Raw genomic sequence first — 112,780 nt, 5'->3', positions numbered from 1 at the left:
GGGCTGTCAAAAAGACAGCCTCTCAGCACCACGAAGGGCTCGCCCCCATCCACGCGCCCCCACTCCGGCTGTCGTCACCGAGCTGACGCTCGAGACGGCCGCTCGCGCTCGCGCGCCGCGGCACCCAGCATCCGGAGCCAAGCGGCAATTCCCCAAGTTTCGCGGGCGTCGTCCGTGCATCGTTGGCCCTCCAGGGCCGGTAGAACGATACATATAAGGACAACGCATCATGAAGCGGATGCTGATCAATGCCACGCAGGCCGAAGAACGCCGCCTGGCCATCGTCGACGGGCAGAAGCTCCTCGACTACGAAATCGAGATCGAGGGACGCGAACAGCGCAAGGGCAACATCTACAAGGCCGTCGTGACCCGCGTCGAGCCCAGCCTCGAAGCCTGTTTCGTCGACTACGGCGAAGACCGCCACGGCTTCCTGCCGTTCAAGGAAATCTCCAAGCAATACTTCGCCGAAGGCGTCTCGGCCAGCCAGGCCCGGATCCAGGACGTCATCAAGGAAGGCCAGGAACTGGTCGTCCAGGTCGAGAAGGAAGAGCGCGGCAACAAGGGCGCGGCCCTCACCACCTTCATCTCGCTGGCCGGTCGCTACGTCGTGCTGATGCCGAACAACCCGCGTGGCGGTGGCGTTTCGCGCCGCATCGAGGGCGACGACCGCGCCGAGCTCAAGGAGGCGATGGACCAGCTCGAGTACCCGAAGGGCATGAGCATCATCGCGCGCACCGCCGGCATCGGCCGCTCGGCGCCCGAACTCCAGTGGGACCTGAACTACCTGCTCAAGCTCTGGACCGCCATCGACGGCGCGGCCAAGGGCGGCAAGGGCGCCTTCCTGATCTACCAGGAATCCTCGCTCGTGATCCGCGCGATCCGTGACTACTTCAATCACGACATCGGCGACATCCTGATCGACACCGACGACATCTACGACCAGGCGCAGCAATTCATGGCGCACGTCATGCCCGAGCATGCCGCCCGCGTGAAGCGCTACCGCGACGACGCCGCCCTGTTCAGCCGCTTCCAGATCGAGCACCAGATCGAATCGGCCTACGCCCGCACCGTGCAGCTGCCCTCGGGCGGCGCCATCGTGATCGACCACACCGAGGCGCTGGTCTCGGTCGACGTGAACTCGGCCCGCGCCATCAAGGGCGGCGACATCGAGGAAACCGCGACCCGCACCAACCTCGAAGCCGCCGACGAAGTGGCGCGCCAGATGCGCCTGCGCGACCTCGGCGGCCTGATCGTCATCGACTTCATCGACATGGACGAGTCGAAGAACCGCCGCGAAGTCGAAAGCCGCCTGCGCGACGCGCTGCGCCAGGACCGCGCGCGCGTGCAGTTCGGCTCGATCAGCAAGTTCGGCCTGATGGAAATGAGCCGCCAGCGCCTGAAGCCGGCGCTGTCCGAAGGCTCGTCGATCCCCTGCCCCCGTTGCGGCGGCTCGGGCCACATCCGCGACACCGAATCGAGCGCGCTGCAGATCCTGCGCATCATTCAGGAAGAGTCGATGAAGGACAACACCGCCGCCGTGCACGTGCAGGTGCCGGTGGAAGTCGCTTCCTTCCTGCTCAACGAGAAGCGCACCGAGATCGCCAAGATCGAACTCAAGCAGCGCGTGAGCGTGCTGATGGTGCCGAACAAGACGCTCGAGACGCCCAACTACAAGCTCGAACGCCTGAAGCACGACGACCCGCGCCTCGACCACATCGAGGCCAGCTACAAGATGGCCGACGAGATCGAGGACCCGACCTCGGTCACGCGCCGCTCGCAGGAGCCCACCAACAAGCAGACGCCGGTCATCAAGGGCGTGCTGCCCGACGCGCCGGCCCCCGTGGTGCCGGTCAAGCCCGAGCCGGTGCGCGCGCCCGTCGCCGCACCCACGCCGGTCGCGCCGCCCGTGGCGGTGGCGCCCGCGCCGGCCGAGCTGGGCTTCTTCGCCCGCATCAAGAGCTGGTTCGGCGGCGGCACGCCGGCGGCCGCGCCGGCACCCACGCCCTCGGCGATTCCGGTCGAGCCGCCGAAGCCGACGCGCCGCGAAGGCCGTGACGGCCGTCCGGGCCGCGATGGCGAATCGCGCGGTGCACGCGACGGCGAACAGCGCCGTGGCGGCCGCGGCGGCGAAGGCCGCAATACCGAAGGCCGTGGCGAGAACGGCGCCCGTTCGGGCAACCGCGACGGCGAACGCCGTGGCGGCGGCCGCAATGGCGAGCGCCGCGAAGGCGGTCGCGAGGGCCGTGAAGGTCGTGAAGGCCGCGACAACCGCAGCGCCGAGCTGCGCGCCGATGGCCAGCCGCGCGAGAACAACCGCGAAGGCCGTCCGCCGCGCGAGGGCGATCAGCGCCGCGGTCGTGGCGAACGCCGCGAGGGCGAAGGCCGCAACGTGCCGGCCGAAGCGCTCGAAGGCGTCAGCCTCGAAGCCCAGCAGCTCGCACCGAACGCGGTGCCGGGCGAGGAAGGCACGGCTGGCGGCGAACGCGCACCGCGCGCCCGTCGCGAACGGGGTGAACGCGGCGAGCGCGGTGAACGTGGCGAGCGCAACGGCGAACGCGGCGAGCGCAACCTGAACGGCGACGCGCCGCGCAGCGAAGCAGCCGCCGGCGAAGACGGCAACGCCGCGCAAGGCGAACGCACCGAGCGTGCACCGCGCAACGGCCGCGAAGAGCGTGGCCCGCGTGGCGAACGCAACGATGGCCGCCGCGAGCGCCGCAACGATGGCCAGCCGCGCTTCAACGAGGAAGGCGAAGCCGCCACCACCGCATCGGCCGACGCCGAAGCCGGCCGCGAAGCCGCACCGCAGGACGGCGCCGAGCAGGCACCGCGCCGCGACGGCGAAGAGCGCCGCGGCCGTTCGCGCGACCGCTACGGCCGTGACCGCCGCGAACGCGCACCGCGCGAAGAAGGCGAAGCGCAACCCGTGGCCGCCTTCGACGGCGCGCCCGCCGAGGCGCAGAACCTGCAGGACGCACCCGTCGCGCGCCAGCCGCAGCCGTTCGCTGAGCAAGCGGTGGCTCCGGCCGCCGAAGCCGCCGACAGCGCCGTGGTCGTCGCCGAAGCCCCGGCCGCCGCACCGCAGGTGCGCGAGCCCGCGCCGCAAGCGCGCTTCGAGCAGCCGCAGCAACCCGCAGCACCCGCGGCACCCATCGTGGTCGAACGCGCGAGCGCGCCGCAGCCGGCCGCCAACGGCCGCGCACTGCCGAAGGTCCAGTCCTTCGAGCTGCCGCTCGACGAGCTCGCGCAGATCGCGCAAAGCTCGGGCCTGCAGTGGGTCAACTCCGACGCCGAACGCATCGCGCAGGCGCGCGCCGCGATCGCCGCCGAGCCGAAGCCGGTCCACGTGCCGCGCGAGCGCCCGCCGGTGATCGTGCTCGACGAAGGCCCGCTGGTGCTGGTCGAAACCCGCCGCGAACTGGCCGCGATGACGCTGCCGTTCGAGCAACCGGCTGGCGAGGCGCAGCCGGAGCAGCGCACGCTCTGAGCATCCGCTCGAGTGCAATGAAGACGGCGCCCTCGGGCGCCGTTTTTCATGGGGCCGGCATCTCGAGGATCAGCTGCCCGAAGCGGCAGGCACAGGGCGTGTGGCCGTTCTCGCTCCAGATCAGCGAGAAGTCCACGCTCGGCAAGGGCCGCAGCCCATAGCGGCCGTCGACGATCTTCATGCCCGGCTCCACGTCCTCGCGCGTGATCACCGTCGCCGCGAGCCCCGCGAGCACCGCCGCACGAATGCCCTGCGGACTGGCCGAGGTGAACACCACGTGCCAGTCGATCGGCGCGAGGTCGAGCGCCGCGCCAGCCACCTGCCGGTAGACGCAGGGCTTCGGAAAGAAGGCCAGCGGCAGCGAGCCTCCCTTGGGCGGCTCGAAGGTCTCGGCCGCGGCCCAGACCAGCTGCGTGCGCCGCAGCCGCGTGCCCTCCTCCACCTCGGGCGGCGACATCACGACCGCGAGGTCGAGCTCGCCGGCCTTGATCGCCGCGCGCAGGTCGACGTGCATGCTCACGCAGACCTCCATGCGCACCGACGGAAAGGCGCGCGCGAACTGCGACAGCAGCGGCGCCAGGCGCTCGCCGAGGAAGTTGTCGGGTGCGCCGAAGCGCACCACGCCTGAGATCGGCGAGGGCTGGAAGCGCTGCGTCATGGCATCGAGCGTCGTCAGGATCTGCTCGGCATAGCGCAGGAAATCCTCGCCGTCCTCCGTCACTGTGAGGCGGCGCGTCGTGCGATGCAGCAGCGCGCGGCCCACCTGCTCCTCGAGCCGGCGGATCTGGTGGCTGATGGCCGACTGCGTCAGGTGCAGGCGCTGCGCGGCGCGCGTGAAGCTGCCGGTCTCCTTCACGGCCACGAAGGCGCGCAGCAGGGTGGGATCGAAGTCCATGGCGGGAGGCGGGAAGTCGTTTGAGTAGTGACGGAGATTAATGAATCTCACGAAATTAAATCATTTCTCTCATGAAGACCCTTTGCCCAGAATCGCGCTCCTCACGGCCGGCCTCCTCGCCGCGCCGCGCCAACCGGACGCCCCATGACCCTCTCACCCACCGCACGCAACCGCCTCGCGCTGGTCGCCCTCTGCCTCGTCGCCGCGATGTTCGGCCTCGAGATCTCCAGCATTCCCGTGATCCTGCCCACGCTCGAGAAGACGCTGCACGCGGACTTCGAGGCCATGCAATGGATCATGAATGCCTACACCATCGCCTGCACCACCGTGCTGATGGCGGCCGGCACGCTGGCCGACCGCTATGGCCGCAAGCGCGTGCTGGCGATCAGCCTGCTGCTGTTCGGACTCACCTCGCTGGCCTGCGGCCTGGCGCCGAGCGCGCCGCTGCTGATCGGCGCGCGCTTCCTGCAGGGCCTGAGCGGCGGCACCATGCTGATCTGCCAGATCGCCATCCTCTCGCATCAATTCCAGGAAGGCCGCGAACGCAGCCGGGCCTTCGCGATCTGGGGCGTGGTGTTCGGCGTCGGCCTGGGCTTCGGGCCGATCGTCGGCGGTGCGATCGCCGCGCTGTGGCGCTGGGAATGGGTGTTCCTGGTCCATGCGCCGCTGGCCGCCATCGCCTGGCTGCTGGCGGCCGTCAGCATCGGCGAGTCGCGCGACCCCGAGGCGAAGCGGCTCGACCTCGCGGGCATCGTCACGCTGTCGCTCGCGGTGCTTGGTCTCACGGGCTACATCACGCAGGGGCCCGGGCTCGGCTTCGCGAGCGCGGCGAGCCTGGCCCTGCTCGGCGCGTCGGCCGCGAGCTTCGCCGCCTTCGTCGCGGTCGAGCGAAGCCGCGCCCATCCGATGTTCGACTTCTCGGTGTTTCGCATCCGCGCGTTCTCGGGCGCGATCCTCGGCTCGGTCGGCATGAACTTCAGCTTCTGGCCCTTCATGATCTACCTGCCGATCTACTTCCAGGCCGGCCTGGGCTACGACGCGGTGCAGGCCGGCACGGCGCTGCTGGCCTACACGCTGCCGACCCTGGTCGCGCCGCCGCTGGGCGAGCGGCTCGCGGCGCGCTTTCGCGCCGGTGTCGTGATCCCGGCCGGCCTGTTCGCCATCGGCGCGGGCTTCCTGCTGATGCGCTGGGGCAGCGGCGTCGCCGAGGCGAGCTGGCTCACGCTGCTGCCGGGCTGCCTGCTGGCGGGCCTCGGCCTGGGCGTGATCAACACGCCGGTGACCAACACCACCACCGGCTCGGTGCCCGCGAGCCGCGCCGGCATGGCCTCGGGCATCGACATGAGCGCGCGGCTCATCACGCTGGCGATCAACATCGCGCTGATGGGCTTCCTGCTGCTCGCGGGCATCGGGGCCGCGCTGCGCCGCGCGCTGCCGGAACTGGCGCCGTCGCTGCCCGCGCTCGCCGAACGGATCGCGGCCGGCCATCTCGCGACACTGCACCAGGAGTTCCCGGCGCTCGCCGCGCTCGACCCTTCGGGTGCGATCGCCCACGGCGCGTTGCTGCAGGGTTTCGGCGGGGTGATGCTCTACGGCGCGCTCGGCGTGTGGGTGCTCGCGGCGCTGAGCGCGCTGGCTTTCCACGGCGGCAGCAGGCGGCCCGCGGTCGCCTGCGCCTCGCGCCCCTGAGGACGCGGTCTAGCGCAACGAAACCGGGTGGTTCTCGATCTGCGCCGCGTTGCGCCAGGCCAGCGCGGCCTGCTCGGCATCGCCGCGGTCCTCGGCCAGTTGCGCGAGCGCGAGCCAGGCGCGGCGGTAGAGCTCGGGGTCCTGCAGCCCCATGCCGGCCTGCGACAGCAGCTGCTGCGCCTTGCCCCAGAGCTGGCGCTTCATGCAGGCCATGCCCGCGAGGTATTGCAGGTTCGCATCGCGCGGGTTGTTGCGCTGCGCGCTCTCGATGCGCGCGAGCCAGTCGGCATCGACCGAGTCGAGCCCCGCCTCGAGCGCCAGCGCGAGCTTCACGCGCAACGCGTCGCCGAGGCCGCGCGGCAGCGACACCATGCGCTCCCAGGCCGGCAGCAGCCAGTTGCGCGCCACCGGCAGGTCGCCCTTGAGCAGCACCATGCGCTGCGCGGCGTGGATGGCGACCTCGGGAATCTCGCGTTCGACCGTCTCGAGTTCGGACCAGGCGCGCAGCAGCTGCGCCGGATCGTGCGCACCCGACAGCAGCTCGGTCGCGAGCCCGCGCACGATGCTCTGCGCGGCGGCCTCCGAGAAGGCGCGGTGCTTGGCCAGCAGTCGCGCGGTCTCGAGCGCCTCGAGCGTGCGGCGGTCCTGGCGCGCGGCCTTCAGCCGCAGCCGCAGCGCCAGCGTGCGGCGCTGCGCGCCCTGCGGCAGTTCCTCCAGCCGCGTGAGCGCGGCGGCCGGATCGCGGTCTTCGAGCGCCCAGCGCGCGGCGCGCAGTTGCACGCCCTCGCGGGTCTCGGGACTGGCCAGCAGGTTGCGGTCGGCGCTCTCGTTGAGTGCCTGCTGCAGATGGGCGTCGCGCGCCGGGCGGTCCTGCAGCGCCTGCGCGCTCTCGGCCGCGAGCAGGTGCGACAGCACGCGCACCTGTTGCGCCTGCGGCAGGCTGGCGCCGAGCGCGGCCAGGGTCTTCTCCTGCGTGAGCGCGGCCTGCGCGGCCTTGCGTGCGCGCGAGAAGCGGCCCGAGATCAGCTGCACCATCGCATCGAGCAGCGCCGAATGCAGCATGCGTTCCTTCTGCTGCATGCGCCACTGGCGCGCCTGGGTCGGCAGCGAGAACAGCGCGGCCAGCGCGCGCAGCGCCGCGTGCAGCAGCACGAACAGCGTCAGCAGGATCACCAGCACGAGGTTGAGCGAGAGGTCGACCCGCCAGGGCGGCCAGAACACGGTGATCGTGCCCTGGTTGTTGCCGGCGAACAGCGCGACCGCCGCGGCGACGGCGAACAGCGCGAGGAGCCAGAGTGCGGCGCGCATGGAAAGCCCTGCCTCCTCAGCGGCCGGCCGCGGCGGTGGCCAGGGCGGCGAGCGTGTCGTCGATGCGCGGCGGCTCGGTGGTCTTCACCAGTGCCTGCAGCTGCTGCAACTGCGTGGCGGCCGTCTGCGTGCGGCGCGACGCGGGATCGAAATAGCGGTTGAGCGAGGCCGCCACGTTGGCGAGCTCGGTGCGCGTGACGTCGACCTGGCGCGACAGCAGCGACAGGCGCGCGTTGAGCAGCTTGAGCTTGAGGTTCTCGCGCAGGAAGTAGGTCTGGTCGGGCGCCAGCAGGATCGCCTCGGGCCGCTCGATGCGGCCCACGCGCACCAGCGAGCGCGCCTCGTTGCGCACCGTGAGCAGCGCGCGCTCCCACCAGGGCGCGTCGGCCGGCACCGGGTCGGACTGCCAGGCGTTGAGGCCGGTGCCGCGCATCGCGACCGCGTTGAGCGGCGGCAGGTCGTCCACGCCGCGCATCAGTTCGTCGAGCTTCTGCAGTGCCTCGCCGCCGTCGGCGCTGGCGGTGCTGCGCAGCCGGTCGGCGTCGCGCTGCATGGCGCGCTGCAGCGGCGCCAGCCGCGGCTGGGCGGCGCGCGCGATGCGCAGGTCGCCGGCCTTCAGCGCGGCCAGCAGCGGCTCGACGCTGCCCGTGACCTGCGCCTGCTGCAGCGCGAGCCGCAGCGTGGATTCGATGTCGACCACCAGGTTCTCGTCGCGCGAACGCGAGAGGCTCTGCATCAGTTCCTCGAGCTGCGAGCGCTGCAGCGCGACCTCGGCGACGCGGGTCTCGGTGAGCGCCACGCGCGCGGCGGTGTCGCGCACCGTGTCCTTGGCCTCGCGCGCCAACGTGCGCGCCTCGAGCGACTGCATCAGCGCCTCGCTGCTCTGGCGCGCGAGCTGTTCCTTCATGTTGCCGACCTTCTGCCACAGCGCGATCGACGTCAGCAGCGCGCCCAGCGAGACCAGCGCCAGCAGGCCGAGGCCGATGCGCGTCAGGGTGGTGGCGGCCGCGGCGAGGGCGGCAGGAGATTGGGAAGAAGTCGTCAGCGGAGCCGGCACGGGTGCCTGGGGTGCGGCGGAGGCGGAAGAAGACTCGTCGGACGGAGGCACGGCGCTCATGCGAGGGATTCTATCGACGCGACCAGCGCTTCCAGCAGCGGCGCGCTCTCGCGCACCGTGCCGAAACCCGCGCCACGCGCGGCTTGCGCGATGCGCGGGTGGGTGGCGATGGCGCGCGCGGCCCGCCAATCGATGGCCGGCAGCGCGGCGCGCAGGTTGGCGATCGCCTCCGAACTGCTGAAGAGCCAGAGCGCGCGGCCCGCGGCGCCCTGCTCGGCCAGCCGGCGCTGCGCGCCATCGAGCACGGGCGCGAGCCGGCGGTAGGCCACCACGGTCTCGCGCCGCGCGCCCGCATCGTCGAGCGCCTGCGCGAGCCAGTCGCGGCCCGCGGGAAGGCCCTGCACATCGCCGCCGCGCACGATCAGCACCCGCAATCCGGGCACGACCCGCGGCCCCACGATCGCCCACAGGGCTTCGGAATCGAAGCGGCCTTCGTCGGCGGCGGGCGTGTCGATGGCCTCGGGTGGAACACCGTTGCGTTGCAGCGCGCGCGCGGTACCGGGGCCGGTGGCCCAGAAGCGGCAGTCGGCTGGCGGCGCGGCGCCGGCGTTGGCTTCGAAGAAGCGGTCGACCGCCGCGGCGCTCACGAACATCCGCGCCGCATGGCGCTCGTTCCAGGCCGCGCGCAGCGGCGCGGCATCGGCCACCGGCGCGATCTCGATCAAGGGCAGCGCGCGCGCGTCGAAGCCCGCGTCGCGCAGTGCATCGATCCAAGGCGGCGCCTCGCGCGCCGGCCGCGTCACGAGGACGGTCGGCGCTGCGGTCGTCGCCACGGTCCCCACGCGTTTCAGTGAGCGCCCGCGTCGCGCAGCAGCGAGGCTGCGTGCAACCCGAGCGCATCGGCCTGCGCGTGATCGCCGGCCTCGGCGCGCGCGCTCACCTGCAGCATCGGCTCGGCGCCTTCGGGGTCGCCCCAGGCGGCGTCGATGCGCAGGCTGCCGTCGGGCTGCCAGCGCGCATGCGCGGCCAGCGGCATCGAGCAGCTGCCGCCCATCGCACGGCTCACGGCGCGCTCGGCGGCGGTGGCGAGCCAGTCGCCGCGGTGCGACAGCGGCGCCAGCAATGCGATCAGGTCGGCGCGGTCGGCGCGCACCTCGATGCCCAGCGCGCCCTGGCCCGCGGCCGGCAGCATGGTCTCGGGCTCGAAGGCGACGCGGATGCGGTCCTCGAGGCCCAGGCGCTTGAGGCCCGCGGCGGCGAGCACGATGGCGTCGTACTGGCCCTCGTCGAGCTTGCGCAGCCGGGTGTCGAGGTTGCCGCGCAGCGGTTCGATGCGCAGGTCGGGCCGGCGCGCGCGCAGCAGCATCACGCGGCGCAGGCTCGAGGTGCCGACCACGGCGCCCTGCGGCAGTTCCTCGAGCGAGGCATAGCGCGGCGACACCAGCGCGTCGCGCGGGTCCTCGCGCTCGAGCACGCAGGCCAGCACGAAGCCCTCGGGCAGCTCCATCGGCACGTCCTTGAGCGAGTGGACCGCGATGTCGGCGCGCCCTTCCTCGAGCGCGAGCTCGAGCTCCTTCACGAACAGGCCCTTGCCGCCGACCTTGCTCAGGGTGCGGTCGAGGATCTGGTCGCCGCGCGTGGTCATGCCCAGCAGGCGGACCGAATGGCCTTTTTCTTGCAACAGCGTTTGCACGTGCTCGGCTTGCCACAAGGCCAGCCGGCTTTCGCGCGTGGCAATCACGATATTGCTCAAAACCGCCCCCGAAAAGTACATGAACAGAAACCGGCGGGATGCTAGCATGTTGCGCCGCAGCAACGGCGGCGAAGCTCCATTCCAACAGCACTCCAAGTCTCCAGGAACACCATCGAATGAAAGCCAGCAAGACCCCTGCCGCCCCACCGAAGCGCAGGCAAGCCGAAGACCAGCCGCTGATCGACGACATCCGCCTGCTGGGCCGAATCCTCGGCGACGTGATCCGGGAGCAGGAGGGCAAGGAGAGCTATGAACTGGTGGAGAAGATCCGCACGCTGTCGGTGGCCTTCCGCCGCGATGCCGACCAGGCCGCCGACCGCGCGCTCAAGAACCTGCTCAAGAGCCTGACCGCGGCCGAGACGGTGCGCGTGATCCGCGCCTTCAGCTACTTCAGCCACCTGGCCAACCTGGCCGAAGACCGCCACCTGATCCGCCGCCGCACCGAGGCCGAACGCGCCGGCGAGAGCGCCGACGGCGACCTGCAGACCGCGCTGGCGCGCATCCGCAAGGCCGGCGTGAAGCCCGACGAGATCGTGGCCACGCTGGCCCATAGCTACCTGTCGCCGGTGCTCACCGCGCACCCGACCGAGGTGCAGCGCAAGAGCATCCTCGACGCCGAGCGCGCCATCGCGCAGCTGCTGACCACGCGCGACGAGATCCGCCTGCGCCAGCAGGCCTATGCCGGCGGCACCGACGCGCTGTCGCCGCTCGAATTCGCCGACAACGAGGCGCAGATCCGCATCCGCGTCACGCAGCTGTGGCAGACGCGCCTGCTGCGCTTCTCCAAGCTCACGGTGGCCGACGAGATCGAGAACGCGCTGAGCTACTACGAGGCCACCTTCCTGCGCGAGATCCCGCGCGTCTATGCCGACCTCGAGAAGGCACTGGCGCAGGGCGGCCAGACGCCCTCGGTCGCGACCTTCCTGCGCATGGGCCAGTGGATCGGCGGCGACCGCGACGGCAATCCCAACGTGACGGCCGAGACCCTCGAGTACGCGCTGCGCCGCCAGGCCGAACTGGCACTGCGCCACTACCTCACCGAGGTGCACTACCTGGGCGGCGAGCTCTCGCTGTCGGCCACCCTGATCGACGTGTCGGTCGAGATGCAGGCGCTGGCCGAGCGTTCGCCCGACACCAGCGAGCACCGCAAGGACGAGCCCTACCGCCGCGCGCTGACCGGCGTGTACTCGCGGCTCGCGGCCACGCTGCGCGAGCTCACGGGCGGCGAGGCCGCGCGCCACGCGGTGGCGCCGCAGAACCCCTACGCCTCGGCCGAGGAGTTCCTGGCCGACCTGCGCACCATCGACGACTCGCTCGGCGAGAAGCACAGCAGCCTGCTGGCCGCGCCGCGCCTCAAGCCGCTGATCCGCGCGGTCGAGGTGTTCGGCTTCCACCTCGCCACGGTCGACCTGCGCCAGAGCTCCGACAAGCACGAGGCCGTGATCGCCGAACTGCTGGCCACCGCGCGCATCGAGCCCGCCTATGCCTCGCTGGCCGAGGAGGCCAAGCAGACGCTGCTGCTCAAGCTGCTCGACGACGCACGCCCGCTGCGCGTGCCCGATGCCGACTACTCGCCGCTCGCCCGCAGCGAACTCGCGATCTTCGCGGCCGCGCGCGTGGCCCGCGCGCGCTACGGCAACGCGGCGATCCGCCACTACATCATCAGCCACACCGAGACCGTGAGCGACCTGCTCGAGGCGCTGCTGCTGCAGAAGGAAGTGGGCCTGCTGCGCGGCGCGATGGACAAGGACGCCACCTGCGACCTGATCGTGGTGCCGCTGTTCGAGACCATCGAGGACCTGCGCAATGCCGCGCCGATCGTGCGTGCCTTCTATGCGCTGCCGAACATCCAGGCGCTGATCGAGCGCTCGGGCGCCGAGCAGGACGTGATGCTCGGCTACAGCGACAGCAACAAGGACGGCGGCATCTTCACGAGCAACTGGGAGCTGTACCGCGCCGGCATCGCGCTGGTGGCGCTGTTCGACGAGCTCAACAAGAAGAAGGCCAACCCCATCCGCCTGCGCATGTTCCATGGCCGCGGCGGCACGGTGGGGCGCGGCGGCGGCCCGAGCTACCAGGCGATCCTCGCGCAGCCCCCGGGCACGGTGCGCGGCCAGATCCGCCTGACCGAGCAGGGCGAGGTCATCGGCTCGAAGTACGCCAACCGCGAGATCGGCCGGCGCAACCTCGAGACCCTGGTGGCGGCCACGCTCGAGGCCACGCTGCTGCCGCAGGGCAAGTCGGCGCCCGCCACCTTCCTGTCGGCGGCCGGCGAACTCTCGAGCGCGAGCATGGCCGCCTACCGCAAGCTGGTCTACGAGACCCCGGGCTTCGGCGAGTACTTCTTCAGCGCCACGCCGATCCGCGAGATCGCCGAGCTCAACATCGGCTCGCGCCCCGCCTCGCGCAACCCCAGCCACAAGATCGACGACCTGCGCGCCGTGCCCTGGAGCTTCAGCTGGGGCCAGTGCCGCCTCACCATCCCGGGCTGGTTCGGCTTCGGCGCAGGCGTGGAGCAGTTCCTCGCGGCCGCCGGCAATGCCGCGGGCCGCAAGGAGCGCCAGGCGCTGCTGCAGCGCATGTACGCGCAGTGGCCCTTCTTCCGCACGCTGCTGTCGAACATGGACATGGTGCTCGCCAAGAGCGACCTCGCGCTGGCCTCGCGCTATGCCGAACTGGTGAGCGACCGCAAGCTGCGCCAGAAGGTGTTCTCGATGATCGATGCCGAATGGCACCGCACCTCGGACGCGCTCACGCTGATCACCGGCGCCAAGCAACGGCTCGAGGGCAATGCCGAGATGCAGCGCTCGGTGCGCCACCGCTTCCCCTACATCGACCCGCTGCACCACCTGCAGGTCGAGCTGATGCGGCGCTACCGCGCGGGCGACGGCGGCGAGCGGCTGCAGCGCGGCATCCACATCTCGATCAACGGCGTGGCCGCGGGCCTGCGCAACACGGGCTGAGGAAACACGGCATGCAAGGCTCCTGTCTCTGCGGCGCCGTGGCCTACGAGGCCGCGAAGCTCGCGGGCCCGATCGGCCACTGCCACTGCCGGACCTGCCGCAAGGCGCATGCGGCCGCCTTCGCGAGCACGGCGCGCGTGGACCGCGCCGACTTCCGCTGGCTGCGCGGCCAGGACGACGCGCTCGCCGCCTTCGAGTCGACACCCGGCAAGCTGCGCCATTTCTGCCGCCGCTGCGGCAGCCACCTCGTGGCCGAGTGGGTGGCCCAGCCGCAGGTGATCCTGCGCGTGGGTTCGCTCGACGACGATCCGGGCGTGCGGCCCAGCCAGCACATCTGGCGCTCGCACGACGTGCCGTGGATGGCCTGCGGCGAGGACCTCCCCTCGTTCGCCGAGGCCGCGCCGCCCAAGCCCTGAGCGCGCCCTTGCCGTCGATGGACGGCAAGGTGCCGCTCCCGGGCGCCTGCGTGCAGCCGAGAGCACGCAAACCCCTCGATTGTTCGCCCTGGGGAAACTGACAACTGCCGCGCGCCCCCTTTGTCGCGGGCGCCCCGGCGACCACACTGCGAAGCCCTTTGCAACAAGCATCGACCGCCGTGCCGGCCGATGCCCACCGGACTTCCTTCCCATGATGAACGCTCCCAGCGGCGCCCCCTGCATCGACGCGCTGCCGCCCGATTCCGCGAAGACCTCGCGCTCGACCTGGCTCGCGGTCGGCTCGCTCTCGGTCGGTTCCTTCGCCATGGTCTCGACCGAGTTCATGCCGATCGGCCTGCTCACCGACATCGCCAGCACCCTCAACGTCTCCAACGGCACCGCGGGCCTGATGATCACCATGCCCGGCATCCTCGCGGCCTTCGCGGGGCCGGGCCTGATCGTGGCCTCGGGCCGGCTCGACCGCCGCACCCTGCTGATCGGTCTCACCGTGGCGCTGATCGCCTCGAACCTGCTCGCGGCCTTCGCGCCCAACTTCGCCACCATGCTGATCGCGCGGCTGATCCTCGGCCTGTGCGTGGGCGGCTTCTGGACCTTCGCGCCGCCGGCCGCCACGCAACTGGTGCCGCCGGCCCAGCAGGCGCGCGCGATGTCGCTGGTGCTGGCCGGCGTGTCGGCCGCCACCGTGCTCGGCGTGCCGGCCGGTGCCTTCCTCGGCACCACCTTCGGCTGGCGCGCCTCCTTCGCGGCCACCGGCGCGCTGGCCGGGGCCGTGCTGCTGGTGCAGCTGTGGCTGCTGCCGCCGCTGCCCTCGGCACGCGCCATCGGCGCGCGCGACCTGCTGATCCCGCTGACGCGCCGCATGGCCCAGGTCGGCCTGCTCGCGGTGCTGTTCTTCATCGCCGGCCACTTCGCCGCCTACACCTACCTCAAGCCGCTGCTGCAGCAGGTCTTCGGCCTCGACCCCAACGGCGTGACCACGCTGCTGCTGGTCTACGGCGCCGTGGGCTTCTTCGGCACCTTCCTCGGCGGCAGCATGGTGGCGCGCAGCGTGCGCGGCACCACCCTGCTGGCCGCGCTGCTGCTGGCCACGGCGCTGATCCTGTCGACGCTGCTCGGCACCGGCATGGTGGCCGGCGCGGTGGTGGTCGTGATCTGGGGCGTGGCCTTCGGCCTGATCCCGGTGGCGCTCACGGGCTGGATGCTCGAGGCCGTGCCCGATGCGCCCGAGGCCGGCCAGGCGCTGCTGGTCAGCGGCTTCCAGGTGGCGATCGCCTCGGGCGCGCTGCTCGGCGGCCGCGTGGTCGACGGCTGGGGCATCTCGAGCACCATGGTGATGAGCGGCGGACTGGTGCTGGTCGCGGCGCTGATCGTGGTCACGCTGGGCCGTGTGCGCAGCGCCGCCGTGGCGGCCTGAGCGGCAGTTTCTCCCTCAACGGCCGGGACGCCCGCGTGGCGCGCCCGGCCTTTTGCTTTCGGCCCCGGCCCGCGCGATCGCATCGAGCACCACGCGCAGACCCTTGCCCACCGGCTTGTCGCGCCGCAGGACGATCGCCAGCGTGCGCGACATGGGCGGCACCAGCCGGCTGATCTTCAGCTCGGGATGGGCACCGCGCCCGCGCATCGCCATGCCGGGCACGATGGCGTAGCCCAGCCCCGCCGCCACCATCTCCTTCATCGCCTCGACGCTGCCGAGCTCCATCACCGGCTGCGGCTGCAGCCCCTCGGCCGCGAACCAGCGGTCGACCAGCCGGCGCGTGTTGGCCGTGGGTTCGAACAACACCAGCGGCAGCGATGCCAGGTCGGCCGGTCCCACGCGCGCCTTCAAGGGCGCGAGGTCGGCGCGGCCGATGGCCACGAACTCGTCGTCGAGCACCGGCGTCACCTCGAGCGAACGCCCCGTGGCCGGCAAGGTGACGAGCGCGAGGTCGATGCTGTTCTCCTCCACCTTGCGCACGCAGTCGTCGGTGTTGCCGGTGCTCACCACCACGCTGAGCGCCGGGTACTGCTCGCGCAGCGCGCGCAGCAGCGGCGGCAGCAGGTGCAGGCAGGCGGTGGCGCCGGTGCCCAGCCGCACGCGGCCCGCGACCGCGCTCGCATGGTCGGCCAGCGCCTCGATCGCGTTCTCGACCGCCGCATCGATGTGCTGCGCATGCCGCAGCAGCTCGCTGCCGGCCGCCGTGGCCCGCGCGCGCCGTCCCACGCGCTCCACCAGCCGCACCGCGAGGCGGCGCTCGAGCTGGCGCACCTGCAGGCTCACCGCGGGCTGGCTCAGGCCCAGGCGCTCGGCCGCGGCCGAGAAGCTGCCGGTCTCGACCACCAGGCCGAAGGCGCGCAGCTGGTCGAGGTTGAGCGCGCGCTGCAGCGGCTTGTCCAAAGTTTTTCTCATGGCTTGCATAGGTGATCGAAGCTTCATTTATCGAACACCGCGCGTCAAGATCGCGCCATGCCTTCCTCCGACCTTTCTTCCGCTTCCGCCGCGTTCGAGATCGCCGACGCCGAGCCCCAGCACCTGGACCAGATCCAGGCCATCTACAGCCACTACGTGCTGCACGACCTCTGCTCCTTCGAGGAGCAGGTGCCGACCGTGGCGCAGATGCTGTCGCGCCGCCTCGAGGTGCTGCGCCTCGGCCTGCCCTACCTGGTCGCGCTGCGCGAGGGCCGCGTGGTCGGCTATGCCTATGCCGGCGCCTACCGCGCGCGCTCCGCCTACCGCCACACGGTCGAGGACTCGATCTACGTCGCGCAGGGCGAGCACGGCCGCGGCATCGGCAAGGCGCTGCTCGCGGCGCTGATCGAGCGCTGCGCCGCGCAGGGCCTGCGCCAGATGGTCGCGGTGGTCGGCCACAGCGGCAACGCGGGCTCGACGCGGCTGCACGAGAGCCTGGGCTTCGAACGGGTCGGCGTGCTGCGCGACGTGGGCTTCAAGTTCGGCCGCTGGGTCGACACCGTGCTGATGCAGCGCGCGCTGGCCTGATGGCGGCACAGCCGTCCCTGCCCGCGCCGGGCTGGCTCGCGATGCTCTGCGCGAGCCGGCTGCTGCAGGCCATGATCGTCACGGCCTATGCCGGCGTGCTGCCCTTCACCATGGTCGACTGGCAGATGAGCGCCGCACAGGCCGGCTCGATTCAGAGCGCCTGGCACCTGGGCTACATGAGTTCGCTGTTCGCCGTGGGCCTGCTCGCGGACCGCTTCGGCGCGCACCGCGTGTTCCTGCTCGGCAGCGCGGTCAGCGCGATCGCGGCGCTGGGCTTCGCGCTGTTCGCGAACGGCCATCGCTCGGCGCTGCTGCTGTACGGGCTCGCGGGGCTGTGCGCCGGTGCCTCGTACACGCCGGGGCTGCAGCTGCTCGCGCGCAATGCCGAACCCGCCGTGCGCGGCCGCGCGATGGGGCTGTTCCTCGGCGCCTCGTCGCTCGGCTATGCGCTCTCGCTCGCGGTGGTGGCCGCGCTCGCGAGCCTCTCGCACTGGCGCCACGGCCTGATCGCGGCGGCGCTGTGCACCGCGGTGGGCGCGCTGCTCACCGTGCCGGCACTGCGCCGCATGCGACTGCCCACGGCACCGCCCCAGGCCGCGCGCGAGAGCACGCTGCGCGCGCTGGCCGAGACGGTGCGCGACAAGCCCGCGATGGCCGGCAACTGGGCCTATGCCTTCCATTGCTGGGAGCTGATGGCGCTGTGGGCCTGGCTGCCCGCCTACCTCGTGGCCGCGTCGGGCGATGTGCCCGCGGCGTGGAAGGGCGCGGGCATCGCGCTCGCGGCGCTGGCGCACCTGGTCAGCGTGTTTGGCAGCATCGCGGGCGGCGCCGCCTCCGACCGCTGGGGCCGCGCGCGCGTGATGATGGTCGCCACCCTCGCGAGCCTGTGCATGTCCTTCGCCTTCGGCTGGATGTGGAGCTGGCCGCTGTGGCTGCTGGCGGTGGCGGCCGCGCTCTACAACCTGTTCGCCATCGCCGATTCCTCGGTCTACTCGACCGCGCTGGCCGACGTGGTGGCGCCGCATCGGCTGGGCGTGGCCTATTCGGTGCGTTCGGTGATGGGCTTCGGCGCGGGCGCGATCAGCCCCTGGGTGTTCGGCCTCGCGCTCGACTGGGGGCAGGCCCGCTTCGGCGTCGGCAGCACCCACGGCTGGGTGGCGGCGTGGACCACGGTCGGGCTCGGCGCGCTGCTCGGACCGCTGATGATCGCGCGCTTCGCGCGGCTGGCCAGGCCACCGCGCTGAGCGCCCTCAGTCGCCCTCGCCCTGCGCCCACTCGGGGCTGTAGCCACCCAGCGTCGGGTGGTACATCTCGTCGCCCGCATGCTGGGTGAACTCGACGTTGAGCCGGTCCTCGCGCAGCCCGAGGATCTCCGTGCAATCGCGGCACAGCGCCTTCGCGACCGCGAGCCGCAGCTCGGCCGAGCGGCCGCGCCGGATGTCGCACATCAGCACCGACATTTCCACCGGCTGGCTGTCGACCATGCGCCACACGCCGCCCTCGCCCGCCTCGCGCACCGCGACGCTGATGCGCCGGATGTCCACGCTCATCATCGCGGCATAGGTCTCGCAGAGGCGCTGCGCGAGCCGCCGCTTGTCCGTGGCCGCATGGCGGCCGTTCACGTCGAGTTGCAGATAGGGCATGTCAGGCGACTCCTTCGAGGGTGGAGGCGAGGCGGAACAGCGCGGCCTCCCTGCCGGCCGCGGCCACCAGTTGCAGCGCGATCGGCAGGCCGTCGATGCGACCCACGGGCACACTGATCGCGGGCAGCCCGACCAGGTTCCACGGGCTCGTGAGCGACAGCAGCGCGGCACGCACCTCGACGGCCGCGCCATCGATGCGGGGCGTTCTCTCGCCGATGGTGGGCGCGAGCATCGGCACGGTCGGCAGCGCCAGCACCTCGTGCCGCCGCAGCAGGTCGGCCACAGTGCGCGCCACGGCCTCGCGCTGCGCGAGCGCGCGCGCATAGCGCCAGGCCGGGATCGCCTCGCCGCGGCGCAGGCGCTGCAGCACCTCGGCATCGATGGCCTCGGCGCCGCGCGCCACGTCCTCCGCATGCACCGCGAAGGCCTCGCTGGCCTGCAGCGTGGAGAAGATCTCGAACAGTTCGTGTGCCTGCGGCAACTGCGCGGGCAGGTCCACCTCGTCGACCGGCAGGCCGGCGGCACCGAGGCGTTCGCGCACGGCGCGCGCGATGCGCGGATCGGTGCGCGCGAGCAGCGAAGGAACGATCCAGCCGATGCGCGCCGCGGGCGCCACGGCCGCGTCGAGCGGCGCCAGGCAGCCATAGGCCAGCGCCACGTCCTCGGCGTTGCGCGCGAACAGCCCCACGTGGTCGAGCGACGCGGCCAGCGGCCGCACGCCCTCGCACGAGACTGCGCCCCAGGCCGGCTTGAAGCCCGCCACGCCGCACAGCGCCGCCGGCACACGCACCGACCCCGCGGTGTCGGTGCCGAGCGCCAGCGGCACCATGCCCGCGGCCACCGCGACCGCGCTGCCGCCGCTGCTGCCGCCCGACATGCGCGCGGGCGCGTGCGGATTGCGCGCCGCGCCATGCACCGAGCGGTCGCCGGTGGCGCCGTAGGCGAACTCGTGCAGCGTGGTCTTGCCCACCGGCACCGCGCCGGCCGCGCGCAACTGCCGCACGCAGGCCGCATCGTCGCGCGCCACGTGCTCGAGGTACAGCGCCGAGCCCTGCGTGGTGGGCTGGCCCGCGATGTCGATCAGGTCCTTGATCGCCACCGGCATGCCGTGCAGCGGGCCGCGGTCGATGCCTTGCCGCAGCTCGTCGTCGGCACGCAGCGCGGCAGCGCGCGCGCCCTGCGCATCCACGCGCACGAAGGCGTTGAGCCGCGGGTTCCGAGACTCGATCGCGGCCAGCGAGGCCTCGATCAACTGCGCCGAGGTGCGGCGGCCCGCGCGCAGGTCGTTCGCGAGCGCGGCGATCGTCTGCCGCGCGAAGAAGCCGAAGGTCTCGCTCATCGCGGCAGCGCCCGTGCCCCGATGTAGCCGAGCAGCGGGTCGTAGAGGTCGGTGCGGCGGTCGCGGTGCAGGTCGTTGAGCGGCGTCCAGATCGGTGCCGAGCGCGCCGCGCCGATGTCGACGTCGGCATGGAGGATGGTGTCCTCGTCGGGTCCGGCGATGCGGCCGATCGGCCAGCCGTTGGTGCCAGCGATCAGCGAGTTGCCCATGAAGCCCGCGCCACGCTCGGTGCCGATGCGGTCGGCCGTCGCGATGAAGATGCCGTTGGCATGGGCCGCCGTCATCGTGAGGTAGGCCGCCATGCAGGTGCCGCTGGCGTCGTACAGCGGCGGCGGCGTCCAGACCCAGTTGGTGGGCGCGCAGACGATGTCGGCGCCCAGCTGCGCGAGGATGCGCGGCACCTCGGGGAACCAGATGTCCCAGCACACCAGCAGGCCGATGCGGCCGATCTTCGTCTCGAACACCGGATAGCCCTCGTCGCCGGGCGTGAACCACAGCTTCTCGTTGTTCCACAGGTGGGTCTTGCGGTAGCGGCCGATGTAGCCCTCGGGCCCGACCAGCACCGCGGTGTCGAACAGCTGCAGCCCGTCCTGCTCGACCAGGCAGCCGACGATGTAGATGCCGTGCTGCGCCGCATACGACACCCAGCCCTGCACCGCGGCACCGCCGGGCACGGGCTCGGCATGGGCATAGGCCTCGGCGCGGCCGCTGAAGCAGTAGCCGGTGGTCGCGAGCTCGGGCAGCACCACCAGCTGCGCGCCGTTGGCGACCGCGGCATCGAGCCGCTGGTAGATCGCCGCGCTGTTGCGCGCGAGGTTCTCCACGCCGACCTGCGGGTCGAACTGGACCACGGCCACGCGCACGGGGCTGGCGCGCAGGCCGGGAACGGCATCGGCACCGCGGGCGATGTCGGCGATGGGGGATGGGTGCGTATCGGATGAAGCGGTCATGGATGGCTTTCTGCGCGGTGGCAAAGGGAGGGATCGAATCGGCTATCTGGTTTTTATTTAAAACCTGATTGATCGTAGGCAGATCGGTTTTTATCTGCAACCTTATGGGTCGGACAGCCCCACCGCGCTGCAAGGTCTTGCGACAGCGCCCATACGGCCATCGCCGAGATGGTTTAATCCTGCAACCACATCCACCCGCAACGCATCGCCATGGCCCGCCGCAAAAGCCTCAAGGAAGACGCCTGTCCCATGGCGCGCACGCTCGACATCCTGGGCGACCGCTGGTCGCTGCTGATCGTGCGCGACGCCTTCGACGGCATGAAGCGCTTCGGCGAGTTCCAGCAGAGCCTGGGCGTGGCGAAGAACATCCTCGCGGACCGCCTGAAGAACCTGGTGAACGAGGGCGTGCTGAGCCAGGCGCCGGCCTCCGACGGCTCGCTCTACCAGGAGTACCTGCTGACGCCCAGGGGCGAGGGGCTTTTCCCGGTGGTGGTGGGGCTGCGCCACTGGGGCGAGCAGCACCTCTATGCCAAGGGCGAGCCGCACTCGGTGCTCGTCGAGCGCGAGAGCGGCAAGCCGGTGAAGCGCATCGATCTGCGCACGCACGACGGCAAGCCGCTGGCGCCGGCGGCGACCTTCGTGAAGAAGCTGCCCGAGAAGCCGGCGCCGAGCGGCCGGCCGGCCTTCAAGTCGGCGGGCTGAGCCGCCCTACTCGCCCAGCAATTCGCCGATCGGCTGCAGGTCCTCGACCCGGTCGCAGATGGCCTTGATCACCATGGTGATGGGGATGCCGAGCAGCAGCCCCCAGACGCCCCAGAGCCAGCCCCAGAAGATCACGCCGACGAACACCGCGACCGGGTTCATGCGGCTGGTGCGGCTGGTGAGCCAGGGCATCAGCAGGTTGCCGACCAGGGTGTGGATCAGCAGCGAGGTGCCGGCCACCAGGATGCCCATCTCGAGGGTATTGAACTGCAGGAAGGCCACCAGGCCCGCGGCCGAGAGCACGATCACCGAGCCGATGTAGGGAATGAGGTTCGTGACCCCGGCCACGATGCCCCACACGGCCGCGTTCTGCAGCCCGAGGGCCCAGAAGGCCAGGCCGGTGGCCACGCCCACGAGCACGCTGGTGAAGATCTGCACCAGCAGGTAGCGCTCGATGTTGCGCGTGATGTCGTCGAGCACGTGCACGGTGATCTTCTTCTTCTCGAGGCTGGAGCCCGAGATCTTGATCAGCTTGCGCCGGAAGGTAGAGCCCGAACAGAGCGCGAAGTAGGTGAGGAAGGCCACCAGCGTGAGCTGCCCGGCCGCGCCGAGCAGGCCGACGGTGCCGGTCCAGAGGTAGTCGCGCACGTTGAACGGCGGCCGCTCGATCACCACGCGCGCGACGCCGCGGCGCGCCAGCGCGCGCGAGTTCTCCTCGGCCGCGCGCTCGAGCTGCGAGGCCGCCTGCTGCACGCTGTCGAGCGTGCCGCCGGTGCTCTTGTCGGTGCGCGTGGCCTGGCGCAGCTTCTGCGCCGCGGCCGGCAGCGAATCGAGCAGGGACGAGGCGCTGCCCGAGAGCGAATAGCCGGTCCAGCCGATGGCGCCGCACAGGCCGAGCAGGATGACGGCGGCACCGATCCAGCGCGGCAGCCACCAGCGCTCGAGCCGGTCGACCAGCGGCGACAGCGCATAGCTCAGCAGCAGGCTCAGCATCAGCGGGATGAACACCGACTGCGCCCACTGCAGCGCGAACACGCTGGCCAGCACCGCGAGCACCACCAGCGAGAAGCTGCGCACGTCGACCGGCACGCGCAGCACCGGCAGGTCGCGCTCGGCGTCGGCCTCGGACTTCGGCGCGGGCGGCGGCTCGGGGCGCAGCGCGGGCGCGGGAACGGCGGCGGCCGTCACCGGCTCCTCGGGCACCGGGGCAACGGCGGGCGCGGGCGCCTCTTCCTGCGCGGGCGGCGGCCGCGGTGCATCGTCCTCGCGCGCCTTGTCGTTCATCGTGCGTCCTTGATGACCTCGCGCACCGCCGCCAGCTGCCGGCGCGACACCGCGACCAGCTCGGGCACGGTCGACAGGCGCAGCGCCCAGCCCTCGGCATCCTCGCCGTCGTCGTAGCGCTCGAGCGCGCGGATCGCGCTGCGCGCCACCAGCGCATTGCGGTGCACGCGCAGGAAGCGCTGGGGATAGCGCTCCTCGAAATCGTTGAGCGAGCCGTCGAGGATGTGGCTGCGCGCGGCCGTGCGCACCGTGAGGTACTTGTACTCGGACTTCAGGTAGACGATCTCCGCCAGCGGCACGCGCTCGGCGCGGCCGCGGTCCTGGATCAGCACGCTCTCCTGCGCCACCTTGTCGCTGGCGCGCTCCTTGAGGTAGCGCTCGGCCTTCTGCAGCGCCTGCTGCAGCCGCTCGGCGCGCACGGGCTTGGTGAGGTAGTCGACCGCGTCGAGCTCGAAGGCGGTGACCGCATGCGCCGCATGGGCGGTCACGAACACCACGGCCGGCGCGTCGGCGCGTTCGCGCAGCGCGCGCGCCACCTCGATGCCGTCGATGCCGGGCATGTGCACGTCGAGCAGCACCACGTCGAGCTTCATCGACGCCAGCTGCGCCTGCGCCTCGGCGCCCTGCGCGGCCTCGGCCACCACCTCGGCCGCGGGTGCGCTGCAGTCGCGCAGCAGGGTGCGCAGCCGCGAGCGGGCCAGCGCTTCATCGTCGACGATCAATGTCCTCAGGCTCATTCATGTCCCCCCACGCAATGGCATGCGTTCATGATTCGGCGGGTATCGCGATGCGCACCCGGTAGCTCTTCTGATCCATGCCGGCGCTGAACTGCATGCGCATGTCGTGCAGCAGCCGCAGCCGATCCCTCACGTTCGCCAGCGCGATGCCGTGGCCGCGCGGCAGCGGTTCGTCGGCCCAGCGCAGCGGCGGCAGGCTGTTGACCACCTCGATCACCACCATCGAGCCGCGCCGCTCGGTGCGGATGCGCAGCTTGGCACCGTCCGGGCTCGGCTCCACGCCGTGCTTGATCGCATTCTCGACCAAGGGCTGCAGCAAGAGCGGCGGCAGCCGCGCATCGCTGGCCGCGGCGTCGAGGTCCCAGCGGATGCGCAGCCGCTCGCCGAAGCGCACCTGCTCGATCGCGAGGTAGCGCTCGGCCAGCGCGATCTCGTCGGCCAGGGTGCCCGATTCGCCGGGATCGGCCAGCGCCTGGCGGAACAGCTCGCTCAGGTCCTCCAGCATGGTCTCGGCCTTGGCGGGCTCCTCGCGCACCAGCGCGATGGCGCTGTTGAGCGTGTTGAACAGGAAGTGCGGCCGGATCCGCGACTGCAGCTCCTCGAGCCGCGCGGTGGTGGCCGCCGGCGTCTGGCCGCGTGCGCGCAGCACCATCGCCGCCATCACCATGCCGGCGAAGAAGGCACCGGCCAGCGCGCTCGCGAACCAGGGCGCGCTGACCAGCACGCCCGTGAGCCGCAGCAGCCCGCAACCATAGAGCGCCGAGATGGCGCCCAGCAGCGCGCCCACCGCGTACTGCCACGGCACCGGCAGCCGCCGCAGCGGCTTCTTGAGCCCGCAGGCCGCGACCAGCCACAGCAGGGTGGCCGGCAAGGCGCCGCCAGTGACGGTGGCGGCCTGCACCAGCCACTCGCCGGGCGAGCCCGAGACGAACATCGCGGCCACGCCCACCACCGCCTCGACGAAGACCACGGTGCGCAGCACCACGCCGATCTGGCAGGCGTCGAACAGCACGGCCTGCACGCGCGCGGGCGGGCGGGCGCGGTCGGAGGACGCGGCGGGTGGGGTGGCCGATAAAATCGCCGGCTTGCGCATTCGCAGATACATTGGGTAACCAGCCCATTATTGCCTCCCGAACGGCTCCCATGACCCAAAACCAACTCGACAAGAAATCCGAAGCCTGGTCCGCCCTGTTCTCGGAACCCATGAGCGACCTCGTGAAGCGCTACACCGCCAGCGTCTTCTTCGACAAGCGCCTGTGGCAGGCCGACATCGAAGGCTCGCTCGCCCATGCCGGCATGCTGGCCGCGCAGGGGATCATCACCATGCAGGACCACGCCGAGATCGAGCGTGGGATGGCGCAGATCCGCGCCGAGATCGAATCCGGCGCCTTCGAGTGGAAGCTCGACCTCGAAGACGTGCACCTGAACATCGAGGCCCGCCTGACCCAGCTCGTGGGCGACGCCGGCAAGCGGCTGCACACCGGCCGCAGCCGCAACGACCAGGTCGCGACCGACGTGCGCCTGTGGCTGCGCGGCGAGATCGACCTGATCGCCGAGCTGCTGGTCACCCTGCAGAAGTCGCTGGTCGACATCGCCGAGAAGAACGTCGAGGTGATCCTGCCGGGCTTCACCCACCTGCAGGTGGCGCAGCCCGTGAGCTTCGGCCACCACATGCTGGCCTACGTCGAGATGTTCAGCCGCGACGCCGAGCGCCTGGCCGACGTGCGCCGCCGCGTCAACCGCCTGCCGCTGGGCGCCGCCGCGCTGGCCGGCACCAGCTACCCGCTCGACCGCGAGCTGGTCGCCAGGACGCTGAACATGGAAGGCGTGTGCCAGAACAGCCTGGACGCCGTGAGCGACCGCGACTTCGCGATCGAGTTCAGCGCCGCCGCCAGCCTGTGCATGGTGCACATCAGCCGCATGAGCGAGGAGCTGATCCTCTGGATGAGCCAGAACTTCGCCTTCATCCAGATCGCCGACCGCTTCACCACCGGCTCGTCGATCATGCCGCAGAAGAAGAACCCCGACGTGCCCGAGCTGGCGCGCGGCAAGACCGGCCGCGTGGTCGGCCACCTGATGGCGCTGATCACGCTGATGAAGGGCCAGCCGCTGGCCTACAACAAGGACAACCAGGAAGACAAGGAGCCGCTGTTCGACACCGTCGACACGCTCAAGGACACGCTGCGCATCTTCGCCGAGATGATCGGCGGCATCACGGTCAAGCCCGAGGCGATGGAACTGGCCGCGCTGCGCGGCTACGCCACCGCCACCGACCTGGCCGACTACCTGGTGAAGAAGGGCCTGCCGTTCCGCGACGCGCACGAGATCGTGGCCCACGCGGTCAAGGCCGCGACCTCGCACAAGGTCGACCTGGCCGAGCTGCCGTTGGCGGTGCTGCAGCAGTTCAACCCGAAGATCGAGAAGGACGTGTACGACGTGCTGAGCCTGCGCGGCTCGCTCAACGCACGCAACATCCTCGGCGGCACGGCGCCCGCGCAGGTCAAGGCGCAGATCGCGCGCCACCGCGCCCGCCTCGGCTGATCGCGCCGGCCCTCGGCAGCACCGCGACCCGCAGGGCCCCGCCATGTTCTACGCCATCCCGCTCGAGAACCGCCCGAGCTGGCGCAACCCGCCGTGGATGACGGTGCTGCTGATCCTCGTGAACATGCTGGTGTTCTGGGGCCCGCAGCGCAGCGAGGAGAACGCGCAGGAACGCGCCGCGCGCTACTACGCGAAGAGCGCGCTGCCGGCGCTCGAGCTGCCGGCCTTCGTCGACTGGCTCGAGCGCACCCGGTCGCCGCGCGCCGAGGCCGCGCGGCAGCTGCTCAAGCTCAAGCGCACCGACGAGCTGCTCGAGGGCCTGCAGCACGAGCGCGTCTTCCTGCGCCAATTGCGCGCCGACGAGGTGATCACGCCCGCGCATCCGCGCTTCGACGAGTGGAAGCGCGAGCGCCAGCAGTTTGATGCCCAGTGGCCCGCGCCCTTCACCGAACGCTGGGCGCAGGACTACGCGAAGGACGCCGAGTTCAAGCCCTGGACCTGGATCACGGCCGCCTTCCTGCACGGCAGCACCGGCCACCTGCTGGGCAACATGCTGTTCCTGTTCCTGTTCGGCTTCTCGGTCGAACTCGCGCTCGGGCGCACCACCTTCCTGAGCTTCTACCTCCTGGGCGCCGTCGGCGCCTCGGCGCTGGCCGACTGGGCCTATGCGGGCAAGGGCAGCTACGGGCTCGGCGCCTCGGGCGCGGTATCGGCGCTGATGGGCATGTATGCCGTGATGTACCGGCTGCGGCGCATCCGCTTCTTCTACCAGCTGTTCTTCTACTTCAACTACGTCACGGCGCCGGCCCTGCTGCTGCTGCCGGCCTGGATCGCCAACGAGCTGCTGCAGCACCTGGTGGGCGGCCAGGGCATCGCCTACATGGCGCACCTGGGCGGGCTGTTGAGCGGTGCGGCGCTGATGACGCTCGCGCTGGCGCTTGGACGCGTGAAAACGCCCGAGACGCTGGCGGCCGAGCGCGCGAACGCGCGCGACCACGACGGCGGCGATGGCGAATTCCAGCGCCGCGTCGCCAATGCGCGGCGGCTGGGCGCGGCGATGAAGTTCGAGTCGGCCAGCAGCGAATGGCGCGCCGCCGCGGCGCTGCGCCCGAACGACGCCGACACCCTGCGCGCCTGGTTCAACACCGCGCGGCTGCAGCCGGCCGGCGACGACTTCCATGCCGCGGCGCGGCGCATCTTCCGCCTGAGCGCCACCGACCCCGACACGCTCGCGCTGCAGCACACCAGCTTCACCACCTACCTCGACCAGGCGAAGCCCGGCGTGCGCCTCAAGCCCGACGACATGGCGCGGCTGGCGCGCCGCTTCGTGCGCATCCGCCAGTTCGAGGACGCGCGCCGGCTCTGCGCCATCCTCTTGAAGACCGCGCCCGACCATCCCGAGCTGGCCGACACGCTGTCGGTGTGCGCCAACGGGCTGCTGCACGCGGGCGAGCGCGACAAGGCCGTGGGCCTGCTGCCGCACCTGCTGCGGCTCGCGCCCGACGACATGGTCACGCGCGCGCTTCAACGCGCATGAAGCGCGCCTGAGGCCACCCCAAGTACATCTAACTTTGCAATCCGGCAAAGCGTCTGTCACAAGACTTTGTCAATCTTTGGCACTGGACTTGCAGGGCCTCTCTGTAAAGCTCGCCTCCGGCCTCCCGCCGCATTGAACTCGGGAGCGCCCGTTCGCTCCATTTGGGGCCTTCGTCACTTCCCCCTGCCCATGCCCGCTCACACACGCCGTCCCTTCCCGCTGCTCATCACCGTCCTCGCGCTGGCCGCCGCCATCACGCTCGCCGGCTGTTCGCGCAACGAGGCCGCCGCGCCCAAGGCGGCGGCGCCCGAACGGGAAGTCGGCACCGTCACGCTCAAGCACGAGACGCTGGCGCTGAGCACCGAGTTGCCGGGCCGCACCGCAGCCCCGGTCATCGCCGAGATCCGGCCGCAGGTCGGCGGCATCCTCAAGGAGCGGCTGTTCACCGAAGGCTCGCAGGTCAAGGCCGGCCAGGTGCTCTACCAGCTCGACCCGGCCTCGCTGCAGGCGGCCCATGCCAGCGCGCAGGCCAGCGTGCGCAAGGCCGAGTCGGCGCTCGCCACCTCGCGCACCGTGGCGCGCCGCAATGCCGAGCTGGTGAAGATCGACGCCATCAGCCGCCAGGTGTTCGACGAGACGCAGGCCGCCGAGCAGCAGGCCGAGGCCGACCTCGGCGTGGCGCGCGCGGCCGAGCAGACCGCGCGCATCCAGCTCGGCTACACCCGCATCACCTCGCCGATCAGCGGCTGGGCCGAGCTCTCGAGCGTCACGCCGGGCGCGCTGGTCACGGCCAACCAGGCGACCGCGATGACCACGGTGCAGCAGCTCGACCCGATCCACGTGCACGTCACGCAGTCGAGCAGCGAGCTGCTGCGGCTCAAGCGCGAGCTCGCCAGCGGCCGGCTGCAGCGCGCCAGCGATGCCGAGGCGCGCATCCAGCTGGTGCTCGAGGACGGCAGCAAGTACCCGCACCCCGGTCGCCTGACCTTCAGCGGCGTCACCGTCGATGCCGGCACCGGCAGCGTGACCCTGCGCGCGGTGGTGCCCAACCCCGACCGGCTGCTGATGCCCGGCATGTACGTGCGCGCCGTGCTGCAGGAGGGCGTGAACGCCGCCGCGCTGCTGGTGCCGCAGCAGGCCGTGACGCGCGCGCCCGACGGCAGCGCCTCGGCGCTGGTGATCGATGCCGAGAACAAGGTCGCGAAGCGCCCGATCCAGGTCGGCCGCGCGATCGGCACGCGCTGGCAGGTGCTCGACGGCCTCGCACCGGGCGACCGCGTGATGACCGAGGGCTCGCAGCGCGTGAAGGTCGGCGACAAGGTCAAGGTGGTCGACCTCGGTGCGCGCGCCGCGGCCGGCCCCGTGGCCGCCGTCGCGCCCGACGCGGCCGATGCCGCCACCGATCCCGTGGCGCGCTGAGGTCGGGCCATGGCGCAGTTCTTCATCGACCGACCCATCTTCGCGTGGGTGCTCTCCATCGTCGTCATGCTCGCGGGCCTGATGGCGATCCGCACGCTGCCGCTCGAGCAGTACCCCGACATCGCGCCGCCGCGCGTGTCGATCAACGCCACCTACACCGGCGCCTCGGCCAAGACGGTCGAGGACTCGGTCACGCAGGTGATCGAGCAGCAGCTCAAGGGGCTGGACAACCTGCTCTACATGCAGTCGACCAGCAACTCCTCGGGCGTGGCCCGGCTGTCGCTGACCTTCAACCCCGGCACCAGCATCGACGTGGCGCAGATGCAGGTGCAGAACAAGCTGCAGCAGGCCATGTCGCGGCTGCCGCAGCAGGTGCAGAGCCGCGGCGTCACCGTCACCAAGGGCGGCAACGACTTCCTGATGATCGTCTCGATGTTCTCGGCCGACGGCAGCGCCTCGGCCGTGGACGTGGGCGACTACATCAGCAGCAACCTGGTCGACGTGATCAGCCGCATCGACGGCGTGGGCGAGGTCCAGACCCTGGGCACCGGCTACGCCATGCGGCTGTGGCTCGACCCCGACAAGCTGCGCAAGTACGCGCTGATGCCCTCGGACGTGAACGCCGCCATCACGGCGCAGAACGCGCAGGTGTCGGCCGGCCAGCTCGGCGCGCTGCCGGCGGCCGCGCAGCAGCAGCTCAACGCCACCATCACGGCGCGCAGCAAGCTGCAGACCGCGGAGCAGTTCGAGAACGTGGTGCTGCGCGTGACGCCCGACGGCGCGGTGGTGCGGCTGAAGGACGTGGCGCGCGTCGAGCTCGGCGCCGAGAACCTCACGGTGCGCTCGCAGCTCGACGGCCGGCCCGGTGCCGGCCTCGGCGTGGTGCTGGCCGACGGCGCCAACGCGGTGCAGGTGGCCGAGGCGGTGAATGCCAAGGTCGAGGAGCTCAAGCCGCTGTTCCCGAACCAGCTGCAGACCTTCGTGAGCTACGACACCACGCCCTTCGTCAGCGCCTCGATCGACGAGGTGGTGAAGGCGCTGCTCGAGGCCATGCTGCTGGTGGTGCTGGTGATGTATGTGTTCCTGCAGAACTTCCGCGCCACGCTGATCCCCGCGATCGCCGTGCCGGTGGTGCTGCTGGGCACCTTCGGCGTGCTGTCGATGGCCGGCTACTCGATCAACACGCTCACCATGTTCGGCATGGTGCTGGCGATCGGCCTGCTGGTGGACGACGCCATCGTGGTGGTCGAGAACGTCGAGCGCGTGATGCACGAGGAAGGGCTGTCGCCCAAGGAGGCCACGCGCAAGTCGATGGCCGAGATCACGCCCGCGCTGGTGGGCATCGCGCTGGTGCTGTCGGCGGTGTTCGTGCCGATGGCCTTCTTCGGCGGCTCCACCGGCGTGATCTACCGCCAGTTCTCGATCACCATCGTCTCGGCGATGGCGCTGTCGGTGTTCGTGGCGCTCACGCTCACGCCCGCGCTGTGCGCCACGCTGCTCAAGCCGGTGGCCAAGGGCGGCCATGCGGCGCCGCGCGCCGGCCTGCTGGGCCGGGTCGACCGCTTCTTCGCGGCCTTCAACCGCGGCTTCGACCGCAATGCCGCGCGCTACGAGGGCGTGGTCGGCGGCATCGTGCGGCGCGGCAAGCGCAGCATCGTGGTCTACCTGCTGATCGCGGGCGTGATGGCGCTGCTCTTCATGCGGCTGCCGACCTCCTTCCTGCCCGACGAGGACCAGGCCTTCCTGCAGGTGCAGGTGACGCTGCCGCCGGGCGCCTCGAACGCGCGGCTGCAGCCCGTGACCGAGCAGGTGCAGCAGTACTTCGCCAAGCAGCCCGAGGTGCTGAGCGTGAACATCCTCACCGGCCAGAACGGCGACCAGAGCTCGGCGCGCGCCTTCGTCAAGCTCAAGGACTGGGCCGAGCGCACCGGCAAGGGCCAGTCGGCCGCCGAGCTCGCGCGGCGCGCCAACAAGGACCTGTCGACGGTGCGCGACGCGCGCGTATTCGTGCTGCTGCCGCCGGCCGTGCGCGGCCTGGGCGCCAACGCCGGCTTTAACTTCCATCTGAAGGACATCAATGGCCTGGGCCACGACGCGCTGGTGAAGGCGCGCGACCAGGCCATCGACCTGCTGAGCCGCCGGCCCGAGGTGATGAACGTGCGCAGCAACAACCTCGACGACACGCCCGAGTTCGCGGTCGACATCGACGACGCGCGCGCCGGCGCGCTGAGCCTGGCCACCGCCGACATCGACAGCACGCTGTCGAGCGCCATGGGCGGCACCTACATCAACGACTTCCTCGACAAGGGCCGCGTGAAGCGCGTCTACATGCAGGGCGACACCGACTTCCGCATGCTGCCCTCGGACATCGATCGCTGGAGCGTGCGCAACGGCCTGGGCCAGATGGTCTCGTTCCCGGCCTTCTCGAGCTCGCGCTGGAGCTACGGCTCGCCGCAGCTGCAGCGCTACAACGGCAGCCCGAGCTACGAGTTCGTGGGCGATGCCGCGCCGGGCGTGAGCTCGGGCGACGCGATGGCCGCGGTCGAGGAGGTGATGAAGCAGATGCCGCCGGGCATCGGCTACGAATGGACCGGCGCCTCGTTCCAGGAACGGCTGTCGGGCGCGCAGGCGCCGCTGCTCTACGCGATCTCGATCCTGTTCGTGTTCCTGTGCCTCGCCGCGCTCTACGAGAGCTGGTCGGTGCCGTTCTCGGTGATCCTGGTGGTGCCGCTGGGCATCGTGGGTGCGCTGCTGTTCACCAGCCTGCGCGGCCTGAGCAACGACGTGTACTTCCAGGTCGGGCTGCTGACCACCGTGGGGCTGTCGTCGAAGAACGCGATTTTGATCGTGGAGTTCGCCAAGCAGCTGCAGGAACAGGGCAGGAGCGTGCTCGACGCCACGCTGCAGGCGGTGCGCCTGCGGCTGCGCCCGATACTGATGACCTCGCTGGCCTTCGGCTTCGGCGTGCTGCCGCTGGCCATCGGCACCGGCGCCGGCGCGGGTGGCCGCCAGTCGATCGGCACCGCGGTGCTCGGCGGCATGGTGGTCGGCACCGCGCTCGGCATCTTCTTCGTGCCGCTGTTCTTCGCGCTGATCCGCGGCTGGCTCGCGGGGCGGCGCAAGGCCGTGCCGAAGGACGAGCCCCTCGCACCCGCGCAGACCGCCGAGCAAGGAGGCCACTGATGCAACGCGCCCTCCCCTTGCGTTCGCTGACGCTCGTCGCCGCCGCCGTGCTCGCGGGCTGCGTCAACCTCGCGCCCGACTACCAGGCGCCCGCGCTGCCGGTGCCGCAGACCCTGCCCTCGGCCAACGTCGAAGCCACCACGCCGCTCGATGCGGGCTGGCGCGACTTCTTCGTCGAGCCGAAGCTGCGCGGCACCATCGAGCTCGCGCTCGCCAACAACCGCGACCTGCGCGTGGCCGCGCTCAACATCGAGCGCGCGCGTGCCCAGTACGGCATCGCGCGCGCCGGGCTCTTTCCCACCATCGACGCCGGCGCCGGCGGCAGCCGCTCGCGCACGCCGGGCAGCCTCTCGACCGGCGGCGAGCCGCGCTACGCCACGCAGTACAGCGCCGACCTCGGCCTCACGAGCTACGAGATCGACCTGTTCGGCCGCGTGCGCAACCTCAGCGAGGCGGCGCTGCAGAGCTTCTTCCAGACCGAGGCCACGCAGCGCGGCACGCAGATCAGCCTGGTGGCCTCGGTCGCCACCGCCTGGCTGCAGCTCGCGGCCGACGAGCAGCGGCTGCAGCTCGCGCGCCACACGCTCGAGAGCCAGCGCCGTTCCTTCGACCTGATCCAGCGCGGCCATGGCCTGGGCGCGCAGTCGGGCCTCGCGCTCGCGCAGGCCCAGAGCACGGTCGATGCGGCGCGCGCCGACGCGGCCGCCTTCGACAGCCAGGTCGAGCAGGACCGCAACGCGCTCGCGCTGCTGGTCGGCGCCACGCCGCCGGCCGAGCTGCTGCCCACGCCGGCCGCGACCGATCCGGGCACGGCCACGGCGAGCGCCGCCACCGCCGAACCCGCGCCCGCCGCGCGGCTGCTGGTGCCACCGGCCGGCCTGCCCTCGAGCGTGCTGCAGCAGCGGCCCGACGTGCTCGCGGCCGAGCATGCGCTGCGCGCGAGCAACGCCGACATCGGCGCCGCGCGCGCCGCCTTCTTCCCGCGCATCGCGCTCACCGCCTCGGCGGGCACGGCCAGCAGCACGCTGTCGGGCCTGTTCGCCAGCGGCAGCAGCGCCTGGAGCTTCGCGCCCTCGATCAGCGTGCCGATCTTCGACGGCGGCGCCAACCGCGCCAACCTGCGCGTGGCCGAGGCGCAGCAGAAGATCCAGCTCGCGAGCTACGAGAAGACGGTGCAGACCGCGTTCCGTGAAGTGGCCGATGCGCTGGCCGAGCGCCGCACGCTGGCCGAGCGGCTGGACGCGCAGCGCTCGCTGCTCGACGCCACCTCGCGCAGCTTCTCGCTGTCGCAGTCGCTGTTCCGCAGCGGCGCCAGCAGCTACCTCGACGTGCTCGATGCGCAGCGCGCCTACTACGCCGCGCAGCAGACGCTGATCGGCCTGCAGCTCACCGAGCAGACCAACCGGCTCACGATCTACAAGGTGCTGGGCGGGGGCTGGAAGGAGAGCTGAGGCGGCTCAGGCCGAAGCCGCCACGCCCGGCGCCGGCCGCAGCAGCCAGCGCACTTCCTTCGTCTGCTCGCTGTCCGGGTAGCGGTTCTCGAGCGTGGTCAGGATCGGCTGCGCCATGTCCGAGCGGCCCAGCCCCTGCACCAGCACGCGCGCGGCCAGCTCGTAGGCCTGCGGGATCGCGGCATGGCCGCGGAAGCGCCGGTCGAAGCCCGACAGCAGCGCCAGGGTGCCGTGGGCATCGCCGCCGCGCCATTCGGCGCGCGCCATCGCGATCACCATCGCGGCGTCCTCGAGCGCGAAGGCCTTGTCCTTCTCGCGGCAGGTCTTGAACACCTTGAGCGCCTCGGACGCGAGGTCGCGCCGCATCAGCAGCGGGATGAAGCGGCGCGCCTGGTCGAGCATCGTGTCCTTCTTGTCGGGCACGAGCGCCAGCACGCGGTGGTAGCGCCGCTGCGCCGCGAGGTCGTCGGACGGCGCGGTGCGCTGCGCCTCGTAGGCGAGGCCGAGCGCGGCCGCGAGGTCGCCGTCGGTGATGCACTGCGCGACCTCGGCGTCGAGGCGCTGCGCCGCGATCTGCTCGGGCGTGCGGCGGTCCACCGGCGCGCCGTCGTCCACGCCGCCGCCGGGCAGCAGGTCGATGCCCAGCGCCGCATGGTGCTGGTACATCACGTAGCCCAGCAGGCTGGCCATCACCCAGCCGAAATAGATGAAGGCGAAGTTGATGATCGGCAGCGCGATGCGCCCGTTCATCACCGGCAGCAGCATGGCGATCGCGATCTGCGCGCCGGTGCTCAGCAGGAACAGGAAGAAGCACAGCAGCGCATAGGGCCAGCCGATGATGCGCATCGTCTCCCACACGTAGCCGGGGTTCATCGCCTGGAAGAAGCTGCACGACTGCACCAGCACGATCACCGCGGCCGGGAAGGTGAAGGACATGACGAACACGCCGACCGTGGCGAGCATCGGATCGAGCTTGGCCAGCGCGCCGATCGCGATGCCCTGCACCAGCGAGATCGCGAACAGCTTCCACGGCAGGTTGACCCACTCGTCGTCGAGCGTGCGCGGGAAGTCGGCCGAGCGCCAGATGCCGCGCGAGCCCAGCGCCACCACCTTGAAGCCGTAGCGGCTCGCGGCCAGCACGATGCCCAGCTCGATCAGCAGGATCGCCAGCACGTCGGGCAGGAAGAACACCGCCTCGAACAGCAGGCTGCACAGCGCGAGCGCCAGCCCGTACATCAGCGGGCGCATCTGGAACGGGAAGGCGAAGAAGCTGTTGAGGCGGTGCCAGAACGGCGGCGGCGCGGGCCGGTCGTCGTCCTCGCGGATGCGGTCACGGGTGCTCATGGCACGGCCCTCACTTCTTGAAGAAATCGCTCTGCCGCATCGCGCCGGCGCCCTGCAGGCGCACCAGCGTGCTCTGGTCGGAGCGCACCAGCCGCACCTGGCCGAGCTCGCGCTCGATGCGCTGCTCGAAGCTGGAGGCGAACTGCATCGCCTGCTCGCCCATCTTGAGCCGGCTGGTGCCCTTGACGATGGCGCTCTTGCGGTCCGAGGCGAGCTCGACCGAATCGAGGTGGTAGTCGTACTCGATGGTCAGGATGCCGCCCATCGCCTCGCCGATCACCTCGAAGGTCTTGAAGCTGTCGCGCGCGGCATCGCAGGCCTGGGCGCGGTTCAGGGTGCTGTCCTGCGACTGGCCGAGCACGGTGGTGCGGTCCTGCACCACGGCCCGGCTGCTGAGCTGCTTGCACAGCCGCTCGGGATCGCGCGAGAGGATGGCGTGCGCCTCCTGCTCGTAGTACTGGCGGACCAGCGGTTCATCGAGCTTGCGACCGCCGATGAAGTAGTACCACGCGCCCACGCAGAGCGCGATCACGATCGCGATGTTCCTCATGCTCCGCCCCGCGCGCCGCAGCGCCCCGCTCCTGTTATGTGCGGGGCAGTATACGTTCACAAATGTTTCAAACGACCCACCCAAAAGGGGGGCCGCGCGGGGGCATGAGGCAACGGAAAACCGGGGTCGCGGCCCCGGTCTTCAAGGCGCGCGAGGGCTCAGCCCGCGCGGTAGAAGATGTAGTCGGCCTGGTACTTCACGACCTGCTTCTGGCCCATGTTCGAGGCACCGCAGGCCGCGCCCGGCGCCACGCCGCCCTGGGTCGCCACGCGCTGGATGTAGCTCACGTTCTGCATGGCACCGGCGCCCGTGGCGGGGTTGGCCTTCACGAGCTGGTGCGGGATGTTGCCGGTGCCGTTCGGAGCGACGGCGACCTGCGTGGCCGTGACCTTCGAGCCGTCGGCGCTTTCCCAGGTGGCGGGCGGGCCGTAGTACTTGCCGACCTGCTTGCCGGCGCGGTCCCACAGCTTCGCATCGGGGCCGACGAAGAACCACTCGTACTGGCCGGCGGCGTTGGCCTTGACGCGGCATTCGTAGGTGATGTCGCCGGTGCCCACGGTTTCCATGGCCACCGTGTGGCCGGCCGGCACCTTCACCGCGTCGGGCAGGGAGGCCTGCGAGAACGTCGCGGCGGGCTTGGCGCCCATGCCGGAGCAGGCGGCGAGCCCAACCACGGCCAGCGCGGCGGCCAGGGCGTTCAGGGTGCGGATGTGCATGATCGTTTCCTTTTTCAGATCGGCTTCGGGAGAGGTGAAAGAAGAAGCGGTCCGTTGTTGTCGTGAGTTTCGACGGCCTCTTGCGCCTGTACGCGCGCGGTGGGCCGATGGATTCAGCCGGCGCCAAAAACCGGTTGAATCCGGCGCCGCGGCGCGGGCGTATTCCAGGGATGGAAAGCGATGCCCCACAATCCGCGCATGACCGCACCCAGCCCCGACGCCGAGCTGATGGCGCTGATCGACCGGATCGGCCATCGCGACGAAGCCGCCCTGCGCATCCTGTACGACCGGACCGCCCCCAAGCTCATGGGCCTCGCGATGCGCGTGGTACGCCAGCGCGAATGGGCCGAGGACGTGCTGCAGGAGAGCTTTCTCACCGTCTGGCGCGTGGCCGGCGACTACCGCGCCAGCCTGAGCCCGCCGCTGGCCTGGCTCGGGCTGATCGTGCGCAGCCGCGCGCTCGACCTGCTGCGCCGCCGCACCGCCGACCGGGCCCAGCTCACGCAGGAATTCGACGAGCTGCTGGCCGACACCCTCGAATCCGATGCACCGAACCCGGCCGACACGGCCGATGCCAGCGAGCAGGCCTGGGCGCTGCACCAGTGCCTGAGCCAGCTCGAGGGCCGGCAGCGCGAGGTGGTCAGCCTGGCCTACCTGCGCGAGCTCAGCCATGGCGAACTGGCCGACCAGCTCAAGCTGCCGCTGGGCACGGTCAAGACCTGGATCCGGCGCGGCCTGGAGAAACTGCGCGTCTGCATGGGACGCTTCGCGTAGGCGCAGAGAAAGTAGCCCCGCCATGAAACTCACCGCCCATCCCGAACTGCTGGAGCTGCTGGCCGCGAGCCACGCGCTCGGCACCCTGCGCGGCGGCGCGCGCCGCCGCTTCGAGACCCTCGCGCGCGAACAGGCGCCGGTGCGCGCCGCCGCGCTGGTCTGGCAGGGCCGCCTGGCCAGCATGACCGAGCTGCAGAGCCCGGTCGTGCCCGATCCGGCCGTGTGGACCCGCATCCGCAACATGATCGACGCCGAGCAGGCCCAGCTCGCGCTGGCCCGCCAGCGCGAAGCTGCCACTGCCGCCCAGCAGCGCAAGCCCGCGGGCGGCTGGCTCGGCAGCCTCGCGCTGTGGCGCGGCGCGACCGCGGCCGGCGCGCTGGCCACGGTGCTCGCGGTCACGGTCGGCCTGAACCTGCGCGACCAGCTGCTGAATGCACCGGCGGTGCAGTACGTGGCGGTGCTGTCCGACGACAAGGACGCGGCCTCGATGCTCGTGACCTTCGATCCGAAGAAGCGCCAGCTGGTGCTGCAGCGCGTGGGCGGCTTCAGCGAAGGCGCCGACAAGTCGCTGCAGCTGTGGGCCCTGCCGCCGGGCGGCGCGCCGCGCTCGCTGGGCGTGCTCGACCGCGCGCCGGGCCTGCGGCTGCCGGCCAGCGAAGCCGACGTGCGCGCGGTGCCCACGCTCGCGATCAGCCTCGAGCCCAAGGGCGGCGTGCCGAGCGAAGGCGGGCCGACCGGCCCTGTGCTCTTCAAGGGCGCGCTGATCGAGAAGACAATCTGAGGCCTGGCGGGCGCCGCGCGCGGCGCCCTTTCCTTGCCCAGCTTCGGCTTTTCCGATGGTCCGCCTGCCCGCTTTTCCTTCCCGCTCCATGTTTTCGATGAAGACCGCGCTCGCCGCGCTGGCCCTGCTGGCGGCCTCGTTCGCCGCCCAGGCCCAGGCACCCGTCACCGCCCCGGCACCCGCCGCCAGCTTCGACCCGGTCGTCTCCTCGGCCGACTACCTCGCCGCGCGCGTGCGCTGGCACCGCGAGCTCGAGGCCTTCGCGCGCGCCGACCAGGACGGCCTGCCGCCGCCCGGCGGCGTGGTGTTCGTGGGCAGCTCCACGGTGCGCATGTGGACCCGCCTCTCGCAGGACTTCGCCGGCGTGCCGGGCATCGTCAACCGCGGCTTCGGCGGCTCCACCCTGGCCGACTGCAGCCTGTTCGCGCACGACCTGGTGGTGCGCTACCGGCCGCGCCAGGTGATCGTCTACGCGGGCGACAACGACCTCGCCGAGGGCCGCACGCCGCTGCAGGTGCTCGATGCCTTCGTGCGCTTCGCCAACGTGGTGCGCAACGAGCTGCCCGATGCGCGCATCAGCTTCGTCTCGGTCAAGCCCAGCCCCTCGCGCGAGCACCTGATGCCGCTGATCCGCGAGACCAACCACATGGTCTCGGCCTACCTCAACCGGCTGCCCAACAGCGAGTACATCGACATCTTCACGCCGATGCTCGGGGCCGACGGCAAGCCGCGGCCCGAGCTGTTCCGCGGCGACCGGCTGCACATGACCGACGAAGGCTACCGGCTGTGGCAGTCGGTGATCGCCTCGCACCTCGTGCCGGCGCACTGAAGCCGCCGAAGTCCGGCCGGGCCATTTCGAATTCTTTCGACTCCATTTCTCGCCCTTCCCTGCCTCGGCACGGCCTTGTCCTACAGCGCGACTGAGGGAAACGGTCTTCGAAGTTTCATGACGGCTCGGTAGAAAGAGGGCCTGTTCCACGCCTGCCGCGCCGGTGCGCGGCCGTGGCGGCGACGACGACTTCAGGGAGATCGAATCCATGCCGAGCGCATCGCGAGCCACGCGCGTCCTGCGAGTCACCTCGAGCGCCATGCCGCAATGGGGCAACGCGCCGGCGCTCGAGCCGGTGGCCATCGAGGGCAGCGAGGGACTGAGCCAGCTCTACGCCTACACGGTCACGCTGACCACGCCCGAGCAGCCGGGCTTCAACGAGCGCCAGGCCGCCAACGTCGCGATCAAGCAGCTGGTGGGCGAGCCGCTCGCGGTGCACATCCTGCTCGACGGCCGGCCCGGCGCGGGCGGTGGCGAGCGCCACATCGCGGGCCTGGTCACGCGCGTGCGCTTCCTGCGGCTGGAGAACCGCCGCGCGCTCTACGAGGCGGTGATCGAGCCCTGGCTCACGCTCGCCACGCGCAGCAGCGACTACCGCATCTTCCAGCACAAGACCGTGCTCGACATCGTGCGCGAGGTGCTCTCGCCCTACGGCCTGCCGCTCGACATCCGCAGTTCGCAGAGCTATCCGCCGCGCGACTTCCAAGTGCAGTACGGCGAGACCGACTTCGACTTCGTCGCGCGGCTGCTGCACGAGTGGGGCCTGTACTTCTGGTTCGAGCATGCACAGGACAAGCACACGCTGGTGATCGTCGACGAGATGGGCGCGCACCAGCCGTTCGCGAACGCGGCCTACGAGAAGATCCCGTTCCACGCCGCCGAGGACACGGTGCGCGAGGAGCACTGCGACAGCTTCTGCGCCTTCGAGGCGCTGCAGAGCGGGCGCTGGGTGACCGACGACTTCGACTTCGAGCGGCCCAAGGCGCGGCTGCAGCAGGTCAGCGCGATGCCGCGCAAGACCGCGCAGAACGAGCGCGAGCGCTACGCCTGGCCCGGCGACTACACGGCCGAGTCCGAGGGCGAGCAGCTGGTGCGCCGGCGCATGGAAGAAACCGGCAGCCGCGGCGAACGCGCGAGCGGCTCGGGCAATCTGCGCGCGGTGGTGCCGGGCTGCACCTTCACGCTCGAGCGCCATCCGCAGAACGAGGCCAACCGCGCCTACCTGGTCACCGCCGCGCGGCTGCGCCTGCAGGAGCCGGGCGAGGCCTCGGGGCAGGAGCAGTTCGAGTGCCGCGTCGACTTCGAGGTGATCCCCACCAGCAAGGTCTACCGCGCCGACGCGCCCACCGTGCCGCGCCCGCGCACCACGGGCCCGCAGACCGCCATCGTCACCGGCCCGGCCGGGCGCGAGCTCTGGACCGACCAGTACGGCCGCGTGAAGCTGAGCTTCCACTGGAACCGCTACTGCCCGAAGGACGAGAACAGCTCGTGCTGGGTCCGCGTCTCCTCGCCCTGGGCCGGCACCAACTTCGGCGGCATCCAGATCCCGCGCATCGGCCAGGAGGTGATCGTCGACTTCGAGAACGGCGACCCCGACCGGCCGATCGTCACCGGCCGCGTCTACAACGCCGACAACATGCCGCCGTGGGACCTGCCGGCCAACGCCACGCAGAGCGGCCTGCTGTCGCGCAGCTCCGAGGGCGCGACCGATGCCAATGCCAACGCCTTCCGCTTCGAGGACAAGAAGGGCGCCGAGCAAGTGTGGCTGCATGCCGAGCGCAACCAGGACATCGAGGTCGAGAACGACGAGACGCACTGGGTCGGCCATGACCGCGCCAAGACCATCGACCACGACGAGACGGTGAAGGTGGGCCACGACCGCACCGAGAACGTCGGCCACGACGAGACCATCACCATCGGCAACAACCGCGTCGAGACGATCAAGGCCAACGAGCTGCTGACGGTGCTGCAGAACATGAACCGCTTCGTCGCGCTGACCTCCTCCGAGGAGGTCGGCATCGCCAAGACCTCGCTGGTCGGCCTGACGCAGACGGTGGCCGTCGGCAAGAGCAAGACCGAGACCATCGGCGAGGACTTCTCGCTCGACGTGGGCGAGACGCTGGTGATCACCGTCGGCAAGAGCCGGCTCGAGATGACCAAGGACGGCCAGGTGACCCTGACCGGCACGCGCTTCGACTTCCGCGCCGCGGGGCCGGTGCGCATCAACGGCCACGTCATCGACCTCTGCTGAGCATGGCGCTCGACCCCAAGGCCGGTGCCTCGCTTGCCAAGCCCGCCGGGCTCGATGGCCTCGGGGCCGCGCTGCCCTCGGGCGCGACGGGGCGTATCGCCCGCGTCGCGGTGATCGTGGGCAAGCCCCGGCCGCAGACGCCGGCCAGCGATCCGCCGCCCGAGGCGGGCCGCGACGTCGGCCAGGCGCTGGTGGTGTGCACCTCGCCCGACGTCTGCAAGACGCCGATCGGCTCGTCCACCCCGCCCATCCCCTACCAGATCACCGGCCGGCTCGGCGACGATGCCAACGCCTCGCGCAACGTCTTCCTCACTTCGCTCAAGGCCTTCAAGTTCGACAGCCAGGTCACGCACGTCACGGGCGACGAGCCGGGCGCGGCCAAGGGCATCAGTTCGGGCACGGTGGGCGACATCGCCGAGCCCAAGACCGCCTCGACGGTGGTGCGGGTCAACGGCCAGTGGCTGGTGCGCGATGGCGACAGCTTCTGGATGAACAAGCGCAACACCGGCGGCGAGCTGATCTACAAGAAGGACCGCGGCAAGCGCTGGCCGCCCGAGGACCGGCCGGCGATCGACGACAGCCAGGCCGAGGCCCTGCTGGCCAAGGCGCAGGCCGATGGCGCCGAGATCGCCTACTACGGCAGCGACGACGAGAAGACCGGCAAGGCGAAGGTCGCCAGCGCCGCCAACCTGTCGGGCTACAGCTCGCTGCTGCGCGCCTCGCTGGGCGAGCAGCCGGTGCAGCTGGCCTTCCTCGACACCGGCAAGACGCCGACCGTCACCGACATGCCCAAGTGGCGCCCCCCGGCGACCATGCCGCGCACCCAACTGCCCAAGCCCGCGGGCGGCGGCAAGGGCAACCTGATCGCGGTCATCGTGCTGGTGGTGATGCCGATCGGCGACCACTACGCGGCCATTTACGAGGCGAAGAAGGCGCTGACCGGCATCACGCCGCAGACCCCGCGCGAACAGTCGCTCTACGACCAGGCGGTGGACCAGCTCGCCGCCTACAAGCAGGACTACGCCAGCAGCAACTTCCTCGAGTCGCTGCTGCCCTGGGAATCGAAGGGCTTCCATGCCTACGACGCCAAGGTGCGCGATTCGCTCGAGCAGCAGATCGCCGAGGAACGCGCCCGCGCCAAGGAGACCACCACCGCCCCCGCGCCGGCCACCGACACCAGCGGCGGCGGCGGCAAGGACGGCACGCGCATCACGGGCGACAAGGACGACTGCGAGCCCGAGCCCTACGACGAGAACAAGTGCGGCGACGGCGAGGCAGCGCACCACGTCGTGCCCGACTTCATCCTGCGCGTGGGCACCCGCCTCGATCCCGGCGTGCGCATGCCCGGCGCGCCCTCGCTCGACAAGGGGCCGTCGATCTGCCTGAACAAGGACGACCATGCCGAAGTCCATCGGAAGATCTCCGAAGGCATGCGCGCGAAAATAGGCCGCAACGGCACGGTCACGCTGAAGGATGTCCTGGACATCTCGATCGACGCGCTGGACGAGGTCAAGCCCGATTGCAAGAGGCAGTTCGAGCAGCCGATCCGGGACGCCTTCAAGACCATCCCCGACGAAATGCTCGGACGGGGCCTGACGAAGACCTCCGCCGAACTGCGCGAGCTGCTGCAGAACGCGTGGCGCGTGGAATGACGACGAGAAAGCACCGAGCACGACGATGACGCCCCTGACCCAACCCGACCGGATACGGCTGCAGATCGAGGCCGCGGCGCCGCGCGGACGCGACGAGCTCTTCCTGGCCTGCTCCAACGCCGACGCGCGCTTCGAGGGCTTCGCGCGCCTGTGCCAGTACCGCGCGGGCCACGATCCGCTCTGGCGCTCCACCGACCTGCCGGCCACGGTCGTCGACGGCCTCTTCTTCTCGCCCTCGCCCGGCGACTCCGGCGCGGCCGCGGCCTTCGTCTTCCTCACCGAGGAAGGCGACGTGATGCAGCTGCCGCCCGGCGGCGAGGCCATGACCGAGCGCATCGAAGGCGCCGGCCTGTGGAGCGACGACTCCGAAGGCTGGGGCAGCATGATCGCGCTGGCCCAGATCGGCGGGCGGCTCCATGCCTGCGGCGGCGGCGGCCAGATCTATCGCCGGACGAAGCCGGGGGCCTGGGAACACATGGACACCGGGCTGCTGCGCGAGAAGGGCGAGAAGAAGAGCATCAGCTTCAAGACGATCGCCGGCGCGAACGAGCAGGAGGTCTACGCGGGCGGCTGGTTCCAGAACGTGAACGACGGCGTGCTGTATTGCGGCGACGGCCGGCGCCCGTGGAAAGCCGTCGCCAGCGGCATGCCGGCCATCTCGCGCATCCATGTCGAGCGCGAGGACTCGGTCTGGGCCTGCGGCCGCGGTGGCACGCTGCTGCACGGCAACCACGTCGACGGCTTCCAGGACGTCTCGGCGCTCGACGACACGCGCGCCTATGTCGACGTGACGAGCTACGACGGCCAGATCTTCCTGGCCACCGAGACCGGCCTCTACCTGCATGCCAACGGCGCGACGCACCGCATCCGCACCCGGCTCGACCCCGAGTACGAGGACGGCCACCTGCTGCGCGTGGTCGACGGCGTGCTCTGGTCGATCGGCTACGCCGACATCGCGCGCTTCGACGGCACGGCCTGGGAGCGCATCCCCTTCCCCGGCAATCCGCCGATCCGCTGAGGCGCCATGGCCTTGTGGAAGCGCGAGATCGACTGGATGAACGAGGCCGCGCAGCGCATCGGCTGCTGCGGCATCGCCGAGTGGCTGGCCGGCTTCGCGGCCTGGGCGCAGCTCGCGCCCACCGGATGCCCGCCGGCCGGGCTCGCGGCCCGGGCCGACTACGCGAGCGCGTCGAATGGCCTGCGGGTGGCGCTGGTCCATCCCTTCGCCGATCGCGTCGCCCAGGCCGACCCGCAGGCCTGGGTGCTCTACGACCTGCAGCTCGATGCCGCCGCGCTGCCGCTGCCCTTCGGCCTCGACGCGCGCGGCGAAACGCCGCCGGGCGCGCGCCGCAAGCTCTCGGCCGACACCGCCTTCGGCCGCCCGATCGACCTGCGCGACGGCAACCACCGCATCGTCCACTACCTGCCCGACGGCCGCGTGGTGGGCGTGATCTTCAAGCCGGCGATGGTCGGCATCGAGGGGCTGCACCTGCAGCGCCTCGGGGCCATGCCGGACTTCCGCACGCTGGCGACGCAGGGCGCCACGCCATGAGCGATCCGCACGCCGCCTTCCTGCCGGCCCGGCCCGCGCCCACCGCGGACTGCATCGACGACAGCCACGGCCCGGCCCTGCGCATCGACACCCGCGGCACGCATTGCCCGCAGCCCATGCTGCGGCTGCGCAAGGCGATCGCGCGCAGCGCGCCGGGCCAGTTGCTGGTGCTCGCGGTCGACGATCCCGTGGCCTTCGAGAGCCTGGCCGACGCCCTGCCCGCGCTGCCGGTCCAGCTGCTGGGCAGCCAGCGCGACGGCGCCTGCCGCATCTACACGCTGCTGCGACGCTGAGCATGGCGCCCGACCTCGACAACCACACGCCCTTTTCCGCGCTCGCCTTCTCCCAGTTCCACCGCGACGGCACCGACATGGCCGTGCTCGCGGTGCGCGGCAGCTTCCACCTGGTGCCGGGCCAGCCGCTCGCGCTGGCGCCGCGCCAGGCCGCGCTGGAACTGGCCGACCGCTACGACGGCGACCTGGCCGAGGGCCTGCTGGTGCGCTGCTGCGACCTCGTGCCGCACAAGCCGGCGGCCGATCTCACGATCCTCGGCACGGGCTGGGCGCCGCGCGGCGAGGCGGCCGCGTCGTGGCTCGTGGGCGCGCGGCTGGGACGGCTCGAGAAGCTGGTGCGCGTGCATGGGCCGAGGCGCTGGTGCCCCGTTCGGCGCGATCCGCCCGAGGACGATGAGAAGCGCGAAGCCGACTGGACGCTGTCGGCACCGCAGCCCGCGCGCGCCGTGCCGCTGGCCTGGCGCGAGGCCTTCGGCGGCCCGGTCCCCGGCAGCGCGCCCCCGGACGTGCACCGCGCCAATCCGCTGGGCCGCGGCATCGTCGATGCCGCGCATTGCGACGCCGCGGCCGAGTGGCCCGCGCCCGCGATCGAGGATCCCGCCGACCCGATCGCCGACTGGCGCCGCCACGACCACGTGCCGCAGGGCTTCGCGCCGCTGCCGCCGGTGTGGCGCCCGCGCCAGCGGCATGCGGGCCGCTACGACGACGACTGGCTCGCGCGCAAGCATCCGCTGCTGCCCGACGACTTCGACTACCGCTTCTACCAGTACGCCGCGCCGGGCCTGGTGCACGAGGCGCCGCTCGCGGGCGACGAGGAGCTGCAGCTGCTGCACATGCATCCCGACCATGCGCACGTGCAGGTCTGGCTGCCCGGCGTGCGGCTGAGCACGACCGTGCAGCGCGAGGACGGAAAGTCCGAGAGCGTGCCGCTGATGCTCGACGGCGTGCATGTCGACCTGCGCGGCGGCCTCGCGCAGGTGTTCCTGACCTGGCGCTGCTGGGTGCCCAAGCGCGAGGGCATCGCCCACATGGCGCTGCACGCGGTGGACCCCGACGCCCTGCTCGCCGCGGCGAGCCGGTCGGCGAGGCATGAACCGTTGACGGGGTACTAGGCTCGGGCAGGTTCCGTCGGCACCTCGTCCGCCGGCGGCGGCACGTCGGCGCCGCGCGAGACGCGCGCCACCAGGTACATGCCCGTGAACACCGCCGCCAGCAGCAGCGCGTCGCCCCACCAGGGCCGTGCGGTCTGGCTGTCGCCGTAGAAGGCCAGCACCAGCAGCACGGCCACCAGGTGGGCGCAGAACACCGGCAGCGAGGCCGAGCCCATGGCCTCGAGCCAGCCCAGGCGCGGCAGCTTGCGCATCAGCCAGGGACCGAAGCGCACCGCGAGGACGCCCAGCGCCACCAGGTTCACGAGCCGCAGCGGCCCGAGCAGCCATTTGTCGAACAGCAGGTTGCGCTCCACGTCGCCACCGAACGGCGCCTGGCCGTTGATGCCGGTGTGGCGCCAGTAGAAGCAGTAGAGCGCCACGCCCGCCGCCAGCACCAGCAGCCAGGCCGGAAAGCGCAGCGGCCGCATGCCCGGCGCATTGCGGCTGGCGCCGATGGCCAGCCCCGAGAACCAGAGGAACTGCCAGGCGTAGGTGTTGAAGGCGCCCATCTCGTGGTACGGCACCGGCAGGCCCAGGTGGCGCACCGCCAGCCCGTAGACCCATTCGCTGAAGCCGAACTGCGCCGCCGCCCACAGCGCCGCGCTCACCGCCATCACCGGCAGCCAGCCGTGGCGCATCGCGAAGGCCAGCACCCAGGGGCTCATGAGCATGAAAAAGATGTACATCGGCAGGATGTCGAGCAGCGCCGGCTCGTACACCAGCAGCAGCCCGTAGAGGAAGCCGTCGCGCGGCGCCGCCAGGTAGTAGGAGACCAGGTTCTTCACCGCCGGCTGGTCGATGTGCAGGCCCACGCCGGTGATCACGGTGAACAGGAACAGCAGGGTGGCCGCATGACAGAGGTAGACCTTGACCACGCGGCGCCAGAACGCGCTGCGCATCGACTCGACCCCGCGCACATGGCCGATGCGGCTGTAGACCAGGCCCGCGACGAAGGCCGACAGCAGCACGAATCCCTCGGCCGCCGAGACGAAGCCGAAGGGCTGGCCCAGCGGGTCTGTCAGCCGTGTCGGCAGGTGGGTGACGGTCATCAGCACGAGCATCAGCCCGCGCAAGGCGTCGATTTCCCAGTAGCGTTTCATCGGTTGGCGGCGGTTTCCTGACTTCGTCCGCGCGACGCTCGCCCGGGGTGAGCGATTGTAAGAACGTGTTCATGGTCTTTTCATAGTGCCCGTTGCCCCGCAAAGCTGGCAGGTGCAAGGCGCAAAGCGCAGCCGGGCTGGTGGCCCGGCGAGCATTTGCAACGCCGCAGATGCCAGCTTTGCGGGGCAACCCTTCGGGCAAGGCAGCAAAACGCCGCACTCGTCGTTGCGCACCTTGTCCAGGCATCAGCCTGGACGGCGGCGCGCGCCTAGATTGCGGCGTTTTGCTGCCTTGCGGGCACTATGAAAAGACCATGAACACGTTCTGGAAGGGGCGACTTCGCAGGGCCAGCCCGGCTGGCCTATGACGGACGGCACTGCCGTGGCGCCATGCAAATCGGCTACCCTCGTGCGCTGTCCTCAGGAGGAGTTAGTTGTGAACAGTTCGATGAGTGCGCGATCCCTCTGGCTGGCCATCGGCGCGGCGGCACTGGCCGCCCCCGCGTTCGCGCTGCAGATCACCAGCCTCACGCCCCAGGGCGAGGTCTCGCGCGTGCGGCAGGTGGTCGCCAAGTTCGACCAGGCCGCGGTCAACTTCGGCGATCCCAAGGCACCGGCCCCGCTGTCCGTGAGCTGTACCGACGCGCAGGCCGGCAAGGGCCAGGGCCGCTGGACCGACGCCAAGCAGTGGGTCTACGACTTCGAGAACGACCTGCCGCCCGGCGTGCGCTGCACGATCAGCCGCATCGCCTCGTTCAAGCCCGCCAGCGGCGAGCTGACCGGCCCCGAGCGCTACCAGTTCTCCACCGGCGGTCCCTTCATCCGCGACTTCGAGCCTGGCAGCTACGCCAAGATCGACGAGCAGCAGATGTTCATGCTCGAGCTCAACGGCCCGGCCACGCTCGACAGCGTGCGCGAGAACGTCTGGTGCGCGGCCGACGGCGTCGGTGAGCGCGTGCCCGTGAAGCTGATCGAAGGCGCCCAGCGCACCGAGCTGCTCAAGGCCCATGGCCGCGACAAGGCCGCCGCCAAGACGCCGCTGCGCTTCGTCACCCTGCAGTGCAACCGCACGCTGACGCCCGGCAGCAAGCTGCAGATCGTCTACGGCAAGGGCGTGGCCACGCCCTCGGGCATCGCCAACAGCGTCGAGCGCCGGCTGAGCTTCACGGTGCGCGAGCCCTTCGCCGTCTCCTTCACCTGCGAGCGCGAGAACGCGCAGGCCGCCTGCCTGCCGCTGCGCCCGATGACGTTGCAGTTCAACGCGCCGGTCACGCGCAAGGTGGCCGCGGCGATCCAGCTCAAGGGCGGCGGCAAGACGCTTTCGCCCAAGTTCGACGACGAGGGCTCGGCCCAGAACGCCGACGACGTGGTGAGCTCGATCGAGTTCGCGCCGCCGCTGGCCGAGAGCACCTCCTTCAGCATCGAGCTGCCCTCGAAGTTCGAGGACGCCTCGGGCCGGCCGCTGGCCTCGCCCGACAGCTTCCCGCTAAAGGTAGCGACCGGCGCCATGCCGCCGCTGGCCAAGTTCGCGGCCTCGCCCTTCGGCGTGATCGAGCGCCTGGCCGAGCCCGACACCCCGGCCATGATGCCGGTGACGGTGCGCCGCGTGGAGCCGCAGCTGATGGTGCAGGCGCTCACGCCCGGCAAGGTCAGCGACATCAACCCGAAGACCGACGCCGAGATCATCGAGTGGCTGCGCAAGGTGCGCCGCTATGACAGCTACACGATCGCGCGCACCGAGGCCCGCAAGGACCTGCGCACGCCGCTGCCGCCGGTGCTCGACAGCAGCGACAAGAGCTACGTGCAGACCCGCACGCTGTCGCTGCTCTCGGGCCAGCCGGGCGTGAAGTCGCTCGACATGCCCAAGGCCGAGAGCGGCGACCCGCGCCCCTTCGAGGTCATCGGCATCCCGCTGACGCCGGGCTTCCACGTGCTGGAGATCGCCTCGCAGAAGCTCGGCGACGCGCTGCTCGACGAACGCCTGGGCGCCAACCGCACGATGTACGTGCGCACCAGCGCGCTGGCCACCAACCTGGCCGTGCACTTCAAGCTGGGCCGCGAGAACTCCATGGCCTGGGTCACCACGCTCGACAAGGGCAAGGTGGTGGCGGGTGCGCAGGTGCGCGTGTCCGACTGCCGCGGCAAGGCCGTGGCCTCGGGCACCACCGGCGCCGACGGCACCGTGATGCTCGAGGGCGTGCCCTCGAAGGCGCCCAACTGCAACGGCGAGGACGAGTACGGCGAGGGCTTCTGGTTCGTCAGCGCGCGCGCCAAGGACGAGAAGGGCGTGGAAGACCTCGCCTTCACGCAGAGCGACTGGCAGCGCGGCATCGAGCCCTGGCGCTTCAACGTGCCCACCAGCCTGCAGCCCGAGCCCGACCGCATCGCCCACACCATCTTCGACCGCACGCTGCTGCGCGCCGGCGAGACGGTGTCGATGAAGAGCCTGATCCGCACCCAGACCCGCAAGGGCTTCGGCCTGCCCGACGGCACGCCGGACACGCTGGTCATCACCCACCAGGGCAGCGGCCAGCAGTTCACCCAGCCGCTGGCCTGGCGCAAGACCGCCACCGGCGGCCTGAGCGCCGAGAACAGCTTCGCCATTCCGGCCGCGGCCAAGCTCGGCGTGTACGAGGTGCAGCTGCGCAGCGGCGGTGCGAAGAAGAACAACAACGAGAGCGACGACGAGGAGGACGGCGGCGGCCGCAGCTTCGCGACCGGCATCTTCCGCGTCGAGGAATTCCGCCTGCCGGTGCTCGAGGGCCGTATCGCGCCCAGCGACAAGAAGCCGCTGGTGGCGGCCACGGCCGTGCCCACCGACGTGCAGATCAACTACGTGGCCGGCGGCGGCGCGGCCAACCTGCCGGTGCGCGTGTCGGCCATGGTGCGCGGCAAGAGCCTGAGCTTCTCCGACTACGACGCCTTCAGCTTCAGCCCGCCGCGGCCGGTGGAGGCCGCGGGCCTGCAGGCGGCCACCGCGGCCGGCCCCGAGGCCACGGGCGGCGAGGAGGACTTGAACAGCGTCAGCGACACCCGCGTGATCGCCGACAAGCTGCCGCTCACGCTCAACAAGGACGGCGCCGGCAAGCTCACGATCGACAAGGTGCCCAAGGTGAAGGCCGCGCGCGAGCTGCTGCTGGAAGCCACCTACGCCGACCCGAACGGCGAGGTGCAGACCATCCGCAGCACGCAGACGCTGTGGCCCGCGGGCGTGATCGCCGGCATCAAGACCGAGGGCTGGGTCTCGACCGCGCAGAAGGTCAAGTTCCAGGCGCTCGCGCTCGACCTCGCGGGCAAGCCCCAGGCCGGCGTGACGCTCAACGTGCGCGCCGTGGCGCGCATCACCACCACCAGCCGCAAGCGCATGGTGGGCGGCTTCTACACCTACGACAACAAGACCGAGACCAAGGACATCGGCACCGTCTGCAGCGGCAAGAGCGACGCGCGCGGCCTGCTGCTGTGCGAGACCGAGCTCAAGGACGCCGGCGAGGTGGAGCTGGTCGCCAGCGCCACCGACAGCGAGGGCCGCGATGCCCGCGCCGCCAGCTCGGTCTACGTGACCAGGCAGGGCGAGCTGTGGTTCGGCGGCGAGGACAACGACCGCATCGACGTGCTGCCCGAGAAGAAGAGCTACCAGCCCGGCGAGATCGCCAAGTTCCAGGTGCGCAGCCCGTTCCGCTTCGCGACCGCGCTGGTGTCGGTCGAGCGCGAGGGCGTGATCGAAACGCACGTGGTGCAGCTCAACGGCCAGGACCCGACGGTCACGCTGCAGGTCAAGCCCGAGTGGGGCCCGAACGCCTATGTGAGCGTGCTCGCGCTACGCGGTCGGCTGCGCGAGGTGCCGTGGTACAGCTTCTTCAGCTGGGGCTGGAAGGCGCCGCGCGAATGGTGGACCGCCTTCTGGTACGAGGGCAAGGAGTACGTGGCGCCGACCGCCATGGTCGACCTCAGCAAGCCCGCCTACCGCCTCGGCATGGCCGAGATCCGCGTCGGCACGCGCGCCCACCAGCTCGACGTGACGGTGGCCAGCGACAAGCCCAGCTACCCGGTGCGCGGCAAGGCGCAGGTCACGATCACCGCCAAGCTGCCCGACGGCAAGCCGGCCGCCGGCGCCGAGGTGGCGCTGGCCGCGGTCGACCAGGCGCTGCTCGAGCTGATGCCCAACGACAGCTGGGACCTGCTCAACGCGATGCTGCAGCGGCGCAGCTGGGGTGTCAGCACCTCGACCGCGCAAATGGAGATCGTCGGCCGGCGCCACTACGGGCGCAAGGCCGTGCCCGCGGGCGGCGGCGGCGGCAAGGGCCAGACGCGCGAGCTGCTCGAGACCCTGCTGATCTGGAACCCGCGCGTGGTGCTCGACGCCAACGGCCAGGCCGTGGTGACGGTGCCGCTCAACGACGCGCTGACCACCTTCAAGATCGTGGCGGTGGCCGACTCGGGCACCGACCTGTTCGGCACCGGCCAGGCCAGCATCCAGGCCACGCAGGACCTGCAGATCATCAGCGGCCTGCCGCCGCTGGTGCGCGAGGACGACCAGTTCCGCGCCCAGATCACGCTGCGCAACACCACGCAGAAGGCGATGAAGGTGGAAGCCACGCCGCGCGCCACCCTGCTCACCCTGCAGCCGCAGACGGTGGACATCCCCGCCGGCGAGGCGCGCGAGGTGGCCTGGAACGTGACCGCGCCGGCGCAGCTCGCGCAGACGCGCGCCGAGGCGATCCTGTGGGAGATCGAGGCCAAGGACACGCTGGGCGGCGCGCGCGACGCGCTCAAGGTGCGCCAGCGCATCGTGCCCTCGGTGCCGCTCACGGTGCAGCAGGCCACGCTGGTGCAGGTCGACGGCCCGTTCACCATCGACGTGGCGCCACCGGCCGACGCCCTGCCCGGCCGCGGCGGCCTGAAGCTGTCGCTGCAGCCCAAGCTGGCCGAAGGCCTGCCGGGCGTGCGCGACTGGTTCGCCAACTACCCCTTCATCTGCCTCGAGCAGAAGACCAGCAAGTCGGTCGGCCTGCGCGACGCGAAGATGTGGCAGGGCGTGCTCGCGCAGCTGCCCACCTACCTCGACAGCGACGGCCTGGCGAGCTACTTCCCGCCGCGCGACGGCGAGGCCAACGGCGGCAGCGACATCCTGACCTCGTACCTGCTGGCGGCCACGAACGAAGCGGCTTCGCTCGACCCCGCCTTCGCGCTCGCCGACGACGTGCGCGCACCGATGGAAGCCGGCCTGATCGCCTTCGTCGAGGGCCGCCTCACGCGCGACTTCTGGAGTCCGCGCAAGGACCTGGACGTGCGCAAGCTGGCCGCGCTCGAGGCCCTGTCGCGCTACGGCAAGGCCTCGGGCGCCATGCTGGGCAGCATCACCATCGCGCCGAACCAGTGGCCCACCAGCGCGGTGATCGACTGGCTCAACATCCTGAAGCGCGTGCAGGACGTGCCGCAGCGCCAGCAGCGCATGGACGAGGCCAACAACGTGCTCAAGGCGCGGCTGTCCTACCAGGGCACCAAGCTGATCTTCAGCACCGAGCGCGACGACTACTGGTGGTGGCTGATGACCAACGGCGACGTCAACACCGCGCGCCTGCTGCTGACCGTGATGGACGACCCGGCCTGGAAGGATGACATCGGCAAGCTCGCCAACGGCTTCATCGGCCGGCAGCAGAACGGCGCCTGGCACACCACCACCGCCAACCTCTGGGGCGGGCTGGCGCTCGAGAAGTTCAGCAAGGTGTTCGAGAGCACGCCGGTGGCCGGCATCACCGCCGCCACCCTGGGCGCGGCCAAGGCGCAGGTCGACTGGAGCAAGGTCGAGCGCGTGAAGGCCAGCGATCCGGGCGGCGCGCCGAACCAGACCACCTTCTTCGGCGCCCCGGCCTCGCCGGGCAACCTGCGCAACAACGGCATGTTCCTGCCCTGGGCCGCGTCGCCCGGCGGCGCGCCGGTGCGCGACACCCTGCTCGTGACCCAGCAGGGCACGGGCAAGCCCTGGCTCACGATGCAGTCGATCGCGGCGGTGCAGCTCAAGGCGCCGTTCGCGGCCGGCTATGCGATCAAGAAGACCGTGACACCGGTCGAGCAGGCGGTGGCCGGCAAGTACACGCGCGGCGACGTGCTGCGCGTGAGCCTGGAGGTCAACGCCAGCGCCGACATGACCTGGGTCGTCATCAGCGACCCGGTGCCCGGCGGCGCCACCATCCTCGGCAGCGGCCTGGGCCGCGACTCGCAGATCGCCACCCAGGGCGAGAAGAAGTCGGGCGCCGGCTGGCCGGCCTTCGAGGAACGCAGCTTCGAGGCCTTCCGCAGCTACTACCAGTACCTGCCCAAGGGCGTGGTGAAGATGGAGTACACGGTGCGCCTGAACAACGTCGGCGACTTCGCGCTGCCGCCGAGCCGCGTCGAGGCGATGTACGCGCCCGAGATGTTCGGCGAGGTGCCGAACGAGCGCATCAAGGTCGAAGCGGCGCGCTGAAGCCGCCCGCGCGGATGACGGCTCGGCGCAACGCGCGGCCGGCCGTCATCCCGCCTTCATCTGGGTTCGTCACCATCGCCGCCACGAACCACGAGGAGTGATCCATGGGCCTGGCCATCTGCGTCGGCATGCTTGCCGAGCTGCTCGAAGACGACCCCGAGGGCGCCGAGGCGTTCGAGGAGGACCTGGCGGAAGTCAACCGCGTGCTGGCGGCTGCCGGCCTGCCGCCGCACACCGAGCCGCGCGAGGCGATCGAGTTCGACTCGCGCGCCTCGATCGAGAGCTTCCCCTACTCCTTCATCCACTACCTGCGCCGCGCCTACGCGCACCGCGTGCTCGCGCCCGACTGGGTGGCGACGCCGCTGGCCGACGACGTCGATCCCACGGCCGACCCGAAGATCCAGACCCTGCTCGACAGCGAGGACAGCCACCTGCTGTGCCACTCGGATGCCGAGGGCTTCTACGTGCCGGTGGACTTCAAGGAAGTGCTGTTCGACGAGCGCGACGAGGACGATGAAGCCGAGGAAGAGGACGAGGAAGAGGACGACGAGGACGTCGACCTCTCGCGCGGCCCCGAGGAAGACGACATCGAGGACGAGGAAGAGGACGAGGAGGACGACGAAGCCCTGGGCCTGCCCGGCGGCATGCTCGGCTCCTCGTACCGCCTGCTCGAGGAACTGGTCTACGTGGCGCCCGCGCTCGGCATCCACCTGAACAACGGCAAGCTCGGCGACGAGGAGGCCGAGCGCATCGACGCGCTGATCGAGGACGACAACGGCCTCTACCGCGAGTACGCGGCCTGGCTGCTGCTGTACGAGGCGGCGCGGCTGAGCATCGCGCACCGCACGGCGATCGTGTTCTGCTGAAGCACGCCGCGCTGGCTCGCCGGCGCGGCACGCGGTACAACGGTGGCCGGCATCCAGGAAGGACCTCTTCATGACCCGGCGACTGCTCGAAATCCGCACCTACCGCCTCAAGCCCGGCACCCTCGAGGCCTTCCACGAGGCCATGCACGCGCGCGCCGTGCCCATGCTGCGCGCCAGGGGCATGGACGTGGTGAGCTACGGCCGCGGCGACCACGAGGAAGAGAGCTACCACCTCGTGCGCGCCTATGCGAGCCGCGAGGCGCTCGAGGCCGAGCAGTCGGCCTTCTACGGCTCGACCGAATGGCGCGAGGGCCCGCGCGCCGCGCTGGTGGACCGCATCGAGACCTACCTCAACACGCTGCTCTGGGCCTCGGAGGAGGCGGTGGACAGCATGCGCGCGCTCAACGCGCCGGACTGAGTCCGGCCCGGCGCGCTTGTCGTTCCCGGTCTTTCCCGATGGGCGCCGCGCGGCCGGCGGCCTACACTGACTCCAGCCGTTCCCATTCCCCCCAACCCCGTTGCTGCGATCCGCAGAAAGGCCGCTACCCATGACCACGATGGACACGATGGAAATCGCCAACACGCTCGTCGAGCTGTGCCGCCAGGGCGCCTACGAAGAGGCGCTGACGCTCTATGCGAGCGACGCGGTGAGCGTCGAGGCCGGCGGCCCGCCCGACATGGCACGCGAGGTGCGCGGCATCGAGGCGATCCGCGGCAAGGGGGAATGGTGGACCTCGAACCACGAGGTGCACGGCATGATCGTCGCGGGCCCGTGGCCGCACGACGACCGCTTCATCGTCGGCTTCAAGATCGACGCCACCTTCAAGACCAGCGGCGAGCGCTTCACCATGGAGGAGATGGCGCTCTACACGGTGGAAGACGGCAAGATCGTGCGCGAGGAATTCTTCTACGCCGCCTGAGCCCATGGCCCTCGAGTGGCGCCACGCGATCGACGCTGTCGACTGGGACGAGCTGTCGCGGCTCTACGAGATCGCGCCGCTGGGCCACAAGCCGCCCGAGAGCCTCAAGCAGGTGTACGCCGCCAGCCTCTTCAAGTGCCTGGTCTATGAAGACGGCCGGCTGGTCGGCGCGGGCCGCGCGCTGGCCGACGGCCTCGACTGCTCCTACATCTGCGACGTGGCGGTGCACCCCGAGCGCCAGGGCACCGGCCTGGGCCGCGAGATCGTCGCCCAACTGGTCGAGCGCTCGCGCGGCCACAAGAAGATCATCCTGTACGCGGTGGCCGGCAAGGAGCCGTTCTATCGCAAGCTCGGTTTCCGCCGCATGAAGACCGCGATGGCGATCTTCCGCGACGAGCCGCTGGCCATCGCGCGCGGCCTGGTCGAAGAGGACTGAGGCCGTTCAGCGCGCGGGCGCCGCGCACGAGGCGCCGATGGTGAGCGCCAGCGGCACGTGCACGCTGCGCCGCGCCTCGGGCGCGCGCCCTTCCACCCGCTCGAGCATCAGTTCGGCCGCGGCATGCGCGGCGCCCTCGATGTCGAAGCGCAAGGTGGTCAGCGGCGGGTCCATCAGCGCGAAGGCGTCGTCGGTGCCGATGCCCACCACCGACAGCTGCGCCGGGATGCGCAGGCCGCGCTCGCGCGCGCTGCGCAGCGCGCCCGACAGCAGCCGCGTGCCGAGCGCGATCAGCGCGGTGGGCGGCGCCGCGAGCGCGAGCATCGCGTCCATCTGGGCGGCCGAGGACTCGATGGCCGAGCTCAGCATGCACACCAGCGCCTCGTCGTAACCGATGTCCGCGCGCCGCAGGCCGTCGCGGTAGCCGAGCAGCTTCTCGCGCCCGGGCCGGATCGCGGGATTGGGGCCGAACAGCGCGATGCGCCGGTGGCCCAGCGACACCAGGTAGTCAACCGCCGTGGCCACGCCCTGGCGGTGGTCCTGGCAGACCGCGTCGGCCTCGAAGCCGGTCTCGCGGTCGAGCACCACCAGCGGCAGCTTGCAGCGCGCGAAGGCGTCCTGCGCCGCGGGCAGGTCCTCCCGGCTCGGCGAGACGAACACGCCCTCGAGCCGGCGGTTCTCGAACAGGTGCAGCAGCTGCGCCTCGCGCTGCGGCTGGTCGAAGGTGCTGCCGACCAGCACCGAGAAGCCCTCGGACTGCAGCCGGGCCTCGACCGCCGCGAAGAAGGCCGAGAGGAAGGGATTGGCCATGTTCGAGACCATGAAGCCGATCGCCTTGCTGCGCCCGGTCTTCAGGTGCCGCGCGCTGAAGTTCGGTACGTAGCCGATGCCCTGCGCGGCTTTCTCGACGCGCTTGCGCACCTCGGCGCTGACGTAGCCGCTGTGGTTGAGCACGCGCGAGACGGTGGCCACCGAGGTCTCGGCGGCGCGCGCCACGTCGCGCAGCGAGACCGCCTGGCTGGGCGCTCGGCTCATAGTTTTCCCTTATGCAAACGTTCCATGGATTGCGGCCTCCCGGGCGCTCACTTTAACCTTGGAATCGATATGGAAACGTTCTCAGAAACAAGGCGAGATTTCGCCGGTCGCACGGTGCTGGTGGTGGGTGGCGGCCAGGCCGCCGGCGGCGATCCTCAGCTCGTGGGCAACGGCCGCGCGATCTGCCTGCGGCTCGCGCAGCGCGGCGCGCGCGTGGTGTGCGCCGACCGCGACCTCGAGGCCGCGCGGCACACGGTGGCCGCGCTCGAGGCGCAGGCGCCCGGTGCGCAGCATGTGGCCCTGGCCGCCGACATCGGCGACCCGGCCCAGGTGCGCGCGCTGTTCGCCACGCTGGCCGAGGGCGGCATCGTGCTCGACGCGCTGGTGCTCAACGCCGGCATCAGCGACCGCCGGCCGCTGGCCGAGGTCACCCCCGAGAGCTGGGACGCGATCCTCGGCGTGAACCTGCGCGGCCACCTGCTGTGCGCGCAGGCGGCGCTGCCCGCCATGCGCAGCGGCGGCGCGATCGTGTTCGTCTCCTCTCTCGCCGCCCTGATGCCCGCGGGCCGCAACCCGGCCTACGAGAGCTCGAAGGCCGCGCTCTCGGCGCTGTGCCGCGCGGTCGCGCTCGAGGGCCATGGACGCGACATCCGCGCCAACATCGTGCGCGCGGGCCTGATCGACACGCCCATGGGCCGCGCCGCCAGCGCCGCGCGCCCGGGCCGCGCGAGCGGGCCGCTGCCCTTCGGCCGCCAGGGCAGCGCCTGGGACATCGCCAACGCCGCCTGCTTCCTGCTCTCGGACGAAGCCGCCTACGTCAATGCCGCCGAGCTGCCAGTGGACGGCGGCCTGCGCCACGGCATCGCGCGCGCACCCGGCGCCGCGGCCTGAGCCCCTTTTCTTTTTCTTCCCGATTCCGGAGACAAGCCTTGAAACGACGTTCCCTCCTGGGCGCCGGCGCCCTCGCGCTGGCCGCCCTCGCCACCGGCGCCATGGCGCAGACACCCGCCTGGCCCGCCAAGCCGCTGCGCCTGGTCGTGCCCTTCCCGCCCGGCGGCGCGGCCGACCTGTTCGCGCGCCTCGTGGGCACCGAGCTCGCGCAGGCGCTGGGCCAGCCGGTGATCGTGGACAACCGTCCCGGCGCCGGCGGCAACATCGGCGCGCGCGAGGTCGCCAACGCGCCGGCCGACGGCTACACGCTGATGCTCGGCACCGTCGGCACGCACGCCATCAATCCCACGCTCTACGGCAACCTGCCCTACGACACGCGCAAGGCCTTCGTGCCGGTGGCGATGGTGGGCTCGGTGCCCAACGTGCTGGTGGTGAATCCCGCGCTGCCGGCCAAGACCGTGGCCGAGCTCACGGCGCTCGCGAAGCGCTCGCCGGGCAAGCTCACGATGGGCTCCTCGGGCAACGGCAGCAGCATCCACCTGTCGGGCGAGCTCTACAAGCACCTCGCGCACGTGAGCATCCTGCACGTGCCCTACCGCGGCGGCGCGGCCGCGCTGACCGACCTGATCGGCGGCCAGATCGACCTGATGTTCGACAACCTGCCGACCTCGCTGCCGCACATCGCCAAGGGCTCGCTGCGCGCGCTGGCCGTGACCGGCGCGCAGCGCTCGCCGCTGCTGCCCGAGGTGCCGACCATGGCCGAGGCCGGCCTCGCGGGCTACGAGTCCACCGCCTGGTCGGGCCTGTTCGTGCCCGCCGGCGTGCCCGCGCCGGTGGTGGCGCGGCTGCACGACGAGGTCGACAAGGCGCTGCGCAGCGAGCGCGTGAAGGCGCGCTACCGCGACCTCGGTGCCGACATCCTGCCGATGCCGCAGCCGGCCTTCGACCAGTTCGTGCGCAAGGAGTACGACAAGTGGGCCGAGATCGTGCGCGTCTCGGGCGCGAAGGCGGAGTGAGCGGATGCGGCCGATCGATTTCCTGCTGCGCGCCGCGCGCCGCCATCCCGACAAGATCGCGCTCTCGGGCCCCGAGGGCGCACTGAGCTACGCCGGGCTGCTGGCCCACACCGAGGCGCTGGCCGCCGCGTTCCAGGCGCTGGTGCCCGATCCGCGCGGGCGCATCGCGATCTGCGCGGGCAACCACCTCGCGCACGTGGTGTCGCTGTTCGCGACCCTGCTCGCGGGCCGGATCTGGGTGCCGCTCAATCCGCGCGCCGGCGCCGACGAGCTGTGCCGCATCGTCGACTTCACCGAGGCCGCGCTGGTGATCGCCGAACACGAGCAGGCGCCCAAGCTCGAGGCCACCGGCGCGCCGCGCATCGTCTACCGGCCGGGCGCGCTCGGCACGGCGCCCACCGCTTGCGAACTCTCGGCGCTGCTGGCCGCGCACGCGGGCAGCCGGCCCGCGCCGGTGCGCCACGACCTGGCCGAGATCCAGGCGATCAAGTTCACTGGCGGCACCACCGGCGCGCCCAAGGGCGTGATGCAGAGCTACCGCGCGTGGAACACGACCATCGTCTCGATCATGCAGGCGATGAAGCTCGACGCCGACGAGCGCTACCTCGCGGTGGCCTCGATCACGCACGGCACCTCGACCTTCCTGCTGCCGGTGCTCGGCAGCGGCGGCACGGTGCTGCTGCCGCGCTCGACGAAGCCGCGCGAGGTGCTCGACCAGCTCGAGCACGACCGGGTGACCGCGGTGTTCATGCCGCCCACGCTGATCTACAGCCTGCTCGAGGACCCGACCGCGCGCGGGCGCGACTGGCGCGCGCTGCGCCACTTCGTCTATGCGGCGGCGCCGATGCGCAGCGCGAAGATCGTGGAGGCGCAGCAGGTGTTCGGCCATGTCGAGACCGGCTACGGCCAGACCGAGGCGCCGGCCATCATCTCCTACATGCCGGTGGAGGACGCGCTCGATCCGCGCAACCTCGAGTCGGTGGGCCGCGCCGCGCTGATGACCGAGGTCGCGATCATGGACCCGTCCGGCGCGCTGCTGCCGCCGGGCCAGGGCGGCGAGGTGGTGGTGCGCGGCGACCTCGTGATGTCGGGCTACTGGAAGCAGCCCGAGAAGACCGCCGAGGCCTTCCACGACGGCTGGCTGCGCACCGGCGACGGCGGCTACCTCGACGAGCGCGGCTTCCTGTTCCTCAAGGACCGCATCCGCGACCTGATCATCACCGGCGGCTTCAACGTCTACCCGACCGACGTGGAGAACGTGCTGGGGCGCCATCCCGCCGTCTACGACTGCGTGGTGATCGGCGTCGACGACGACAAGTGGGGCGAGGCCGTGCATGCCGCGGTGCAGCTGCGCGAGGGCGCGGCCTGCGAGGCCGCCGAGCTCGTCGCCTGGGTGCGCGAGCGGCTCGATCCCGTCAAGACGCCGAAGGCGGTGCACTTCTTCGACGCGCTGCCGCGCACCGCGAACGGCAAGGCCTCGAAGAAGGACGCACGCATCGAAGTGCTGCGGCGCATGGGCGCCGGCAGCGAGACCTCCCCACCGCATCACGCCACGCCATGAATTCCACGCCAAGCACCGACCGCCACGCCCTCGTCACCGGGGGCTCCTCGGGCATCGGCCTGGCGATCTGCCGCCGCCTCATCGAGAGCGGCTGGCAGGTCACCAGCCTCGACCTCCAGCCGCCGCCCGACGCGCGCAGCGGCGCGCACCTGCGCGTGGACATGGGCGACCGCGAGGCGCTCGCCGCCGCGCTCGCCGAAGCCTGCGGCCGCCACCGCTTCACCGGCCTGGTGAACAACGTGGCCGCGATCCGCCCGGCGCCGCTCGAGACCACCTCGCTCGACGACTTCGACCTGCAGATCGGCGTGACCGCGCGCGCCGCGCTGCAGTGCGTGCAGGCCGTGCTGCCCGCGATGCGCGCGGCCGGCGGCGGGCGCATCGTCAACATCACGAGCCGCGCCGCGCTCGGCAAGGAGCTGCGCAGCGGCTACTCGGCCGCCAAGGGCGCGCTCAACGCGCTCACGCGCACCTGGGCGCTCGAGCTCGCGGCGCAGGGCATCACGGTCAACGCGGTGGCGCCGGGTCCGATCGCCACCGAGGCCTTCAAGGCCGCGAACCCGGCCGACAGCCCGCGCACGCGGCGCATCGCCGAAGGAATTCCGGTGCAGCGCTTCGGCGAGCCCGCCGAGGTGGCGCACGCGGTCGATGCCTTCATGCACCCGATGGCCTCGTTCATGACGGGCCAGGTGCTCTATGTCTGCGGCGGCATCACCGTGGGCCTGGCGGGCTGAGGGGGTCAACGATGACGATCAGGACCGAGATCGGCTACACGACCCCCGACGCGATCCATGTGCGCGGCCTGAACCTCGCCACCGAGATCATCGGCAAGCTCGACTTCGTCGAGATGCTGTGGCTGCTCGCGATGGCGCGGCTGCCCGAGCCGCGCGAGAAGGCCATGGTCAACATGCTGCTGGTGACCGCGGCCGACCACGGCCTCACGCCGAGCGCGATCGCCGCGCGCATGACCTGGCTCGGCGCGCCCGAGTCGCTGCAGGGCGCGGTGGCCGCGGGCCTGCTGGGCGCGGGCTCGAACTTCCTCGGCACGGTGCAGAACGTCAGCGAGATGCTGCTCGCGGCCGCCGCGGGCCTCACCGACGACGCGAGCGATGCCGAGCTGCGCGAACGCGCGGCCACGCTGGTGCGCGAGCGCCGGCAGGCGAAGCGCAGCATCCCGGGCATCGGGCATCCGATCCATGTCGACGGCGATCCGCGCGTGCCGACGCTCATGGCCGTGTCGAAGGCCAACGGCTACTTCGGGCGCCACTGGCGGCTCGCGCTCGCGCTGGTCGAGGTGCTGCGCGAGGACCATGGCCGCCACCTGCCGCTCAACGCGGCCGGCGCCAACGGCGCGGTGCTCGCCGACATGGGCCTCGACCCGCTGCTGGGCCGCGGCCTCGCGCTGGTCGGGCGCGCGGCCGGGCTGGTCGCGCATGTCTGCGAGGAATCGCGCGCGCCGACCGGGCAGCAGCTCTGGGACCTGGTGCTGCGGCAGGACCCGCGCAACGTGCTGCCCGCCGAGAAGCATTGAGAAACGGGCCGTCGTTACGCGCGTTACGGCGGTGACGCGGCGGGCGCCGCCGCGCGTTGCCGCGGCGCCCGCGCGCTTCGAAGATGCGCGCCATGCGACATCTTCCCGCCTCCCTCCTCGCGCTGTCGGCGCTGCTGCTGCCGCTGGCCGGCCATGCCGAACGCACCGGCTTCGACAGTCCTCCCGCATCGCTCGCCGCCCGGGTCCTCGGCGACCGTCCCGGCACCATCGTCGCGGGCACCTGGCGCGATGGCGCGGCGCGCTATGCGATCCAGCGCAATGCGCCGGGCCGCGTCGGCCTCGCGAAGCCGATGGCGGCGACGCAAGCGCAGCCGGTGTTCGAGATCGGCTCGATCAGCAAGGTCTTCACCGGCCTGCTGCTCGCGCAGGCCGTGGAGCGCGGCGACTTCTCGCTCGACGACACGCTGGGCCGATTGCTCGCCGACAAGGCCACGCTGCCACCGCCCGTGGCCGCGATCACGCTGCGCCAGCTCATCACCCACACGGCCTGCCTGCCGAACCTGCCCGCGCTGCCGGCGCGCCCGCCCGGGCCCGATTCCAATCCCTTCGCCAGGCCCACGCGTGCCCACCTGATGGTGGCGCTCTCCTCGCTCGAGCTCGCGCAGTCGCCGCCCTGCGCGCCGCGCTACGGCAGCCTGGGCATCGCGCTGGTCGGGCAACTGCTGTCGGAGCGCTATGGCCAGCCCTGGGACCAGCTGGTGCGGGAGCGCATCGCCGCGCCGCTGGGCATGAAGGACACGGTGCAGCACCTCGATGCGGCGCGCGCGAAGCGGCTGCCCCAGGGCTACGCGGGCCACGCGGCGCGCGCGCCCTGGGAATTCGGCGCGCTGGCCGCGGCCGGCGCATTGCGCAGCACCGCGCCCGACCTGCTCTTGTTCGCACGCGCATTGATGGCCGGCCGCGCGGGACCGCTGGGCGCCGCGGCCGAGCGGCTGCGCGAGCCGCTGTCGGCGCAGGGCGAGTACGACGTCGGCTATGCGCTGCGCATGCGCGATCCGGCCGCGGGCGGCGCGCAGCGGCGCATCTATTTCCACACCGGCCAGACCGGCGGCTACCGCGCGCTGCTCGCGTTCTCGCCAGCCACCAGCGAAGCGCTGGTGCTGCTCGCGAGCAACGACGCGGCCGCGGTGGCGCCGGTGCTGGACGCGCTCACGCTGCCCCTGGCCGCCAGATAGCCATGCGGGCCGTCCCGGGTTGGCCGCCGCGCGATTGCCGGCACAATCCCCGCGGACACACCTGCATGAACACACGATTCGTCGAAGCCTTTCTCTGGGCCGCGCGGCTGGGCAGCTTCCGGGCCGCGAGCGACCGGCTGCACATCACGCAGGCGGCCGTGTCGAACCGCGTCGCCTCGCTGGAAGAAGACATCGGCGCGCGCCTGTTCGAACGCGACGCGCGCGAACTGCGGCTCACGCCCGTCGGCGTGCGCCTGATGGACTACGGCGAGCGGCTGCTCGAGCTGCGCCGCGAGATCGTCTCGCTGGGCCGCCCGCGCGAGGACCTGCTGGGCCTGGTGCGCATCGGCGCGATCGAGACCGTGGTCCACACCTGGCTGCTGGGCTTCCTCACCAACCTGCGCTCCACCTATCCGGGCATCGAGGTGCAGCTCACCTCCGAGACCACGCTGGCGCTGCACCGCGGCCTGCGCGAGGGCGCGCTCGACATCGCGCTGCAGACCGACCACATCGCGGGCGCGGGCATCGTGAGCACGCCCTGCCTGCCGATGCCCATGGGCTGGGTCGGACAGATGAGCGCCGAGGGCACGCAGACGGTGGAGCAGCTGCTGCGCCAGCCGGTGCTGACCATGAGCCCGGGCTCGCAGCCGCACGAGGCGCTCAAGAACCTCTACCGCGCGGTGGGCATCCCGCTGGGCAAGGTGCATTGCGTGAGCTCGATCTCGGCACTGGCGCGGCTGGTGAAGGCCGGCTTCGGCAACGCGCTGGTGCCGCTGCCGCCGGTCTACGAATACGTGGCGGCCGGCGACGTGCGCATCATCGAATGCGATGCGCTGATCTCGCCGCAGCGGCTGGTGGTGAGCCATCTGGAGGCCGCCGACTCCGACGCCATCCGGCTCGTGGCCGAGCTGGCCTGCCGGGCCTCCGACCAGTTCACGGCCGCGGCAATCGCACCAATCTGGAGCGGAGCCATAGAGGGTTAACCCTCGAAACAGCGCATTTGCGCCCCATCGAGGGGCCAGTAATTCTTGTGGCTGTCGCCCAGAAAAACTCGTTTGTGACAGCCTGACCCCGCGACGGAAGATCGCGCCTTCTTTTTTCGAAGGCCCGCTCCCGCTTCCGCCGCCATGACCTCCACCGCTTCCGTCACCGAACCTTCCGCCGCCGAGAACGGCCTGCTCTTCGTCGCCTGCGACGTCGATCCCGCGGCCGACGAGGCCGACTTCAACCGCTGGTACGACCGCGAGCACGTCGAGGAACGCGTGCGCATTCCCGGCTTCCTTTCGGGCGCGCGCTACTTCTCGCTCGAGGGCGGCCGCCGCTACCTCGGCCTGTACCGCACCGCCTCGCTCGAGGTGTTCCGCTCGGCCGGCTACCGCGCCGCCTTCGAGCGCCAGACGCCGTGGTCGATCGCCAACCTCGACCGCATGCGCGATCCGATCCGCCGCGTCTGCGCGGTGCGCGCCGTCACCGGCTTCGGCAGCGGCAGCCACATCGCGGTGCTGCCGCTCGAGGTGGCCAGCGATGCCGCCGCGATCGCCGAACGCGCCGCCGAGGCCGGCCGCCGCCTCGCCGAGCAGCCGGGCTTCGTCCAGTCCTTTCTGCTGCAGCCCGATGCCGCCCTGAGCACGCCGCTGCCGCGCGAAAGCAGCGAAGGCCGCGTGCTGCAGCCGATGCTGGTGGTCGAGACCAGCGGCGCCGATGCCGCCCGCGCCGCGCGCGCCACGGCCGCCGCCGCGCTCGATGCCGATCCCGCGAAGGGTTGGCTGCTCGCGCTCGGCTGGAAGCTGCACGCCGGCGAGTTGGCCTGACCGACCGCCTCCTTCACCTTCTTCCTCATTCCAGGATCCTCATGACCGAACACGCTCTCCCGGCCGCGTCCGCCGCGCACGGCGCCAAGCCCGCCAAGATGGGCCGCCTCGCGATGGCCAGCTCCATCGGCACCACGCTCGAGTGGTACGACTTCACCGTCTACAACATCATGGCGGCGCTGGTCTTCAACGCGATCTTCTTCCCCTCCTTCGATCCGCTGACCGGCACCATCCTCGCCTTCTCGACCTACGCGGTCGGCTACATCTCGCGCCCGCTCGGCGGCGTCGTCTTCGGCCACCTCGGCGACCGGCTCGGCCGGCGCTTCGTGCTGGTCGCCACGCTGGTGATCATGGGCGTGTCGACCGGCCTCATGGGCCTGCTGCCGACCTACGCGAGCTGGGGCATCTGGGCGCCGGTGGCGCTGGTCGCGCTGCGCTTCGTGCAGGGCGTGGCGCTCGGCGGCGAATGGGCCGGCGCGGTGCTGCTGTCGATGGAACACGGCAAGCCGAACGAACGCGGCCGCAACGCCTCGTTCACGCAGGTCGGCCCCTCGGCCGGCACGCTGATCGGCACCGGCTTCATCGCCGCCGTGTCGGCCTGGCTCAGCCCCGAGGACTTCCAGTCCTGGGGCTGGCGCATCCCCTTCGTCTCGAGCGTGGCGCTGGTGCTGTTCGGCCTGTGGCTGCGCCGCGGCGTCGAGGAAACGCCGGTGTTCCGCGAGATGGAGCAGAAGCAGGAGACCGCCAAGACCCCGATCAAGGAAGTGCTGGGCCAGCACTGGCGCCGCCTGCTGGTGGCCGGCGGCTCGCGCATCGGCTCCGACGTGCTCTATGCGCTGGTGGTGGTGTTCACCCTCACCTACGTGACCACCGTGCTGCACCTGTCGCGGCCGCTGGCGCTGACCGCGACCATGATCGGCGCGGCCTGCAACGCGATCTCGGTGCCCTGGTTCGGCAGCCTGTCGGACCGCATCGGCCGCCGTCCGGTCTACATCATCGGCGCGCTCTGCGGCATCGTCTGGGCCTTCGTGTTCTTCGTGCTGATGGACAGCGCCAAGCCGCTCGCGATCTGCGCCGCCGTGGTGGTCGGCCTCGTGATCCACGCCATGATGTACGGCCCGCAGGCCGCCTTCGTGACCGAGCAGTTTCCGAACCGCGTGCGCTATGCGGGCTCGTCGCTGGCCTACACGCTGGCCGGCATCCTCGGCGGCGGCTTCGCGCCGCTGATCATCGCCAGCCTGTTCAAGTCCTACGGCAGCACGCTCGCGGTCTCGCTCTACGTAACCGGCGCGCTGTGCCTCACGCTGGTCGCGCTGCTGGTGGCGCGCGAGACCGCGCACGAACCGCTGGAGGCCTGAAGCGATGACGCGCAACACCCTGCACATCGCCTGCGAAAGCATCGCCGAGGACGGCACCCGCAGCAGCGCGCTGCATGCCGTCGCGCCCAACGCGCTGGTGGTGGCCGGCTGGACCGGCCGCGACAGCGCCGCCATCGAGCACCACATCGAGGAGCTGGCCGCGCTCGGCGTGCCGCGCCCCTCGAGCGTGCCGCTGTACTACCGCATGGCCTCGCTGCTGCTCACGCAGTCTTCCGAGATCGAGGCGCTGGGCGACCAGAGCTCGGGCGAGGCCGAACCGCTGCTGTTCTTCGCGCAGGGCGAGTGGTGGCTCGGCGTGGCCTCGGACCACACCGACCGCCAGGTCGAGAGCTATTCGGTCGCCGTCTCCAAGCAGATGTGCGCCAAGCCGCTGGCCGCCTCGGCCTGGCGCTGGCGCGACGTGGAGGCGCACCAGGACGCCATCGAGTTGCGCTCGCGCATCCTCGAGGACGGCCGCTGGGTCGACTACCAGCGCGGCACCCTGGCCGCGATCCGCCCGCTGGCCGCGCTGCGCGACGGCCTGCCAGGTCTTGGCAAGGAGCCCGAGGGACTTTTCATGACCTGCGGCACACTGGCGGCGCTGCCCAACGCGCGCGGCGAGGCCATCCGCCCCGCCGCGCAGATGGAAATCGAGTTGCATGACGCGCGCCTGCAGCGGCGCATCGTCCACCGCTATGCGGTGCGCGTCCTGCCCGTGATCGCCTGAACGCCCTCTCCTCCTTCATGACACAGAACGACTCCACCATCGGCGCGCTGCGCGCGCGCATCGCCCGCGGCGAACTCACGCACGAGGCGCTGAGCGAGCAGGTGCTAGCCGCCGCCACGCAGCCCGCGGCCGCGAACGTCTTCACCCGCCTCTACGCCGACGCCGCCCTGGCCGCCGCGCGCCATGCCGATGCCGCCCACAAGGCCGGCGTGCAGACCGCGCCGCTCGCCGGCCTGCCGGTCTCGATCAAGGACCTCTACGACGTGGCCGGCGAGACCACCCTGGCCGGCTCCATCGCCTGCCGGGGCGAACCTCCCGCCGCGCGCGACGCGGCCGTGGTGACGCGGCTGCGCACGCAGGGCGCGGCCATCGTGGGCCGCACCAACATGACCGAGTTCGCGTTCTCGGGCGTGGGCATCAACCCGCACTACGGCACGCCGCGCAACCCGGCCGATGCCGAGGTCGCGCGCATTCCCGGCGGCTCCTCGTCGGGAGCCGCGGTGTCGGTGGCGCTGGGCCTCGCGGTCGCGGGACTGGGCTCGGACACCGGCGGCTCGATCCGCATCCCGGCCGCGCTGTGCGGCATCGTCGGCTTCAAGAGCACGCAGTCGCGCGTGCCGCGCACCGGCGCCTTCGAACTCGCGCGTTCGCTCGACACGGTGTGCGCGATGGCGCGCAGCGTGGAGGACTGCCTGATCGCCGACGCCGCGATCGCCGATGCGCCGCTCGTGGTGCGGCGACGGCCGGCGCAGGGGTTGCGGCTTGCGGTGCCGAAGACGCTAATGTTCGATGCGATCGAGCCTGGCGTGGCGCGGGCTTTCGAGCGGGCGGTGCAGGCGCTGTCCAAAGCGGGGGCGCAGATCGTGGAGATTGCGTTGAGCGAGCTGGCGGAGATCGGGACGGTCAATGCGCCGGGGGGGTTGTCGCCTATCGAGGCTTCGGCTGTACATCGGGAACGGTTTGCTTCGAAGCGCGAGGCTTTCGACTCTCGGGTTGCGGCGCGGATTGCTTTGGGGACCGAGGTGCGGGCGGCCGATTACATCGCGCTGCTGGATCGGCGGCGGGAGTGGATTTCGCGGGTCGAGAGGCGGCTCGAGGGGTTCGATGCGTTGCTTTGTCCTACGGTGCCTATCGTGGCGCCTGCCATCGATTCGTTGGCTGAGGATTCGGCGTTTTTCCAGGCTAACGGACTGTTGTTGCGGAATACGTTTGCGATCAATTTGATGGATGGGTGTTCGTTCAGCTTGCCTTGTCATTCGGCTGGGGAGTTGCCTGTTGGGTTGATGTTGTCTTCGGTGAATGGGGATGACTCGCGGTTGGCTGGGGTTGCTTTGGCTGTCGAAGACGTGCTGCGGTTGAATTGAGGTTGGGTTCTTTTTTTTAGGCCGTGGGCCGGGTCTCGCCCCGGCGGGCGACTTACTTTTCTTGTCTCGCCAAGAAAAGTAAGCAAAAGAAGGCGACCCCGCTGTCTGTGTCCCTCCGCTTCGCTGCGGGCAACCTGCGGTGCTCGGAGAAAGCGGGGGTCCGCAGAACTCGCTCCGCTACGCTGCGCTCAGACAGCTGCGGCCCTTATCCCGCTTTCTCCTGCGCTCCTCGGCACAGCCAGAGGGGATGAGGGTCAACGCGCCGTGGCGCGTCCTTGTGTGGGGAGGTGCGAGTGCGAAGGCCTTGGGCCTTCTTCTACCCCTCTCCCGGCCGAGCGAAGCGAAGGCCCGTCGGGTATCTGCGGCCGAGCGCAGCGATGGCCCGAACCACCCCTCTGGCTGCGCCGAGGAGCGCAGCGTTTCGCGGATAAGGGCTCGCAGCTGTTTGAGCGAAGCGAGTTCTGCGAGACCCCGCGAAACGCGAGCACCGCAGGTTGCCCGTAGCGAAGCGGAGGGTCGCAGACAGTGGGTCGCCTTTTCTTTGGTTACTTTCTTTTGGCGAAGCAAAAGAAAGTGACTCGCCCGCCGGGGCGAGACCCGGCCAACGATCTCAACAAGAAGAGCACAGTCAAAAAACCAAGACCGCTGGCAAACTGCCCCGCACCATGCCAACGATCCTCCCCGCAGAAGAGCACCACTACCCTTCCCTCCACCAAACCCTCGACACGGTAGCCCGAGAAAAAAAGTACCTGGCCCTCACCGAGGCCCCGCCCTACGACTCGACAACCGACTTCTACCGCCACCTGCGCGCCACCCACTCCCCCCACTTCGTAGTCGTAGAAAACAACCAGGTCATAGGCTGGTGCGACATAGCCCCCACCTTCGGCCAGACCCGCTCCCACGCAGGCACCCTCGGCATCGCCCTGCACCCCAACGCCCGCGGCCAAGGCCTCGGCCCCCAACTGCTGCGCGCCGCCATCGAAGCCGCCTGGCTCAAAGGCCTCACCCGCATCGAACTCACGGTGCGCGACGACAACCTCCCCGCCAAGGCCCTCTACGAGCGCTTCGGCTTCCAGCACGAAGGCCTGCAACGCCAGGCGATGCGCGTCGACGGCGTCTACCACGACGTCCACGCCATGGCCCTGCTCGCCACCGAGGCCACCGCGCCCCACTAGACTGGTCCGTACCCGACAAGAGCCCGGAGACCCGACACCATGTGCAGGAGCATCAAGACCCTCTACAACTTCGAGCCGCCCGCCACCGAACAGGAGATCCGCGCCGCGGCACTGCAGTTCGTGCGCAAGCTCAGCGGCTTCAACGTGCCCTCGCGCGCCAACGAGGCCGCGTTCGAACGCGCCGTCGAGGAAGTCAGCGCCAGCGCGGCGCGGCTGCTCGAATCGCTGGTGACCACGGCCGAGCCGCGCGACCGCGAGATCGAGGCCGAGCGCGCCAAGGCCCGCTCGGCGGCGCGCTTCGGCACGCAGCTTTCGTGACCGCGGCCGGCATTCGCGCCTGAACCCGCCGCGTTCGGCCTTCGCCGCGCACGGTTTTTGCGCATGCCGCGGCGCAGGGCCAAAAGGCCTTTGGTATCGTGCCTTGCAAGCCGAAACACATTCAAGAAGACGCGGACATCGACCGAATGAGAAAGACCTATATCGGAGGCTGCCACTGTGGCGCCGTGCGCTTCGAAGCCGACATCGATCTGAGCCTGGGCACGCTGCGCTGCAACTGCGCGATCTGCACCCGCACGCGCTTCTGGCCGGCCATCGTCGAGCCCGAGGCCTTTCGCCTGCTCGAGGGCGAATCCGAACTCAGCGACCAGATGCTCGACAGCCGCAACAGCCACTACATCGTCTGCAAGCTCTGTGGCGTGCGCTCCTTCGGCGTGGGCCATTCGCCCGAGACCGGCGCCCATGCCTATGGCGTGAACGTGACCTGCCTCGACGACGTGGACCTCGACGATCTGGTCAACTCGCCCCTGCGCTACGTCGACGGCCACCGCGGCACCTGGCACGTGGCGCGCACGGCGATCGATCCCTGACAGACAAACACAACCCCAGGAGACACCCTCATGCCCTTCGAACTCTGGCTCGCTTTCGTGGCCGCCTCGGCCGTGCTGCTGATCATTCCCGGCCCGACCATCCTCACCGTGATCAGCTATTCGATGTCGCATGGCCGCCGCGCCAACGTGCCGCTGGTGGCCGCGGTGGCGCTCGGCGATTCGACCGCGCTGGTGGTGTCGCTGCTGGGCCTGGGCACGCTGCTCGCGGCCTCGGCCTTCTGGTTCAACGCGGTGAAGTGGGTGGGCGGGCTGTACCTGCTGTACCTGGGCATCAAGCTGCTGCGCGCGGGCGTGTCGAGCGCCGAGATCGCGACGCCCGAAGCGCCCGCCTCGCGCTGGCGGCTGTTCGCCAACACCTACCTGGTGACGGCGCTCAACCCCAAGGGCATCGTGTTCTTCGTGGCCTTCCTGCCGCAGTTCATCAGCCAGAAGGCCGAGGTCGCGCCGCAGATGTGGGTGCTGGCGCTGACCTTCGTCGCGATGGCCACGCTCAACGCCACGCTCTATGCGGTGTTCGCGGGTTCGGCGCGGCGCCTGCTGTCGTCGCCGCGTGCGCAGCGCCGCTTCAACCTCGGCGGCGGCGCGCTGCTGAGCGCGGCGGGCCTGTGGGCGCTGATGGCGCGCCGGCCGGCCTGAGCCGGCCCCTCGATCAGTTGCGGCGCGGATCGCCCGGACGGCTGTCGTAGCGATTGGGCACGCCATCGCCGTCGCGATCGCGGTCGTAGCGGTTCGGCACGCCGTCGCGGTCACGGTCGCCATGGCGCGGCGGCGGCGGGCGGTCGTAGCCGGGGGCGACCACGCAGCCGGCCAGCACGGCCGAGGCCGACAGCACGACGGCCAGGGTGGCGAGTCTGTTGTTCTTCATGAGGGTTCTCCTTGGAATGGTTGTGGAACACCGCGGCGGCTGGCCTCTGGGCGCCGCAGCGGTAGCGCATTGAAGGCCACGCAGGTCGGGCCGCGGTGTCGCGATGGCTGCGCCGCGGTGAAGTTGTGTGACCGGATGTGGCAGCTGCTGCCGACTGTGAGCGACGCGCCCGGCCCCCGCGTGGCGGTGCGTCCCGCGTCCGCGAGTAGGCGCATGCCGCGCGGCGCCGCTTCGAACTTCCGTCTACATCTTTCGGCAGGACGGCAGCCCGACGCGCATGGCCGAGAATGGCGGCCGCTTTCCAGCCCGGCGCCTTCCCCGCGCGCACCCCTGCCCTGATGCCGACGCCCACCGCCTTGTTTCCTCCTCCCGCGTTCCCGCGCCTCATGCTGGCGCTCGCCGCGCTGATGCTGACGACGCAGGCCGCATGGGCCGTGCCCGGCTTCGAGGAGGTGAAGCGCGACTTCCGCTCGTCCGACACCGCGGTGCTCGACCGCAACGGCGAACTGCTGCAGCGCGTGCGCACCGACGCCAGCGTGCGACGCGGCCAGTGGACCGCGCTGGCCGACATCTCGCCGGCGCTGCGCACGGCGATGGTGCTCAGCGAGGACCGGCGCTTCTACGAGCACAGCGGCGTCGACTGGCGCGCGGTCTCGGCCGCGGCCTGGGGCAACCTCTGGAACACGCGCACGCGCGGCGCCTCGACCATCACGATGCAGCTCTCGGGCCTGCTCGACGAGGACCTGCGGCGTGGCGGCGGCGGCCGCAGCCTGACGCAGAAGCTCGGCCAGACCGTGGCCGCGGCCCAGCTCGAACGCCAGTGGCGCAAGGACCAGATCCTCGAGGCCTACCTCAACAGCGTGCCGTTCCGCGGCGAGATCGTGGGCATCGACGCGCTCTCGCGCACCCTGTTCGGCAAGGCGCCGAGCGGCCTCGACGCACGCGAGGCCGCGGTGGCCGCCGCGCTGGTGCGCGCGCCCAATGCGCGGCCGGCCCTGGTGGCGCAGCGCGCCTGCGAGGTGCTGCGCGCCATGGAGCCGCAGCGCAAGGCCGATTGCGAGGCGCTCGACATGTTCACCAGCGCCGCGGTGCAACGGCGCGCCTTCGATGCCAGCGAGGGCATCGCGCCGCATGCCGCGCGGCGCGCACTGCGCCAGGCGCGCGAGGGCCGCGAGCCCGGGCAGGAAGACACGCAGCCGGGCGAGGCCAAGACGGCCGCGAAGGACGCCGGCGACGGCAGCGTGCGCACCACGCTGCGCGCGCCGCTGCAGCGCTTCGCGCTCGGCACCCTGCAGCGCCACCTGCGCGAGCTGCGCGGCCGGCACGTGGAGGACGGCGCGCTGGTGGTGCTCGACAACGCCACCGGCGAGGTGCTGGCCTGGGTGGGCTCCTCGGGGCCGCTGAGCCAGGCCGCCGAGGTCGACGGCGTGACCGCGATGCGCCAGCCGGGCTCGACGCTCAAGCCGCTGCTCTACGGCCAGGCGATCGCCGAGCAGCGGCTCACCGCCGCTTCGCTGATCGAGGACTCGTCGGCGCAGATCAACACCGCGAGCGGCCTCTACATTCCGCAGAACTACGACCGGCGCTTCAAGGGCCCGGTGTCGGCGCGCACCGCGCTCGCGGCCTCGCTCAACGTGCCGGCCGTGCGCACGCTGGTGATGGTGTCGCCCGAATCCTTCGCGCGCGGGCTGCGCGCGGCGGGCCTGCCGCTGCGCGAGAGCGGCGACTACTACGGCTACAGCCTCGCACTCGGCAGCGCCGAGGTCACGCTGCTGTCGCTGACCAATGCCTACCGCATGCTGGCCAACGGCGGGCGCTACGGCACGACCACCTTGCTGGCGCCGGCCGCGCCGGACAAGTCGAAGAAGACCCCCACCACCGCCGCCGCCACCACCGCCGCAAAGGCCGCCCCCGCCCCGGTGCTCGACCCGCGCGCCGCCTTCATCGTCGGCGACATCCTGTCCGACCCCAACGCACGCACCCGCACCTTCGGCCTCGACAGCATCCTCTCGACCCGCTTCTGGAGCGCGGTGAAGACCGGCACCAGCAAGGACATGCGCGACAACTGGGCCGTGGGCTGGTCGCAGCGCTACACGGTCGGCGTGTGGGTCGGCAACGCGAGCGGCGCATCGATGTGGGACGTGAGCGGCACCAGCGGCGCGGCGCCGGTCTGGGCCGAGGTCATGCGCTTCCTGCACGCGCGCGAGCCGAGCCGCGCGCCCGCGCCGCCGCCTGGCCTGGTGCGCACGCACATCGACTTCGGCGCCGGTGCCGACGGCAACGCGCTCGAGGCCGCGCGCGACGAGTGGTTCGTGCAGGGCACCGAGCAGCCGCTGTTCGCGCTCGCGAACGACCCCGGCGCCGCGGGCACGGCCAGCGTCGCGCGCATCACGGCGCCGGCCGACGGCACGATCATCGCGCTCGATCCCGACATCCCGCCGCTGCGCCAGCGCGTGCGCTTCGAATCGGAAGGCCGCGGCGTGCAATGGCGCATCGACGGCAAGCACTTCGCGCGCGGCAACAGCGCGCAGTGGCTGCCCTGGCCGGGCCGCCACCTGATCGAGCTGGTCGATGCCGGCGGCAAGGTGGTGGACCAGCGCCGGCTCGAGGTGCGCGGCGCGGGCGTCGTGACGAAGAGCGCCCAGCGATGAAGGCGACGACCCCGAACTTCCGACCCGGCCTGCACCTCTGGCTGTGCCTGGTGCTGCTGTTCGCCGCGGTGTTCGGCGCGCAGGCCAGGCCCGTGCCCGTGCCGGCGATGAAGTCGCGCGTGATCGACCAGAACAAGACGCTCGACGCCGCGCAGGCCGAGGCGCTGCGCGAGCGCATCGCCGACCTCGAGCGCGAGACCCAGGCCCAGCTCGCGGTGCTGATCGTGCCGACCACCGGCGAGGACAGCATCGAGCAGTACGCCACGCGCGTGTTCGCGCAATGGAAGCTCGGGCGCAAGGACGAGGACGACGGCGTGCTGCTGCTGGTGGCGATCCGCGACCGGCGCATGCGCATCGAGGTCGGCCGCGGCCTCGAGGGCCGCATCACCGACATCCAGGCCGCGCGGATCATCGACCAGGAGATGACGCCGCGCTTTCGCGCCGGCGATTTCGACGGCGGCCTGGGTGCCGCGGTCGATGGCATCGCGCAGCTGATCCGCGGCGAGCCGATGGCCATGGCCCAGGAACTGCCGCTGATCGATCCCGGCGAGCCCGTCGAATCGACGGCGCCCGAGCCGCGCGGATCGCATGTCACGCCCGAAGGCTGGGCCTTCTTCGCCGTGATCGGCTGGTCGGCGCTGGTCGGGCTCTGGCAGAGCCGGCAGAAGAAGAGCGCGGCCGAGCTGCGCACCGACGCCGACTGGCTCGCCCGGCGGCGCGCACGGCAGGCCCGCAGCAGCGCGCGCCGCTCGTCGAAGCGCGCACGCCGCGCGCAGGCCAGCGTCGCGGCCGAGCTGGAAAGCGCCTCGGCCCTTGCCGCGGCCGCGCCCGGCAAGACCCTGCGGCGCTGGCCCTGGACCTTCGGCGCGCTGGCGGTCGCGCCGGTCGCCGCGGCCGCCACGCTCGGCGAGCCGATGTTCGCGATCGCGCTCGCGATGATGCCGGTGCCGATGGGCTTCGGCCTCGGCTATGGCTGCGGCCTGTGGCGCACGATGCGCCTCGTCGTCGCCGGCATCGCGCTGCTGATCGCGGGCGTGGTGATCGCGGGCCAGCAACTGGGCTGGGAGCGCGTGGGCTGGTCCCTGCTCGGCATGCTGGCGCTGGGCGCGGCCGTGCTGGTCGGCCTGCTGATCGTGACCGGCATGCGCAAGGCCTGGGGCAAGGGCGTGCGCAGCTTCGTCACGCGCTGGATCGTGGTGTGCGTGCTGGTGGGCCTGTTCGTCGGGATGGCGCACGACGAGCTCGATCCGCAGCTGTTCTGGATCGTGCTCGCCGCCGTCACGGTGGTGGCACTGCTCGTGGCCTTCTTCCCGGCCGACGGCGGCGGGGGTGGCGGCGGCGACCGCGACTACGGCGACAGCGGATGGAGCAGCAGTTCCTCCTCGTCGTCCGACTCCTCTTCGTCCTCGTCGTCGGATTCCTCGTCGTCGTCCTCGTCGGATTCCGGCGGCTCGAGCAGCGGCGGCGGCGCCTCGGGAAGCTGGTAACAACACACCAGGTCACACGCGTCGCCCCCTGACGTCGTACCCACGTGCGCAGGGCACCGGGTACTCCCCGCAGCGAAATAAAGGAGGAGCCCGAAGGGCGGGGGACATTCGCGGAGGGGAGTACCCGGTGCCCTGAGCACGCACCCCGAACGCCCCAAGCCAAGCCCCTCCCACCAGCAGGCCTACCGAAGCCCCGACACAATTCATCCGATGATTCAATGAATTGGCATTTCATGCTCGCCCAAGCCCCCCGCACCTCCCTCGTCGAAGCCGCCGCCAACGGCATCCGCGCCGAAATATCCGCCGGCCGCTGGCCCGTCGGCGCACGCATTCCCATCGAGCCGCAACTCGCCCAGTTGCTCGGCGTGAGCCGCGGCACCGTGCGCGAGGCCGTCAAGACGCTGGTCTCGCGCGGCCTGCTCGAGGTGCGCCAGGGCTCGGGCACCTACGTGCGCTCGGGCTTCGATCCCGGCGCCAGCCTGCAGAAGCTGCGCCTGGCCAGCCTGCTCGACCAGTTCGAGGTGCGCTGCGCGCTCGAGGTGCAGGCCGCGCGGCTGGCCGCGCTGCGCCACACGCCCAAGGACCTGCGCCAGCTCCACGCCCTGCTCGATGGCCGCGGCACGCCCGCGCCCGGCGACGGCGGCGCGGCCTTCATCGAGCGCGACCTCGCCTTCCACCTGGCCATCGTCGACATCGCGGGCAACCTCGCGCTCGCCGAAACCGTGCGCTTCATCGGCGGCTACATCAAGGACACGATCGCCAGCACCATGGGCACGCTGCTGCCCGAGCCCGACGACGCGGCCCACCGCGCGATCGTCGAGGCCATCGCCAGCCGCGACCCCGAGCGCGCCGACGCCGCCGTGCGCGCCTTCATGACGCCCATGATCGCGACGCTCGCCGCCGGCACCGACCCCCCCACCGGCGGCCCACGCGCGCCGTCCCGCCCATGACCGCCACCACCCTCCCCACGGCCACCCGCCGCAACGCGCCCGCCGATGCCGATGCCGGCCAGCTGCTGATCGACGCCGAGGTCGACAGCCAGCCCGCGCCGCCGCCCACCCCGGCGCCGAGCCGCGGCCGCCGCATCCTGCTGGGTGCCAGCGTGGTGCTGATCGCCTTCAACCTGCGGCCGGTGTTCTCCAGCCTCTCGGTGGTGCTGCCCGAGATCATTCGCTCCACCGGCCTGTCGGCCACCGCCGCCAGCCTGCTGACCACCCTGCCCGTGCTGTGCCTGGGCCTGTTCGCACCGCTCGCGCCCGGCCTCGGCCGGCGCTTCGGCACCGAGCGCACGCTGCTGGGCTGCATGGCGCTGATCCTGGTCGGCACGCTGCTGCGCGGCACCGGCCACGTGCCGCTGCTGTTCGTCGCCTCGGCGATCGCCGGCAGCGGCATCGCGGTCGCCAACGTGCTGCTGTCGGGGCTGGTCAAGCGCGACTTCGCTGGGCAGGCGGCGCTGATGATGGGCCTCTACACCATGGCCGTGTGCGGCGGCGCCGCGAGCGCGGCCGGCCTCACGGTGCCGATCGAGCATGCGCTGGGCGGCGGCTGGACCGCGGCGCTCGCGGTCTGGGCGCTGCCGGCCGCGCTGGTCACGCTGCTGTGGGCGCCGCAGGCGCTGCCGCTCAAGCCGATCGCCAGCGAAGCCGGCTTCACCGTGCGCGGCCTGTGGCGCGACCGGCTGGCCTGGCAGGTCACCTGCTTCATGGGGCTGCAGTCCGCGCTGGCCTACATCGTCATGGGCTGGCTCGCGCCGATCCTGCGCGAACGCGGGCTGGCCAGCGACACCGCGGGCTACGTGGTCTCGGTCTCGGTCATCACGCAGGTCGTGACCTGCCTCGTGATCCCCGCGCTCGCGGTCAGGCTGCGCAACCAGATCGGCCTGGCCGTGGCGCTCGCGCTGCTCACCGTGGCCGCCATGCTGGCCCAGCTGTTCGCGCCGCTCGGCGGCGTGTGGGTCTGGGCCGTGCTGCTGGGCATCGCGCAGGGCGGCACCTTCGCGCTGGCGCTCACCATGATCGTGCTGCGCTCGCCCGACTCGCACGTGGCCGCGCACCTCTCGGGCATGGCGCAGGGCGTGGGCTATGTCATCGCGGCCTTCGGCCCGCTGCTGGCCGGGCTGCTGCACGGCTGGACCGGCAGCTTCAGCGCCGCCTCGTGGCTGTTCGTCGCGGTCGGCGTCGCGATGCTGATCGCGGGCATCGGCGCGGGCCGCACGATGCACGTCGGCGCGGTCACCGTCGCGCGCTAGCGTGGCGCAGGCGCGACGCGGCATGCAGTCCGCGCGCGCCTACAACAAGAAGCTCGCGCGTCCGAAGAGCGAGGGGTCCGGAGCATGAGAAACTTCGTGCCATGCCGACGGTCAGACTGCGGCCCCGAGCAGGCACCGCCCCGATCCACCCGCCTCACGGCTTCTCTTCGACGAGCGCACCATGAAGAAACTTGCCGCCCTGGCCTTGCTGGGCCTGATCCAGACCGCCCCCGCGCTGGCCCAGCGCGACATGGACGTCTATGAAGCCGACCGCCGCTACTGCGCGAGCGGCCGTTCGGGCATGGACTTCCACTCGTGCATGGACCGGCTGCGCTTCGACCGCCAGCGCGACCGCGATCGCTGGGAACGCGAACGCTGGGAACGCAGCCGCGACGACCGCGACCGCTGGGAGTACGAGCGCCGCCAGCGCTATGCCGCGCCGCCGCCCCCGCCGGTCTACCGCGAACCGCCGAAGCTCAGCGACATGCAGCAGCGCGCGCTCGACAACTGCGTCCTGCTCGCGCCGCGCGACCAGCCGCGCTGCCGCGCGACCGTGATGTCGACGGTGCGCTGAAGGGTGCCGTTGCGGCAACCCTCCCGCGCGCGGTGACCCCGAGGGGAACCGCGCAGGCCGCCCACGGCGGCCGTGCCGCGCTGCGCAATGCGGCGGACCGGTGCATGATGCGTCGCCGATCCATTTCATGAACGCCTCCTCCGCCCCGCAGGAAGAAGAAGCCGCTGGCTCGCCCGACAGCCCCGCGCTGTCGCGCATGGTGCGCACCGAGCAGATGCTGGCGGTGCGCCGCAGCGTGCTCGCCGCGATCCCGGTCAACCTGGTGCTGAGCCTCACGGTGGCGCTGCTGGCCCACCACTCGGACCTGACCGCGCTCGGCCTGGCCTGGCTGACGCTCTCGCTGGCCGTCAACATCACGCGCATCTTCGTCTGCCGCCGGCCCTTCGTGGCCTCGCCCGGCGCCAACGGCAGCGATCCCGCGGTCGACCACGAGCTGCGCCTGGCCTGGCTGTTCGCGCTGCTGTCGGGCTCGGTCTGGGCGCTGATCCCGATCCTGTGCGAGGGCTACACCTCGCCGCAGACCCTGTTCTACCTGACCGTGGTCTGCGGCATCTGCGCCGGCTCGGTCACCTACGGCATCGCCTACGCGCCGGTGCCGATCAGCTTCATCACGCCCGCGCTGCTCTCGGTGTTCGGCTGCCTGGTCTGGGCCGGCGGCTTCGACCACCTCGCGCTGGCCGCGATGGTGCTGGTCTACCTCGCGGCGCTGGTGCGCGCGGCGCTGCAGAGCGCGCGCGGCTTCCGCGAAGGCAGCCGGCTCAAGAACGAGGCCGTGTCGATGGCCGCGCGCCTGCGCCAGTCGCACACGCTGTCGCTCGAATCGACGCGCCAGCTCGCCTTCCGCGTCGCGCACGACGCGCTCACCGGCCTGCTCAACCGCGAGGGTTTCACCCAGGCCTCGAGCCTGCGCATCGATGCCGGCGGCAAGGAGCGCGAGCACGGCCTGCTGATCCTCGGCATCGACGGCTTCAAGGCCGTCAACGATGCCTTCGGCCACAAGATGGGCGACCGCGTGCTGCAGGACGTGGCGCAGTGGCTGCAGCGCGAGCTGGCCGGGCGCGACGCCATCCTGGGCCGCTGGGGCGGCGACGAGTTCGCCGCCCTGTTCATCGCCGAGGACGGCGGCCCCTCGCCCGACCAGGTGGGGCAGGCGCTGATCGAATCGATCGCCTCGGCCACCGCGCAGTACGGCGGCAAGCTGAGCGCGAGCGTGGGCATCTGCGTCGAGCGCGGCGTGTCCATCGCCGACATGCTGAGCTCGGCCGACGAGGCGCTGCACGAGGCCAAGCGCGCGGGCCGCAGCCGCTGCCGCCGCTTCGACGAAGCGCTGCGCGAGCGCCTGGTGACGCGGCGCGACGTCGAGCGCGACCTGCCCGGCGCGGTCGCCTCGCGCGCCATCGGCGTCTGGTACCAGCCGATCCTGGCCGACGGCGGCCGCCGGCTGCACAGCCTCGAGGCGCTGCTGCGCTGGCAGCATCCGCGCCACGGCTGGATCCCGCCCGAGGACGTGATCCGCGCCGCCGCGAGCACCGGCCTGGCCGAATCGCTGCTGCGCCACATCCTGGCCGAGATCTGCGTCGGCCTGCAGGAACTGGCCGCGGCCGACCCGCGCTTCGAGGCCGTGCCGGTGGCGATGAACGTCTCGCCGCGCGAGATGTCGCAGCTCGCGCTCGACCGCATCGTGCTCGGCGAGATCGCGCGCCACGGCATCGCGCCGCACCGCATCCAGATCGAGATCACCGAGGAGATCGCGCTCGACACCTTCGCCGCCAGCGCGCGGCTGCATGCGCTGGCCGACGCCGGCGTGGCGATCGTGGTCGACGACTTCGGCGTCGGCTATTCCTCGCTGGCCTCGCTGCGCAGCAAGTACGTGCGGCAGGTCAAGATCGACCGCAGCTTCATCCTCGGCCTGGCCGCCTCGCCGGGCAACCGCGTGCTGGTCGAGTCGGTGATCCGGCTGGGCCATTCGCTGCGCATCGACGTGGTGGCCGAGGGCGTGGAGACCGGCGAGGAGCTCGAGGCGCTCAACGCGCTCGGCTGCCCGCTGATGCAGGGCTATCACCTCGCGCGGCCGATGCCGCTCGACAAGGTGCTGCCCTGGGCGCAGCGCCTGCCCGGCTGAACTTCAGCCCGGCACTGGGCCGCCATGCAGCGGCAGCCGCAAGGTAAGCCCCAGCGGGCCGCCCGCATGCGAGGCCGCATAGAGCCGCCCGCCGAGGCCGGCCGCGATGCGCTCGCAGGCACGCATCGGCGCGACGCCGACGGCGCGCCAATGCACCACCGCCTGCGCGCCCTCGATGCGCGCATGCACGCGCAGCCCATCGCGCGGCGCGGCCGGCAGCGCCTGCGCGGCGATCTGCGCGAGCAGCTCGCGCAATTCGCTCTCCACCGCCAGCACGGGCACGGCCTGCGGTGGCAGCTCGATGGCGGCGCGCGGCAGCGCCGCGCCGAGCAGCGCGCGCAGGTCGTGCACCGCGCTGCGGCCGAGCCGCTGCAGCGCTTCGTCGCGCGCACGCGCCGCGGCCTCGCGCGCCCGCGCCCCGTCGCGCAGGTTCGCGACCAGCAGCGAGCCCATCAGGCCGAAGACGCCCGCGAAGCCGAGCCCGATGACGCTGGCGATGACGAGGCCGAGGTTGCCGGTCTGCATGGATGCGCGCGCCGGTCTCAGCGCGGCGCGCCGGGTCGGTACTCGAGCGCGCCCGAGGGCGTGCGCTCGCAGCGGCCCGCGAGCGCATCGCCGCGCGGACCCGGCGGCACGGGCCGCGCGCCCTCGGGCTCGCCCTCGCACATGTCCCAGGCCGGCAGCGGCATCAGGCGCGCGGTCAGCGGCCCGGGCATCGACAGGCGCGGAGTCATCGGCGGCGGTGGCGGGCCGTAGGCCATGGGCGGCGGCAGCACGATGCAGCCGCCGAGGCTGGCCGCGGCCAGCGCGCCGGCCAGGCAGCGGATGTGGAATGTCATGAAAGCTTCTCCTCTTTTCTTCTGCGGCCGCGCACGGCACGCGCGCCCACGCATCACGAAGTGCGCGCGGGCGCATGCCGGCGTCAGAACGCGTGACGGATGCCGAAGTCGTAGCCGGTCGAGGACTTGGGCAGGCCGGTGTAGCCCACGCCCGTGGTGCCGTAGCCGGTGGTGCTGGCGGCCGTGAGGCTGCCGGTGTAGGCCGCGTCGTTGCGGTTGCTCACGCGCGCGATGGTGGCGTAGAGCGCGGTGCGCTTCGACAGGTTGTGCACGTAGCCCAGCGCGAGCTTGTTGACGCGCGGGTCCTCGCCGAAGATGCCGGCGGCGCCCTCGTTGTAGCGCACCGTCGAGTACGAGGCGCGGATCAGGCCCGGGCCCACCGGCACGGTGGCGCCGATCAGGTAGCCCTTGTAGCTGTCGTGCGTGTTCGAGAGGCCGGTGTCGAACTTGTTCTGCACGTTCGAGATCTCGCCGAACAGCTTGACCGGGCCGAAGTCGTACGAGGCGCCGAGGTTGACGGTCTGCACCTTGCGCGTGAGCGTGGTGGTGTCGACCGCCACGTTCTGGCCCGCGGCCAGCGCGATGTCGAGCGGCCCGTTGGCATAGCCGAAGCGCCCGCCGACGTAGCGGCCCGCGCTGCTGCTGGTGGCGGCCGTGAGGTCGGTGGCGCTGGTGCGCACGTTCTCGTTCAGGCTGTACTGCACCTGGCCGTAGAAGCCGCCGAGGTTGGGCGGCAGGAAGTACGCGACCATGTTGCTGGCGCGCGTGTAGTTGCTGTTGCCGATGCCCGTGCTGGCGCTCACCGTGCTGATGACGTTGGTGCCCGAGCCGTTGGTGCCGAAGGGATCGAACACGGTGTCGTTCCAGAAGGTGGCCGTGTAGTCGCGGCCCAGCCGCACTTCGCCGAAGCCGCCCGACAGGCTGACGGTGGAGCGCCGGTTGAAGTTGGCGATGCCGGTCGCGCCGTCGTCGTTGGTGATCGGCGCCTCGAGCCAGAAGCTCGCGGCCAGCCCGCCGCCCAGGTCCTCGGTGCCCCTGAAGCCGATGCGGCTGGAGTTGTAGCCCGAGTTGGCCAGGCTCCATTGGCTCTGCTTGCTGGTGATGCCGGTGATCGCATTGCGCGAGGTGGCCGACTGGTAGCTCACGCCGGCGTCGATGACGCCGAACAGGGTGACGGACGATTGGGCGCAGGCCAGGCCGGTGACGGTCAGCGCGGCCAGGGCCGTGAGGGATTTCTTCATTCAGGTTTCTCCGGTTTCGGCGCTCTTCATCGAGCGGCCGGAACGGATGCTCTCGTCCAAATTTGGAGGAATCTGGTGCATGGGGGCGAATGTTGTTTTTGCGCGCAATCGATGCGCGAACACCCCAATGCCGTCCTTACCAAAAGTCTCCCAAAAGCCGCGCGATGCTTTAGGGCCTGTTGACGCTATGCAAGGGGTCGCGAAGCTCGCCAGAGCCCGCCCATCAAGGCGCGCGACGACGCGTGTGCGTCCGCACACGCTAGGAGCGCAACGCCGAGGGGCGGGCTCTGGCGAGCTTCCCTTCGGGTTGCCCCGCAAAGGGGCCGTCTGCGGCGTTGCCCGCGCTTGCAAGGCATCAGCCTTGCTGCGCACGGGCGCCTTGCATCCAGCCCCTTTGCGGGGCAACGCGACCCCTTGCATAGCGTCAACAGGCCCTAACTCGAAGGAGCCACCATGACCATCGCATTGCAAAGCACCCTCGCCGCCTCGCTCGGCGTGCAACAGCTCGCCAACGCATTCAGCCCCGCGTTCGACCACCTGCGCATTCTTCGCAACCTGATCATCCCGATGCCCGAGGGATGCGCGGTGCGCACCGCGCGCATCGACGCGGTGGTGGTCTGCGAGACCGGCGTCTACCTGTTCGAGATCAAGGCCTGGCGCAACGCCTTCGTCTACCGCAAGAAATCGGACCAGGCACCGCCGCGCTGGTTCCTGCGGCTGCAGGGCTGCAACCGCGCGCGCGAGGTGAAGGACCCGGCCTGGCAGGGCGGTCGCAAGACCACGCAGCTGCGCAGCCTGCTGCCCGACGACCTGCGGCTGCAGTACTTCGTGCTGCTGCCCTGCGAAGGCGTGGCGCTCGAGGGCGTGATGCCCGCGGCCGTCATCACGCAGCAGGACCTGCCCTACATCGCGCGGCTGGTGCGCAACAACGGCCGCACCGCGCGCAGCTATCCGCTGCTCGATGCGCAGGCGGTCGAACGCACGGTGCAGCGGCTGCTCGAGGTGCAGGGCGAACTGAGCCTCGAGGACCACCTGCGCAACTGCCGCGCCTGCGGCGAGCCCGGCGCGCGGGCCCCGATGGCGGCCCCGGCCTGGCCGACCGCCAACGCCATCGGGCTGCAATAAAGGAGAGAAAGTGAACTCGGCGCGGCGTCCCAAATTTCTCCGACATTGGACGAAACCATGCGCCGATGAACTCTCCGAAGTCCCTCGCGGGCCTGGCGCTGCTCGCTGCGCTGATCGCACCCTCCACCCGGGCCGCCGAGCCCTTCGCCGTGCAGGACATCCGCCTCGAAGGCCTGCAGCGCGTGGAGGCGGGCACCGTCTTCGCGACCCTCGGCCTGCGCGCCGGTGACACCTACAGCGACGAACGCGGCAGCGAGGCCATCCGCGCGCTGTTCGCGCTGGGCCTGTTCAAGGACGTGCGCATCGACGTCACCGGCCGCGTGCTGGTGGTGATCGTCGAGGAACGCCCGACCATCGCCGATGTCGACTTCGTCGGCACCAAGGAATTCGACAAGGCCGCGCTGCAGAAGGCGCTGCGCGAAGTGGGGCTGGCCGAGGGCCGGCCCTACGACAAGGCGCTGGCCGACCGCGCCGAGCAGGAGCTCAAGCGCCAGTACCTGGGCCGCGGCCTCTACAACGCGCAGGTGGTCACCACCGCCACGCCGAGCGAACGCAACCGCGTGAACCTGAGCTTCGGCGTGACCGAGGGCGAGCCCGCGCGCATCCGCGCGGTGCACGTCGTGGGCAGCCGGGCCTTCAGCGAGAGCACGCTGCTCGACCTGTTCGACCAGGACAGCGGCGGCTGGCTCAGCTGGTACACCAAGTCGAACCAGTACTCGCGCAGCAAGCTCAACGCCGACCTCGAGACGCTGAAGAGCTACTACGTCACGCGCGGCTACCTCGAGTTCCGCGTCGACTCGACCCAGGTCGCGATCTCGCCCGACCGCGAGGACCTCACGGTCACGGTCAACATCAGCGAGGGCGAGAAGTTCACGGTGGCGGGCGTGAAGCTCGCGGGCGACTACCTGGGCCGCGATGACGAATTCAAGACGCTGGTCACCATCAAGCCCGGCCAGCCCTACAACGGCGAGCAGGTCACGGCGACCACCAGGGCCTTCACCGACTACTTCGGCACCTTCGGCTACGCCTTCGCGCGCGTGCAGGCTGGGCCCGAGATCGACCGCGCCACCAACCGCGTGACGATGGTGCTGAAGGCCGAGCCCTCGCGCCGCGCCTACGTGCGGCGCATCCACATCGGCGGCAACGCGCGCACGCGCGACGAGGTGATCCGCCGCGAGTTCCGCCAGTACGAAGGCGCCTGGTACGACGGCAACAAGATCAAGCTGTCGCGCGACCGCGTGGACCGGCTGGGCTTCTTCACCGAGGTGAACGTCGAGACGCAGGAGATCCCCGGCTCGCCCGACCAGGTCGACATCGCGGTGACGGTGGCCGAGAAGCCCACCGGCTCGCTGCAGCTCGGCGCCGGCTATTCGTCGACCGACAAGATCTCGCTGAGCTTCGGCATCACGCAGGAGAACGTGTTTGGCAGCGGCAACTACCTGGGCCTGCAGGTCAACACCAGCTCCTACAACCGCACGATCTCGCTGACCGCCACCGATCCCTACTTCACCAAGGACGGGATCTCGCGCACCGTCAACCTGTTCCACACCACCACGCGGCCCTACTACGAGGCCGACGGCAACTACAAGCTCGCGAGCGACGGCGGCTCGGTGCGCTTTGGCATCCCGGTGGGCGAGCTCGACCGCATCTACCTGGGCATCGGCGTCGAGCGCTATGCGTTCACGCCCGGCAGCAACGGCACCTACACGCTGGTCGACGGCTCCTATGTCTACACCGGCACGCCGCAGGCCTACCTCGACTACTTCCAGTGCACCGGCACCGCGCCCAGCGTGAGTTGCGCCAACCGCAGCATGGTGGCGTTTCCGGCCACGCTGGGCTGGTCGCGCGACGACCGCGACAGCGCGCTGATCCCGACCCAGGGCCGGCTGCAGAGCGCGAACCTCGAGGTGGGCGTGGGCGGCGCGCTGCGCTACCTGAAGAGCAACTACCAGTACCAGCAGTACTTCCCGCTGTCGAAGCAGTACACGCTGGCGCTCAACGGCGAGCTCGGCTATGCGCGCGCGCTCGGCGACGCGGCCTTTCCGATCTTCAAGAACTTCTACGCGGGCGGGCTGGGCTCGATCCGCGGCTTCGAGCAGAACTCGCTGGGGCCGGTCGATGCCGTGTCGGGCGGCTCGCTGGGCGGCACGCGCAAGGCGATCTTCAACCTCGAGTTCAGCACGCCGTTCCCGGGCGCGGGCAACGACCGTTCGCTGCGGCTGTACACCTTCCTCGACGCGGGCAACGTCTTCGCGAACCGCACGGCCAGCATGAGCGATGCGCAATGGAAGGCGCAGAACAAGCTGCGCGCCTCGGCCGGCCTGGGCATCAGCTGGATCTCGCCGCTCGGGCCGCTGCGGCTGGCCTACGCGGTGCCGCTGCTCTACCAGAAGGCGGACACGGCCAACGGCATCGCGGCCGACCGCACGCAGCGGCTGCAGTTCCAGATCGGCACCTCGTTCTGAACGCCATGGCCCGCATCCTGCTGGTGGAAGACGCCCGGCACAGCAGCGCCGCCGTGCTGCACGGCCTGCTGCACGACGCCGGCCACGAGGTCGAGCAGATCGCCGACGGCGCGGCCGCGCTCGAGCGCATCCTGCATGCGCCGCCCGCGCTCACGCTGCTCGAGGTGGCGCTGCCGCGCATCGACGGGCTGCGGGTGCTGGAGGCGGTGCGCTCGCTGAGCGACCATCCGATCATCATGCTGACGGCGCGCACGCGCGAGGCCGACCGGCTGCGCGGGCTCGACCTCGGGGCCGACGACTACGTCTGCAAGCCCTTCTCGCCGCGCGAGGTGGTGGCGCGCGTGAACACGGTGCTGCGCCGCCATGCGCAACGCCGGCACGCGGCACGGCCCTCGGCGGCCGTGGCCTTCGCCGAGGCCGACGGCGGCGCGCGGCTCGAGGGCCGGCCGCTGGCGCTGACGCGGCGCGAACTGCTGCTGCTGCGCGCGCTCTCGGGCGACCCGGGCCGGGTGTTCAGCCGCTCGACCTTGCTCGAGGCCGCGTTCCCCGAGGCGCTCGAGGTCAACGAGCGCGCGGTCGACGGCCACATCAAGAACCTGCGCCGCAAGCTCTCGGCCGCCGCGCCCGCGCACGACTGGATCCGCTCGATCTACGGCGTGGGCTTCAGCTTCGCGGAGCGGCCGGCCTGAGTTTCAGCGCGCCTGGTAGCGACAGGCCCCCGCGCCGCGGCGCGTGCCCGGCTTCGGCGCGGTGGGGCTGTAGATGTCGACGGGCTGGCCGGGCCGGGGCCGGGCCTGCTGCGGCAGCGCGGTCCGCTCGACGTCCATGATCGGCGCGAGCGTGGAGACCGGCATGCGGCGCCCCGTGCCACGCCCGCCGGGCTCGGGCGGGCATTCGTCGCGCACCGCGACCACCGTGCCGGCCGCGAGGCCGCAGAAGGCCAGCGCGCCCGCCAGCCGCTGCATGCGCCGGCTGCGGCGCTCGGCGGGCGCCGCGGGAAGCATCGTCGTGCCCTGCATGGCTCAGCCTCCGGTGCGCGGTGGCGGCGGAACTTCCTCGGGCAGCGCCATGGCCTCGGGCGCCCGGGGGCCATGCACCGCTTTCACGGGGCCATGCCCGAGGGCACGCGCCGGCCAGGCCGAGGCGGCGAAACCCGCCGAGGCCGACAGGCCGATCGCGCCGAGCATGGCCAGCAGCGCGCGCCGGTCCAGCGACGGTGAACGCTCCGCGGGGGTCATGCCGACTCCTCGCCGACGGCCGTGCCGCCGACCACGCCAGGCCGCGTGGCGCGGCCCTCGGCCCAGTGGATCGCGAAGATCCAGGCGGGAGCGAACAGCCCGAACAGCGCGAGGAGCGCGGGCCACAGGAGGTCGATGCACGGTGTCATGGCCGCCATCGTGCGTGCCGATTCGGGAGAAAAATGGGAGATCGGCCCTCCCAGATTCCTCCACATTTGGCGGTCATGATCGGCGGCTTGCCGATGACGCCTCCGTCCGCCGCACCGACTGCCATGCCCGCGCCACCCGCATCGCCTGTCGCAGAATGCGGCCCTCACCTCCCGAGACCATGCCGCGTCTGCGCCTGACCCTCTCCCGCAAGATCTTCCTGGCGCTCGCCGCGCTGCTGATCGTGCTGCTGCTGAGCTTCGCGGGGCTCTCGATCCTCGCGCTGCAGCGCGGCCTCGGCGCCTACGTGGCCGAAATCGAGATCCGCCGCATGGACTGGCTCTCGCAGCTGGTGCTCAAGCACTACGTGCTCAACGGCGACTGGAAGAGCCTGCGCGACAACGACGAGGCCTGGCACCGGCTGCAGATGGGCCGCGTGGCCACGGTGCTCGACAACGCCAGCGCGCCCGACGACCGCCGGCTGCCGCCCTGGTACGAGTACCGCACGCTGCGCGTCGACCCGCCCGAGGGCGCCCCCGACAACGGGCCGCCGCCGATGCCGCCGGGCCAGCTCGAGCTGCTGCCGCGGCGCGCGATGCCGGCGATGCCGCCGCCCTTCTTCTTCGCCGATCCGCGCGCGATGGCCGACTCGATCTACCAGCGGCTCGCGGTGCTCGACGCGCAGGGCGCGCGCGTGGTGGGCGCGACCATCGATCCCGAGAACGCAGCACGCCTGCCGATACGGCGCGGCCGGGCCGTCATCGGCTACCTCGCGCTGGCGCCGCTGCAGGGCCTGGAGAGCGAGGCCGACCGCGCCTTCCTGGCGCGGCAGTCGGGCGTGATCGTGCTCACCGGCCTCGCGGGCCTGATGTTCGCGCTCGCGCTCTCCTACCTGCTGGCGCGGCGCTGGTTCAAGCCAGTCGACGACCTGACGCAGGCGGCGCAGGACGTGGCGCGCGGCCGGCTGTCGACGCGCGTGGTGGTGCAGGGCTCGGACGAACTCGCGCTGCTGGGCAAGACCTTCAACGACATGGCGCAGCGCCTCGACACCGTGGAAGCCTCGCGTCGCGCCTGGCTGGCCGATGCCGCGCACGAGCTGCGCACGCCGCTGGCCGCGATGCGCGCCGAGATCGAGGCGCTGCAGGACGGCGTGCGCACCTTCGACGAACGCACGGCGCTGCGGCTGCACCGCCAGGTGATCCGGCTCGGCCAGCTGGTGGACGACCTGCGCAGCAGCATGCGCGCGCCGCAGAGCGACCTGCCGACCACCACGGTCTATCCGCTGTCGCTGCTCAAGGAGGCGCTGGACCACACGCGCGACCGCTTCGCGCAGCGCGGCATCGCGGTGGACCGCCGCGCCATCGACCTGATCGCGGCGCGCAAGCAACCGGCGATCGAGGGCGACGCGCACCGGCTGCACCAGGTCTTCATGAACCTGCTCGAGAACACGCTGGCCTACACCGACCCCGGCGGCGTGCTGCGCATCGACGTCACGGTGGAAGGACCATGGACCGGCCACAGCCTCACACTGCTGTTCGACGACAGCGCGCCGGGCGTGCCCGAGAGCGAACTGCCGCGCCTGTTCGACCGCCTGTTCCGCGGCGAGACCTCGCGCAGCCGCGAGCATGGCGGCTCGGGCCTGGGCCTCTCGATCTGCCGCGCCACCATCGAGGCGCATGGCGGCACCATCGATGCCTCGCCCTCGCCGATGGGCGGGCTGCGCGTCACCCTCACCCTGCCGCTGGCCAACTCACCTTGACCTCCCCATGACCCGCATCGTGATCGTCGAGGACGAAGCCGACATCGCCTCGGTGGTGCAGGACTACCTGCGCCACGCAGGCTACGAAACCGCGCACTTCGCCGATGGCCAGAGCGCGCTCGAGAGCATCGTGGCCTCGCCGCCCGACCTGACCTTGCTCGACATCATGCTGCCGCGGCTCGACGGCATCGAGGTGCTGCGGCGCGCGCGCGAGCACACGGCCCATCCGATCATCATGCTGACGGCGCGCATCGAGGAGGTCGACCGGCTGCTGGGCCTGGAGCTCGGCGCCGACGACTACGTCTGCAAGCCCTTCTCGCCGCGCGAGCTGGTGGCGCGCGTGCGCGCGGTGCTGCGCCGCGCGGCGCCGGGCGTGTCCGAACAAGGAGCGCCGGGCCGCGCCGCGAACGAGGCGGCGCCCGGGCTGGTGCTCGACGACGTGCACTGGCGCGCCTCGCTCGAGGGCACGCCGCTGAACCTCACGCGCCGCGAGTTCGGGCTGCTGCAGGTGCTGTCGCGCCATCCGGGGCGCATCTTCTCGCGCGCGCGGCTGCTCGAGCTGGCGTACGACGACACGGTGGACGTGACCGAGCGCGCGATCGACAGCCACGTGAAGAACCTGCGCCGCAAGCTCGGCGCGGTGACGCCCGGGCACGACTGGATCCGCTCGGTGTACGGCGTGGGCTTCGCATGGGAAGCACCGCCGCCCGCGGACTGAGCCGCCCCGCTACTGCGGACCGCCGCAGAACGGCACGGCCGAGGTGTCGGCCGCGGTGAAGCGCGTGGTGCCGCTGCGCCGCGCGCTGCGCGGCTTGTGCGCGGGCCATTCGCTCTCGGTCCAGCTGAAGCTCCAGCCATGGGCAGCACCGGGCCGCGCGGCATCGGCATAGGCGATGCGCAGGCTGCCCGAGGTCTCGTCGTGGCAGTGCGGCGAGGTCTTGTATTCCTTCTCGGAGAAGCAGGCGCGGATCATCTGCGAGCACCAGAAAGGGATGTCTTCGTAGGCCGGCTTGGCGGTGGCCGGGTCCCCTTCCAACGGTACGAAGTCGGCGACGACGAAGCTGGCGCCGCCGCCCGAGTACATGTCGCTGAACGCGCTCTGCACCGCGACCGCCCAGCGGCCGTTGGCCAGCGGATAGAGCGCCGGCGCGAGCGAGCGCTGCGGCTCGCGGCCACCGCCTAGCTTCGAGGGCGTGCCCTGGTAGGCCGAGAAGTCATGCAGCCGCTGCAGGTGCCAGCTTCCGTCCGCAGTTCTCTGCACGCGCGCCATCGCGAGCGGCTTCACCGACAGCACCACGTATTCACCCTCGGCACTGCCGCGCGGCCGGTAGAGGCCGAGCTCCTCGGCGCTGCAGGACTTCGAGAGCAGCGCACACAACGTGGGGCGCCATTGGGCATCGACCGCTTCGGGTTTGGCGACGCGGTCGAACACCTGGGCTGTGGGGGCGGCCGTCGCTGCTGTTGCTGCCACGAATGAGAGGGCTGCGATGGCGGTTCGCCAGGTTCGGTTGGAGGGCATGGTGGGGATCTTAGGGCGGGCTTGTTGCGGGTCGGGGGGCGTGCACAGGACAGCGGGTACTTCCCTCCGCGAATGTCCCCCGGCCTTCGGCCTCCTCCTTAATTTCGCTGCGGGAAGCACCCACTGCCCTGTGCACGGGAGGCGCAGTGGTGGTGCCGGCGGTTCAACAACCGCTGCGCCCTGGCTCACGTCGATGGGGTACTCCCCGCAGCGAAATAAAGGAGGAGCCGAAGGCGGGGGACATTCGCGGAGGGGAGTACCCCATCGGCGTGAGCCCGCTACGACCTCGACCTGATCAAAAACAACGCTCCCAAAAGAAACGTTGATTTATTAAAGAACATCGTTCTATCATCCGCCCGCGCCGCGAAGACGGCGCACTTCCAGCCCGTGGTCAACGCCCGGGCTCCAAGCCACCCGGCAGGAGGAGACACAACATGAGACAGCAGATCGCGATCGCATCGGCGGCATTGCTGGTGCTCGCGGGAACCGCGGCCCAGGCGCAGAGCACCGTCACCCTGTACGGCACCGTCGATGCCAGCCTGCGCTACGAGAGCCATGGCGCCGAGTACACGGCCGAGGGCGTTCCCTATCGAAGCCGTTCGCGGCTGCGCATGAGCCGCGGCGGCGGGCTCTCCGAGAGCTTCTGGGGCCTCAAGGGCAGCGAGGACCTCGGTGGGGGATTGCAGGCGCTGTTCCAGGTCGAGAGCCACTTCGACATCCGCAACGGCGAACGCGTGCCCGAGGGCGATCCGCAGCACTTCCAGATCGCCTCGGTCGGATTGCAGTCGGACCGCTGGGGCCAGCTGACCTTCGGGCGCCAGTACAACGTGGCGATGGAAGCGGCCTCGCTCGCCTATGGTTCGAACCTCTGGGGCGACTACTTCAACGCCTTCAAACCCGAGCACACCCTGCTGGCCGCGAGCAAGACCAACAACATGGTCCATTACGGCGCGCAGCTCGGCGACGTGGTGCTGCTCGCGCAGTACGCGATCGGCGAAGGCGAGGGCTCGGCGCGCCGCGGCAGCCAGATCGGCGCGGGCCTGGCCTACATCCCCGAGAAGGGCCCGGTGAAGCTCGCGGCGGCCTTCATGCGCAGCACCGACGATGCCTCGCATGCGCGCTTCGACATCGCCACCGCCGGTGCCCAGTTCCTGATCGGCGAGAACCTCACGCTGCAGGCCGGCTACATCGGCAACCGGCGCGACAACGCCTTCACCTCCTTCGCCAACGGACCGTTCACGCCCGTGGATCTTGCCGGGCTCGGCATCATCTCGCCGGTCCAGGTGCTCGATGCCAACTTCCCAGGCGGCTTCGCCAAGCGCCGCATGGCCTTGGGTGGCCTCACCTGGAAGGCCACGCCCTGGCTCACGCTGGCCTTCAACGCCTGGTTCACGCGGCAGCGCGGCCACACCAGCGACTTCGACGGCTCGGCCAGCCAGTACCAGGTGGTGGCGGGCTACCTGCTGTCGAAGCGCACCATGCTCTATGCCGAGGTCGACCGTTCGATCTACCGCGGCGGACTGGTGGGCGCGCAGCTCGTGGGCCTCAATGCGCAGAGCCCCACGGTCGATCGCACGCAGACCGGCGTCACCTTCGGCGTGCGCCACAGCTTCTAGGAACCGTCGACGCGATGCCTCCCCGCCACTCCTCCATCGACGCGCGCGGACCGCGCCGCCGCACCTTGCTGCAGGCCGGTGCCGGCGCGCTGCTCGCCAGCGGACTCGGCGCGCGCGCGGCCGATGCGTCCGCGCCCATGCCTGCTTCACCCGCCACGCCCGCCGCGGCCACCGCCCCGCTGCCCTGGCGCAACTGGTCCGGCCTGCAACACTGCCAGCCGCGCCTGCTCGCCACGCCGGCCGACGAAGCCGAGTTGCGCGCCGTGCTGCGCGCTTCGGGCGGCTCCGGCCTGCGCTGCGTCGGCGCGGGCCATTCGTTCACCGCGCTGGTGCCCACCGACGCCACGCTGCTCTCGCTCGACGCCATGTCGGCCTTCGTCGGCACCGATGCCGCCGCGCAGACCGCCACCCTGCAGGCCGGCATGCGCCTCGCCGTGCTGTCGCAGGAGCTCGATGCGCGCGGCCTCGCGCTGCGCAACCTGCCCGACATCGACGTGCAGTCCTTCGCGGGCGCGATCAGCACCGGCACCCACGGCACCGGCCTCGCGCTGCCCGCGATGCATGCCGAAGTGACCGCGCTGCGCCTCGTGACCGCCAACGCGGAAGCGATCGAATGCAGCGCCACGCGCGAGCCCGAGCTGTTCGCGGCGGCGCGCGTCTCGCTCGGTTGCCTCGGCGTGATCAGCGAGGCCACGGTGCGCACCGTGCCGGCCTTCAACCTGCACCGCCGCGTGTTCCTGCGCCCGCTCGCGGCCATGCTCGACGAGGCATCGGCGCTCGCGCGGCGGCATCGCAATTTCGAGTTCTACGTGCTGCCCTTCACGGGCTATGCCGCGGGCATCGCGAACGACCTCTACGAAGGCAGCGACACCGTGCAGCCGCCCTCGGCCGACGAGGACATGCTGCGCGACCTGCGCCGGTTGCGCGACTGGCTCGGCTGGTTCCCGGCGCTGCGCCGCCGCGTCGCCGCGGCGCTGATCGATGGCGACCAGACCGAGGAGGCGAAGAACCGCTCGTGGCGGCTGCTCTCGACCCAGCGGCCCACGCGCTTCAACGAGACCGAGTACCACGTGCCGCAGGCCCAGGGCATCGCCTGCCTGCGCGAGGTGATCGCGGCGCTCGAGCGGCGCAACGACGTGTTCTTTCCGCTCGAGTTCCGCTTCGTGCCGGCCGACGATGCCTGGCTCAGCCCCTTCCATGGCCGCGACAGCTGCTCGATCGCCGTCCATGCGGCAGTGGGCGAACCGCACGACTACCTGCTCTCGCAGATCGGCCCGATCTTCCGCAAGTACCAGGGCCGGCCGCACTGGGGCAAACTGCACGACCGCGGCCCGGTGGAGCTCGCCGCGCTCTATCCGCGCTGGAACGACTTTCTCGCGCTGCGCGCGCGGCTCGATCCGCAGGGCCGCCTGCTCAACCCCTACCTGCGGCAACTGTTCGGGATCGCATCATGAGTGGACGCCGGAGAAGAAAGCTGTTGCTGGGCACGCTCGGCACCGTCGGGCTGGGTGCGGCCGCCGCCTTCGCGCTGCGCCCCGGCGACGCGGGCGCGCCGCACGAACCCTACTTCCGCGCGCTCAACGACGAGCTGCGCCGCAACGGGCCGATGCGGCCCTGCATGGTGATCGACCTCGACCGGCTCGACGCCAACATCGAGCGCGTGGCCGGCGGCCTGCAGCGCGCGGGCAAGCACTACCGCATCGTCGAGAAGTCGCTGCCCTGCCAGTCGCTGATCGCCTACGTGGCCAGGCGCTCGGGCAGCCGCCGGCTGATGTCCTTCCACCAGCCCTTCCTCAACCTCGACGCGGCCGTGTTCCCCGACTTCGACCTGCTGCTGGGCAAGCCGCTGCCGGTGCAGTCGGCGGCGCTGTTCTACCGCCAGCTCAAGGGCCCGTTCGATGCCGCGCGCCAATTGCAATGGCTGGTCGACACGCCCGAGCGGCTGCAGCAGTACCTCGCGCTGGCCGGTGGCCTGGGCACGCGGCTGCGCATCAACATCGAGATCGACGTCGGCCTGCACCGCGGCGGCGTGGCCGACAACGCGACGCTCGCGCGCATGCTCGAGATGATCGACGCCAACCCGGCGGCGCTGGAGTTCGCGGGCTTCATGGGCTACGACGCGCACGTGGGCTTCGGCGTGCCCAAGGTGCTCGGCACGCCCGAGGAGCTGCTGGCGCGCGCGATGGCGATCTACCAGGGCTTCGCCGACTTCGCGCGCACGCACCGGCCCGCGCTGTGGAACGAGCGGCTCACGCTCAACGCCGGCGGCAGCCCGAGCTACACGCTGCACGGCGCCGAGAAGCTCAGCACCGAGATCAGCGTCGGCACCGCGCTGCTCAAGCCCACGCACTACGACATCGAGACCCTGGCCGAGCACGAGCCCGCGGCCTTCATCGCCACGCCGGTGCTCAAGGCCACGGGGCCGGTGCAGATTCCCGCGCTCGACGCGAAGTCGAGGATCTTCTCGTGGTGGGACGTGAACCAGCGCCAGACCTTCTACATCTACGGCGGCTGGTGGCTGGCCGACTACGCCTCGCCGCGCGGCCTGCAGTTCAACGGCATCCTGGGCCACAGCGCGAACCAGGAGAACGTCAACGCCTCGCCCTCGGTGGGCCTGCGGGTCGACGACCAGGTCTTCCTGCGGCCCGCGATCGCCGAGGGCGTGCTGCTGCAGTTCGGCGACCTGATCACCGTGCGCGGCGGCAAGATCCAGGACGCCTGGCCGGTCTATCACCAGACCGGCTGACGCCCGGCCGGCATACTTGCCGCCGACCATCCCCCGACACGCCGAGGCCTCCATGACCCCAGAGCTGCGCCCCCTCTTCGACGCCCAGCGCGCCGCCAGCCTGCGCGACCAGGCCCCGCCCTGGAGCGTGCGCGCCGACCGCCTGCGCCGGCTGCGCGCGCTGGTGCGCGAGCACCGCGCCGCGATCGCGGCCGCGATCAGCGCCGACTTCTCGAACCGGCCGCGCCAGGAGACCGAGCTGGCCGAGGTCTTCCCCACGCTCGAGGGCATCGACCATGCGCTGCGCCACGGCAAGCGTTGGATGCGCGTGCGCCGCCGCAGCACCGGGCTGTGGTTCAAGCCCGCGTCCTCGCGGCTGATGCCGCAGCCGCTCGGCGTGGTCGGCATCGTCGTGCCCTGGAACTACCCGCTGTACCTCGCGGCCGGGCCGCTCACGGCGGCGCTGGCCGCGGGCAACCGCGCGATGCTCAAGCAGTCGGAGTACACGCCGCGCTTCGCCGAGCTGTTCGCGCGGCTGGTGGGCGCGGCCTTCACGGCCGACGAGATCACGGTGGTCAACGGCGATGCCGAGGTGGCGCGCGAATTCGCGCGCCTGCCCTTCGACCACCTGCTGTTCACCGGCTCGACCGAGGTCGGCCGCCACGTGATGCGCGCCGCGAGCGAGCACCTGACGCCGGTCACGCTCGAGCTCGGCGGCAAGTCGCCGGCCATCGTGGGCCGCGGCGCCGCCTTCGACAAGGCGGTGGAACGCATCCTCGTGGGCAAGACGCTCAATGCCGGCCAGACCTGCATCGCGCCCGACTACGTGCTGGTCCCGCGCGAGCAGCAGGCGCGCTTCGTCGAGGCCGCGCGGCGCGTGTTCGCCGCGCTCTACCCCGACCTGGGGCGCAACGCCGACTACACCAGCATCGTGAGCCCGCGCCATTTCGCGCGGCTCGAGGCGCTGGTGACGGAAGCCCAGGCCCAAGGTGCGGCGGTGGAGCGGCTCGGCGATGCGCCGGCCGATGCCGCGTCCCGGCGGCTGCCGCCGGTGCTGCTCACGGGCGTGGGCGACGGCATGCGCGTGATGCAGGAGGAGATCTTCGGCCCCGTGCTGCCGCTCGTGCCCTACGACACGCTCGAGGAGGCCATCGGCTACGTCAACGCCCGGCCGCGGCCGCTCGCGCTCTACCTGTTCGAGAAGCAGCGCGCCGACATCGACCGCGTGCTGGCCCAGACCGTGGCCGGCGGCGTGACCGTCAACGACACGCTGTTGCACATCGCGCAGGACGACCTGCCGTTCGGCGGCGTCGGCGCGAGCGGCATGGGCGCCTACCACGGCGAGTTCGGCTTCCAGACCTTCTCGAAGATGAAGCCGGTGTTCCACCAGTCGGGCCTCAACGGGCTCGGCCTGTTCAAGCCGCCCTACGGCAAGACCTTCGAGCGGATGCTCAAGCTGCTGGCGCGCTGATCAGCCCTTGGCGGCGGGCGCGAGCTGCGCCAGCGCCGCCTTCGCCTTCGGCCCCGCGAAGCGGTGCACGATGCCCAGCAGCAGCACGTCGACCAGCAGCTCGAGGTGCGCCATCGCGTCGATGCGCTCGATCCAGGGATCGTCGCCGCCCGACACGCGCAGCGAGGTCATGCCGTGGATGCCTTCCCACAGCAGCTGCGTGATCACGTGCAGCTGGGTGTCGTCGGCCGCCACGAAGCCCTCGCGCACCAGTTCCGCCGCGAGGCCGCGCACCAGTGCATAGGGGTCGCGCTCGGGATCGCCGAACACCAGCGTCGAGGTCTCGACCGGCGCCGCGGGCCGGCGCTCCATGAACACCAGGAAATACTGGTCGGGATGGCGCAGGCCGTTCTCCACGTAGGCCCGGCAGGCCAGCCGCACGCGCGCCAAGGCGCCCTCGCCGCTCGCGATCGCCGCCTGCACCAGCTTGTGCATGCGGATGATGTCCTCGTCGATCGCGTTGGTGATCATGCTGGCCTTGTCGCCGAACAGCGTGTAGACCACCGTGTTCGAGAAGCCCGATTCCTCGGCCACCTTGCGCATCGTCACCTCGCGCGCGCCGTCGCGGATGATCAGCTTGCGCACCACCTTCAGGATGTCCTTGCGGCGCTGCTCGAGTTCGCGCTGCTTGCGCTCCTGGAGGTTGTTCTTGACCATGGGAGATGCGGTGCGGGTCGGGTACGGGCGGTTCGGAATGCGGGCATCTTATAGTCAGCGCCCGCGCCCCCGCGCGATGCCCTGCGGCCCGCCGGGGCCACCGCCGCGGCGAAGGATCGGGCAAGAACCGGCGGACACAGGGCCGGAAACGGCCAGCCCCGGAACGGCCATGCACCGAAGATGGGCTCTGCGAGAAGAAAGTTCGCGCGCGCCTCGGCGCTGTCGGCGCCGGCCCCCTTGTTTCGGAGAAAAAGGCAAGAACCGCGTTCGATCCGGATACCGCCTGGAGCGCGCCGGGCGCGAAACTTCTCACCATGCCGGGAGCCCCCATGGCGCCTGTGCATCCCCTTCAGCACGAGGAGTTTTCCATGACCGCAATCCAGGACAAAGTCGTTCTCATCACCGGCGCGAGCAGTGGCATCGGCGAAGCGACCGCGCGGCTGCTCGCGCGGCGCGGTGCCCACGTGGTGCTCGGTGCGCGCCGCACCGACCGGCTCGCGGCGCTCGCGGCCGAGATCCGGGCCATCGGCGGCTCGGCGAGCTTCCAGCGGCTCGACGTCACGCTGCGCCCCGAGATGGAGGCCTTCGCCGAACTCGCGCTCGAGCGCCACGACCGCATCGACGCGCTGGTCAACGCCGCGGGCGTGATGCCGCGCTCGCCGCTGTGGATGCGCAAGATCGAGGAGTGGGAGCTCATGATCGACGTCAACCTGCGCGGCGTGCTGCTCGGCATCGCGGCCGTGCTGCCGACGATGCAGGAGCAGGGCTGGGGCCACATCGTGAACCTGGCACCGGTGTCCGTCACGGGCGTGACGGCGGAGTCGGCCGTCTACCACGGCACGCAGTACGCGGTGGACGCGATCTCCGAGGGCTTGCGCCAGGAGCATGCGGGCCGCGTGCGCGTGAGCGTGCTCCATCCCGAGCTGGCACCGCCGGGCGACCCGCGCCTCGAGCGCATCGCCGCGGGCCTGGCCGGCGAGCGCATGTCGACGCGGCGGCGCCTGCTGGCACCGGCCGATGCGGTGGCGCGTTCGATCGTCGGCGCGATCGAGGGCGGCTACTACGCGGCGCACCCCGTGCCCGCGCTGCTGCGCTCGCCGGGCGGCCGCTCGGACAGCGCGCCCGAGGAGCCGGCCGACTACGCCTTCTGATTCAATAGGTCTTGTAGGGCAGGAACTTGCCGGAGAGCACCACGTTCACGCGGTCGCCCTTGGGATCGGGCTGGCGCTGGATGTCCATGCTGAAGTCGATGGCGCTCATGATGCCGTCGCCGAACTCCTCGTGGATCAGCTCCTTGATGGTGGTGCCGTAGACGCTGACGATCTCGTACCAGCGGTAGATCAGCGGATCGGTCGGCACCGCCGAGGGCAGCGAGCCCTTGTACGGCACCACCTGCAGCCACTTCTGCTCCTCGGCGCTGAGGCCGAAGATGCGCCCGACGATCTTGGCCTGCTTCTCGTCGAGCGTCATCTGGCCGAGGCAGGCGGCGGTGGTCCATTCCTTCGAGAGGCCGAGCTTCTTCGCGACATCGGCCCACTGCAGGCCCTTGGCCACCTTGGTGGCGATGATCTTCTCGGTGACGTCGTTGCGGTTCATGTTCAGGTGCTCCTTGAGTGCCGGACACGGGCAAGCAACAGGCGTGCCGCCCGGCCCGGCGCGATCAGGCGCGTTCCCAGCGGAACTTGCGCTCCGACTCCGCGATGGGCTGGTCGTTGATGCTCGCGTAGCGCCGCTGCATCAGGCCGTTGGGCGCGAACTCCCAGTTCTCGTTGCCGTGGCTGCGGAACCAGTGGCCCGAGTCGTCGTGCCATTCGTATTCGAAGCGCACCGCGATGCGGTTGTCCATGAAGGCCCAGAGCGTCTTCTTCAGGCGGTAGTCGAGCTCGCGCACCCACTTGCGCTGCAGGAACTGCACCACCTGCTCGCGGCCGTTGACGAAGTCGGCCCGGTTGCGCCATTCGGTGTCGGGCGTGTAGGCCAGGCTCACGCGCACCGGGTCGCGCGTGTTCCAGGCATCTTCGGCGGCCTGGACCTTCTTGAGCGCGGTCTCGAGCGTGAACGGGGGCAGCGGCGGGCGGGATTCGGATTCCATGGCGGTCTTTCGGTGAAGAGGGGAACGTTGGAAGAGGGAAAAGGCGGTGTAGCCCGGCCGCAATGTGCCACATGTAGACAGACCTGTCTACATGACGGCGAGAGTGCCTACAATCGCGCCATGGACCTGGACCTTTCCGCCCTGCCCGCGCGCGAGCGCATCCTGCTCACGGCGCACGACCTCTTCTATGCCGACGGCATCCGCGCCACCGGCATCGACCGCGTGATCGCGGCCTCGGCCGTGACCAAGGTCACCTTCTACCGCCACTTCCCCTCGAAGGACGACCTGGTGCGCGCCTTCCTCGACCACCGGCATGCGCGCTGGATGGCCTGGTTCGTCGATGCGCTGGGGCGGCGCGGCGCGCACGAGCGCAGCGGCGACGCGCAGGCCCTGCTGCTGCTGGCCGACGTGATGGCCGAATGGTTCACCGACCCGGTGTTCCGCGGCTGTGCCTTCATCAACGCCGTGGCCGAGGTGGGCGGCAGCGTCGAGGGCGCGGCCGAGCGCGCGCGCGATCACAAGCGCGAGATGGTCGAGGTGATCGCCGATCTGCTGCCCACCACGCTGCCGCAGCGCATGGCGCTCGCGCAGGCCGCCGCCATCGGCATCGACGGCGCGATCGTCAAGGCGCAGATGGGCGGCGCCGAGCTGGTGCGCGAGGCGGTCGAGGACCTGCGCCGGCTGCTGCGCGCGCTGGCCGACGCCGCGGCGCCTACTTCACCACCATCGCGGTGAACGGCCACACGTAGGCCTGCAGGGTCACGAGGATGCCGACCAGGCAGGCCAGCGCGATCGAGTGGAAGAACACGTAGCGCAGGATCTCGCCCTCGTGGTTGAACCAGCGCGTGGCGGTCGAGGCCACCACGATCGACTGCGCATCGATCATCTTGCCCATCACGCCGCCCGAGCTGTTGGCCGCGCCCATCAGGTTCGGGCTCAGCCCGAGCTGGTCGGCCGCCACCTTCTGCATGCCGCCGAACAGCACGTTCGAGGCCGTGTCGGACCCCGTGAGCGCCACGCCCAGCCAGCCCATCAGGGTGCCGAAGAAGGGATAGAACACGCCGGTGTTGGCGAAGGCCAGGCCCAGCGTGGTGTCGAGCCCCGAGTAGCGCGTGAGCGTGCCCAGCGCGAGCATCAGCACGATGGTGAGCAGCGAGAACTTCACCAGCCACAGCGTGCGGCCATAGGCGGCCACGAGCTGGACCGGGTTGTACTTCATGACCAAGCCGCCCACGAGCGCCGACACCAGGATGCCGGTGCCGGTGGCCGAGAGCAGCAGCAGCTGGTAGACCGCGCCTTCCTTGGTCGGCTTGGGCACCACCGGCGCCACCTTCTCGATCATGTTGTGCAGCCCATCGATCGGGAAGTTGGGCGCGAAGATGCCGTTGAGCCAGGTCTTGACCGAGGGCAGGCCCCAGATGAACACGAACACCGTGAGGATCAGCCACGGGGTCCAGGCGCGCACCACCGCGGCCGTGGAGTGCTTCGCGGGCGCACCCACCGGCTTGGCCTCGCCGCCGTCGGCCTCGTGGCCCTTGAGCGAGACCGAGGTCCACGCCTTGGCGGGCTTCCACACGCGCAGGAACAGCACCAGGCAGACCATCGAGACGATGGCCGCGATGATGTCCACCAGCTCGGGGCCGATGAAGTTCGACACCAGGTACTGCGGGATCGCGAACGAGACGCCGGTGACCAGGATCGCCGGCCAGACCTCCCACATGCCCTTGCGGCCCGCGAAGGCCCAGATCAGCCAGAACGGCACCAGCACCGAGAAGAAGGGCAGCTGACGGCCGATCATCGCGGTGACGGCCATCAGGTCGTAGCCGTGCACCTTGGCCAGCGTGAGCACCGGCGTGCCGAGCGCGCCGAAGGCCACCGGCGCCGTGTTGGCGATCAGCGAGAGACCCGAGGCCGCGAGCGGCGAGAAGCCCAGCCCGATCAGGATGGCGGCCGTGACCGCCACCGGCGTGCCGAAGCCGGCCGCACCCTCGAAGAAGGCGCCGAAGGCGAAGGCGATCAAAAGCAGCTGCAGCCGCCGGTCCTCGGTGATGCCGGCGATGGAATCCTGCAGCACCTGGAAGCTGCCGTTCTGCTGCGTGAGCTGCTGCAGGAAGATGATGTTGAGCACGATCCAGCCGATCGGCAGCAGCCCGGTGATGCCGCCGAGGAAGGCGGCCTTGCCCGCCATGTCGGCCGGCATGCCGAAGGCGAAGACCGCGATCGCCAGCGCGCTGAGGAGGCCGAGCCCGGCCGCGAAGTGGGCCTTGACGTGCAGGAGGCCGAGGCACACCAGCATCACCACCACCGGTATCGCGGCGAGCGCCGTCGATACCACCATGTTCCCGAACGGGTTGTAAACCTGTTGCCAAACCATGTGTCTGTCTCCGTACTGTTGTATTCGATGTGACGGATGCGCTGCAACACACTGCGATCGCTCAGACCCCCTGTTCCTTTCCACCTGTCCCCTCTGCACTGCATTGCGGCGCGGCGAAACGAAGCGCCGGGGCGGTCGGGCCCGCGGCGCTTCGATACCATCGTACGCCCGCGGGCCCCGCGGCGCACCACCTGCGGACAACCGTGGGCCGCCCCGCGCCCTCGGGTACAACCTCCTTCTACGCACTGCCCTCCACACCTTCATGGCTTCCACGCGCCTCCCGTCCACCCAGGGCCTGCTCGCCTTCGAGGCCGTCGCGCGCCTGCGCAGCGTGAACCTGGCGGCCGAGGAGCTCAGCGTGACGCCCAGCGCCGTGAGCCACCGCATCCGCCAGCTCGAGTCGCAACTCGGCCTGCGCTTCTTCGCGGGCAGCGACTTCAGCCTCAGCGCCGACGGCATCGTCTACCTGGCGCGGGTGCGCGAGGCCATCTTCGCGCTCGAGCAGGTGCCGGGCCGCGAGGCCGCGCCCCACACGCGCCGGCTGCGCGTGGCCGTCACGCCCACCTTCTCGCGCCAGATCCTGATGCCGCAACTCGCGCGTTTCTGCGAGGCCCATCCCGAGGTCGAGCTGGTGATGCAGGTGACGGCGCCGATGCGCGAGAACGCGCTCGACGAGGCCGACATCGAGTTGCGTTTCGGCGCCGGGCCGTTCCGCCAGCGCGAGTTCCTGCAGTTCCCGGCCGATGCGCTCACGCCCGTGTGCAGCCCGGCCTACCTGAAGCGCCACGGCCCGTTCGAGGGTTTCGCCACCCGGGCCGAGGTGGAACGCGCCCAGCTGCTGCGCACCCCGCTCGAGAACTGGCGCCTCTGGTTCGCGGCCCACGGCATCGGCCTGCCCGAGCCCGCCAGCGGCGCCCAGTTCACCGACCTGGGCCTGCTGCTCGAGGCGGCCGCCGAGGGCCTGGGCGTGGCGCTGATGCGGCTGCACCTGGGCCGCGCCTGGATCGACGGCGGCCGGCTGGTGCGGCTGTCGCCGGTCAGCGTGCCCTCGCCCAACCACTACTTCCTGTGCTGGCGGCCGGGTGCGCTCGAGCGCCCCGAATGCGCGGCCTTCGTGGCCTGGGCCCGGCAGTCGCTCGAGGGCTGACGAGGCGGGAAGCGGCCGCCTGAATTTTTTTCAGATCGCCGCGCAGCGTTTTTCAGCCCCGCCGGGGCCCGCCGCGGCCACACTCACGGCGCCGCGCGTTGCGCTGCGGGAGAGGCTGCTGCCCAATAATGGCGGCGGCCCGGCCCCCAGGCCCGCCCACGACAACAACCCGTTCCACAGGAGACTCCCCGTGCCCGACCTTTCCAAGATCACCTGCATCGAAGACCTGCGGGTGGTCGCCAAGCGGCGCGTGCCGAAGATGTTCTACGACTACGCCGACTCCGGCGCGTGGACCGAGGGCACCTACCGCGCCAACGAGAGCGACTTCCAGAAGATCAAGCTGCGCCAGCGCGTGGCGGTCAACATGGAGGGCCGCTCCACCCGCACCACCATGATCGGGCAGGACGTGGCGATGCCGGTGGCGATCGCGCCCACGGGCCTCACGGGCATGCAGCACGCCGACGGCGAGATCCTGGGCGCGCTCGCGGCCAAGGCCTTCGGCATCCCGTTCACGCTCTCGACCATGAGCATCTGCTCGCTCGAGGACATCGCCGAGAACACCGGCCGCCATCCGTTCTGGTTCCAGCTCTACGTGATGAAGGACCGCGACTTCATCGAACGCCTGATCGACCGCGCGCGCGCGGCCAACGTGTCGGCGCTGCAGCTCACGCTCGACCTGCAGATCCTCGGCCAGCGCCACAAGGACATCAAGAACGGCCTGACCACGCCGCCCAAGCCCACGATCAAGAACCTGCTGAACCTCGCGACCAAGCCGCACTGGTGCCTCGGCATGCTGGGCACCAAGCGCCGCACCTTCCGCAACATCGCGGGCCACGCCATGGGCGTGAAGGACCTGTCCTCGCTGTCCTCGTGGACCGCCGAGCAGTTCGACCCGGCGCTGAACTGGGGCGACATCGAGTGGATCAAGAAACGCTGGGGCGGCAAGCTGATCCTCAAGGGCATCCTCGACGCGGAAGACGCGCGGCTGGCCGCGAACAGCGGCGCCGACGCGCTGATCGTGTCGAACCACGGCGGGCGCCAGCTCGACGGCGCGCCCTCCTCGATCAGCGCGCTGCCGGCCATCGCCGATGCCGTGGGCCGCGACATCGAGGTCTGGATGGACGGCGGCATCCGCAGCGGCCAGGACGTGCTCAAGGCGCGCGCCCTCGGCGCCCGCGGCACGATGATCGGCCGCAGCTTCCTCTACGGCCTGGGCGCCTACGGCCAGGCCGGCGTGACGCGCGCGCTGCAGATCATCCACAAGGAACTCGACGTGACCATGGCCTTCTGCGGCCATACCGACATCAACACGGTGGATTCGGGCATCCTGCTGCCGGGCACGTTCTAGCGGGCTGCCACGGGTCCGTGCCGGGGGCGCGGGCCGCGCGCAAGGCCCCATCGGCGATAGGCCGATGCGGCACCGGCTGACACGACCCGGTCATCGTGCGGCGCAGAATGGTCCGGCAACAACAACACGGCCGCCGGCCCGTTCGGTGGCCCACAGGCACCATGAGCGCGACCACGCCCCTCCACGCGAGCCCGGGAAGCCCGGCGGCTTCCGCATCCCCACCCCACTACACCGCGGAAGAAAAACGCCACCGCGTGTTCGCGATCATGGCGGCCTCCTCGGGCAACCTGGTCGAGTGGTTCGACTTCTACGTCTACGCGTTCTCGGCGCTCTATTTCGCGCCGGCCTTCTTCCCCAAGTCCGATCCCACCGCGCAGCTGCTCAACACCGCGGGCGTGTTCGCGGCCGGCTTCCTGATGCGGCCGATCGGCGGCTGGCTGTTCGGCCGCATCGCCGACCGGCTCGGGCGCAAGACCTCGATGCTGATCTCGGTCACGATGATGTGCGGCGGCTCGCTGGTCATCGCCTGCCTGCCGACCTACGCGGCCATCGGTGCCTGGGCACCGTTCCTGCTGTTGATGTGCCGGCTGTTCCAGGGCCTGTCGGTGGGCGGCGAATACGGCACCACCGCCACCTACATGAGCGAGGTCGCGCTGCGCGGCCAGCGCGGCTTCTTCTCCTCGTTCCAGTACGTCACGCTGATCGGCGGCCAGCTGCTCGCGGTGCTGGTGATCGTGGTGCTCGAGCAGCTGCTGAGCGAGGCCGAGCTCAAGGCCTGGGGCTGGCGCATCCCGTTCGTGATCGGCGCCATCGCCGCGGTGGTCGCGCTGCTGCTGCGCCGCACGCTGCACGAGACGCAGAGCGACGAAGCGAAGAAGAACAAGGAGGCCGGCAGCATCGGCGGCCTGTTCAGGCACCACACGCCGGCCTTCCTCACCGTGCTGGGCTACACGGCCGGCGGCTCGCTGATCTTCTACACCTTCACCACCTACATGCAGAAGTACCTGGTGAACACGGTGCACCTGCCGATCAAGACCGCGAGCTACGTGATGACCGGCGCGCTGTTCGCCTACATGTGCATGCAGCCGCTGTTCGGCGCGCTGTCGGACCGCATCGGCCGGCGCAACAACATGCTGCTGTTCGGCGGCCTGGGCGCGATCGCCACCGTGCCGATCCTCACCGCGCTGCAGCACACCACCAGCCCGGTGCTGGCCTTCGTGCTGATCATCGTGGCGCTGGCCATCGTGAGCTTCTACACCTCGATCAGCGGCATCGTGAAGGCCGAGATGTTCCCGCCCGAGGTGCGCGCGCTCGGCGTGGGCCTGGCCTACGCGGTGGCCAACGCGATCTTCGGCGGCTCGGCCGAGTACGTGGCGCTGGGCCTGAAGTCACTGGGCCACGAGTCGGCCTTCTTCTGGTACGTGAGCGCGATGATGGTGATCGCCTTCCTCGTGAGCCTGCGGCTGCCGCGGCAGGCCAGCTATCTGCACCACGACCATTGACCTGCTTGCGCGATCCGGCGGCATTTCGTGAGAAGGCCTGATGACCGACTACCGCAAGGCCTCGGCCATCTGGTTCTGGTACGTGCCATGAACCGCCTCAAGCACTTCGCAGCCATCGTGGCCGGCGCGCTCATCGTCGGCTTCTTGTTCTACAAGCTCATCGGGCCTGTGGGCCAGTGGTACGAACTCCATCACGCACGCAATGACGGCGACCTGGGCACGCTCTACATGGTCGCGCTCGGCGTGCAGTGCGTGTCGATCCTCGTGGGCGGCTGGCTCGGCAGCCGCGTCTACCGGCGGCTGCGGCGCGGGTCCTGAGGGTCCCGGCTATCCCCGGCATGAGGATTTCCAAACCCGTGCCGAAGCAATGCGCGGCACCATGGAGCCTCAGCCAGGAGAACCACCATGACGCTCAGGAACCTCAGAAAACTCGTCGGCGGCGCGATCTCGCTCGCGGGCGCCGCGGTGCTGATCTCGCAGCACCTCTGACGCCCCGACTGCACCCCGCGGCGCTCAGTCCGCGTACACCCCGGCGGCCTTGATGATCGGGCTCCACTTCGCGATCTCGGCCGCCACGAACTTCTTGTGGCCCTCGGGTTCGATGCGCCCGTCGGTCGCGACCACGGCGCCCAGCGCTTCCTCGCGCTTGATGAAGTCGGCGTCCTTCAACGCGGCCTTCAGGGCTTCGTTGAGCTTCTTCTGGATCGGTGCCGGCGTTCCCTTGGGCGCATACAGGCCGTGCCAGATCGTGACCTGGAAGTCCTTCAGGCCGGCTTCCTGCAGGGTGGGCAGGTCCTTCAGCAGCGGCGTGGTCAGGCGCTTGGGCGAGGTCACGGCATAGGCCTTGACCTTCTTCGCCTCGATCTGCGGCGAGGTGTTGGTGGTCTGGTCGCACAGCAGGTCGATCTGGCCGCCGATCAGGTCGGTGATGGCCGGCGCGGTGCCCTTGTAGGGCACGGGCGTCATCTCGGTCTTGGTGGCGCTCTGGTAGAGCAGGCCGCACAGGTGCGAGGCCGAACCCACGCCGGCATTGCCGATGTTGATCTTGCCCTTGTTGGCCGTCACCCACGAGGACAGCTCGGCGTAGTTGTTGGCCGGCAGGCTGGGCTTGGCGATCAGGGTCATCGGCACGTCGTTGACGATGCCCAGGTATTCGAAATCGGTCTCGACCTTGAACGGCACGTTGCGCACCAGCGTCGGCACGGTGGCCATGGCGATGTGGTTGAGCAGCAGCGTGTAGCCGTCGGGTGCCGCGCGCGCCACCTTGGCCGCCCCGATCGAGCTGCCGGCGCCGGGCACGTTGTCGATGATCACGCTGGCACCGCCGAGCGGCTTGCGCAGCGCCTCGGCGAGGTCGCGCGCGACGCGGTCGGTGGGGCCGCCGGCCGCGAAGGGCACGACGATGGTGACGGGCTTGCCCGCCGGGAAGTCCTGCGCCTGCACGGTGAAGGCGCAGGCGGCGGCCACCGTGGCGAGGGCGAAGGCGAAAGCGGAACGCTGGGTCATGGAGTCTCCGGGTATTGAAAAGGTCGAATGCGAAAGGAGGGTCAGGGCGCGCGCGCCGGCACGCGCTGCTCGAGCGGCGGCGACTGCCAGGCCGGCTGGATATGGCAGCCGTTCTTGCCGTCGGTGTCGTAGCGCGGCATCAGCGCGGCGCAGCGCTGCGCGAGGCCCGCGGGCGTGGGCTTCTCGCCCTTGTCGATCCAGTCGAGCAGCGCGGCGAACAGCGCCGGGTATTCCGAATCGCTGAGGTAGCTGTGCTCGCGCTCGTCGCTGAAGCTCTGCACCAGCAGGTCGCCGGTGCCGGCCGCGTCGCGGATGCGGCGGTAGGCGTTCTCGAGTTCGACGAAGGCGGTCGGGTCGTCGATGGCATGCAGCCCCACGGTGGGCAGCGCGGTGCGGCCCGTGGGCTGGCTGTCGGCCGCGAGCGCGCCCTTGGCCTGCGGATCGGCCGCGTAGCGCAGCACGCCGGCATTGAGCGCGGCCGCCTCGGCCGGCGCCGCGGCGTAGCTCACGCCGACATTGCCGAAGGGATTGCGGCCCTGCAGCCGCAGCTGCGTCAGGTCCTGGAACAGCCAGGTGGCCCAGTTCAGGTGGCCGACCAGCGAGCGCTCGGGGATCTTCACGGCCGTGAGAATGGTCTTGAGCCGCGCGGCCTGCTCGGGCGTGCGCTGCGCCGCGGGCAGGCCCACGCCGGTGCAGTCGCGCACGCGGTCGGCCAGTTCCTTGCGCGTGAGCTTCGCATCGAGCGGCAGGCCCTGCCACAGCGGGTACTGCGGTTCGTCGGGCTTCGGATGGTTGCGGCAGACGTACTGGTAGACCACGCGCAGGTCGAGCCGGAAGTCGTAGGCGCTGTTGCCGCCGCCGAGCACGCCGCTGGTCAGCAGCAGGCCGTCGTAGGGGCCCTTGGCACCGCCGGCCGGCGCATAGAGCTCGGCCGCCTTCGCCGCCACGCCCGCGCCATAGCTCTGGCCGTGCAGCAGGGTGCGGCGCGGCTCGCCGAAATGGCGCACGAAGAGCTGGCGCAGGCGCTCGGTGTCCTCCGCCGCCATCGTCACGCCATAGCCGCCGCGCCGGTAGGTGGAGCCGGCCCAGGCATAGCCGGCCTTCACGGTGACGGCCCAGCGCTTGAGGTCCTCCTCGCTGCGCTCGAGCTTGGGGGGCCCGGTTTCAGGACCGCCGTGCGCGTGCATCACGAGCACGCCGCGGTTCCAGTCCTTGGGGATCGCGATCCAGTAGAGCGCGCCCGTGCCGTCGGCGCCGGTGTAGCAGCGGGCGCCCTCGGGGACTGGGGCCGGGCAGGTGGCGGCGCGCGGTCCTTCGACGCGCGCGGCCTGCGCCGGCAGCGTGGCGAACAAGGCGGCGGCCGCGGCCAGCGCCGCCGCGAAGGCGGGACGCGCCCGCCGCTCGAGATGCATCGTCAATGGCGTACTCCGAGTTGCAGCGCCGCGCTCGTGCCCGCGCCGGACACGAAGCCGAGCACGCCGCTGTTGAAGAGGAAGTGGTCCGGCGCACCGAGGCTGGATTCCACCACGCCCGGCACCGGCTTGTCGTAGCTCAGCGTCGCGGTCGTGCCCGCGAGGTTGAAGCCGGTGCCGGTCACGGTGGCCGCGGCGTTCTCGCCCTTCACGCTGGCCATCACGTAGCTGCCGTCGGCCGCGCCCGCGGTCAGGCTCAGCTGCGTCGCGTGCAGGCGCAGACCGAAGCTGGTGGCCGATTCGCGCACCAGGTGCATCGGCACCGCGGCGCCGTTCACCAGGCCGATCACCATCGAGCCGGTGAGCATGCCGCCGGTGGTGGTGGCGCCGCCGGTCGGCGCGGTGGTGCGCAGGTCGAAGGCATTGCGCGTGCCGTTCCAGCTGATGTAGCCCTTCTCGGTCTCGGTGCAGTTGGCGTCGTAGACCATGAAGCTGCCGGCATTGCCCGCCGCGCTGCGGCAGTACTGGAAGGTGCCCGCGTTGCGCAGCCGCACCGCGCCGGCATAGGGCACGGCGCTGCCGCTGCCCTGCTGCACGCCGACCGTGTTGAAGATGTTCGCGACCGGGTTGAACACCGCGGGCGAGGCCGAGTTCTCGAAGGTGTTCTGGAACGCGAGCAGCGGTGCGAAGCCGCCGCCGCTCGGCGCGTTCACGCCGCCCAGCAGCACGCCGCCCGGCGCGAACGCGAACACCGCGCCGCTCTCGCCGCTGGTGTAGCTGCACTGGCCCTGCGACACCAGCGTGCCGCTGCGCGTGGTGCCGGCGGTGCGCTGCAGGCTGGCATCGACGGTCACGGTGTAGGCCATGGTGGCCGGGTCGATCTGCACGCGCAGCTCTTCGCCGAAGCTGTCGCCGCCCTTGTAGGTGGCGACGGCCGCGGGCAGGTTCGGGCAGGCCAGCGGATCGCCGACCTCGGTCACGCAGCTGTAGTTGACGGCCGCGTCGAGGCTGCCGCTGCCGCGGTACTTGGGCCAGGCCGGGAACTGGCACAGCGGGCGGGTGCGGCCGTAGGTGCCGGCCACCGCATCGACCGCCACGCCGGTGGCGGGCGCGAGGCCGCCCTCGACCCAGCCCTCGAGCGCCGCGAGCGAATCCCAGTTGGGGATGAACACGCCGGTGCCGTGGCCCATGCCGGGCACGGTGTAGAAGCGCACGTTCTGATCGACCGAGGCCTGGCCCACGGTGGCGATCAGCTGCTTGTAGTAGTCGATGGTCGAGTTCGGGCTGATCACTTCATCGGCCAGACCGTGCAGCATGATCAGCTTGCCGCCGTGCGCGAAGAAGGGCGCGAGGTCCGGGTTGGTGGCGTCGGTGAGGTTCGACACCTCGGTCACGCGCGCCGCGTAGGCGCCGGGGTTCAGCGGATCGAAGGTCAGCGTGTCGAAGCCCTCGATGCGCGTCACGAAGTACTTCACCCACTGGTCGCCGGTGACGTACATGTTGGCGTCGGCCGAGGTCGCCGGGTTGGCCGGCACCTTGCGCGTGCCGAGGTCGCGCGTGGTGTACGGGCCCGCCACCAGCGCGCCTTCGAGCAGGTTGTAGCCGCCCGCGCGCTTCACGCCGTTGCCCAGCGCGTAGCTCGTGAACTCGAGCGGCGACTCGATGGTGCGCACGGTATCGAGCTGCGCGTCGGACAGGCAGCCGTCGCCGGTGTCGGTGCCGCCGGTGCAGCGCAACGAGGCGAGGATCTGCGTGTTGAGCTGGCGGCAGCTCTCGACGTTGCTCACGATGCCGTCGGCCGCGCCGTCGAGCTTGTCGCAGGCCTGCAGCACGGTCCGCTGCACCAGCAGCGTCTTGGCCACGTTCATCCAGCCCGCGCCGCCGTTGTTGTAGAGCGCGCGGCCCACGGCCACGTTCGACAGCCGCGTGCCCGTGTAGTTGAGCGCGGGCTCGTTGGCGATCACGCCGTCGTAGTCGAGCGGCCAGCGCTGGATGTAGCTCAGCGCATCGCGCCCGCCGGTCGAGGTGCCGAGGAAGTAGGCCTTCTTCGGCTTGCTGCCGTAGCGCGCGAGCACCAGCGCCTGCGCCACGTCGCGCGTCTTCTTGAGCGACTGGCCGCCGTAGTTGGCGAGCTGCTCGTCGTTGGCGGCGAAGCGGCCGTCGGTGATGCTGCTGGCCTGGTGGCCCGAGTCGTCGCCGTAGGTGGCATAGCCGAGCGCGAGCGGCGCGGGCTTTTCGCGCGGGCCGAAGCGGATCACCTCGGTGCCGTCGATCAGCACGCCGTCGAAGCCGCCGCCGCCGAAATGGATGGTCTTCTGGTTCCACTTCTCGGGCAGGTTCAGCGCGAAGTTGATCAGCTGCGAGTTCGGGTCCACCGGCTGGATGGTGCCGCGCACGCGGCAGTAGTCGCCGTAGTTGTTGCCGGCATCGCCCGCGGCCACCGCGGTGGCGCTGGTCACGGTGGCGCCCTGCGTGGGCAGGCTGATCTGCGCGGCGGCCAGGGTCATGCCGGCGAGCTCGGCGCAGGCCTTCGCGGTCTGGGCCGGCGGCGGGTCGACGGGCGTGTCGCCACCGTTGCCCGGTGGCACGATGGGCAGGAACGGCAGGCCGCCGCCGCCTCCGCCACCCCCACCGCAGGCGGCCAGGATCAGCGAGAGGCCCAGTGCGGTGGCACCGGCGCGCAGCATGGAGGGAAGGCCGAGTCGGGTCGGCACGGATGTCGGCAAGGGGCGCGGTGGGCGCATGGTCTTTGTCTCCGGAACACGGCCTCGTGGGGCCGCTCATTGAATAGGCGGCCGGACGATAGAAGCAGCCTGACCTAGGGTCAAATAAAATAACAAGGCACTTTCAATATGAAAAAAGTATGGAGATAAGACCGCTGCGCTACTTCGTGGCCGTCGCCGAGACCGGCCACATGACGCGCGCCGCCGAGCGCCTGGGCATCCAGCAGCCGCCGCTGAGCCTGACCATCAAGGCGCTGGAACGCGAACTCGGCGTGCTGCTGTTCAAGCGCCATCCGCGCGGCGTGACGCTGACCGACGCCGGCCGCCAGTTCCAGGCCGAGGCGCTGCGCATGCTGCAGGACATGGACGCGATGCGGCAGCGCATGGCGCGCGTGGCCAGCGGCCAGGCCGGCAGCCTGGCCGTGGGCTTCACCAGTTCGGCCGCCGCGCACCGCTTCGTGCCCGAGGCGCTGCGCGCGTTCCGGCGCGAGTACCCCGACGTCGAGCTGCAACTCAGCGAGAACAACGCCGCCGAGATCACCGAGGCGCTGGCCGCGGGCCGCGTGCATTGCGGCCTGCTGCGCGTGCCGGTCGACCGGCCCGCCGGCCTGGCGTTCGAGACTTTGCTGCGCGAGCCGGTGCTGGTGGCGATGCCCAGCGACCACCGCTTCGCCACCGCGCGCCGCCAGCGCACGGCTTCCCGCCCGCTGCCGCTGGCGAAGCTCTGCGAGGAGGACCTGATCCTGGTGCGGCGCCCCGGCGCGCCCGGCCTCTATGCCGAACTGCTCGCGCTGTGCCATGCCAAGGGCCTGCGGCCGCGCGTGGTGGCCGAGGTCGAACGCATGATGACCAACCTCAACCTCGTGGCCGCGGGCGTCGGGCTGTCGGTGGTGCCGGCCTCGATGACCGGCGTGCATGCGCACGCGATCGCCTATGCGCCGCTGGCCGATGGCGGCGCGCTCGACGCGCCGCTCACGCTGGTGTCGCGCGCCGACGAGGACAACCTGCCCGCGCGCCGTTTCGCCGCGCTGCTGCGCGGCCTCGCGGCCGGCGACGCGAAGGGCCGGCCATGACGCGGGCGCTGCATCGCCGCGTGCTGCTGGGCGCGGGCGCGTCCTTCGTCGGCCTCGCCATGCTCGGCGTGTCGCGCGCCAGCACCGCGCCGGCCTGGCCCAGCCGACCGGTGCGGCTGATCGTGGTCTACCCGCCGGGCGGCGTCAGCGACGGCATGGCGCGCGTGCTGGCCGAGCCGCTGGCGCAGTCGCTCGGCGTGCCGGTGCTGATCGAGAACCGGCCCGGCGCCGGCGGCAGCGTGGGCATGGATGCGCTCGCGCGCGCCGTGCCCGACGGCCACACGCTGGCCTTCTCGGCCATCAGCCCGCTCACCTTGCATCCGCTGCTCGCGCGCGTGGCCTACGACCCGCTGCGCGCCTTCGTGCCGGTGGCCAGCCTGATGCGCACGCCGGTGCTGGTGGTCGGCACCCAGGCCTTCACCGGCCGCGGCTTCGGCGACCTGATCGCGCAGGCGCGCGCCCAGCCCGGCGCGGTGCGCTGGGCCAGCTCGGGCGTGGCCACCATCGGCCACCTGGTGCTCGCGCAGGTGCGCGTGCAGAGCCGCACCGACATCACCCACATCCCCTACCAGGGCGGCGGCCCGCAGCTCAACGACGCGCTGAGCGGCCAGTTCGAGGTGCTGTCGACCAACGTCGCGGCGCAGCAGCTGCAGTACATCGAGAGCGGCCGCTTCCAGGCCCTCGCGGTCGGCGCGCCGCGCCGCATCGAGGCCCTGCCCGATGTGCCGACGCTCGCCGAACTCGGCTACGAACGCGCCAACCGCGATTCGCTGTTCGGCCTGTTCGCGCCGGCGCACACGCCGCAGCCCGTGGTGCAGCGGCTCAATGCCGAGATCCAGCACCTGCTGCGCGGTGAGACGCTGCGGCTTCGGCTGCGCGAGGCCTACAACCTGCCGGCCGGCGGCAGCAGCGAGGATTTCGCGCGCGAGATCGCGCTCGATCGGCGGCGCAACCGGGCGCTGGTGGCGGGGGATCGCTCGCAGTTCGATTGAGGCCGCATCGCGCGGCCGGGACGGTGCTCACAAGGTGTGAAGAAACCGTAGCGAGCGCGCCGAGGTCGCGCTGAGGACCGGAGCCGTACTCCGTACGGTGAGGACCGGAGGTGCGAGATCGGGGCGCGCAGCAGGTTCGTTCACATCTTGTCAGAGGGTGTATTTGAAATAAACACTCACACGTTATCCTCGTCCCATACGCAATGCTGCAACGCAGGAGGTGACGAGTGGGGACGACGACGCGAGA

Annotated in this window: 97 protein-coding genes; 65 read left to right on the top strand and 32 right to left on the bottom strand. The window is 71.1% G+C overall.

Annotation, left to right across the window (positions count from 1 at the left end; translation table 11 throughout):
* Positions 1-229: 229 nt before the first annotated feature.
* Positions 230-3,484 carry an Rne/Rng family ribonuclease gene (locus BM109_RS24855; protein ID WP_093348639.1) on the top strand — a complete coding sequence of 1,085 codons (3,255 nt, stop codon included), beginning with the start codon at positions 230-232 and terminating at the stop codon, positions 3,482-3,484.
* A gap of 46 nt (positions 3,485-3,530) precedes the next feature.
* Here the strand turns inward: BM109_RS24855 and BM109_RS24850 are convergent, their stop codons facing one another.
* Positions 3,531-4,379 carry a LysR family transcriptional regulator gene (locus tag BM109_RS24850; protein WP_093348637.1) on the bottom strand — a complete coding sequence of 283 codons (849 nt, stop codon included), beginning with the start codon at positions 4,377-4,379 and terminating at the stop codon, positions 3,531-3,533.
* A 144-nt stretch (positions 4,380-4,523) separates the two neighbouring features.
* Here BM109_RS24850 and BM109_RS24845 point away from each other — a divergent pair, with 144 nt between their 5' ends.
* Positions 4,524-6,068, top strand: coding sequence for an MFS transporter (locus BM109_RS24845; protein ID WP_093348634.1), 1,545 nt, complete (start codon positions 4,524-4,526; stop codon positions 6,066-6,068).
* Positions 6,069-6,077: 9 nt separating this feature from the next.
* Here the strand turns inward: BM109_RS24845 and BM109_RS24840 are convergent, their stop codons facing one another.
* From BM109_RS24840 to hemC, 4 genes are read right to left on the bottom strand one after another with little or no spacing between them, the layout of a single operon-like run.
* Entirely contained in the window at positions 6,078-7,376 is a 1,299-nt protein-coding gene (locus tag BM109_RS24840) for a heme biosynthesis protein HemY (protein ID WP_093348632.1), read from the bottom strand.
* 16 nt (positions 7,377-7,392) lie between these two features.
* Positions 7,393-8,493 (bottom strand): uroporphyrinogen-III C-methyltransferase, encoded by a 1,101-nt coding sequence (locus tag BM109_RS24835; protein ID WP_093348629.1) that lies wholly within the window; start codon positions 8,491-8,493, stop codon positions 7,393-7,395.
* A complete protein-coding gene (locus BM109_RS24830) occupies positions 8,490-9,266 on the bottom strand; it encodes a uroporphyrinogen-III synthase (protein ID WP_093349269.1) in 777 nt (258 codons plus the stop codon). The genes BM109_RS24835 and BM109_RS24830 overlap by 4 nt, the downstream gene beginning before the upstream one ends.
* A gap of 14 nt (positions 9,267-9,280) precedes the next feature.
* Positions 9,281-10,207: a hydroxymethylbilane synthase gene (gene hemC, locus BM109_RS24825; RefSeq protein WP_093348626.1), complete on the bottom strand. Its 927-nt coding sequence runs from the start codon at positions 10,205-10,207 to the stop codon at positions 9,281-9,283.
* Between the two features lie 95 nt (positions 10,208-10,302).
* Here hemC and ppc point away from each other — a divergent pair, with 95 nt between their 5' ends.
* From ppc to BM109_RS24810, 3 genes are all read left to right on the top strand, one after another.
* On the top strand, positions 10,303-13,149 hold the full coding sequence (gene ppc / locus BM109_RS24820) for a phosphoenolpyruvate carboxylase (protein WP_093348623.1): 2,847 nt from the start codon (positions 10,303-10,305) through the stop codon (positions 13,147-13,149).
* A gap of 11 nt (positions 13,150-13,160) precedes the next feature.
* Entirely contained in the window at positions 13,161-13,565 is a 405-nt protein-coding gene (locus BM109_RS24815; RefSeq protein WP_093348620.1) for a GFA family protein, read from the top strand.
* 211 nt (positions 13,566-13,776) lie between these two features.
* Entirely contained in the window at positions 13,777-15,000 is a 1,224-nt protein-coding gene (locus BM109_RS24810) for an MFS transporter (RefSeq protein WP_093348618.1), read from the top strand.
* A gap of 15 nt (positions 15,001-15,015) precedes the next feature.
* Here BM109_RS24810 and BM109_RS24805 read toward each other — a convergent pair whose 3' ends face one another.
* Positions 15,016-15,981, bottom strand: a complete 966-nt coding sequence (locus BM109_RS24805) for a LysR family transcriptional regulator (RefSeq protein WP_093348615.1) — start codon at positions 15,979-15,981, stop codon at positions 15,016-15,018.
* 48 nt (positions 15,982-16,029) lie between these two features.
* Here BM109_RS24805 and BM109_RS24800 point away from each other — a divergent pair, with 48 nt between their 5' ends.
* Together BM109_RS24800 and BM109_RS24795 are read left to right on the top strand one after the other, a co-directional pair.
* Positions 16,030-16,560, top strand: a complete 531-nt coding sequence (locus BM109_RS24800; protein WP_093348613.1) for a GNAT family N-acetyltransferase — start codon at positions 16,030-16,032, stop codon at positions 16,558-16,560.
* Complete coding sequence (locus BM109_RS24795) at positions 16,560-17,804, top strand: MFS transporter (protein ID WP_093348610.1); 1,245 nt, start codon at positions 16,560-16,562, stop codon at positions 17,802-17,804. Before BM109_RS24800 ends, BM109_RS24795 begins: the two co-directional genes overlap by 1 nt.
* 6 nt (positions 17,805-17,810) lie before the next feature.
* On the opposite strand, the gene BM109_RS24790 is transcribed toward BM109_RS24795, so the two are convergent.
* Genes BM109_RS24790 through BM109_RS24780 form a run of 3 tightly spaced genes read right to left on the bottom strand, consistent with a single transcriptional unit; the run spans position 17,811 to position 20,492 of the window.
* Positions 17,811-18,203, bottom strand: a complete 393-nt coding sequence (locus tag BM109_RS24790) for a tautomerase (RefSeq protein WP_093348608.1) — start codon at positions 18,201-18,203, stop codon at positions 17,811-17,813.
* 1 nt (position 18,204) lies between these two features.
* A complete protein-coding gene (locus BM109_RS24785; RefSeq protein ID WP_093348605.1) occupies positions 18,205-19,542 on the bottom strand; it encodes an amidase in 1,338 nt (445 codons plus the stop codon).
* Entirely contained in the window at positions 19,539-20,492 is a 954-nt protein-coding gene (locus BM109_RS24780) for a nitrilase family protein (protein ID WP_093348603.1), read from the bottom strand. The genes BM109_RS24785 and BM109_RS24780 overlap by 4 nt, the downstream gene beginning before the upstream one ends.
* Positions 20,493-20,702: 210 nt before the next feature.
* Between BM109_RS24780 and BM109_RS24775 the strand changes: the two genes are divergently transcribed.
* Positions 20,703-21,194 (top strand): winged helix-turn-helix transcriptional regulator, encoded by a 492-nt coding sequence (locus BM109_RS24775; protein WP_093348600.1) that lies wholly within the window; start codon positions 20,703-20,705, stop codon positions 21,192-21,194.
* 6 nt (positions 21,195-21,200) lie between these two features.
* Here the strand turns inward: BM109_RS24775 and BM109_RS24770 are convergent, their stop codons facing one another.
* The 3 genes from BM109_RS24770 to BM109_RS24760 are packed head-to-tail and all read right to left on the bottom strand — an operon-like array spanning position 21,201 to position 24,308.
* Positions 21,201-22,478 (bottom strand): AI-2E family transporter, encoded by a 1,278-nt coding sequence (locus BM109_RS24770; RefSeq protein WP_093348599.1) that lies wholly within the window; start codon positions 22,476-22,478, stop codon positions 21,201-21,203.
* Positions 22,475-23,215, bottom strand: a complete 741-nt coding sequence (locus tag BM109_RS24765; protein WP_057592325.1) for a LytR/AlgR family response regulator transcription factor — start codon at positions 23,213-23,215, stop codon at positions 22,475-22,477. The genes BM109_RS24770 and BM109_RS24765 overlap by 4 nt, the downstream gene beginning before the upstream one ends.
* 28 nt (positions 23,216-23,243) lie before the next feature.
* Positions 23,244-24,308 carry a sensor histidine kinase gene (locus BM109_RS24760; RefSeq protein WP_093348596.1) on the bottom strand — a complete coding sequence of 355 codons (1,065 nt, stop codon included), beginning with the start codon at positions 24,306-24,308 and terminating at the stop codon, positions 23,244-23,246.
* A 50-nt stretch (positions 24,309-24,358) separates the two neighbouring features.
* Here BM109_RS24760 and argH point away from each other — a divergent pair, with 50 nt between their 5' ends.
* From argH to BM109_RS24735, 5 genes are all read left to right on the top strand, one after another.
* Complete coding sequence (gene argH / locus BM109_RS24755; RefSeq protein ID WP_093348594.1) at positions 24,359-25,756, top strand: argininosuccinate lyase; 1,398 nt, start codon at positions 24,359-24,361, stop codon at positions 25,754-25,756.
* Between the two features lie 43 nt (positions 25,757-25,799).
* Positions 25,800-27,293, top strand: a complete 1,494-nt coding sequence (locus BM109_RS24750) for a rhomboid family protein (RefSeq protein WP_093348591.1) — start codon at positions 25,800-25,802, stop codon at positions 27,291-27,293.
* A 189-nt stretch (positions 27,294-27,482) separates the two neighbouring features.
* On the top strand, positions 27,483-28,712 hold the full coding sequence (locus BM109_RS24745; protein WP_093348589.1) for an efflux RND transporter periplasmic adaptor subunit: 1,230 nt from the start codon (positions 27,483-27,485) through the stop codon (positions 28,710-28,712).
* Positions 28,713-28,721: 9 nt separating this feature from the next.
* A complete protein-coding gene (locus BM109_RS24740; protein WP_093348586.1) occupies positions 28,722-31,895 on the top strand; it encodes an efflux RND transporter permease subunit in 3,174 nt (1,057 codons plus the stop codon).
* The gene (locus tag BM109_RS24735) at positions 31,895-33,346 is read left to right on the top strand and encodes an efflux transporter outer membrane subunit (protein WP_093348584.1); all 1,452 of its coding nucleotides are present in this window, start codon (positions 31,895-31,897) and stop codon (positions 33,344-33,346) included. Before BM109_RS24740 ends, BM109_RS24735 begins: the two co-directional genes overlap by 1 nt.
* Positions 33,347-33,352: 6 nt before the next feature.
* Here BM109_RS24735 and BM109_RS24730 read toward each other — a convergent pair whose 3' ends face one another.
* The 3 genes from BM109_RS24730 to BM109_RS24720 all read right to left on the bottom strand — a co-directional run bounded on the left by BM109_RS24730 (position 33,353) and on the right by BM109_RS24720 (position 35,956).
* Complete coding sequence (locus BM109_RS24730; protein ID WP_093348581.1) at positions 33,353-34,690, bottom strand: hypothetical protein; 1,338 nt, start codon at positions 34,688-34,690, stop codon at positions 33,353-33,355.
* Between the two features lie 10 nt (positions 34,691-34,700).
* Positions 34,701-35,240 (bottom strand): hypothetical protein, encoded by a 540-nt coding sequence (locus BM109_RS24725; RefSeq protein ID WP_093348579.1) that lies wholly within the window; start codon positions 35,238-35,240, stop codon positions 34,701-34,703.
* Between the two features lie 158 nt (positions 35,241-35,398).
* Entirely contained in the window at positions 35,399-35,956 is a 558-nt protein-coding gene (locus BM109_RS24720) for a DUF3455 domain-containing protein (RefSeq protein WP_093348576.1), read from the bottom strand.
* Between the two features lie 198 nt (positions 35,957-36,154).
* On the opposite strand from BM109_RS24720, the gene BM109_RS24715 reads away from it, so the two are divergent.
* The 9 genes from BM109_RS24715 to BM109_RS24675 all read left to right on the top strand — a co-directional run bounded on the left by BM109_RS24715 (position 36,155) and on the right by BM109_RS24675 (position 45,200).
* The gene (locus BM109_RS24715) at positions 36,155-36,730 is read left to right on the top strand and encodes an RNA polymerase sigma factor (RefSeq protein ID WP_256222759.1); all 576 of its coding nucleotides are present in this window, start codon (positions 36,155-36,157) and stop codon (positions 36,728-36,730) included.
* 22 nt (positions 36,731-36,752) lie between these two features.
* A complete protein-coding gene (locus tag BM109_RS24710; protein ID WP_093348571.1) occupies positions 36,753-37,511 on the top strand; it encodes an anti-sigma factor in 759 nt (252 codons plus the stop codon).
* 97 nt (positions 37,512-37,608) lie between these two features.
* Entirely contained in the window at positions 37,609-38,340 is a 732-nt protein-coding gene (locus BM109_RS24705) for an SGNH/GDSL hydrolase family protein (protein ID WP_093349267.1), read from the top strand.
* 208 nt (positions 38,341-38,548) lie between these two features.
* On the top strand, positions 38,549-40,591 hold the full coding sequence (locus BM109_RS24700; protein WP_093349264.1) for a type VI secretion system Vgr family protein: 2,043 nt from the start codon (positions 38,549-38,551) through the stop codon (positions 40,589-40,591).
* Between the two features lie 2 nt (positions 40,592-40,593).
* Positions 40,594-42,243: a DUF4150 domain-containing protein gene (locus BM109_RS24695; RefSeq protein WP_093348569.1), complete on the top strand. Its 1,650-nt coding sequence runs from the start codon at positions 40,594-40,596 to the stop codon at positions 42,241-42,243.
* 25 nt (positions 42,244-42,268) lie between these two features.
* Complete coding sequence (locus BM109_RS24690; RefSeq protein WP_093348566.1) at positions 42,269-43,261, top strand: beta propeller repeat protein; 993 nt, start codon at positions 42,269-42,271, stop codon at positions 43,259-43,261.
* 6 nt (positions 43,262-43,267) lie between these two features.
* On the top strand, positions 43,268-43,795 hold the full coding sequence (locus BM109_RS24685) for a hypothetical protein (RefSeq protein WP_093348563.1): 528 nt from the start codon (positions 43,268-43,270) through the stop codon (positions 43,793-43,795).
* Positions 43,792-44,088 carry a sulfurtransferase TusA family protein gene (locus BM109_RS24680; RefSeq protein ID WP_093348561.1) on the top strand — a complete coding sequence of 99 codons (297 nt, stop codon included), beginning with the start codon at positions 43,792-43,794 and terminating at the stop codon, positions 44,086-44,088. Before BM109_RS24685 ends, BM109_RS24680 begins: the two co-directional genes overlap by 4 nt.
* Before the next feature lie 2 nt (positions 44,089-44,090).
* Complete coding sequence (locus tag BM109_RS24675; RefSeq protein WP_093348558.1) at positions 44,091-45,200, top strand: DUF2169 family type VI secretion system accessory protein; 1,110 nt, start codon at positions 44,091-44,093, stop codon at positions 45,198-45,200.
* On the opposite strand, the gene opgC is transcribed toward BM109_RS24675, so the two are convergent.
* Positions 45,197-46,339 (bottom strand): OpgC domain-containing protein, encoded by a 1,143-nt coding sequence (gene opgC, locus BM109_RS24670; protein ID WP_093348555.1) that lies wholly within the window; start codon positions 46,337-46,339, stop codon positions 45,197-45,199. The genes BM109_RS24675 and opgC overlap by 4 nt on opposite strands.
* Positions 46,340-46,787: 448 nt before the next feature.
* On the opposite strand from opgC, the gene BM109_RS24665 reads away from it, so the two are divergent.
* From BM109_RS24665 to BM109_RS24645, 5 genes are all read left to right on the top strand, one after another.
* On the top strand, positions 46,788-52,805 hold the full coding sequence (locus BM109_RS24665; protein WP_093348553.1) for an alpha-2-macroglobulin family protein: 6,018 nt from the start codon (positions 46,788-46,790) through the stop codon (positions 52,803-52,805).
* Between the two features lie 104 nt (positions 52,806-52,909).
* Positions 52,910-53,671 carry a hypothetical protein gene (locus tag BM109_RS24660; protein WP_057596396.1) on the top strand — a complete coding sequence of 254 codons (762 nt, stop codon included), beginning with the start codon at positions 52,910-52,912 and terminating at the stop codon, positions 53,669-53,671.
* A gap of 70 nt (positions 53,672-53,741) precedes the next feature.
* Positions 53,742-54,089, top strand: a complete 348-nt coding sequence (locus BM109_RS24655) for an NIPSNAP family protein (RefSeq protein ID WP_093348550.1) — start codon at positions 53,742-53,744, stop codon at positions 54,087-54,089.
* A 139-nt stretch (positions 54,090-54,228) separates the two neighbouring features.
* Entirely contained in the window at positions 54,229-54,591 is a 363-nt protein-coding gene (locus BM109_RS24650; protein ID WP_093349261.1) for a nuclear transport factor 2 family protein, read from the top strand.
* A gap of 4 nt (positions 54,592-54,595) precedes the next feature.
* Positions 54,596-55,027 (top strand): GNAT family N-acetyltransferase, encoded by a 432-nt coding sequence (locus BM109_RS24645; protein WP_093348547.1) that lies wholly within the window; start codon positions 54,596-54,598, stop codon positions 55,025-55,027.
* A gap of 6 nt (positions 55,028-55,033) precedes the next feature.
* Here the strand turns inward: BM109_RS24645 and BM109_RS24640 are convergent, their stop codons facing one another.
* Positions 55,034-56,062, bottom strand: coding sequence for a LacI family DNA-binding transcriptional regulator (locus tag BM109_RS24640; RefSeq protein ID WP_093348544.1), 1,029 nt, complete (start codon positions 56,060-56,062; stop codon positions 55,034-55,036).
* Positions 56,063-56,131: 69 nt separating this feature from the next.
* Here BM109_RS24640 and BM109_RS24635 point away from each other — a divergent pair, with 69 nt between their 5' ends.
* The 15 genes from BM109_RS24635 (at position 56,132) to BM109_RS24560 (ending at position 70,212) form a co-directional block, all read left to right on the top strand.
* A complete protein-coding gene (locus tag BM109_RS24635) occupies positions 56,132-56,953 on the top strand; it encodes an SDR family NAD(P)-dependent oxidoreductase (RefSeq protein WP_093348542.1) in 822 nt (273 codons plus the stop codon).
* A 38-nt stretch (positions 56,954-56,991) separates the two neighbouring features.
* The gene (locus BM109_RS24630; RefSeq protein WP_256222758.1) at positions 56,992-57,969 is read left to right on the top strand and encodes a tripartite tricarboxylate transporter substrate binding protein; all 978 of its coding nucleotides are present in this window, start codon (positions 56,992-56,994) and stop codon (positions 57,967-57,969) included.
* Positions 57,970-57,973: 4 nt separating this feature from the next.
* On the top strand, positions 57,974-59,530 hold the full coding sequence (locus tag BM109_RS24625) for a class I adenylate-forming enzyme family protein (protein ID WP_093348539.1): 1,557 nt from the start codon (positions 57,974-57,976) through the stop codon (positions 59,528-59,530).
* Entirely contained in the window at positions 59,527-60,261 is a 735-nt protein-coding gene (locus BM109_RS24620; protein ID WP_093348537.1) for an SDR family oxidoreductase, read from the top strand. The genes BM109_RS24625 and BM109_RS24620 overlap by 4 nt, the downstream gene beginning before the upstream one ends.
* An 11-nt stretch (positions 60,262-60,272) precedes the next feature.
* Positions 60,273-61,058, top strand: coding sequence for a citryl-CoA lyase (locus tag BM109_RS24615; RefSeq protein WP_093348535.1), 786 nt, complete (start codon positions 60,273-60,275; stop codon positions 61,056-61,058).
* Between the two features lie 92 nt (positions 61,059-61,150).
* Positions 61,151-62,254 carry a serine hydrolase domain-containing protein gene (locus BM109_RS24610; RefSeq protein WP_177239449.1) on the top strand — a complete coding sequence of 368 codons (1,104 nt, stop codon included), beginning with the start codon at positions 61,151-61,153 and terminating at the stop codon, positions 62,252-62,254.
* Between the two features lie 65 nt (positions 62,255-62,319).
* Positions 62,320-63,237 carry a LysR family transcriptional regulator gene (locus BM109_RS24605; protein WP_093348530.1) on the top strand — a complete coding sequence of 306 codons (918 nt, stop codon included), beginning with the start codon at positions 62,320-62,322 and terminating at the stop codon, positions 63,235-63,237.
* A 144-nt stretch (positions 63,238-63,381) separates the two neighbouring features.
* Positions 63,382-64,065, top strand: a complete 684-nt coding sequence (locus BM109_RS24600; protein ID WP_093348527.1) for a DUF4286 family protein — start codon at positions 63,382-63,384, stop codon at positions 64,063-64,065.
* 41 nt (positions 64,066-64,106) lie between these two features.
* Positions 64,107-65,423 (top strand): MFS transporter, encoded by a 1,317-nt coding sequence (locus BM109_RS24595; protein ID WP_093348525.1) that lies wholly within the window; start codon positions 64,107-64,109, stop codon positions 65,421-65,423.
* Between the two features lie 4 nt (positions 65,424-65,427).
* Complete coding sequence (locus tag BM109_RS24590) at positions 65,428-66,150, top strand: DUF2848 domain-containing protein (RefSeq protein WP_093348522.1); 723 nt, start codon at positions 65,428-65,430, stop codon at positions 66,148-66,150.
* Positions 66,151-66,167: 17 nt separating this feature from the next.
* The gene (locus BM109_RS24585; protein WP_093348520.1) at positions 66,168-67,514 is read left to right on the top strand and encodes an amidase; all 1,347 of its coding nucleotides are present in this window, start codon (positions 66,168-66,170) and stop codon (positions 67,512-67,514) included.
* Between the two features lie 665 nt (positions 67,515-68,179).
* On the top strand, positions 68,180-68,689 hold the full coding sequence (locus BM109_RS24575; RefSeq protein WP_093348517.1) for a GNAT family N-acetyltransferase: 510 nt from the start codon (positions 68,180-68,182) through the stop codon (positions 68,687-68,689).
* A 39-nt stretch (positions 68,690-68,728) separates the two neighbouring features.
* Positions 68,729-69,007 (top strand): DUF2277 domain-containing protein, encoded by a 279-nt coding sequence (locus BM109_RS24570; RefSeq protein ID WP_093348515.1) that lies wholly within the window; start codon positions 68,729-68,731, stop codon positions 69,005-69,007.
* 146 nt (positions 69,008-69,153) lie between these two features.
* Positions 69,154-69,555: a GFA family protein gene (locus BM109_RS24565; RefSeq protein ID WP_093348512.1), complete on the top strand. Its 402-nt coding sequence runs from the start codon at positions 69,154-69,156 to the stop codon at positions 69,553-69,555.
* 30 nt (positions 69,556-69,585) lie between these two features.
* Positions 69,586-70,212, top strand: coding sequence for a LysE family translocator (locus tag BM109_RS24560; protein ID WP_093348510.1), 627 nt, complete (start codon positions 69,586-69,588; stop codon positions 70,210-70,212).
* A gap of 13 nt (positions 70,213-70,225) precedes the next feature.
* On the opposite strand, the gene BM109_RS24555 is transcribed toward BM109_RS24560, so the two are convergent.
* Entirely contained in the window at positions 70,226-70,441 is a 216-nt protein-coding gene (locus tag BM109_RS24555) for a hypothetical protein (RefSeq protein WP_093348507.1), read from the bottom strand.
* A 338-nt stretch (positions 70,442-70,779) separates the two neighbouring features.
* On the opposite strand from BM109_RS24555, the gene pbpC reads away from it, so the two are divergent.
* The 6 genes from pbpC (at position 70,780) to BM109_RS24525 (ending at position 79,523) form a co-directional block, all read left to right on the top strand.
* Complete coding sequence (pbpC, locus tag BM109_RS24550) at positions 70,780-73,092, top strand: penicillin-binding protein 1C (protein ID WP_371268834.1); 2,313 nt, start codon at positions 70,780-70,782, stop codon at positions 73,090-73,092.
* A complete protein-coding gene (locus BM109_RS24545; protein ID WP_093348504.1) occupies positions 73,089-74,579 on the top strand; it encodes a TPM domain-containing protein in 1,491 nt (496 codons plus the stop codon). Before pbpC ends, BM109_RS24545 begins: the two co-directional genes overlap by 4 nt.
* A 233-nt stretch (positions 74,580-74,812) precedes the next feature.
* On the top strand, positions 74,813-75,529 hold the full coding sequence (locus BM109_RS24540) for a FadR/GntR family transcriptional regulator (protein ID WP_093349253.1): 717 nt from the start codon (positions 74,813-74,815) through the stop codon (positions 75,527-75,529).
* Entirely contained in the window at positions 75,526-76,827 is a 1,302-nt protein-coding gene (locus BM109_RS24535) for a CynX/NimT family MFS transporter (RefSeq protein ID WP_093348501.1), read from the top strand. The genes BM109_RS24540 and BM109_RS24535 overlap by 4 nt, the downstream gene beginning before the upstream one ends.
* A gap of 181 nt (positions 76,828-77,008) precedes the next feature.
* Complete coding sequence (locus BM109_RS24530; RefSeq protein ID WP_093348498.1) at positions 77,009-77,401, top strand: hypothetical protein; 393 nt, start codon at positions 77,009-77,011, stop codon at positions 77,399-77,401.
* Between the two features lie 127 nt (positions 77,402-77,528).
* Positions 77,529-79,523: a putative bifunctional diguanylate cyclase/phosphodiesterase gene (locus tag BM109_RS24525; protein ID WP_093348496.1), complete on the top strand. Its 1,995-nt coding sequence runs from the start codon at positions 77,529-77,531 to the stop codon at positions 79,521-79,523.
* A gap of 3 nt (positions 79,524-79,526) precedes the next feature.
* Here the strand turns inward: BM109_RS24525 and BM109_RS24520 are convergent, their stop codons facing one another.
* From BM109_RS24520 to BM109_RS24510, 3 genes are all read right to left on the bottom strand, one after another.
* Positions 79,527-80,048, bottom strand: coding sequence for a hypothetical protein (locus BM109_RS24520; RefSeq protein WP_093348493.1), 522 nt, complete (start codon positions 80,046-80,048; stop codon positions 79,527-79,529).
* Between the two features lie 17 nt (positions 80,049-80,065).
* Positions 80,066-80,362 (bottom strand): hypothetical protein, encoded by a 297-nt coding sequence (locus BM109_RS24515; RefSeq protein WP_093348491.1) that lies wholly within the window; start codon positions 80,360-80,362, stop codon positions 80,066-80,068.
* A gap of 83 nt (positions 80,363-80,445) precedes the next feature.
* Positions 80,446-81,603 carry a porin gene (locus tag BM109_RS24510; RefSeq protein ID WP_093348488.1) on the bottom strand — a complete coding sequence of 386 codons (1,158 nt, stop codon included), beginning with the start codon at positions 81,601-81,603 and terminating at the stop codon, positions 80,446-80,448.
* A 453-nt stretch (positions 81,604-82,056) separates the two neighbouring features.
* Here BM109_RS24510 and BM109_RS24505 point away from each other — a divergent pair, with 453 nt between their 5' ends.
* The 3 genes from BM109_RS24505 (at position 82,057) to BM109_RS24495 (ending at position 85,882) form a co-directional block, all read left to right on the top strand.
* The gene (locus BM109_RS24505; protein WP_093348486.1) at positions 82,057-82,728 is read left to right on the top strand and encodes a nuclease-related domain-containing protein; all 672 of its coding nucleotides are present in this window, start codon (positions 82,057-82,059) and stop codon (positions 82,726-82,728) included.
* Positions 82,729-82,793: 65 nt separating this feature from the next.
* Positions 82,794-85,193 (top strand): outer membrane protein assembly factor BamA, encoded by a 2,400-nt coding sequence (gene bamA, locus BM109_RS24500; protein WP_093348483.1) that lies wholly within the window; start codon positions 82,794-82,796, stop codon positions 85,191-85,193.
* Positions 85,194-85,198: 5 nt separating this feature from the next.
* The gene (locus BM109_RS24495; RefSeq protein WP_093348480.1) at positions 85,199-85,882 is read left to right on the top strand and encodes a response regulator; all 684 of its coding nucleotides are present in this window, start codon (positions 85,199-85,201) and stop codon (positions 85,880-85,882) included.
* A gap of 3 nt (positions 85,883-85,885) precedes the next feature.
* On the opposite strand, the gene BM109_RS24490 is transcribed toward BM109_RS24495, so the two are convergent.
* The 3 genes from BM109_RS24490 to BM109_RS41310 are packed head-to-tail and all read right to left on the bottom strand — an operon-like array spanning position 85,886 to position 86,580.
* The gene (locus tag BM109_RS24490; RefSeq protein WP_093348478.1) at positions 85,886-86,212 is read right to left on the bottom strand and encodes a hypothetical protein; all 327 of its coding nucleotides are present in this window, start codon (positions 86,210-86,212) and stop codon (positions 85,886-85,888) included.
* A gap of 3 nt (positions 86,213-86,215) precedes the next feature.
* Positions 86,216-86,431 (bottom strand): hypothetical protein, encoded by a 216-nt coding sequence (locus BM109_RS40905; RefSeq protein ID WP_143129252.1) that lies wholly within the window; start codon positions 86,429-86,431, stop codon positions 86,216-86,218.
* A complete protein-coding gene (locus tag BM109_RS41310; protein WP_177239448.1) occupies positions 86,428-86,580 on the bottom strand; it encodes a hypothetical protein in 153 nt (50 codons plus the stop codon). The genes BM109_RS40905 and BM109_RS41310 overlap by 4 nt, the downstream gene beginning before the upstream one ends.
* Positions 86,581-86,759: 179 nt before the next feature.
* Between BM109_RS41310 and BM109_RS24485 the strand changes: the two genes are divergently transcribed.
* Both BM109_RS24485 and BM109_RS24480 read left to right on the top strand, forming a co-directional pair.
* Entirely contained in the window at positions 86,760-88,337 is a 1,578-nt protein-coding gene (locus BM109_RS24485) for an ATP-binding protein (protein WP_093348475.1), read from the top strand.
* A gap of 7 nt (positions 88,338-88,344) precedes the next feature.
* The gene (locus BM109_RS24480; protein WP_093348473.1) at positions 88,345-89,055 is read left to right on the top strand and encodes a response regulator; all 711 of its coding nucleotides are present in this window, start codon (positions 88,345-88,347) and stop codon (positions 89,053-89,055) included.
* A 9-nt stretch (positions 89,056-89,064) separates the two neighbouring features.
* Here BM109_RS24480 and BM109_RS24475 read toward each other — a convergent pair whose 3' ends face one another.
* Positions 89,065-89,856 carry a hypothetical protein gene (locus BM109_RS24475; RefSeq protein WP_256222755.1) on the bottom strand — a complete coding sequence of 264 codons (792 nt, stop codon included), beginning with the start codon at positions 89,854-89,856 and terminating at the stop codon, positions 89,065-89,067.
* A gap of 434 nt (positions 89,857-90,290) precedes the next feature.
* Between BM109_RS24475 and BM109_RS24470 the strand changes: the two genes are divergently transcribed.
* From BM109_RS24470 to BM109_RS24455, 4 genes are read left to right on the top strand one after another with little or no spacing between them, the layout of a single operon-like run.
* The gene (locus BM109_RS24470) at positions 90,291-91,472 is read left to right on the top strand and encodes a porin (protein WP_093348470.1); all 1,182 of its coding nucleotides are present in this window, start codon (positions 90,291-90,293) and stop codon (positions 91,470-91,472) included.
* A gap of 14 nt (positions 91,473-91,486) precedes the next feature.
* Complete coding sequence (locus tag BM109_RS24465; protein WP_093348468.1) at positions 91,487-92,926, top strand: D-arabinono-1,4-lactone oxidase; 1,440 nt, start codon at positions 91,487-91,489, stop codon at positions 92,924-92,926.
* Positions 92,923-94,218 carry a DSD1 family PLP-dependent enzyme gene (locus BM109_RS24460; protein WP_093348465.1) on the top strand — a complete coding sequence of 432 codons (1,296 nt, stop codon included), beginning with the start codon at positions 92,923-92,925 and terminating at the stop codon, positions 94,216-94,218. The genes BM109_RS24465 and BM109_RS24460 overlap by 4 nt, the downstream gene beginning before the upstream one ends.
* 52 nt (positions 94,219-94,270) lie before the next feature.
* Complete coding sequence (locus BM109_RS24455; protein ID WP_093348463.1) at positions 94,271-95,668, top strand: coniferyl aldehyde dehydrogenase; 1,398 nt, start codon at positions 94,271-94,273, stop codon at positions 95,666-95,668.
* Here BM109_RS24455 and BM109_RS24450 read toward each other — a convergent pair whose 3' ends face one another.
* Entirely contained in the window at positions 95,669-96,364 is a 696-nt protein-coding gene (locus BM109_RS24450; protein ID WP_093348459.1) for a TetR/AcrR family transcriptional regulator, read from the bottom strand.
* Between the two features lie 368 nt (positions 96,365-96,732).
* Between BM109_RS24450 and BM109_RS24445 the strand changes: the two genes are divergently transcribed.
* Positions 96,733-97,515: an SDR family oxidoreductase gene (locus BM109_RS24445; protein WP_093348456.1), complete on the top strand. Its 783-nt coding sequence runs from the start codon at positions 96,733-96,735 to the stop codon at positions 97,513-97,515.
* A gap of 1 nt (position 97,516) precedes the next feature.
* Here the strand turns inward: BM109_RS24445 and cynS are convergent, their stop codons facing one another.
* Positions 97,517-97,960 (bottom strand): cyanase, encoded by a 444-nt coding sequence (gene cynS / locus BM109_RS24440; protein WP_093348453.1) that lies wholly within the window; start codon positions 97,958-97,960, stop codon positions 97,517-97,519.
* Between the two features lie 64 nt (positions 97,961-98,024).
* Complete coding sequence (locus tag BM109_RS24435; protein WP_057595284.1) at positions 98,025-98,456, bottom strand: nuclear transport factor 2 family protein; 432 nt, start codon at positions 98,454-98,456, stop codon at positions 98,025-98,027.
* 126 nt (positions 98,457-98,582) lie between these two features.
* Here BM109_RS24435 and BM109_RS24430 point away from each other — a divergent pair, with 126 nt between their 5' ends.
* Complete coding sequence (locus tag BM109_RS24430) at positions 98,583-99,191, top strand: TetR/AcrR family transcriptional regulator (RefSeq protein WP_093349248.1); 609 nt, start codon at positions 98,583-98,585, stop codon at positions 99,189-99,191.
* On the opposite strand, the gene BM109_RS24425 is transcribed toward BM109_RS24430, so the two are convergent.
* Positions 99,169-100,830 (bottom strand): L-lactate permease, encoded by a 1,662-nt coding sequence (locus tag BM109_RS24425; protein ID WP_093348451.1) that lies wholly within the window; start codon positions 100,828-100,830, stop codon positions 99,169-99,171. The genes BM109_RS24430 and BM109_RS24425 overlap by 23 nt on opposite strands.
* Positions 100,831-101,092: 262 nt before the next feature.
* Here BM109_RS24425 and BM109_RS24420 point away from each other — a divergent pair, with 262 nt between their 5' ends.
* From BM109_RS24420 to BM109_RS24405, 4 genes are all read left to right on the top strand, one after another.
* Positions 101,093-101,977: a LysR substrate-binding domain-containing protein gene (locus BM109_RS24420; RefSeq protein ID WP_093348448.1), complete on the top strand. Its 885-nt coding sequence runs from the start codon at positions 101,093-101,095 to the stop codon at positions 101,975-101,977.
* A gap of 190 nt (positions 101,978-102,167) precedes the next feature.
* Positions 102,168-103,325: an alpha-hydroxy acid oxidase gene (locus BM109_RS24415; protein ID WP_093348446.1), complete on the top strand. Its 1,158-nt coding sequence runs from the start codon at positions 102,168-102,170 to the stop codon at positions 103,323-103,325.
* Positions 103,326-103,486: 161 nt separating this feature from the next.
* Positions 103,487-104,827 carry an MFS family transporter gene (locus tag BM109_RS24410; protein WP_093348443.1) on the top strand — a complete coding sequence of 447 codons (1,341 nt, stop codon included), beginning with the start codon at positions 103,487-103,489 and terminating at the stop codon, positions 104,825-104,827.
* Between the two features lie 87 nt (positions 104,828-104,914).
* Complete coding sequence (locus BM109_RS24405; protein ID WP_093348441.1) at positions 104,915-105,145, top strand: hypothetical protein; 231 nt, start codon at positions 104,915-104,917, stop codon at positions 105,143-105,145.
* A gap of 195 nt (positions 105,146-105,340) precedes the next feature.
* Here BM109_RS24405 and BM109_RS24400 read toward each other — a convergent pair whose 3' ends face one another.
* Genes BM109_RS24400 through BM109_RS24390 form a run of 3 tightly spaced genes read right to left on the bottom strand, consistent with a single transcriptional unit; the run spans position 105,341 to position 110,432 of the window.
* Complete coding sequence (locus tag BM109_RS24400; RefSeq protein ID WP_093348438.1) at positions 105,341-106,333, bottom strand: tripartite tricarboxylate transporter substrate-binding protein; 993 nt, start codon at positions 106,331-106,333, stop codon at positions 105,341-105,343.
* Between the two features lie 41 nt (positions 106,334-106,374).
* Positions 106,375-107,745: an alpha/beta hydrolase family protein gene (locus BM109_RS24395; protein ID WP_093348436.1), complete on the bottom strand. Its 1,371-nt coding sequence runs from the start codon at positions 107,743-107,745 to the stop codon at positions 106,375-106,377.
* Positions 107,746-107,747: 2 nt separating this feature from the next.
* Positions 107,748-110,432 (bottom strand): tannase/feruloyl esterase family alpha/beta hydrolase, encoded by a 2,685-nt coding sequence (locus BM109_RS24390; RefSeq protein ID WP_093348433.1) that lies wholly within the window; start codon positions 110,430-110,432, stop codon positions 107,748-107,750.
* Positions 110,433-110,608: 176 nt separating this feature from the next.
* On the opposite strand from BM109_RS24390, the gene BM109_RS24385 reads away from it, so the two are divergent.
* Both BM109_RS24385 and BM109_RS24380 read left to right on the top strand, forming a co-directional pair.
* On the top strand, positions 110,609-111,541 hold the full coding sequence (locus tag BM109_RS24385) for a LysR substrate-binding domain-containing protein (RefSeq protein ID WP_093348431.1): 933 nt from the start codon (positions 110,609-110,611) through the stop codon (positions 111,539-111,541).
* Positions 111,538-112,533, top strand: a complete 996-nt coding sequence (locus tag BM109_RS24380; protein ID WP_093348429.1) for a Bug family tripartite tricarboxylate transporter substrate binding protein — start codon at positions 111,538-111,540, stop codon at positions 112,531-112,533. The genes BM109_RS24385 and BM109_RS24380 overlap by 4 nt, the downstream gene beginning before the upstream one ends.
* Positions 112,534-112,780 lie beyond the last annotated feature (247 nt).

Source organism: Variovorax sp. PDC80 (genome assembly GCF_900115375.1).
GTDB lineage: Bacteria > Pseudomonadota > Gammaproteobacteria > Burkholderiales > Burkholderiaceae_C > Variovorax.
The sequence above is the reverse complement of the archived record's forward strand: the minus strand, read 5'-3'. Positions and strand labels throughout refer to the sequence as shown.

Excerpts from the sequence above, each read along its gene's own strand:
- BM109_RS24855 (WP_093348639.1), top strand. The coding sequence starts at position 230 with ATGAAGCGGATGCTGATCAATGCCACGCAGGCCGAAGAACGCCGCCTG.
- BM109_RS24850 (WP_093348637.1), bottom strand. The coding sequence starts at position 4,379 with ATGGACTTCGATCCCACCCTGCTGCGCGCCTTCGTGGCCGTGAAGGAG.
- BM109_RS24845 (WP_093348634.1), top strand. The coding sequence starts at position 4,524 with ATGACCCTCTCACCCACCGCACGCAACCGCCTCGCGCTGGTCGCCCTC.
- BM109_RS24840 (WP_093348632.1), bottom strand. The coding sequence starts at position 7,376 with ATGCGCGCCGCACTCTGGCTCCTCGCGCTGTTCGCCGTCGCCGCGGCG.
- BM109_RS24835 (WP_093348629.1), bottom strand. The coding sequence starts at position 8,493 with ATGAGCGCCGTGCCTCCGTCCGACGAGTCTTCTTCCGCCTCCGCCGCA.
- hemC (WP_093348626.1), bottom strand. The coding sequence starts at position 10,207 with ATGTACTTTTCGGGGGCGGTTTTGAGCAATATCGTGATTGCCACGCGC.
- ppc (WP_093348623.1), top strand. The coding sequence starts at position 10,303 with ATGAAAGCCAGCAAGACCCCTGCCGCCCCACCGAAGCGCAGGCAAGCC.
- BM109_RS24815 (WP_093348620.1), top strand. The coding sequence starts at position 13,161 with ATGCAAGGCTCCTGTCTCTGCGGCGCCGTGGCCTACGAGGCCGCGAAG.
- BM109_RS24810 (WP_093348618.1), top strand. The coding sequence starts at position 13,777 with ATGATGAACGCTCCCAGCGGCGCCCCCTGCATCGACGCGCTGCCGCCC.
- BM109_RS24805 (WP_093348615.1), bottom strand. The coding sequence starts at position 15,981 with ATGCAAGCCATGAGAAAAACTTTGGACAAGCCGCTGCAGCGCGCGCTC.
- BM109_RS24800 (WP_093348613.1), top strand. The coding sequence starts at position 16,030 with ATGCCTTCCTCCGACCTTTCTTCCGCTTCCGCCGCGTTCGAGATCGCC.
- BM109_RS24795 (WP_093348610.1), top strand. The coding sequence starts at position 16,560 with ATGGCGGCACAGCCGTCCCTGCCCGCGCCGGGCTGGCTCGCGATGCTC.
- BM109_RS24790 (WP_093348608.1), bottom strand. The coding sequence starts at position 18,203 with ATGCCCTATCTGCAACTCGACGTGAACGGCCGCCATGCGGCCACGGAC.
- BM109_RS24785 (WP_093348605.1), bottom strand. The coding sequence starts at position 19,542 with ATGAGCGAGACCTTCGGCTTCTTCGCGCGGCAGACGATCGCCGCGCTC.
- BM109_RS24780 (WP_093348603.1), bottom strand. The coding sequence starts at position 20,492 with ATGACCGCTTCATCCGATACGCACCCATCCCCCATCGCCGACATCGCC.
- BM109_RS24775 (WP_093348600.1), top strand. The coding sequence starts at position 20,703 with ATGGCCCGCCGCAAAAGCCTCAAGGAAGACGCCTGTCCCATGGCGCGC.
- BM109_RS24770 (WP_093348599.1), bottom strand. The coding sequence starts at position 22,478 with ATGAACGACAAGGCGCGCGAGGACGATGCACCGCGGCCGCCGCCCGCG.
- BM109_RS24765 (WP_057592325.1), bottom strand. The coding sequence starts at position 23,215 with ATGAGCCTGAGGACATTGATCGTCGACGATGAAGCGCTGGCCCGCTCG.
- BM109_RS24760 (WP_093348596.1), bottom strand. The coding sequence starts at position 24,308 with ATGCGCAAGCCGGCGATTTTATCGGCCACCCCACCCGCCGCGTCCTCC.
- argH (WP_093348594.1), top strand. The coding sequence starts at position 24,359 with ATGACCCAAAACCAACTCGACAAGAAATCCGAAGCCTGGTCCGCCCTG.
- BM109_RS24750 (WP_093348591.1), top strand. The coding sequence starts at position 25,800 with ATGTTCTACGCCATCCCGCTCGAGAACCGCCCGAGCTGGCGCAACCCG.
- BM109_RS24745 (WP_093348589.1), top strand. The coding sequence starts at position 27,483 with ATGCCCGCTCACACACGCCGTCCCTTCCCGCTGCTCATCACCGTCCTC.
- BM109_RS24740 (WP_093348586.1), top strand. The coding sequence starts at position 28,722 with ATGGCGCAGTTCTTCATCGACCGACCCATCTTCGCGTGGGTGCTCTCC.
- BM109_RS24735 (WP_093348584.1), top strand. The coding sequence starts at position 31,895 with ATGCAACGCGCCCTCCCCTTGCGTTCGCTGACGCTCGTCGCCGCCGCC.
- BM109_RS24730 (WP_093348581.1), bottom strand. The coding sequence starts at position 34,690 with ATGAGCACCCGTGACCGCATCCGCGAGGACGACGACCGGCCCGCGCCG.
- BM109_RS24725 (WP_093348579.1), bottom strand. The coding sequence starts at position 35,240 with ATGAGGAACATCGCGATCGTGATCGCGCTCTGCGTGGGCGCGTGGTAC.
- BM109_RS24720 (WP_093348576.1), bottom strand. The coding sequence starts at position 35,956 with ATGCACATCCGCACCCTGAACGCCCTGGCCGCCGCGCTGGCCGTGGTT.
- BM109_RS24715 (WP_256222759.1), top strand. The coding sequence starts at position 36,155 with ATGACCGCACCCAGCCCCGACGCCGAGCTGATGGCGCTGATCGACCGG.
- BM109_RS24710 (WP_093348571.1), top strand. The coding sequence starts at position 36,753 with ATGAAACTCACCGCCCATCCCGAACTGCTGGAGCTGCTGGCCGCGAGC.
- BM109_RS24705 (WP_093349267.1), top strand. The coding sequence starts at position 37,609 with ATGAAGACCGCGCTCGCCGCGCTGGCCCTGCTGGCGGCCTCGTTCGCC.
- BM109_RS24700 (WP_093349264.1), top strand. The coding sequence starts at position 38,549 with ATGCCGAGCGCATCGCGAGCCACGCGCGTCCTGCGAGTCACCTCGAGC.
- BM109_RS24695 (WP_093348569.1), top strand. The coding sequence starts at position 40,594 with ATGGCGCTCGACCCCAAGGCCGGTGCCTCGCTTGCCAAGCCCGCCGGG.
- BM109_RS24690 (WP_093348566.1), top strand. The coding sequence starts at position 42,269 with ATGACGCCCCTGACCCAACCCGACCGGATACGGCTGCAGATCGAGGCC.
- BM109_RS24685 (WP_093348563.1), top strand. The coding sequence starts at position 43,268 with ATGGCCTTGTGGAAGCGCGAGATCGACTGGATGAACGAGGCCGCGCAG.
- BM109_RS24680 (WP_093348561.1), top strand. The coding sequence starts at position 43,792 with ATGAGCGATCCGCACGCCGCCTTCCTGCCGGCCCGGCCCGCGCCCACC.
- BM109_RS24675 (WP_093348558.1), top strand. The coding sequence starts at position 44,091 with ATGGCGCCCGACCTCGACAACCACACGCCCTTTTCCGCGCTCGCCTTC.
- opgC (WP_093348555.1), bottom strand. The coding sequence starts at position 46,339 with ATGAAACGCTACTGGGAAATCGACGCCTTGCGCGGGCTGATGCTCGTG.
- BM109_RS24665 (WP_093348553.1), top strand. The coding sequence starts at position 46,788 with ATGAGTGCGCGATCCCTCTGGCTGGCCATCGGCGCGGCGGCACTGGCC.
- BM109_RS24660 (WP_057596396.1), top strand. The coding sequence starts at position 52,910 with ATGGGCCTGGCCATCTGCGTCGGCATGCTTGCCGAGCTGCTCGAAGAC.
- BM109_RS24655 (WP_093348550.1), top strand. The coding sequence starts at position 53,742 with ATGACCCGGCGACTGCTCGAAATCCGCACCTACCGCCTCAAGCCCGGC.
- BM109_RS24650 (WP_093349261.1), top strand. The coding sequence starts at position 54,229 with ATGGACACGATGGAAATCGCCAACACGCTCGTCGAGCTGTGCCGCCAG.
- BM109_RS24645 (WP_093348547.1), top strand. The coding sequence starts at position 54,596 with ATGGCCCTCGAGTGGCGCCACGCGATCGACGCTGTCGACTGGGACGAG.
- BM109_RS24640 (WP_093348544.1), bottom strand. The coding sequence starts at position 56,062 with ATGAGCCGAGCGCCCAGCCAGGCGGTCTCGCTGCGCGACGTGGCGCGC.
- BM109_RS24635 (WP_093348542.1), top strand. The coding sequence starts at position 56,132 with ATGGAAACGTTCTCAGAAACAAGGCGAGATTTCGCCGGTCGCACGGTG.
- BM109_RS24625 (WP_093348539.1), top strand. The coding sequence starts at position 57,974 with ATGCGGCCGATCGATTTCCTGCTGCGCGCCGCGCGCCGCCATCCCGAC.
- BM109_RS24620 (WP_093348537.1), top strand. The coding sequence starts at position 59,527 with ATGAATTCCACGCCAAGCACCGACCGCCACGCCCTCGTCACCGGGGGC.
- BM109_RS24615 (WP_093348535.1), top strand. The coding sequence starts at position 60,273 with ATGACGATCAGGACCGAGATCGGCTACACGACCCCCGACGCGATCCAT.
- BM109_RS24610 (WP_177239449.1), top strand. The coding sequence starts at position 61,151 with ATGCGACATCTTCCCGCCTCCCTCCTCGCGCTGTCGGCGCTGCTGCTG.
- BM109_RS24605 (WP_093348530.1), top strand. The coding sequence starts at position 62,320 with ATGAACACACGATTCGTCGAAGCCTTTCTCTGGGCCGCGCGGCTGGGC.
- BM109_RS24600 (WP_093348527.1), top strand. The coding sequence starts at position 63,382 with ATGACCTCCACCGCTTCCGTCACCGAACCTTCCGCCGCCGAGAACGGC.
- BM109_RS24595 (WP_093348525.1), top strand. The coding sequence starts at position 64,107 with ATGACCGAACACGCTCTCCCGGCCGCGTCCGCCGCGCACGGCGCCAAG.
- BM109_RS24590 (WP_093348522.1), top strand. The coding sequence starts at position 65,428 with ATGACGCGCAACACCCTGCACATCGCCTGCGAAAGCATCGCCGAGGAC.
- BM109_RS24585 (WP_093348520.1), top strand. The coding sequence starts at position 66,168 with ATGACACAGAACGACTCCACCATCGGCGCGCTGCGCGCGCGCATCGCC.
- BM109_RS24575 (WP_093348517.1), top strand. The coding sequence starts at position 68,180 with ATGCCAACGATCCTCCCCGCAGAAGAGCACCACTACCCTTCCCTCCAC.
- BM109_RS24570 (WP_093348515.1), top strand. The coding sequence starts at position 68,729 with ATGTGCAGGAGCATCAAGACCCTCTACAACTTCGAGCCGCCCGCCACC.
- BM109_RS24565 (WP_093348512.1), top strand. The coding sequence starts at position 69,154 with ATGAGAAAGACCTATATCGGAGGCTGCCACTGTGGCGCCGTGCGCTTC.
- BM109_RS24560 (WP_093348510.1), top strand. The coding sequence starts at position 69,586 with ATGCCCTTCGAACTCTGGCTCGCTTTCGTGGCCGCCTCGGCCGTGCTG.
- BM109_RS24555 (WP_093348507.1), bottom strand. The coding sequence starts at position 70,441 with ATGAAGAACAACAGACTCGCCACCCTGGCCGTCGTGCTGTCGGCCTCG.
- pbpC (WP_371268834.1), top strand. The coding sequence starts at position 70,780 with ATGCCGACGCCCACCGCCTTGTTTCCTCCTCCCGCGTTCCCGCGCCTC.
- BM109_RS24545 (WP_093348504.1), top strand. The coding sequence starts at position 73,089 with ATGAAGGCGACGACCCCGAACTTCCGACCCGGCCTGCACCTCTGGCTG.
- BM109_RS24540 (WP_093349253.1), top strand. The coding sequence starts at position 74,813 with ATGCTCGCCCAAGCCCCCCGCACCTCCCTCGTCGAAGCCGCCGCCAAC.
- BM109_RS24535 (WP_093348501.1), top strand. The coding sequence starts at position 75,526 with ATGACCGCCACCACCCTCCCCACGGCCACCCGCCGCAACGCGCCCGCC.
- BM109_RS24530 (WP_093348498.1), top strand. The coding sequence starts at position 77,009 with ATGAAGAAACTTGCCGCCCTGGCCTTGCTGGGCCTGATCCAGACCGCC.
- BM109_RS24525 (WP_093348496.1), top strand. The coding sequence starts at position 77,529 with ATGAACGCCTCCTCCGCCCCGCAGGAAGAAGAAGCCGCTGGCTCGCCC.
- BM109_RS24520 (WP_093348493.1), bottom strand. The coding sequence starts at position 80,048 with ATGCAGACCGGCAACCTCGGCCTCGTCATCGCCAGCGTCATCGGGCTC.
- BM109_RS24515 (WP_093348491.1), bottom strand. The coding sequence starts at position 80,362 with ATGACATTCCACATCCGCTGCCTGGCCGGCGCGCTGGCCGCGGCCAGC.
- BM109_RS24510 (WP_093348488.1), bottom strand. The coding sequence starts at position 81,603 with ATGAAGAAATCCCTCACGGCCCTGGCCGCGCTGACCGTCACCGGCCTG.
- BM109_RS24505 (WP_093348486.1), top strand. The coding sequence starts at position 82,057 with ATGACCATCGCATTGCAAAGCACCCTCGCCGCCTCGCTCGGCGTGCAA.
- bamA (WP_093348483.1), top strand. The coding sequence starts at position 82,794 with ATGAACTCTCCGAAGTCCCTCGCGGGCCTGGCGCTGCTCGCTGCGCTG.
- BM109_RS24495 (WP_093348480.1), top strand. The coding sequence starts at position 85,199 with ATGGCCCGCATCCTGCTGGTGGAAGACGCCCGGCACAGCAGCGCCGCC.
- BM109_RS24490 (WP_093348478.1), bottom strand. The coding sequence starts at position 86,212 with ATGCAGGGCACGACGATGCTTCCCGCGGCGCCCGCCGAGCGCCGCAGC.
- BM109_RS40905 (WP_143129252.1), bottom strand. The coding sequence starts at position 86,431 with ATGACCCCCGCGGAGCGTTCACCGTCGCTGGACCGGCGCGCGCTGCTG.
- BM109_RS41310 (WP_177239448.1), bottom strand. The coding sequence starts at position 86,580 with ATGACACCGTGCATCGACCTCCTGTGGCCCGCGCTCCTCGCGCTGTTC.
- BM109_RS24485 (WP_093348475.1), top strand. The coding sequence starts at position 86,760 with ATGCCGCGTCTGCGCCTGACCCTCTCCCGCAAGATCTTCCTGGCGCTC.
- BM109_RS24480 (WP_093348473.1), top strand. The coding sequence starts at position 88,345 with ATGACCCGCATCGTGATCGTCGAGGACGAAGCCGACATCGCCTCGGTG.
- BM109_RS24475 (WP_256222755.1), bottom strand. The coding sequence starts at position 89,856 with ATGCCCTCCAACCGAACCTGGCGAACCGCCATCGCAGCCCTCTCATTC.
- BM109_RS24470 (WP_093348470.1), top strand. The coding sequence starts at position 90,291 with ATGAGACAGCAGATCGCGATCGCATCGGCGGCATTGCTGGTGCTCGCG.
- BM109_RS24465 (WP_093348468.1), top strand. The coding sequence starts at position 91,487 with ATGCCTCCCCGCCACTCCTCCATCGACGCGCGCGGACCGCGCCGCCGC.
- BM109_RS24460 (WP_093348465.1), top strand. The coding sequence starts at position 92,923 with ATGAGTGGACGCCGGAGAAGAAAGCTGTTGCTGGGCACGCTCGGCACC.
- BM109_RS24455 (WP_093348463.1), top strand. The coding sequence starts at position 94,271 with ATGACCCCAGAGCTGCGCCCCCTCTTCGACGCCCAGCGCGCCGCCAGC.
- BM109_RS24450 (WP_093348459.1), bottom strand. The coding sequence starts at position 96,364 with ATGGTCAAGAACAACCTCCAGGAGCGCAAGCAGCGCGAACTCGAGCAG.
- BM109_RS24445 (WP_093348456.1), top strand. The coding sequence starts at position 96,733 with ATGACCGCAATCCAGGACAAAGTCGTTCTCATCACCGGCGCGAGCAGT.
- cynS (WP_093348453.1), bottom strand. The coding sequence starts at position 97,960 with ATGAACCGCAACGACGTCACCGAGAAGATCATCGCCACCAAGGTGGCC.
- BM109_RS24435 (WP_057595284.1), bottom strand. The coding sequence starts at position 98,456 with ATGGAATCCGAATCCCGCCCGCCGCTGCCCCCGTTCACGCTCGAGACC.
- BM109_RS24425 (WP_093348451.1), bottom strand. The coding sequence starts at position 100,830 with ATGGTTTGGCAACAGGTTTACAACCCGTTCGGGAACATGGTGGTATCG.
- BM109_RS24420 (WP_093348448.1), top strand. The coding sequence starts at position 101,093 with ATGGCTTCCACGCGCCTCCCGTCCACCCAGGGCCTGCTCGCCTTCGAG.
- BM109_RS24410 (WP_093348443.1), top strand. The coding sequence starts at position 103,487 with ATGAGCGCGACCACGCCCCTCCACGCGAGCCCGGGAAGCCCGGCGGCT.
- BM109_RS24405 (WP_093348441.1), top strand. The coding sequence starts at position 104,915 with ATGAACCGCCTCAAGCACTTCGCAGCCATCGTGGCCGGCGCGCTCATC.
- BM109_RS24400 (WP_093348438.1), bottom strand. The coding sequence starts at position 106,333 with ATGACCCAGCGTTCCGCTTTCGCCTTCGCCCTCGCCACGGTGGCCGCC.
- BM109_RS24395 (WP_093348436.1), bottom strand. The coding sequence starts at position 107,745 with ATGCATCTCGAGCGGCGGGCGCGTCCCGCCTTCGCGGCGGCGCTGGCC.
- BM109_RS24390 (WP_093348433.1), bottom strand. The coding sequence starts at position 110,432 with ATGCTGCGCGCCGGTGCCACCGCACTGGGCCTCTCGCTGATCCTGGCC.
- BM109_RS24385 (WP_093348431.1), top strand. The coding sequence starts at position 110,609 with ATGGAGATAAGACCGCTGCGCTACTTCGTGGCCGTCGCCGAGACCGGC.
- BM109_RS24380 (WP_093348429.1), top strand. The coding sequence starts at position 111,538 with ATGACGCGGGCGCTGCATCGCCGCGTGCTGCTGGGCGCGGGCGCGTCC.